The sequence below is a fragment of the Arthrobacter sp. ATA002 genome (assembly GCF_026898095.1).
Classification (GTDB): Bacteria; Actinomycetota; Actinomycetes; order Actinomycetales; family Micrococcaceae; genus Arthrobacter_B.
In genome coordinates, this window is sequence record NZ_CP114015.1 from 2,570,355 (window position 1) to 2,685,697 (window position 115,343).

The 115,343-nt window shown below is 66.7% G+C and carries 82 protein-coding genes and 26 pseudogenes (1 of these 108 only partly in view); 40 read left to right on the forward strand and 68 right to left on the reverse strand.

The features are described from left to right. Positions 1-475: pseudogene (locus tag OL239_RS12830) on the reverse strand (class I SAM-dependent RNA methyltransferase) (it extends 850 nt beyond the left edge of the window). Positions 476-613: 138 nt separating this feature from the next. On the opposite strand from OL239_RS12830, the pseudogene OL239_RS12835 reads away from it, so the two are divergent. Together OL239_RS12835 and OL239_RS12840 are read left to right on the forward strand one after the other, a co-directional pair. Next, positions 614-1,287, forward strand: a pseudogene (locus OL239_RS12835) (potassium channel family protein). After that, complete coding sequence (locus OL239_RS12840) at positions 1,284-1,949, forward strand: potassium channel family protein (protein ID WP_268909278.1); 666 nt, start codon at positions 1,284-1,286, stop codon at positions 1,947-1,949. The pseudogene OL239_RS12835 and the gene OL239_RS12840 overlap by 4 nt, the downstream one beginning before the upstream one ends. A 56-nt stretch (positions 1,950-2,005) precedes the next feature. On the opposite strand, the gene OL239_RS12845 is transcribed toward OL239_RS12840, so the two are convergent. The 4 genes from OL239_RS12845 to dut are packed head-to-tail and all read right to left on the reverse strand — an operon-like array spanning position 2,006 to position 4,373. Next, on the reverse strand, positions 2,006-2,764 hold the full coding sequence (locus OL239_RS12845) for a DUF3159 domain-containing protein (RefSeq protein WP_268909279.1): 759 nt from the start codon (positions 2,762-2,764) through the stop codon (positions 2,006-2,008). Continuing rightward, on the reverse strand, positions 2,761-3,120 hold the full coding sequence (locus tag OL239_RS12850) for a hypothetical protein (protein ID WP_268909280.1): 360 nt from the start codon (positions 3,118-3,120) through the stop codon (positions 2,761-2,763). The genes OL239_RS12845 and OL239_RS12850 overlap by 4 nt, the downstream gene beginning before the upstream one ends. A 3-nt stretch (positions 3,121-3,123) precedes the next feature. Next, positions 3,124-3,864 carry a DUF3710 domain-containing protein gene (locus OL239_RS12855; RefSeq protein WP_268909281.1) on the reverse strand — a complete coding sequence of 247 codons (741 nt, stop codon included), beginning with the start codon at positions 3,862-3,864 and terminating at the stop codon, positions 3,124-3,126. Between the two features lie 59 nt (positions 3,865-3,923). Continuing rightward, on the reverse strand, positions 3,924-4,373 hold the full coding sequence (gene dut / locus OL239_RS12860; protein WP_268911759.1) for a dUTP diphosphatase: 450 nt from the start codon (positions 4,371-4,373) through the stop codon (positions 3,924-3,926). A gap of 217 nt (positions 4,374-4,590) precedes the next feature. Here dut and OL239_RS12865 point away from each other — a divergent pair, with 217 nt between their 5' ends. Further along, the gene (locus OL239_RS12865) at positions 4,591-5,055 is read left to right on the forward strand and encodes a DUF3093 domain-containing protein (RefSeq protein WP_268909282.1); all 465 of its coding nucleotides are present in this window, start codon (positions 4,591-4,593) and stop codon (positions 5,053-5,055) included. Positions 5,056-5,075: 20 nt separating this feature from the next. Here the strand turns inward: OL239_RS12865 and OL239_RS12870 are convergent, their stop codons facing one another. Then, complete coding sequence (locus OL239_RS12870) at positions 5,076-5,378, reverse strand: DUF4193 domain-containing protein (protein ID WP_268909283.1); 303 nt, start codon at positions 5,376-5,378, stop codon at positions 5,076-5,078. A gap of 338 nt (positions 5,379-5,716) precedes the next feature. Between OL239_RS12870 and sepH (OL239_RS19580) the strand changes: the two are divergent. Both sepH (OL239_RS19580) and sepH (OL239_RS12875) read left to right on the forward strand, forming a co-directional pair. Continuing rightward, a pseudogene (sepH, locus tag OL239_RS19580) lies at positions 5,717-5,995 on the forward strand (septation protein SepH); the annotation flags it as partial. A gap of 119 nt (positions 5,996-6,114) precedes the next feature. Then, positions 6,115-7,182, forward strand: coding sequence for a septation protein SepH (gene sepH / locus OL239_RS12875; RefSeq protein WP_329609217.1), 1,068 nt, complete (start codon positions 6,115-6,117; stop codon positions 7,180-7,182). A gap of 195 nt (positions 7,183-7,377) precedes the next feature. Here sepH (OL239_RS12875) and OL239_RS12880 read toward each other — a convergent pair whose 3' ends face one another. The 4 genes from OL239_RS12880 to OL239_RS12895 form a co-directional block, all read right to left on the reverse strand. Further along, positions 7,378-8,133 carry a thymidine kinase gene (locus tag OL239_RS12880; protein ID WP_268909284.1) on the reverse strand — a complete coding sequence of 252 codons (756 nt, stop codon included), beginning with the start codon at positions 8,131-8,133 and terminating at the stop codon, positions 7,378-7,380. A gap of 2 nt (positions 8,134-8,135) precedes the next feature. Further along, on the reverse strand, positions 8,136-9,371 hold the full coding sequence (locus OL239_RS12885; RefSeq protein ID WP_268909285.1) for an alkaline phosphatase family protein: 1,236 nt from the start codon (positions 9,369-9,371) through the stop codon (positions 8,136-8,138). A 6-nt stretch (positions 9,372-9,377) separates the two neighbouring features. Continuing rightward, the gene (locus OL239_RS12890; RefSeq protein WP_268909286.1) at positions 9,378-10,046 is read right to left on the reverse strand and encodes a DUF5998 family protein; all 669 of its coding nucleotides are present in this window, start codon (positions 10,044-10,046) and stop codon (positions 9,378-9,380) included. A gap of 98 nt (positions 10,047-10,144) precedes the next feature. Then, complete coding sequence (locus tag OL239_RS12895) at positions 10,145-12,847, reverse strand: bifunctional acetate--CoA ligase family protein/GNAT family N-acetyltransferase (protein ID WP_268909287.1); 2,703 nt, start codon at positions 12,845-12,847, stop codon at positions 10,145-10,147. 111 nt (positions 12,848-12,958) lie between these two features. Here OL239_RS12895 and OL239_RS12900 point away from each other — a divergent pair, with 111 nt between their 5' ends. Further along, a complete protein-coding gene (locus OL239_RS12900; protein WP_268909288.1) occupies positions 12,959-15,484 on the forward strand; it encodes a DNA gyrase/topoisomerase IV subunit A in 2,526 nt (841 codons plus the stop codon). Positions 15,485-15,690: 206 nt separating this feature from the next. Here OL239_RS12900 and OL239_RS12905 read toward each other — a convergent pair. The 4 genes and pseudogenes from OL239_RS12905 to OL239_RS12920 all read right to left on the reverse strand — a co-directional run bounded on the left by OL239_RS12905 (position 15,691) and on the right by OL239_RS12920 (position 19,444). Further along, positions 15,691-18,143, reverse strand: a pseudogene (locus tag OL239_RS12905) (heavy metal translocating P-type ATPase). A gap of 81 nt (positions 18,144-18,224) precedes the next feature. Continuing rightward, complete coding sequence (locus OL239_RS12910) at positions 18,225-18,446, reverse strand: heavy-metal-associated domain-containing protein (protein ID WP_268909289.1); 222 nt, start codon at positions 18,444-18,446, stop codon at positions 18,225-18,227. 82 nt (positions 18,447-18,528) lie between these two features. Continuing rightward, positions 18,529-18,927, reverse strand: coding sequence for a metal-sensitive transcriptional regulator (locus tag OL239_RS12915; protein WP_329609218.1), 399 nt, complete (start codon positions 18,925-18,927; stop codon positions 18,529-18,531). A 127-nt stretch (positions 18,928-19,054) separates the two neighbouring features. Then, positions 19,055-19,444, reverse strand: a complete 390-nt coding sequence (locus tag OL239_RS12920) for a VOC family protein (RefSeq protein ID WP_268909290.1) — start codon at positions 19,442-19,444, stop codon at positions 19,055-19,057. Between the two features lie 51 nt (positions 19,445-19,495). Between OL239_RS12920 and OL239_RS12925 the strand changes: the two genes are divergently transcribed. The 3 genes from OL239_RS12925 to OL239_RS12935 all read left to right on the forward strand — a co-directional run bounded on the left by OL239_RS12925 (position 19,496) and on the right by OL239_RS12935 (position 21,060). Continuing rightward, on the forward strand, positions 19,496-19,684 hold the full coding sequence (locus OL239_RS12925; RefSeq protein WP_268909291.1) for a hypothetical protein: 189 nt from the start codon (positions 19,496-19,498) through the stop codon (positions 19,682-19,684). A gap of 23 nt (positions 19,685-19,707) precedes the next feature. Then, positions 19,708-20,181 carry an SRPBCC domain-containing protein gene (locus OL239_RS12930; RefSeq protein ID WP_268909292.1) on the forward strand — a complete coding sequence of 158 codons (474 nt, stop codon included), beginning with the start codon at positions 19,708-19,710 and terminating at the stop codon, positions 20,179-20,181. A 159-nt stretch (positions 20,182-20,340) separates the two neighbouring features. Next, a complete protein-coding gene (locus tag OL239_RS12935) occupies positions 20,341-21,060 on the forward strand; it encodes a metal-dependent transcriptional regulator (protein ID WP_268909293.1) in 720 nt (239 codons plus the stop codon). Between the two features lie 39 nt (positions 21,061-21,099). Here the strand turns inward: OL239_RS12935 and OL239_RS12940 are convergent, their stop codons facing one another. The 5 genes and pseudogenes from OL239_RS12940 to OL239_RS12960 form a co-directional block, all read right to left on the reverse strand. Next, entirely contained in the window at positions 21,100-21,693 is a 594-nt protein-coding gene (locus tag OL239_RS12940; protein WP_268909294.1) for a GNAT family N-acetyltransferase, read from the reverse strand. After that, entirely contained in the window at positions 21,612-22,094 is a 483-nt protein-coding gene (locus OL239_RS12945) for a hypothetical protein (RefSeq protein ID WP_268909295.1), read from the reverse strand. The genes OL239_RS12940 and OL239_RS12945 overlap by 82 nt, the downstream gene beginning before the upstream one ends. A 33-nt stretch (positions 22,095-22,127) precedes the next feature. Continuing rightward, on the reverse strand, positions 22,128-25,580 hold the full coding sequence (gene cydD, locus OL239_RS12950; protein WP_268909296.1) for a thiol reductant ABC exporter subunit CydD: 3,453 nt from the start codon (positions 25,578-25,580) through the stop codon (positions 22,128-22,130). Next, positions 25,577-26,596, reverse strand: a complete 1,020-nt coding sequence (cydB, locus tag OL239_RS12955; RefSeq protein WP_268909297.1) for a cytochrome d ubiquinol oxidase subunit II — start codon at positions 26,594-26,596, stop codon at positions 25,577-25,579. The genes cydD and cydB overlap by 4 nt, the downstream gene beginning before the upstream one ends. Before the next feature lie 36 nt (positions 26,597-26,632). Continuing rightward, positions 26,633-28,224, reverse strand: a pseudogene (locus OL239_RS12960) (cytochrome ubiquinol oxidase subunit I). A 285-nt stretch (positions 28,225-28,509) separates the two neighbouring features. On the opposite strand from OL239_RS12960, the gene OL239_RS12965 reads away from it, so the two are divergent. Beyond that, positions 28,510-28,887, forward strand: coding sequence for a BlaI/MecI/CopY family transcriptional regulator (locus OL239_RS12965; protein ID WP_268909298.1), 378 nt, complete (start codon positions 28,510-28,512; stop codon positions 28,885-28,887). Positions 28,888-28,913: 26 nt separating this feature from the next. Beyond that, a complete protein-coding gene (locus OL239_RS12970; protein ID WP_268909299.1) occupies positions 28,914-29,888 on the forward strand; it encodes a M56 family metallopeptidase in 975 nt (324 codons plus the stop codon). On the opposite strand, the pseudogene OL239_RS12975 reads toward OL239_RS12970, so the two are convergent. Further along, positions 29,885-31,995: pseudogene (locus OL239_RS12975) on the reverse strand (DNA gyrase/topoisomerase IV subunit B). The gene OL239_RS12970 and the pseudogene OL239_RS12975 overlap by 4 nt on opposite strands. A 263-nt stretch (positions 31,996-32,258) precedes the next feature. On the opposite strand from OL239_RS12975, the gene OL239_RS12980 reads away from it, so the two are divergent. Then, entirely contained in the window at positions 32,259-32,483 is a 225-nt protein-coding gene (locus OL239_RS12980; RefSeq protein ID WP_268909300.1) for a DUF7455 domain-containing protein, read from the forward strand. 322 nt (positions 32,484-32,805) lie between these two features. Here the strand turns inward: OL239_RS12980 and OL239_RS12985 are convergent. The 5 genes and pseudogenes from OL239_RS12985 to OL239_RS13000 all read right to left on the reverse strand — a co-directional run bounded on the left by OL239_RS12985 (position 32,806) and on the right by OL239_RS13000 (position 38,627). After that, positions 32,806-34,013, reverse strand: a pseudogene (locus tag OL239_RS12985) (RNA polymerase sigma factor). Positions 34,014-34,527: 514 nt separating this feature from the next. Next, entirely contained in the window at positions 34,528-34,716 is a 189-nt protein-coding gene (locus OL239_RS12990) for a DUF4192 family protein (protein WP_268909301.1), read from the reverse strand. A gap of 500 nt (positions 34,717-35,216) precedes the next feature. Further along, positions 35,217-36,035, reverse strand: a pseudogene (locus OL239_RS20235) (DUF4192 domain-containing protein); the annotation flags it as partial. A 150-nt stretch (positions 36,036-36,185) separates the two neighbouring features. After that, on the reverse strand, positions 36,186-37,553 hold the full coding sequence (locus OL239_RS12995; protein ID WP_268909302.1) for an MFS transporter: 1,368 nt from the start codon (positions 37,551-37,553) through the stop codon (positions 36,186-36,188). Positions 37,554-37,571: 18 nt separating this feature from the next. Further along, complete coding sequence (locus OL239_RS13000; RefSeq protein ID WP_268909303.1) at positions 37,572-38,627, reverse strand: proteasome assembly chaperone family protein; 1,056 nt, start codon at positions 38,625-38,627, stop codon at positions 37,572-37,574. A 307-nt stretch (positions 38,628-38,934) separates the two neighbouring features. Here OL239_RS13000 and OL239_RS13005 point away from each other — a divergent pair, with 307 nt between their 5' ends. The 15 genes and pseudogenes from OL239_RS13005 (at position 38,935) to OL239_RS13075 (ending at position 53,348) form a co-directional block, all read left to right on the forward strand. After that, positions 38,935-40,467 (forward strand): leucyl aminopeptidase, encoded by a 1,533-nt coding sequence (locus tag OL239_RS13005; RefSeq protein WP_268909304.1) that lies wholly within the window; start codon positions 38,935-38,937, stop codon positions 40,465-40,467. 204 nt (positions 40,468-40,671) lie between these two features. Then, positions 40,672-42,051 carry a dihydrolipoyl dehydrogenase gene (gene lpdA / locus OL239_RS13010; RefSeq protein ID WP_268909305.1) on the forward strand — a complete coding sequence of 460 codons (1,380 nt, stop codon included), beginning with the start codon at positions 40,672-40,674 and terminating at the stop codon, positions 42,049-42,051. Positions 42,052-42,171: 120 nt separating this feature from the next. Continuing rightward, a complete protein-coding gene (gene sucB / locus OL239_RS13015; RefSeq protein WP_268909306.1) occupies positions 42,172-43,962 on the forward strand; it encodes a 2-oxoglutarate dehydrogenase, E2 component, dihydrolipoamide succinyltransferase in 1,791 nt (596 codons plus the stop codon). A gap of 159 nt (positions 43,963-44,121) precedes the next feature. Continuing rightward, positions 44,122-44,469 (forward strand): hypothetical protein, encoded by a 348-nt coding sequence (locus OL239_RS13020; protein WP_268909307.1) that lies wholly within the window; start codon positions 44,122-44,124, stop codon positions 44,467-44,469. An 81-nt stretch (positions 44,470-44,550) separates the two neighbouring features. After that, positions 44,551-44,979, forward strand: a complete 429-nt coding sequence (locus OL239_RS13025) for an OsmC family protein (protein ID WP_268909308.1) — start codon at positions 44,551-44,553, stop codon at positions 44,977-44,979. Positions 44,980-45,251: 272 nt separating this feature from the next. Next, positions 45,252-45,557: an urease subunit gamma gene (locus tag OL239_RS13030; RefSeq protein ID WP_268909309.1), complete on the forward strand. Its 306-nt coding sequence runs from the start codon at positions 45,252-45,254 to the stop codon at positions 45,555-45,557. Between the two features lie 25 nt (positions 45,558-45,582). Continuing rightward, the gene (locus OL239_RS13035) at positions 45,583-46,479 is read left to right on the forward strand and encodes a hypothetical protein (protein WP_268909310.1); all 897 of its coding nucleotides are present in this window, start codon (positions 45,583-45,585) and stop codon (positions 46,477-46,479) included. Between the two features lie 63 nt (positions 46,480-46,542). Further along, the gene (locus OL239_RS13040; protein ID WP_268909311.1) at positions 46,543-46,989 is read left to right on the forward strand and encodes an urease subunit beta; all 447 of its coding nucleotides are present in this window, start codon (positions 46,543-46,545) and stop codon (positions 46,987-46,989) included. Beyond that, a pseudogene (gene ureC, locus OL239_RS13045) lies at positions 46,989-48,712 on the forward strand (urease subunit alpha). Before OL239_RS13040 ends, ureC begins: the two are co-directional and overlap by 1 nt. A gap of 9 nt (positions 48,713-48,721) precedes the next feature. Continuing rightward, positions 48,722-49,411 (forward strand): urease accessory protein UreF, encoded by a 690-nt coding sequence (locus OL239_RS13050; RefSeq protein WP_268909312.1) that lies wholly within the window; start codon positions 48,722-48,724, stop codon positions 49,409-49,411. A gap of 85 nt (positions 49,412-49,496) precedes the next feature. Beyond that, positions 49,497-49,826, forward strand: a pseudogene (locus OL239_RS20240) (GTP-binding protein); the annotation flags it as partial. 31 nt (positions 49,827-49,857) lie between these two features. Continuing rightward, positions 49,858-50,130 (forward strand): GTP-binding protein, encoded by a 273-nt coding sequence (locus OL239_RS13060; RefSeq protein ID WP_268909313.1) that lies wholly within the window; start codon positions 49,858-49,860, stop codon positions 50,128-50,130. Between the two features lie 75 nt (positions 50,131-50,205). Next, the gene (locus OL239_RS13065) at positions 50,206-51,192 is read left to right on the forward strand and encodes an urease accessory protein UreD (protein WP_268909314.1); all 987 of its coding nucleotides are present in this window, start codon (positions 50,206-50,208) and stop codon (positions 51,190-51,192) included. A gap of 39 nt (positions 51,193-51,231) precedes the next feature. Next, positions 51,232-52,425 carry a HoxN/HupN/NixA family nickel/cobalt transporter gene (locus tag OL239_RS13070; RefSeq protein ID WP_268909315.1) on the forward strand — a complete coding sequence of 398 codons (1,194 nt, stop codon included), beginning with the start codon at positions 51,232-51,234 and terminating at the stop codon, positions 52,423-52,425. Continuing rightward, a complete protein-coding gene (locus OL239_RS13075) occupies positions 52,422-53,348 on the forward strand; it encodes an urea transporter (RefSeq protein WP_268909316.1) in 927 nt (308 codons plus the stop codon). The genes OL239_RS13070 and OL239_RS13075 overlap by 4 nt, the downstream gene beginning before the upstream one ends. Before the next feature lie 243 nt (positions 53,349-53,591). On the opposite strand, the pseudogene OL239_RS19585 reads toward OL239_RS13075, so the two are convergent. The 6 genes and pseudogenes from OL239_RS19585 to OL239_RS13100 all read right to left on the reverse strand — a co-directional run. Beyond that, positions 53,592-53,813, reverse strand: a pseudogene (locus tag OL239_RS19585) (CrcB family protein); the annotation flags it as partial. Then, positions 53,810-54,271 carry a fluoride efflux transporter FluC gene (locus tag OL239_RS13085; protein WP_268909317.1) on the reverse strand — a complete coding sequence of 154 codons (462 nt, stop codon included), beginning with the start codon at positions 54,269-54,271 and terminating at the stop codon, positions 53,810-53,812. The pseudogene OL239_RS19585 and the gene OL239_RS13085, both read right to left, overlap by 4 nt. Then, positions 54,183-56,381, reverse strand: a complete 2,199-nt coding sequence (locus OL239_RS19590; protein WP_442864306.1) for a PDZ domain-containing protein — start codon at positions 56,379-56,381, stop codon at positions 54,183-54,185. The genes OL239_RS13085 and OL239_RS19590 overlap by 89 nt, the downstream gene beginning before the upstream one ends. A 143-nt stretch (positions 56,382-56,524) precedes the next feature. After that, entirely contained in the window at positions 56,525-58,174 is a 1,650-nt protein-coding gene (locus tag OL239_RS19595) for a hypothetical protein (protein WP_329609219.1), read from the reverse strand. A gap of 312 nt (positions 58,175-58,486) precedes the next feature. Then, the gene (locus tag OL239_RS13095; RefSeq protein WP_268909318.1) at positions 58,487-58,762 is read right to left on the reverse strand and encodes a hypothetical protein; all 276 of its coding nucleotides are present in this window, start codon (positions 58,760-58,762) and stop codon (positions 58,487-58,489) included. Positions 58,763-58,806: 44 nt separating this feature from the next. Beyond that, on the reverse strand, positions 58,807-59,916 hold the full coding sequence (locus tag OL239_RS13100; RefSeq protein WP_268909319.1) for a serine/threonine-protein kinase: 1,110 nt from the start codon (positions 59,914-59,916) through the stop codon (positions 58,807-58,809). 134 nt (positions 59,917-60,050) lie between these two features. Between OL239_RS13100 and lipB the strand changes: the two are divergent. From lipB to OL239_RS13115, 3 genes and pseudogenes are all read left to right on the forward strand, one after another. After that, positions 60,051-60,769, forward strand: a pseudogene (gene lipB, locus OL239_RS13105) (lipoyl(octanoyl) transferase LipB). Next, entirely contained in the window at positions 60,766-61,770 is a 1,005-nt protein-coding gene (gene lipA / locus OL239_RS13110; RefSeq protein WP_268909320.1) for a lipoyl synthase, read from the forward strand. The pseudogene lipB and the gene lipA overlap by 4 nt, the downstream one beginning before the upstream one ends. Before the next feature lie 143 nt (positions 61,771-61,913). Beyond that, a pseudogene (locus OL239_RS13115) lies at positions 61,914-62,668 on the forward strand (DUF4191 domain-containing protein). A gap of 248 nt (positions 62,669-62,916) precedes the next feature. On the opposite strand, the gene OL239_RS13120 reads toward OL239_RS13115, so the two are convergent. Then, a complete protein-coding gene (locus OL239_RS13120; protein ID WP_268909321.1) occupies positions 62,917-63,363 on the reverse strand; it encodes an RDD family protein in 447 nt (148 codons plus the stop codon). 249 nt (positions 63,364-63,612) lie between these two features. Here OL239_RS13120 and glnA point away from each other — a divergent pair. Further along, positions 63,613-65,036: pseudogene (gene glnA / locus OL239_RS13125) on the forward strand (type I glutamate--ammonia ligase). Positions 65,037-65,133: 97 nt separating this feature from the next. Here glnA and OL239_RS13130 read toward each other — a convergent pair. From OL239_RS13130 to OL239_RS13160, 8 genes and pseudogenes are all read right to left on the reverse strand, one after another. Beyond that, positions 65,134-65,382: a hypothetical protein gene (locus OL239_RS13130; RefSeq protein ID WP_268909322.1), complete on the reverse strand. Its 249-nt coding sequence runs from the start codon at positions 65,380-65,382 to the stop codon at positions 65,134-65,136. Between the two features lie 539 nt (positions 65,383-65,921). After that, entirely contained in the window at positions 65,922-66,659 is a 738-nt protein-coding gene (locus OL239_RS13135; protein ID WP_268909323.1) for a DUF2510 domain-containing protein, read from the reverse strand. A 135-nt stretch (positions 66,660-66,794) separates the two neighbouring features. After that, complete coding sequence (locus OL239_RS13140) at positions 66,795-66,968, reverse strand: hypothetical protein (protein ID WP_268909324.1); 174 nt, start codon at positions 66,966-66,968, stop codon at positions 66,795-66,797. Positions 66,969-67,318: 350 nt separating this feature from the next. After that, the gene (locus tag OL239_RS13145) at positions 67,319-68,047 is read right to left on the reverse strand and encodes an amino acid ABC transporter ATP-binding protein (RefSeq protein ID WP_268909325.1); all 729 of its coding nucleotides are present in this window, start codon (positions 68,045-68,047) and stop codon (positions 67,319-67,321) included. Next, complete coding sequence (locus OL239_RS19600) at positions 68,044-68,388, reverse strand: amino acid ABC transporter permease (protein ID WP_329609220.1); 345 nt, start codon at positions 68,386-68,388, stop codon at positions 68,044-68,046. Before OL239_RS19600 ends, OL239_RS13145 begins: the two co-directional genes overlap by 4 nt. Positions 68,389-68,414: 26 nt before the next feature. Beyond that, positions 68,415-69,512, reverse strand: a complete 1,098-nt coding sequence (locus tag OL239_RS13150) for an ABC transporter permease subunit (RefSeq protein WP_329609221.1) — start codon at positions 69,510-69,512, stop codon at positions 68,415-68,417. Between the two features lie 121 nt (positions 69,513-69,633). Next, positions 69,634-72,650 (reverse strand): annotated as a pseudogene (locus OL239_RS13155) (bifunctional [glutamine synthetase] adenylyltransferase/[glutamine synthetase]-adenylyl-L-tyrosine phosphorylase). A 69-nt stretch (positions 72,651-72,719) separates the two neighbouring features. Beyond that, the gene (locus OL239_RS13160; RefSeq protein ID WP_268909326.1) at positions 72,720-74,060 is read right to left on the reverse strand and encodes a glutamine synthetase family protein; all 1,341 of its coding nucleotides are present in this window, start codon (positions 74,058-74,060) and stop codon (positions 72,720-72,722) included. Positions 74,061-74,314: 254 nt separating this feature from the next. On the opposite strand from OL239_RS13160, the pseudogene panB reads away from it, so the two are divergent. Continuing rightward, positions 74,315-75,180: pseudogene (gene panB / locus OL239_RS13165) on the forward strand (3-methyl-2-oxobutanoate hydroxymethyltransferase). 12 nt (positions 75,181-75,192) lie between these two features. On the opposite strand, the gene OL239_RS13170 reads toward panB, so the two are convergent. Then, complete coding sequence (locus tag OL239_RS13170; protein WP_152218702.1) at positions 75,193-75,369, reverse strand: SPOR domain-containing protein; 177 nt, start codon at positions 75,367-75,369, stop codon at positions 75,193-75,195. A gap of 88 nt (positions 75,370-75,457) precedes the next feature. Here OL239_RS13170 and map point away from each other — a divergent pair. Then, positions 75,458-76,333 (forward strand): annotated as a pseudogene (map, locus tag OL239_RS13175) (type I methionyl aminopeptidase); the annotation flags it as partial. A gap of 43 nt (positions 76,334-76,376) precedes the next feature. Continuing rightward, positions 76,377-77,182, forward strand: a pseudogene (gene ppgK, locus OL239_RS13180) (polyphosphate--glucose phosphotransferase). Positions 77,183-77,260: 78 nt separating this feature from the next. Here ppgK and nrdR read toward each other — a convergent pair. The 3 genes from nrdR to OL239_RS13195 all read right to left on the reverse strand — a co-directional run bounded on the left by nrdR (position 77,261) and on the right by OL239_RS13195 (position 80,012). Continuing rightward, complete coding sequence (nrdR, locus tag OL239_RS13185; protein ID WP_268909327.1) at positions 77,261-77,758, reverse strand: transcriptional regulator NrdR; 498 nt, start codon at positions 77,756-77,758, stop codon at positions 77,261-77,263. Positions 77,759-77,941: 183 nt separating this feature from the next. Continuing rightward, the gene (gene hisD, locus OL239_RS13190; RefSeq protein WP_268909328.1) at positions 77,942-79,294 is read right to left on the reverse strand and encodes a histidinol dehydrogenase; all 1,353 of its coding nucleotides are present in this window, start codon (positions 79,292-79,294) and stop codon (positions 77,942-77,944) included. Positions 79,295-79,346: 52 nt separating this feature from the next. Next, on the reverse strand, positions 79,347-80,012 hold the full coding sequence (locus OL239_RS13195) for a TetR/AcrR family transcriptional regulator (RefSeq protein WP_268909329.1): 666 nt from the start codon (positions 80,010-80,012) through the stop codon (positions 79,347-79,349). 80 nt (positions 80,013-80,092) lie between these two features. Between OL239_RS13195 and OL239_RS13200 the strand changes: the two genes are divergently transcribed. Further along, positions 80,093-81,712, forward strand: a complete 1,620-nt coding sequence (locus OL239_RS13200; RefSeq protein WP_268909330.1) for a YhgE/Pip domain-containing protein — start codon at positions 80,093-80,095, stop codon at positions 81,710-81,712. Then, the gene (locus tag OL239_RS13205; RefSeq protein WP_268909331.1) at positions 81,657-81,806 is read left to right on the forward strand and encodes a helix-hairpin-helix domain-containing protein; all 150 of its coding nucleotides are present in this window, start codon (positions 81,657-81,659) and stop codon (positions 81,804-81,806) included. The genes OL239_RS13200 and OL239_RS13205 overlap by 56 nt, the downstream gene beginning before the upstream one ends. Before the next feature lie 81 nt (positions 81,807-81,887). Here OL239_RS13205 and dnaE read toward each other — a convergent pair. The 23 genes and pseudogenes from dnaE to dinB form a co-directional block, all read right to left on the reverse strand. Further along, a pseudogene (gene dnaE / locus OL239_RS13210) lies at positions 81,888-85,365 on the reverse strand (DNA polymerase III subunit alpha). 130 nt (positions 85,366-85,495) lie between these two features. Next, positions 85,496-86,431, reverse strand: coding sequence for an RluA family pseudouridine synthase (locus OL239_RS13215; protein ID WP_268909332.1), 936 nt, complete (start codon positions 86,429-86,431; stop codon positions 85,496-85,498). Beyond that, positions 86,428-87,075 (reverse strand): signal peptidase II, encoded by a 648-nt coding sequence (gene lspA / locus OL239_RS13220; RefSeq protein ID WP_442864145.1) that lies wholly within the window; start codon positions 87,073-87,075, stop codon positions 86,428-86,430. Before lspA ends, OL239_RS13215 begins: the two co-directional genes overlap by 4 nt. Before the next feature lie 155 nt (positions 87,076-87,230). After that, positions 87,231-87,938: a DivIVA domain-containing protein gene (locus OL239_RS13225; RefSeq protein WP_268909333.1), complete on the reverse strand. Its 708-nt coding sequence runs from the start codon at positions 87,936-87,938 to the stop codon at positions 87,231-87,233. A 155-nt stretch (positions 87,939-88,093) separates the two neighbouring features. Next, on the reverse strand, positions 88,094-88,384 hold the full coding sequence (locus OL239_RS13230; protein ID WP_268909334.1) for a YggT family protein: 291 nt from the start codon (positions 88,382-88,384) through the stop codon (positions 88,094-88,096). Between the two features lie 66 nt (positions 88,385-88,450). After that, entirely contained in the window at positions 88,451-89,005 is a 555-nt protein-coding gene (locus OL239_RS13235; RefSeq protein WP_268909335.1) for a cell division protein SepF, read from the reverse strand. 73 nt (positions 89,006-89,078) lie between these two features. Beyond that, positions 89,079-89,855, reverse strand: coding sequence for a YggS family pyridoxal phosphate enzyme (locus OL239_RS13240; RefSeq protein WP_268909336.1), 777 nt, complete (start codon positions 89,853-89,855; stop codon positions 89,079-89,081). 54 nt (positions 89,856-89,909) lie between these two features. After that, positions 89,910-90,613: pseudogene (locus tag OL239_RS13245) on the reverse strand (polyphenol oxidase family protein). A 54-nt stretch (positions 90,614-90,667) separates the two neighbouring features. Further along, entirely contained in the window at positions 90,668-91,864 is a 1,197-nt protein-coding gene (ftsZ, locus tag OL239_RS13250) for a cell division protein FtsZ (protein WP_268909337.1), read from the reverse strand. Between the two features lie 229 nt (positions 91,865-92,093). Beyond that, complete coding sequence (locus OL239_RS13255) at positions 92,094-92,822, reverse strand: cell division protein FtsQ/DivIB (protein ID WP_268909338.1); 729 nt, start codon at positions 92,820-92,822, stop codon at positions 92,094-92,096. Positions 92,823-93,041: 219 nt separating this feature from the next. Continuing rightward, positions 93,042-94,471, reverse strand: a pseudogene (gene murC / locus OL239_RS13260) (UDP-N-acetylmuramate--L-alanine ligase). Continuing rightward, positions 94,468-95,576, reverse strand: a pseudogene (gene murG / locus OL239_RS13265) (undecaprenyldiphospho-muramoylpentapeptide beta-N-acetylglucosaminyltransferase). Before murG ends, murC begins: the two co-directional pseudogenes overlap by 4 nt. After that, entirely contained in the window at positions 95,573-96,931 is a 1,359-nt protein-coding gene (gene ftsW, locus OL239_RS13270) for a putative lipid II flippase FtsW (RefSeq protein ID WP_268909339.1), read from the reverse strand. Before ftsW ends, murG begins: the two are co-directional and overlap by 4 nt. Then, complete coding sequence (gene murD, locus OL239_RS13275) at positions 96,932-98,476, reverse strand: UDP-N-acetylmuramoyl-L-alanine--D-glutamate ligase (RefSeq protein WP_442864146.1); 1,545 nt, start codon at positions 98,474-98,476, stop codon at positions 96,932-96,934. Further along, on the reverse strand, positions 98,473-99,576 hold the full coding sequence (mraY, locus tag OL239_RS13280) for a phospho-N-acetylmuramoyl-pentapeptide-transferase (RefSeq protein WP_268909341.1): 1,104 nt from the start codon (positions 99,574-99,576) through the stop codon (positions 98,473-98,475). The genes murD and mraY overlap by 4 nt, the downstream gene beginning before the upstream one ends. Beyond that, positions 99,576-101,095: pseudogene (locus OL239_RS13285) on the reverse strand (UDP-N-acetylmuramoyl-tripeptide--D-alanyl-D-alanine ligase). The gene mraY and the pseudogene OL239_RS13285 overlap by 1 nt, the downstream one beginning before the upstream one ends. 6 nt (positions 101,096-101,101) lie before the next feature. Further along, a pseudogene (locus OL239_RS13290) lies at positions 101,102-102,732 on the reverse strand (UDP-N-acetylmuramoyl-L-alanyl-D-glutamate--2,6-diaminopimelate ligase). Between the two features lie 141 nt (positions 102,733-102,873). Next, on the reverse strand, positions 102,874-104,667 hold the full coding sequence (locus OL239_RS13295) for a peptidoglycan D,D-transpeptidase FtsI family protein (RefSeq protein WP_329609222.1): 1,794 nt from the start codon (positions 104,665-104,667) through the stop codon (positions 102,874-102,876). Between the two features lie 29 nt (positions 104,668-104,696). Then, on the reverse strand, positions 104,697-105,200 hold the full coding sequence (locus OL239_RS13300) for a hypothetical protein (RefSeq protein WP_268909342.1): 504 nt from the start codon (positions 105,198-105,200) through the stop codon (positions 104,697-104,699). 196 nt (positions 105,201-105,396) lie between these two features. Beyond that, positions 105,397-106,394, reverse strand: a pseudogene (gene rsmH / locus OL239_RS13305) (16S rRNA (cytosine(1402)-N(4))-methyltransferase RsmH). Between the two features lie 201 nt (positions 106,395-106,595). Beyond that, entirely contained in the window at positions 106,596-107,027 is a 432-nt protein-coding gene (gene mraZ / locus OL239_RS13310; protein WP_268909343.1) for a division/cell wall cluster transcriptional repressor MraZ, read from the reverse strand. 289 nt (positions 107,028-107,316) lie between these two features. After that, on the reverse strand, positions 107,317-107,700 hold the full coding sequence (locus tag OL239_RS13315; protein WP_268909344.1) for a DUF3040 domain-containing protein: 384 nt from the start codon (positions 107,698-107,700) through the stop codon (positions 107,317-107,319). 232 nt (positions 107,701-107,932) lie between these two features. After that, positions 107,933-109,180 (reverse strand): DNA polymerase IV, encoded by a 1,248-nt coding sequence (gene dinB, locus OL239_RS13320; protein WP_268909345.1) that lies wholly within the window; start codon positions 109,178-109,180, stop codon positions 107,933-107,935. Positions 109,181-109,267: 87 nt separating this feature from the next. Between dinB and OL239_RS13325 the strand changes: the two genes are divergently transcribed. Together OL239_RS13325 and OL239_RS13330 are read left to right on the forward strand one after the other, a co-directional pair. Then, positions 109,268-109,840, forward strand: a complete 573-nt coding sequence (locus OL239_RS13325; protein WP_268909346.1) for a hypothetical protein — start codon at positions 109,268-109,270, stop codon at positions 109,838-109,840. Between the two features lie 6 nt (positions 109,841-109,846). Continuing rightward, positions 109,847-110,967: pseudogene (locus OL239_RS13330) on the forward strand (polyprenyl synthetase family protein). Between the two features lie 126 nt (positions 110,968-111,093). Here the strand turns inward: OL239_RS13330 and OL239_RS13335 are convergent. After that, a complete protein-coding gene (locus tag OL239_RS13335) occupies positions 111,094-111,447 on the reverse strand; it encodes an Rv2175c family DNA-binding protein (protein ID WP_268909347.1) in 354 nt (117 codons plus the stop codon). A gap of 745 nt (positions 111,448-112,192) precedes the next feature. On the opposite strand from OL239_RS13335, the gene OL239_RS19615 reads away from it, so the two are divergent. Both OL239_RS19615 and OL239_RS13345 read left to right on the forward strand, forming a co-directional pair. Then, entirely contained in the window at positions 112,193-113,002 is an 810-nt protein-coding gene (locus OL239_RS19615) for a lytic transglycosylase (protein WP_329609223.1), read from the forward strand. A gap of 88 nt (positions 113,003-113,090) precedes the next feature. Then, positions 113,091-115,310, forward strand: coding sequence for a Stk1 family PASTA domain-containing Ser/Thr kinase (locus tag OL239_RS13345; RefSeq protein ID WP_268909348.1), 2,220 nt, complete (start codon positions 113,091-113,093; stop codon positions 115,308-115,310). Positions 115,311-115,343 lie beyond the last annotated feature (33 nt).

Sequence of the window (115,343 nt, forward strand, 5' to 3'; positions counted from 1 at the left end):
GCATGGCAAGCCGTCCGCCCGGAGCCACCGAAAAGCTGGCGCGGGTTCGCCAGTGCAGGCCGTCGGCGCGCTCGTCGGCTGCGGGTTCGACGGTGACCGGGCGGTCCACTGAGGCCAGCCGGTTCAGCTGCTCGGCAAAGATCTGCGCCTTGAGTTCACGCTGCACTGACAGCTCAATGTGGCCAAACTCGGCGCCGCCCACCGGAAGCCGGCCGCGGGAGGCGGCACGCAGCGCATCGGCCTCAGCCCAGAAATGCTCCACCCGGCCCGGAGCCGGTTCCAGCACCTCGGTGACGTCGGCACGCCAGAACTTGGCGCCGTCGGCGGCGTCGGTGAGCCGCGCGCGGACGCGTTCGCCCGGCAGGGCATGGCGAACGAAGACCACACGCCCTTCGTGGCGGGCCACAAAATGGCCGCCGTGCGCGGGTGCACCGATGGTCAGTTCAATCTCGGATGCGGTGGTGTCGGTCGTCATAGTGCCGGATACTTCCTGATGGAGCCTAAAAGACCATCACATCATGCCCAGGCCCCGGTGCATATTCGCGCGGCCGGCGGGGTCTATGCTGGCGCTTTGGCTTTTTTTCGTTATCAATGAGCAGAACCGAGGTAGCAGGTGGCCCACTACGTCATCATGGGGTGTGGACGCGTTGGCGTGTCCCTGGCCCACACGCTGGACAATGCCGGGCACACGGTGGCCGTCATTGACCAGGACGAGAGGGCCTTCCGGCGCCTGCGCTCCACCTTCAGCGGCCTCCGGGTCACCGGCGTCGGCTTTGACCGGGGCACCCTGTCGGAAGCCGGAATCGAGGATGCGTACGCTTTCGCCGCGGTCTCCTCAGGTGATAATTCCAACATCCTGGCGACCCGTGTAGCCCGCGAGACCTTTCATGTCCCGCACGTCGTGGCGCGGATCTACGATCCCGGGCGGGCCGAAATCTACCAGCGGCTCGGAATTCCCACGGTGGCTGCCGTCCGCTGGAGCGCGGACCAGGTGCTGCGTCGCATCCTCCCGGAGCAGAGCATCAACGGGGATTTCCGCGAGTCCTCCGGCCGGCTCATCCTGGGCGAGCTGTCGCTCCATGAAGGCTGGCTGGGAAGCACACTGAGCTCGATTGAACAGGCGGCCCGGGTTCGCATCGCCTATGTCACCCGCTTCGGCGAGGGGACGCTCCCCGCCCGGACACCAGTTACCAGCAGGGAGATGTCCTGCACGCCATGATGAACGTGGACCGCACCAGCGAGATCAGCCGCATCCTCTCCGCTGCGCCGGTAAGGGAGAACCAGTGAAAGTCGTCATAGCCGGAGCCGGCAGCGTCGGATCATCCATTGCCAAGGAACTGCTCTCGCACCACCATGAGGTGCTGCTCATCGATGAGAAGCCCGAGGTTGAAGGGCGGAGCGAGTTGGTGAATGCGCAGTGGCTGATCGGCGATGCCTGCGAGCTGACCACCTTGAAGGACGCCAATCTGGACGAGGCCGACGTCGTGGTCTCAGCCACCGGTGACGACAAGGTCAACCTGGTGGTCTCGCTGCTGGCCAAGAGCGAGTTCGGCGTGGCCCGCACCGTGGGCCGGGTCAACAACCCGAAGAACGACTGGATGTTCGACGACTCCTGGGGAGTGGACGTCGCCGTCAGCACGCCGCGGCTGATGACGGCCCTCGTGGAGGAAGCGGTGGAAGTGGGTGACCTGGTGCGGCTGCTGACCCTGCAGGGCGGAGTCGCCTCCATGGTGGAGTTCACCGTGCCGCTGGATTCACCGCTCACGGGCAGGACCATCGGCTCCATCGACTGGCCGGCCGACACCACGGTGACCGCCATCCTGCGCGACGACGCTCCGATCACTCCCAGCAGCGACGACGTGATCGAGCCCGGAGACGAGCTGTTCTTCATCTGCACCATTGCGGCCGAGGATGACCTGCGCACCGTGCTGCTGCCCGGGGCACCCTAGCCGGATTTCCCGGCCCGGCATCCCGTCCCGCGCGCGCCCGGGCGGCCTCCGGGCAGTTAGCCGCGCGGTTGGCCCGGGGTGTCCAGGGCGCCCTGCGGCCGCGAAACCATCCAGGCCAGCCACAGCCCCAGCGCATACAGCGGAACCCCCATGGCCAGGCGCATAGTGCCCAGCGCGGCGACATTGTCCGCCAGGTACAGCGGCAGCTGCACGCCCAGGCGCAGGGCAAACACGGCGGCGATAATCCACGTTGCCACCGAGTACGCCCGGATCCGTTTCCGGTCCGCATGCCAGTCCAGGTTTTCGCCCCGGATGAAACCGAACAGGAGCCCGGCGACCGGCCAGCGGACAATGATGGAAACAATGAACGCCAGAATGTAGCCGGCGTTAAGGAAAAAACCGGGCAGGAAAAACTCGGTGCCGCTTCCGCTGCGCAGCGCCACGACCGCACAGATGACGACGCCGAGGACCCCGGTGAGGGACTGCATCAGGGGACGCTTCTGGACCAGGTTGGCCACGGAGAACACGGCGGCCGAGGCCACGGCGGCGCCCAGTGAGACGTACAGTCCGGACGTCAGCGTGAAAATCAGGGTGAACAGCAGCCCCGGCACGATGGCTTCCGCGAGTCCGCGCACTCCGCCAACGGACTTCAGGACGTCGATTTGTCCGTCGTCTCCGCGCTCGACTCCGGCCTTGGCCGCGTAGGCACCGGCAACGTCGCCGAAGGTGGGCTGCTCGCCGGCCGGCGGGTTTCCGGCCGCAGGATCTGCCGCCTGCCGGGATTCGGGCAGCTCGCTGCCGGGTCGCTCAGTCATGTTTCGTTCTCCGGACGTCCGATAATTTCGTAGCGTGGATTGTAGATCGTGGGGTAGCTGTCCACTGTACTGACCATGCCTTCAAAGGCGAGCCGGGTGCCGGCAACCACTCCGGGGACGCGGCGCTGACCCACCCACACGAGCCGGACACGGGCCTGCGGATTCCGTGCCGGCGTATCGCGGTATGCGGCATCAACGTCCTGCACCATGGCGCTGAACCGCGGCGGCTCCGTTGCCGGGACCACGGTGATGGACTGCACGTAGCCGCCGCTGTGCACGCGGCCGCGCGCGGGCAGGGAACTGACGGGGACGGGATTGTCCCGGTTGGCCGGAGTTGCCGGCCGCTGTGGCGGCATGGACTAGCCGATGGTCGTAATCTCGGGTCCGCGCTCCGGCGGAGCAGGCTTGGCCGCCTGGGCGGAAGGCCGGGGCAGCGGCGATGCGTCACGCGGGAGACGCAGCTGCAGCAGGTCGCGCGGCGGCAGCGGCTGCTCGCCCCGGACCACCACAACATTCCGGAAAACCTCTTCCAGCGGACCGGCCGCCGCGGGATCCAGGGCCGCCGGGCCGCCGAACACTCCGCGGAGGAACCAGCGCGGACCGTCCACGCCAACAAAGCGGGCCACGCGGTAACCCTTGGAACCGTCCTGCGCCTGGGCGGGGACCTTCGCCAGCAGTTCGGTTCCGAAGACGCCTTCAAGCTCGTCAACGGTCCCGCCCTGCGAACCCACCGACTTGCCGATCTGGTTTCGGATGTCGTCCCACAGGGTTTCCGACCGCGGCGCGGCGAAGGCCTGCAGCTGCAGGCTCGAACCGTTCAGGTCCAGTGTCACTGCCACTACCCGCTGGGTCTTCTCTTCCACCTCAAGGCGCAGCTGCAGCCCCTCGGCCGCAGCGATGCGCAGGGCACCCAGGTCAACGTAGCCCTCTTCGGACGGCTTGTCCGCCGCGTCCCACGGGCCGGACGAAGGCGCGGTGCTGCCGCCGCCGGCCGGCGTATCCACGCCGGAATCCGCAGCCGGCTGTTCGTCGCCGTCCTGCACCTTCCCGTCCGGCTCGTGCTTGTCCTGCTTGTTCTTCCTCAGTCGCCCAAATGCCATGACCGGGTTCCTCTCTCTCATAGGGAGGGCCGCACGCTGCTGCCCCCCGGACAGCCGCTCTAGGCAGGCAGTGCAGTAAAACCGCCAGTGGACCCGAAACCGCCGGTGCCCCGGGCGGAGCCGGACAGTTCCTCCACGAGTTCAAATGCCGCAGTCTCCACCCGCTGGATCACCATCTGGGCAATCCTGTCACCCCGGACAAGACTGATCGGCCGGGACTTGTCGGTGTTGAGCAGCGTAACGCTGATTTCGCCGCGGTACCCCGCGTCGACGGTGCCCGGGGCGTTAACCACGGTTAGGCCGTGCTTGGTGGCCAGGCCGGAGCGGGGATGAATAAACGCCGCATAACCAAAAGGAAGTGCCAGCGCGACGCCGGTGGGAACGAGCATTCGTTCCCCGGGTTCCAGGACAACATCGATCCGGGTTCGAAGGTCGGCACCTGCGTCACCGGGATGCGCGTACGACGGCGGTTCCAGTTCGTCGTCGAGCATTTTCAGCTGCACGGTCATGGTGGGGCCTGGTTCAAGCACCGGTATCTCCGACTTCCCTCGAGTGTTCCTTTTCGCCTCCCGCTCGGGGCCGCGTGGGCGTTCCCGGAAGCTTCCCGGGAATACCGCACCTCACTTTAGCGCGTTTTCCTGACGCTTCTCCGTGCGCCCTGCGGCCGCATTTGGCCGGCCGCTCCCCCAAGATGAAATACCGGCGCAAAGGTGCCAAGCTAAAGACATGTCATCCCCCTCTGCCCAGACCTCCCCCGAGACCGTACTGTACTCCGAGCGGCTCCTGCCTTCGTTTGGAATCTGGGCGCTTGTCCTCTTCGCCTCATGCTCATCCATTTTCGTTTTCCTGCCGATCAGCCTGCAGGCCGGCATCATCGCTGCCGTCGTCGTGGCCATCATCATCACGGCCCTGCTGCTGCTCAACACTCCGGTCATCCGGGTTACGCCCGACACGCTGCAGGTGGGGCGGGCACAAATTGAACGGCGCTTCGTCGGTTCCGTGGAGGGCTTCCGCGGGGATGACGCGACGTTCCAGCGCGGCCGCGGCCTGAACGGAACCGCTTTCATGTGCTTCCGCGGCTGGATCTCCCCCGTGGTCCGGATCGAAATCACCGATCCCGCCGACCGGACGCCGTACTGGCTCACCTCCACGCGCCGGCCGGAAGAGCTGGTCCGCGCGCTCAGCAGCTAGGCTTCCCCGGCACCGGCACCTCAGCCTTCGCAGTCTGTGCAGAAAATGAGGCCGTCTTTTTCCAGTGCTATCTGGGAGCGGTGCCGGACCAGGAAGCATGATGCACAGGTGAACTCGTCAGCCTGCGGCGGCAGGACCCGCACCAGCAGCTCCTCGCCGGAAAGGTCGGCACCCGGAAGTTCGAAGCTGTCCGCGGTCTCGGTTTCGTCTTCATCCACGACCGCCGACTGGGTGCCGGCAGTGCGCCGGGTCTTCAATTCTTCCAGTGATTCCTCACTGATGTCCTCGTCGGTCTTACGCGGCGCATCATAGTCAGTCGCCATAATTCTTACCCTCACCATCCGGTTGAGTTGGGTTGGTTGCGGCGAGCCCGCCGGTAGTTAGACCGGCTTGCTTCTTTGGCTCGGAGGTATCAACGCAACGGCGTGTCCGTTTGTGCCCGCAATCTCCAGATTTTTGCTGACGGAGGAGCAAATAGCTACAGCCGGGCCGCACAGCCGCCTCCCCTCAGCCCAAGGTTCTTCCTTCGAAGTTCGCCCGGCCAAAAAATCAGGGCTCCGGGACCCCCTGATTCGCGCCACACCCTTGCAAACAGTAGGCATTCGGCCCTGCGGGTGGCATTGTTTCCAGAAGGAATTGCTATCGGGTGGAGGATTGGTTCATGCAGGATCTACGTCTCGTGGGTGTCCATGAGGGTGGCGAGCATTTGCTGCTCAGCGGCAAGGGCGGGGAAACTTTCCGGCTTCACATGGACGAAGCGCTCAGGGTGGCGGTTTCCCGCTCCGTGCACCGGACCACTTCCGCGCCGGAACGGCCCGAGGGCCCGGCCATGACTCCGCGCGATATCCAGGCCCGGATCCGTTCCGGGGCCAGCGCCGAGGAGGTCGCGGAGATTTCCGGCCTCGACCTCGCGCACATTCGCCGCTACGAGGGTCCGGTCCGCGCCGAACGCGACTATGTCGCCCGTCAGGCCCAGGCCGTGGAAGTTGCAGCCCGCTCTCAGCCACCCACGACGGCTACCGCAGCACGTTCGGCGACAGCCCCGTCAACCTCGGCGATATGGTCAACCACCGCCTTAAGGCCTTCGGCGTGGACCCCGACGGCGTCGAATGGGACGCATGGCGGCGGCCGGATTCCACCTGGGATGTGGTGGCACGGTTTGACCTTGGCAGCGATTCCCAGGTTTCGGTGGGCGAGGAGCCTCCGGCCCGCTGGACCTTCAGCCCGCTGCGTAAGAGCGTGGCCAATGCCAACCGCTGGGCCCAGCTGCTCAGCGAGCTGGAACCCCTGGACTCCCCCGTGCCCTCCCGCCGGCTCACCGCGGTGGCCGACCGCGTGTTCGACTTCGAAGCCGTAGCCCCGCCGGAAGCCGACGGCGCCGAGGCCGGCGATGAGGACACCGACAACCTCCTCGAAGTCCTGCGCTCCCGCCGCGGCCAGCGGCTCGGCGCCGATGAGGACGGCGACGACGCCCTGGCAGCCCTGCTGGCCAAGGGCAGCATCCCGGCAGCCCATCCCCGCGACGGACACACCGAGCTCGACGACTCCGCATCGCCCCGCCCCCGCACCGGACGCGTCTCCCTGGCGCCCGCCGCCACAGACAGTGCAGACGCGCCCGACGCACCCGATTCACTCCGCCTGACGGACGGGGTGAGCCCCGGAACACGGGAAATCAGTGTCCTCGCCCGTCCGTTCCGCCGCCGCGGCGACGCGGCAGCAACGCCGGGCAGGGGTACTTCCGAGGAAGACACGGCCGGTGGCGACGCTGCCTCCGCCCCCGCCGCGGAAGAACCCGGCGCGGCAGCATCCGGTCCGCAGGCGCCGGCGGCAAAGGCCGGCGTGGAGTCACCGACTACCACTGAGGCAGCGGTGGTCAATGACCCGCCGGCCGTTCCGGACAGCGCCTCGCCTGCCGCCGGCCGGAGCAAGGCCAAGACCGCCGGGCGGAAGGGCGGACGCACCGATTTCCCCTGGGACCGGATGAGCTCCGGCTCTCCGCGGAACGACGTCACCGGTTCCGACAGCACGCCCAAGGGCGAGGATCCCGCGGACAAGCGGACCATCAAGCCCAAGCGCTCATCGGTTCCCAGCTGGGACGAAATCGTCTTCGGCACCAAGGGCGACTAACCCCGAGGGCATGACCGTGGCCATCAATGCCCTCGACACCCTGCGGTACCTGCAGAAGACCCACCCGGCAGGCGGCCCAACAGCGTTTCGATCCGCAGTACGTTCCAGCCGGGGCGGCAGGCGCGGCATCCGGCGTGGGCACCCTGTTTCCACATCCGGCCGTTGAAAGCGGAACTCCCCGGAACCTGAGCTTGCTCAGGACACGTGCGGATGCACCGCGCAGACGTCCAAGTCCGCCGGTGCCTGCGCTGCCGCGTCGGAAATGGACCGGGCCTTGTGCGCGGTAACCCGGCGCATGTAGTGCCGGCGGCACAGGGTCTCGTAGCCAACCACCGGGACGGTCTCCACGGCATCGGCAGCGAACAGGGGTTCCTCCGTGACGCCGGCAGCCAGGCCGGCTGATCCTGCGGCCGGGGCGTGCTTGCCGACGTCGCCCACGACCACCTGGTCGCCCTCCACCACCATGGTGCCGTCCACGGTGCGTGCGTTATGGGTGGCCCGGCGGCCGCACCAGCACAGGGCCCTGACCTGCAGCACTTCCATCCGGTCCGCCAATTCGATCAGGCGCTGGGAGCCGGGGAACAGCCGCGTCCGGAAGTCCGAGGTAATGCCAAAGGCGAAAACGTCAGCGCACAGCTCATCCACCACCCGGGCCAGCTGTTCCACCTGTCCGGCGGAATAGAACTGGGCTTCATCGCAGATCAGGTAGTCGACCGGGTAGCCCGCACGCCGGCGCTCGGTCACTTCGTCCCAGAAGTCCGTGGCATCAGTGACTTCCACTGCAGCGGTGCGCAGTCCCAGCCGGGAGGAGATCACTGAATCTCCGGCACGGTCGTTGCGGCTAAAGAGGATGCCGCCGCGGCCGCGGGCACTGTGGTTGTAGTCCATCTGCAGGGCCAATGTGGATTTGCCGCAGTCCATGGTGCCGGAAAAGAAAACGAGCTCGGCCAACGTTACTTCTTTCTCCCGCCGGCCTGTGCCCCGGGTTTACGCCGTGCCTCGGGCGCGGCGAGCTGCAGCAGCGGAACTTCCCGCTCGGCGCGGGTCAGGGAGCCGTGCTGGCCCACCACTTCCAGTGAGGAGGACTTCATGCGCCGCAGGTCATACAGTGCGATCGGCTCACGTGCCAGGATCAGCACGTCACCGATGCGCGGCAGCACGGACCCGCTCACGACGGGTCCGAAATAGCCGGCGTCGACGGCTTCCTCACGGGTGGCGATCCAGATTTTGCTGCCGTAGGCGCTGCGCCAGGCGTCCATGAGCTGCTGCCGGTCCGCTTCACCGGTGCCCGGTTCCAGGTACAGATGCACCATGCGCGGTTCCCCGGCGGTGTGGCGCACCCCCGCAACCAGCGCCGGTTCCCCGGAAAAGTCGTACCGGTGCTCCGGAGCGATGTCCACCATGCCGTGGTCGGCGGTGAGCAGCAGCAGGGTGTCGGCCGGAAGGCGTGCGGCCAGCAGCTTTAGGGCACTGTCCAGCTCCTCAAGCTGGAAGCCCCACTGCGGCGACTGGGCGCCGTACTTGTGGCCGGCTTTATCCAGCTCGTTCCAGTACAGGTACATCAGCATCCGCGGCGCGCCGGCCAGGGCCTGGGCCGCTGCGGCCACCCGGGCATGGACGCCGGTGGCGCCGATGAATTCGCCGCCGCGCAGGGCCGCACGGGTCATGGCGGAGTCCTCGAAACGCGGAAGACTGACGGAGGCCACCGGAAGGTGCTCGGCGGCGCGTTCCAGGACGGTGGGGCAGGGCTGCCAGCGCGCCGGGTCCACCCCGGGATCCCAGTTCCCGAGCATGTTGACAACCTTGTCCTGCTCCGGATCCAGTACGTCATAGCCCACCATGCCGTGCTCGCCCGGCGGCAGCCCGGTGCCCAGCGAAGCAAGCGACGCCGCCGTCGTGGTCGGAAAGGCAGCCGTCAGGACGCGGGCCGAAGGCAGGAAGCCGCGCAGGAACGGAGCGTGCCCGCCGCGCTGCTTGAGCAGCGACCAGCCCAGTCCGTCCACCATGACCACGCACACGCGTTTGGCGGCCGGCAGGTTCAGGGTGTTCTCAAAACCGGGAACGCCAAGCACGGCAGCCGAGCTGGTCAGGACGTCGGCAACGCTGCTGCGGCCGTACGCCGGTGCCGGCGGCAGCCGTTCACCGGTGGGAGGGATGGAGGCGGGACCAGTGCCGGAAGGCGAACTCATGGCCCCTTACCGCTGGTGGTGGCTGCGGTTGAACCGGCTGCCGATTCCGGGGACCCGGCGCGCGTCGCCTGACTCGGACGGCCGCACGTTCAGGGTGTCCGTGTTGACCTTGCGCAGGGCCCGGGCAAAGTCCTTCGCGTTCTGCACCGCCTGCGCGCCGTCGGCTTCAGCACTGACCCGGAGCACGATGTCCTCCTGAGCGATCGTGCCGGTGTAGCCGTGGTCGGCGTCGCACTGCGGATCGGCGCAGCCGGCCGGTCCCATGTCCAGCCGCTGGCCGCCGGACCAGGCAATCGCCAGAGTGAGCTCACGGGCCTGGTCGGAGGGCTTGTAGTCCTGCGGCTGGGCGTACATGTAGCCCAGGACCACCGAACGGATTTGCGTGACCGGCACCGATTCGGTGGAAACCTGGGCCATCATCTGCTCGCCGGCGTCGTCGAGCTGCTGGTCGTCGACGTGCGTAATCACCAGCATGTCTTCGGTCAGGACCAGCACGGTGATGTGGCGGTGCACCTCGGTGCGCTCGAAGTGGGTTTCCAGGTGAATGATGTGGGAGAGCGGCTCACGGCCGTCCAGGGCATCGTGGACCACGTCGGCCAGGAGCGTGGGGTAAAAGCCGGCCCGCTCCATGGAAGCGTCCAGGCTGCGGCGTTCAGCGGAAAGTAACGGCGACATGCTTCCAGTTTCCCCCAGAGAGCGCCCCAGCACCTAAATGGCGCGCGGGTGTTTTTCGGGTTCGTTTCCGGACGCCGTCGCCGGCCTGTCGGGTGCCGCTAATTCCGCATCGCCCTCCGGGCGCTGTCCGTCCGCTGCTGCGGATTGCCGATCCGAATGTCCGCGCTGAGCACGGTGACGCCCGTGGTGGAGACCAGCACGGGGTTGATTTCCAGCAGCGCAATTTCCGGATGCTCATCCTTGAGCAGGGCCAGCCGCGAAATCAGGTCCTCCAGGGCTCCAACGTCCGCCCTGGGCAGGCCCTGGTAGCCGAAGAGCTTTCCGGAGGCACGCGGTGCGCGGACCAAATCAGCGACGTCGGTATCCGTCAGCGGCGGAATGCCGTGCGCCCAGTCATCCAGCAGGTTCACCGCGTCTCCGGCCAGCCCGAAGGACAGCACCGGCCCCAGCAGCGGATCCTCGATCGCACGCACCGTGCAGCCCTGCCCCGACGGTGCCATCGACTGCACTTCGAGCTCAAAGTTCCCGTAGGGCTCCAGGGCCTGCTTCATCTGTGCGATATCGCTGCGCAGTTCCTCGGGCGTGGAAATGTTCAGCCGGACACCGCCCAGGTCCAGCCGGTGCCGCAGGTGCTCGTCCATGGTCTTGATGGCCACCGGCCAGCCGAGGGAATCCGCGGCCGCCACCGCCTCGTCCGCGGTTGTGAAGGGCACCGAGGGCAGCAGTTCCACGCCGTAGAAGCGCAGCAGGGCCGCCGTCTCCCCGGAGGTCAGCCGGGTCAGCCCGTCCCCGCTCACCCGGGATACGAGACCGGCGATGAAGGCGTGGGCGCCGTCGGGGTCGGCGCCGGCGGGCTCCGTGAAATGCCCGTGGTCCCGGGCGGACCATTCGGTGTAGCGAATGAGGGAGGCGAGCGCCGCGACGGCGGCACCGGGGCTGGAAAAGCACGGCAGTCCGGGCTGGCGTCCTTCGCTTCCGCCTCCTCCGCTTTCGGGGTTCAGGAGGCCCTCCACATGGGAGCCGGGATCCATGATGCCGGTAAAGGCCGCCACCACCGGCTTGCCGGTTTCCGCCGCGCAGTCCTGCAGGCACTGCGCGATTTTCTCGACCGTCAGCCCGGGCGAGGGCAGGAGGGTTACGACGGCGGCGTGGACGGCGTCGTCGGCGAGGGTTTTGGTGACGGCGGCACGCAGCAGCGGCAGAGCCACGCTCATCCCGGTGTCCAGGACCAGGTCGGTCTGCAGGCTCCCCAGCTCCAGGTCCAGGCCGAGCGCGGCATCCGCGACCACCCGGCCCAGCGCCGCGTTGTTGCTGAACACGGCCAGGGAACGGCCGGCAGGCAGCGGCTGGCTGACGGCAATCTGCGCGACGTCCATCAGCTGCTCATTCGTGCTGACCCGGATGACGCCGGACTGGCGCAGCATGGCGTCCAGGGCCCCGGCCGGCGCCTGCGTGGTGCGCACCGCATGGCCCGGGGGCAGCTTGAGCCCGGTGACTTCGGACTTGGCCACGATCACGGGTTTCGAGGTGGCGAGGCGGCGGGCAATGCGGGAGAACTTACGCGGGTTGCCCACGGATTCCAGGTACATGCCCACGACCCGGGTGTCGGTGTCGTCTTCCCAGTACTGCATGGCGTCGTTGCCGGAGACATCCGCCCGGTTCCCGGCCGAAACGGTGGAGGACAGCCCCAGGCTGCGGCGCTGGGCGGCGGCATAGAGCAGGACGCCGATGCCCGCGGACTGGCTGAACAGGCCCAGCCCGCCGCGCAGCGGCATGGACGGAGCCATGGAGGCGTTGAGGGAAACGCCGGGGCGGGTGTTGATTAGTCCCAGGGATGCGGGACCGACCACGCGCATGCCGTTTGCGCGGGCGTGCCGGACCAGGCGCCGCTGCCGGGCAAGGCCGCGTTCGCCGTCGTTCGCGAAGCCGGCACTGACGACCAGCAGCTCCTTGACCCCGGCGCGCGCGCATTCCTCCGCGACGGTGAGCACCTGGTCATACGGCACGGCAATGATGGCCAGCTGCACCGGCTCCGGCACGTCGGCGATCCGTGCGTGGCAGACCATGCCCGCCAGTTCGAAGGCTTCGGGATTGACCGCATAAACGGAGCCGGTGAAACCGCCCTCGATGATGTGCTCGAGCAGCTGGTAGCCCACCGATCCCCACTCGCGGCTGGCACCGATGACGGCCACCGAGGACGGGGAGAGCAGGTCCGCCACGCTGCGCGCCTCGGCCCGGTGTTCGCGGGCTTCCATCACCGCGCGGGACTTGTCCGTGGGATCGATGTTGAAGTCCAGGGCGATGACGCCGTCGTCGAAATGCCGGCGCACCTCATAGCCGGCGTCAGCGAAGACCCCGATCATTTTGCGGTTCTCCGGCAGCACCTCCGCGGAAAACCGGCGGATGCCGTTTTCCCGCGCGGCGGCGGCCAGGTGCTCCAGCAGGATCGACCCCAGTCCCCTGCCCTGGTGGCCGTCGGCGATGTTGAACGCCACTTCGGCCTCGGTGGGATCGTCCAGACGGTCGTAGCGGCCGATGCCGATGATTTCCGTGCCAATGGTGATGACAAACGCCACCCGGTCCCGGTAGTCCACATTCGTGAACCGGGCCAGTTCCTTGTTGCTCAGTTTCGCCTTGTAGGTGAAGAACCGCAGGTAGATGGAGCTCTGCGACTGCTTCATGTGGAACTCCTGCAGGGCCTGCGCATCCCCCGGAGTCACGGGCCTCAGATGCCCGGTGCCGCCGTCCCGCAACACCACGTCCGCTTCCCAATATTCGGGGTAATGTCCCTGCTCCGCCATAGACTCAGAGTAGTGGGAATTTTTCTCCGCTGTCTGCAGGGCCGTCCGGCCGACACGCCGGAGCCCCCTGCACACCCGTTAACCCCCTAGTTGCAAGGACCCGACACCAGCATGGCCCGGCGCCAAACCGTCTCCAAAACCGCACCCGGCGAGGTCATCGCCGAGAACATCATCGACATTGATGTCACCACCGAGATGGAAGGTTCCTTCCTCGAGTACGCGTACTCGGTGATCTATTCACGCGCCCTCCCGGACGCCCGGGACGGGCTCAAGCCCGTGCAGCGGCGCATCCTGTACATGATGGCGGATATGGGGCTGCGGCCGGACCGCGGCCACGTGAAGTCCGCCCGGGTGGTGGGCGAAGTGATGGGCAAGCTCCACCCCCACGGCGATTCCGCCATTTACGACGCGATGGTGCGCATGGCGCAGAGCTGGGCGCTGCGCCTTCCGCTGATCGACGGGCACGGCAACTTCGGCTCCCTGGACGACGGCCCCGCCGCCGCGCGGTACACCGAGGCGCGCCTGGCCGCCCCGGCGCTGACGCTGACGGACCACCTGGACGAAGACGTCGTGGACTTCGTTCCCAACTATGACAACCAGCTGATGCAGCCCGAAGTGCTGCCCGCGGCGTTTCCCAACCTGCTGGTCAACGGCGCCTCCGGCATTGCGGTGGGCATGGCCACGAATATGGCTCCGCACAACCTCGGCGAGGTGATCGCCGCCACCCGGCACCTGATTGCCAACCCCGGGGCCACCCTCGAGGAACTGATGCGTTTCATCCCCGGCCCCGACCTGCCCAGCGGCGGACGGATTGTGGGACTGGACGGCGTGCGCGACGCCTACGCCACCGGCCGCGGATCCTTCAAGACCCGGGCCAAGGTGGAGGTGGAGCAGCTGACCGCCCGCCGCACCGGCCTGGTGGTCACCGAACTGCCGTACATGGTGGGGCCGGAAAAGGTCATCGAGAAAATCAAGGACGCCGTCACGTCCAAGAAGCTGCAGGGCATTTCCGACATTGTGGACCTGACCGACCGCAGCCACGGCCTGCGCCTGGTGATCGAGCTGAAGAACGGGTTCAATCCGAACGCCGTGCTGGCGCAGCTGTACAAGTACACGCCCATGGAAGACTCCTTCGGGATCAACAACGTCACGCTCGTGGACGGCCAGCCGCGGACCCTGGGCCTGGTGGAACTGCTGCAGGTCTATGTGGCGCACCGCCTCGGCGTCGTCCGCCGGCGCACCGCTTACCGGCTGCGCCGGAAGCAGGAGCGCCTGCACCTGGTCGAGGGCCTGCTCATCGCCATCGTGGACATTGACGAGGTCATCCAGATCATCCGGTCCTCGGACGAGACGGCCCAGGCCCGCGAACGGCTGATGGCGATCTACGACCTCACCGAGATCCAGGCCAACCACATCCTGGAACTGCGGCTGCGCCAGCTCACCAAGTACTCCCGGCTTGAGCTCGAAAAGGAAAAGGACGACCTGCTGCTGGCCATCAAGGAGCTCCAGGCCATCCTGGACTCCGAGCCGCGGCTGCGCGCCGTCGTCTCCGACGAGCTCGGCGAAGTGGCCGCCAAGTACGCCACACCCCGGCGGACCGTGCTGCTCGAATCCGAGGCATCCTCACCGCTGAAGGGTGCTGCCGCCGCTCCGGCCGCCACCGGCAAGGGCGCCAAGGCCGCGCTGCCGCTGGAGATCGCCGACGATCCGTGCTGGGTCATCCTCACCAGTTCCGAGCAGCTGGCCCGCACGGCGAACCAGGAGCCGCTCACCGAGGCCGGCCAGCGGGTGCGGCACGATGTGTTCCGTTCCGTGGTGAAAACGACGGCGCGCGGCGAGATCGGGGCCGTGACGTCATCGGGGCGGATGGTCCGGGTGCAGGTGCTGGACATGCCGGCCCTGCCGCCCACATCGGGCCTGCCGAACATGGCCGGCGGGGTCCCGGTCAAGGACTTCATGACCCTGGCCAGGGGCGAGAAGCTGGTGGGTCTGGTGCCGCTGAACGAAATCGTGGCCCTGGGCACGCGCAACGGCATCGTCAAGCGGGTGAACCCCGACTATCCGCTGAACCGGGACGACTGGGAAGCCATCACGCTCAAGCCCAAGGACGAAGTGGTGGGAGTGGCCGTGGCACAGCAGGACACCGATGAGCTGGTGTTCATTACCGAACAGGCGCAGCTGCTGCGCTTCAGTGCCTCGCTGGTCCGCCCGCAGGGCCGCACCGCAGGCGGCGTGGCCGGCATCAAGCTCGGTGCCGGTGACCGCGTGCTGTTCTTCGGGGTGGTGGCGCAGAACGATCCGGCGGCCGTCGTCGTCACCGTCTCCACCGGCAGCGAGACTATTCCGGGCACGCCCGGCGGATCGGTGAAGGTGACCGAATTCGCCGAGTATCCGGTGAAGGGCCGTGCCACGGGCGGCGTGCGAGCGCACCGCTTCCTGAAGGGCGAGGACGCCCTGGCGGTGGCGTGGGCCGGACACGGTCCGGCGAAGGCCGCGGCCGCCAACGGCGTAGCCCGCGCGCTGCCCACCGAACACGGCCGGCGGGACGGTTCGGGCATCCCGCTGACCAGCTCCGTGGATGAGGTTGGGCCGAGCAATACGCCGGTCGAACCGGGCGAGGCTCCGGCCGCCGGCTAGACGAGGTGCGGGGCTACTGGGGCTCCCCCTCGGATCCCTTGTACAGATAACGGGGCTATGGGGGCTCCCCTCGGATCCCTCGTACAGATAACGGGGCTATTCGGGCGTTGTGGACCCGTTATCTGTACAAGCGATTCCAGCAAGACCCGTTATCTGTACAAACGATTCCGGTCACACCCTGCGGACGCTGCAGAAACCGGCCCTGCCTACGCGTGCTGCTTGCCGAAGTTGCGCAGCCGCAGGGAGTTACCCACGACGAGCACGGAGCTGGCGGCCATGGCGGCGCCGGCGATCATCGGGTTCAGCAGCCCCAGAGCGGCCACCGGAATACCGACCGCGTTGTAGAAGAAGGCCCAGAACAGGTTCGTCTTGATGGTGCCCAGCGTGCGCCGGGACAGCTCGATGGCCGTGGCCACCTGGCCCAGATCATTGCCCATCACGGTCAGGTCAGCCGCTTCAATGGCGACGTCGGTGCCCGACCCCATGGCGATGCCCAGGTCCGCCTGCGCAAGTGCCGGAGCGTCATTCACGCCGTCACCGGCCATCGCCACAGTGGCCCCTTCGGCCTGGAACCGCTTGACGGCTTCCACTTTGCCCTCCGGACGGACATCGGCGAGGACATCTTCCGGGGCGATCCCGACGGCGTCGGCCACCTTGGCGGCCACCACCGCATTGTCTCCGGTAAGCAGCACAGGCCGCAGGCCCAGGGACCGCAGCCGCGCAATGGCAGCTACTGATCCCGGCTTGAGATTGTCCTGCAGGCTGATGATGCCGGCAGCCCGGCCGTCCACGGCCACCAGGACCGCCGTGGATCCGGCATCCTGTTCGGCCCGCAGCAGCGTCCAGGCATCGCCGGGCAGGTGAATCCCGTTATCCTCCAGCCAGCCGGGGCGCCCGGCGACGACGGTGCGGCCGTCCACGGTCCCGCGGACCCCGCCGCCGGGGGCCGAGTCGAACCCGGTCACCGGAGTCAGCGCGCCGCCGGACGCTGCGTCACGGGCAGCAGCGGCGATGGCGACGGCGATCGGGTGCTCCCCGCCGCTTCCACGGATCCTGCCAGCTGCAGCAGTTCTTGTTCCGCCGCGGTTTTGTCGGCCTGCGAAGTCCCGGCGGCTGCCGTTTCGAAGGCCAGGGTCCGGACTACGGACAGCCGGCCGTCGGTGACCGTGCCGGTCTTGTCCAGCACGATGGTGTCCACGGTGCGGGTATCCTCCAGCACCTGCGGGCCCTTGATCAGGATGCCCAGCTGGGCGCCGCGTCCGGTGCCGGTCAGCAAACCCACGGGAGTGGCCAGGCCCAGGGCACAGGGGCATGCGATCACCAGGACGGCGACGGCGGCGGTAAAGGCTGCCTGCAGGTCTCCGGCGAAGACCAGCCACAGCACGAAGGTGAGCACGGCAATGACCAGCACGATGGGGACAAAGACAGCGCTGATCCGGTCCGCCAGCCTTGCGATCGGTGCCTTGCCGGACTGGGCGTCGCTCACCAGCCGGCCCATTTGGGCGAGGGTGGTTTCGCTGCCCACGCGGGTGGCGGTGACCAGCAGCCGGCCGGAGGTGTTGACCGTGGCACCGGTGACGGTGTCCCCCGGACCCACTTCGGCCGGAACGGATTCGCCGGTAACCAGCGATGCGTCCACGGCCGAGTGCCCCTCGGTGACAACGCCGTCGGTGGCAATCTTTTCACCGGGGCGAACCACAATGACGTCGCCCACTGCGAGGTCGCCGGCCGGAACCCGAACCTCGGTGCCATTGCGCAGTACCGTAGCATCCTTGGCGCCCAGGCTGAGCAGGGCCTTCAGCGCATCACCGGCGCGGGCCTTGGCGTTGGCCTCCAGGTACCTGCCCAGCAGCAGGAAGGTCACCACCACGGCGGCAACTTCGAAGTAGAGGTTCGCATGGCCGCTGTCGGTCATGCCGGGCATCTCCGTCATGCCGGCGTGGGCCGTCAGTGACGGATCAGTCAGGAGGGTTCCCAGCGAGAACAGGTAGGACGCGGTCACGCCCAGGGACACGAGGGTGTCCATGGTCGAGGCGAAGTGCCGGGCGTTGACGGCAGCGGCGCGGTGGAAGGGCCACGCGGACCACGTGACCACCGGCAGGGAGAGCAGTGCGGCGAACCAGCCCCAGTTACTGAACTGCAGGGCCGGGATCATGGAGACGAGGAACACCGGAACGGTCAGCACAGCGGCGAGGATCAACCGGGGGCGCAGGGCGGCGGCCGTTCCGCCGTGGGCCATGTGGTCCTCACCGGTGCGTTCGGAGCCGGCGTGTTCAAAGCCGGCGTGTTCGGAGCCGGCGTGTTCGAACGGCTCCGCGGCGGGCTGCCCGTGGCCGGAACTATCGTGTCCGCCGTGCCCGGCGCCGTCGTGCGTTTGAGCAGGCCGCGCGTTGCCGTCGACCCGCGACGATCCTGCGGGGCGCACCAGCCGGGCCTTATAGCCCGCCGAGTCCACGGCCTGCAGGATTTGCTCGTCAGTTACGCTGTCGGGGACACGTACCCGCGCGGATTCCAGCGGAAGGTTGACCGTGGCTTCAACGCCGTCGATCTTTCCCAGTTTTCGCTCCACCCGGCCCACGCACGAAGCGCAGGTCATGCCCTCAACCTTCAGGTCGATGACCCGCTGCTGCGGCTGCTGGAGCAGTTTGTCGGTGCTCATGCGTCTGCTGTCCTTCCAAGGTATTGCGGTGCGGGCGCTGCCCGCGGGGTGCGGGGTTCCACCTCAGCGGAACCTTCCCGCTTAGGCGGAGGGTTCCACCACGAGGTAGCCTGCCTCGGCCACGGCTTCGCCGAGTTCAACGGGCGAAAGGCTCCGGCTGGAGGTGACGACGGCGGTGGAGACGCCGCCGGCGTTCAGGTCGACACTGACGCCGTCGACGCCGTCGAGGGCTTCGAGTTCTTCCGTGACGGACGCGACGCAGTGGCCGCAGGTCATGCCGGAGATGTTCAGAGTGGTTTCCATGGGGTTCTTCCTTCGTTCGCGGGTCGGGTTGACCATTCGGTCCGGGGCCGCGGGGATGGGGCCGCCGGTTCGGTGCGGCGGCTCAGCGCAGGAGGCGGCCGATGGCATCGGTGGCTTCCTGGACCTTTGCCTGCACCAGTTCAGGGTTGCCGGTGGCGTCTGCCTCACGGGCAGCGCCCACCACACAGTGCGAGATATGGTCCTGGACCAGGCCCAGGCTCACGGCATGCAGCGCCTTGTTGATGGCGGCCACCTGGGTCAGGATGTCGATGCAGTACTTGTCATCCTCAACCATGCGGGCAATCCCGCGGACCTGTCCCTCAATGCGCCGGAGCCGCTTAAGATAGGCCTCTTTGTCGGTGGCGTAACCGTGGGCACCGGTGTGGTCATGGTCAGCGAAGGGATTCTGCCCGACGCCCGGCACTTCGGCCGCGACGTCCTTCGCGGGGCCGGCAACGGCCTCTTCCCGGATTGTGTCCATATCCGCTCCTAGCTCTCGATCTCTTCCAAACATATACCCCCTCAGGGTATGTCGTCAAGTACCCCCTGGGGGTATTGCTCGAAGCCAGCCGGCCCGCCTGCCACGTCCCACCTAGGTCCGGCTCTGCCTACGGAAGCCCCCGCTCGGCGTCGCTGCGCAGGATGCAGAACTCGTTGCCTTCCGGGTCCGCCAGCACCACCCACCCTTTACCGTCCGCCGTGCGCCGGTCGTCCACCTCTCGGGCACCCAGCCCCAGCAACCGCTCAAGTTCCCGGTCCCGGGTGCCCGCGGCCGGCTTCAAATCCAGGTGCACCCGGTTCTTGACCCGCTTGGCATCCGGGACCTCAATGAACAGCAGCCGCTGGCTGCCGTCCCCGGAGAAGATCATGCACTCTTCATCGCCGGGACGGTTCGGGTCCTCCGGGTCATCGTGGAAACCGAGCACTTCGCACCAGAAAACCGACTGGGCAAAGGCGTTGAGGCTGTCAAAGGACGTGTGCGAAATTATGGCCGACATGACGGTCAGCGTAACCGGAACCCGGCCGGGAGTGCCTGTGCAAGGATGCCGATGAACGCTGAGACCGAACTGCTCCTCGCCGGTCCGCGGGGACGCCGCATGTGCCTGCAGATCACCGCGGTGCTGGACCCGGCCGTCGAAGGACGACGACGCGTGCCCGCCTGCCGCTGCAAGGCAGCCGGTGTCCGGTTCAAGAACCGGACAGCGCGATTCGGGGCCGGCCCGTGCTGGTGCGTTTGAGATGGGTGCGTTAGGCTCCGGCCATGCCCCTGACCAGCCGTTCGCTCTCCGCTTCCCGGGAGGCCGTGCACCTGATCTGGTTGCTGCCCGTCTCCCCGGCCCGTGTGTGGTGGGGGCTTACGGATCCGGCGGCCCTGCCGCAGTGGATCGGAACCGTCACCTCCGGCGAATTCGCCGCCGGCAGTGCCGTGACGGTGCAGCACGCCGAGAACTATTCCTGCATCAGCACAGTCCTGGACTGCACACCGGAAGCGCTGCTGGCCATGACCTGGGAATTCCCGGACGAGCCGCTCTCGCATCTGCGCATCACGCTCACGCCGGACGGAACCTTCACCCGCCTGGATCTCACGCATGAGGGACTCGGAGCGGAAACGGCCAACTATTTAACCGGGTGGCACACGCATCTGCTGTACCTCGAAGACCTGCTCCGGGGCTGTCCACGGCCCATGGCCGAGTTCTGGCCGACCTATGAGGGAATTGCTTCGCATCTAAGCTGAGCCAGGCACCGGGCGCCGCTTCTGGCCTACCGTATGTACTCCAGTCATGCCCGGCCGCGGCGGACGCGCCGCCCACGCGCCCGGGAGCCGGCGTCCGGGAGAAGTCCGGAGGCCGCCGGATGCCGGGCCCGCCGACCCGCCGTCACGTAGGGTGGAGGGGTGGGTACCAATTCGCTTTCAGCCGCATCCGAGGACTACCTCAAGGTCATCTGGACCGCACAGGAATGGACCGATGCGCCGGTCACGGTTTCTGCCCTGTCCGCACACGTGGGGAATTCGCCGTCGTCGGTCTCCGAAGCCGTCAAGAAATTGACCGCCCAGGGGCTGCTCACCCATGCGCGCTACGGTTCCATCGCACTGACGGAGGAAGGAACCCGGGAAGCGGTGGCCATGGTGCGCCGGCACCGGCTGATCGAGACTTTCCTGGTGGAGTATCTGGACTACGGCTGGGACGAGGTACATGACGAAGCCGAGCATCTGGAGCACGCGGTTTCCGACAAGCTGGTCAATGCCTTGGACCGCCGCCTGGGCTATCCCGTGCGCGACCCGCACGGAGATCCCATCCCCACTCGGGACGGCAGCTTTCCGCCGCTCGCCGCCGTGCGGCTCAACGGCTGCGAGCCGGGCAGCGTCGTGACAATTGCCCGGGTCGCGGACGCCGATCCGGAACTGCTGCGGTATCTGGCCGGATTGGGACTGCACCTGGACGTCCGGGTGCATGTGCTTTCACGCCAAGCCTATGCCGGAACCCTCACGGTGGCGGCAAACGGGAAACAGCTGGAGCTGGGCCTTCCGGCCGCGCAGTCCATTTGGGTCCTTCCGGCGCCTGCCACGGAGGGCCTGCCTGCCCCCGCCGCGGAGGGCAGCCGGCAGGGCTGAGCGCTGGGCAGCCGGCAGGGCTGAGCGCTGCGCAGCCGGTTACGGCAGTACGTGCAGGTCGAACACCACTTCACGGTAGGTGGGCGCGTAGCCCAGGCGTTCATAGAGCCCGAGCGCACCGGACGGATTCTCGGTGTCCACGCCCAGGCCCGCCCGCTCCATCCCCGCGGCCTTGTACCGGCGCATGGCCTCACCGAGCATGGCCGGCGCCAGGCCCAGGCCCCGGTAGTTCCGGCGGACGCCGAGCAGTTCGGTGTACCCCTCCGTGTAGCCGTTGAGTTTCTGGCCCTCCGGATCGTAGGAGGCAATGTTGTAGCCGGCGATTTCCCCTGTGGCGGTGTCCATGACCGCGAAGGTCCAGTCCGCCCGGAAATGCGGGTGCTCCACATTGTGCCGCCAGCGTTCGGCGTCGCGCTCCTCGCTCCCCCAGTGGTCCTGGAAGACCTCGTTGTGGGCCAGGCGCAGCGCCTCGGAAATGTCTTCGTTGAAGGTCACGTATTCCAGGCCGTCCGGCAGCGTGGAGTCGGGCATGTCCGCGTCCAGCGGCCGGCTCATCTCGGTGAAGTAACGCACCACTGACGCGTTGGCGGCGTGGAACAGCGCCACATGGGAGATGTTGTCCTCCTCCGCCATGAACCGCAGGAGGCCCTTCTCATGGCCGGTTTCCAGCAGCCGCTCCCGGGCGCGCTGCTGCTGCCAGCGCAGCAGGGCAGTGCCGATGCCGCGGCGGCGCCACTGCGGGTCCACTCCCCGGCGCCGTGGATCTTGTCCGACCCCTCGGTCCGGACCAGGTATCCGTAGGCGCGCGGCACGCCGTCCCGGTCCAGCCCCAGCAGGGTATCCCGGGCCGGGTCGTCGGAGCTGGCCTCCAGCACATGCTCCAGGTCTTCACGCTGGTTCACGTAGCCGGGCTTGTCGGCCGCGGCTATACGCCGGATCAGGCCCAGCCAACCGTCGACGTCCTCAGCCGTGATGGCCCGCCAGCGCAGGCCCGTGCCGGGTCCGGGAATTTCCGGTGGTGTAGAAATGCTCATTTTTCCACCCTATGACACCGGCGCCGGACACCCCTATGCGTGTGACCCGGCGCATACCGGCTCGCCAAGGACAACCCTGCGGTCGCACCAGGCGGCATCAGCCGGGTTGTGGGTGACCACCACTACGCACTTTCCGCGCAGTCCGGCCGACAAATCGGCCATCAGCTGCTCCCCCGCTTCCGCGTCCAGGTGGGCGGTGGGCTCGTCCAGGAGAACGACGTCGGCTTCGGTCAGGAGAGCGCGCGCGACGGCGAGCCGCTGGCGCTGACCGCCGGAGAGGAAATGTCCGCCGGCTCCCACGCGGGTGTCCAGCCCTTCCGGCAGCCCCGCAAGGAACGGCCCCAGCCCGACGGCATGCAGGGCGGCCGTCATTTCCGCCTCGGTGGGCGCCTGGCTGCGGTCCCGGGCCAGCAGCAGGTTTCCGCGCAGCGACGAATCGAACAGATGCGCCTCCTGCGGGCACCAGGCCATCCGCCGGGCCGCCGGCGGCAGGTCCGCGGCCGCCTGTCCGTTGATCCGCAGTGAACCTTCCTGCGGAGTGAGGAAGCCCAGCAGGACACCGAGCAGTGTTGACTTTCCGCTGCCGGAGGGCCCGGTAACGGCCAGCCAGCTGTCCCGGTACAGGTCCAGATCCAAATCCTCGAACACCGGAGTGCGCTGGCCCGGATAGCTGTAGCTGACCCCGCGCAGCTCGACGGTGTCCACGCCGGAGGCCACCTTGTCCCGGGGACCGGCAGTTTCCTCCGGTTCCACGGTGTCGGTGCCCAGCTCCGGCAGCACCTTGTCACCCAGCGCACGCCAGGCCGAGAACTGCTGGATGGAGCCGTTGACGGCCACGAAGGCTTCGATCAGGGCCAGCTGCATGAGCACGACGACGGCGGCCACCGTCGCCGGCACATTTCCGGCCACGCTGATCATGTACAGGGCGGCCAGCGAGCAGGCCAAAGCCGTGAGCGCATTGGCCAGGCCCTGCGCCCACGCACTGCGGCGCACGGCAGCGGAGGCCCGTGCATCGAGCTCCTGCTGGCGGGCAAACACCGGCGCGGCGCTGCTGTTGGCTTCCAGATCCGGCGCGGCCTCGAGCAGGCGGGCCATGGCCGCCATGGACCGGGACTGCAGCCGCACCGTGGCGGCCCGGGCCGCGGAGTCGGCGCCGAGCGCGATCAGCGGCGCCACCACCAGGCCCACCGCGCAGACCAGGAGCTGCGCGCCGAGGGCTTCGGGCAGCAGCAGGCCGGTGGCGATGCACGCCGCGACGGCGGTCAGGAACCCGGTCAGCGGCGCAAAAACGACGCGCGGAGCAATGTCCCGCAGCTCATCGACGTCGCCCACCAGGCGTTCCAGGGCCCCGCCGCCGCGGGCCAGCCGGCGCCACCCTTCAGGCCGCTGCAGCAGTCCGCTCCACAGGCGGATCCGGATGGCGTTGGTGGCCCGGAAAACGGCGTCGTGCAGGCGCAGGCGCTCCAGGTACCGCAGCACGGCCCGGCCGATGCCGAAGAACCGGACACCGACAATCGCGGTGAGCAGCAGCATGATGGGCGGCTGTTCGTCGGCCCGGACGATAAGCCAGCCGGACAGCGAGGTGAGGGCCACGGCAAAGAGCGTGGCACCGGTCCCCAACAGCAGTGCCAGCAGGAACTGCTTGCTCCAGGGCCGCAGGACCATGAGGTTCTTCCACAGCGGCTGGTGCCCGGGGCGGTCACCGGTTTCGGCGGCGTCCTCCTGCCAGCGGACAGGGGCGGGCAGGCCGTCGGACACACCGCCGCCGGGTGCGGCGCCTGGTGCCGGGGACCCGGCTGCGGCATCCGCCGGCATGCTCCCGGAAACCGCGGCGGCAGCGGACGCAGTGGATGCAGCGTCCTCCGGGCCCTCCGCCAGCCCGGAGTCCACGGGAACCAGGCGGTCGGCGACGGCGGCTGCCGCCTGGTCGTGGGCCACCAGCAGCACGGTTACAGTACCGCGCAGGTTGTCCAGGGCACGGATCACTGCCGCGGCACTTGCTTCATCAAGATGCGCGGTGGGTTCATCAGCCAGCAGCACGTTCACCTGCGGCTGGCATGCAACGCGTGCCAGGGCGCGGGCAACGGCGACGCGGCGCTGTTCGCCCGGGCTCAGGTCTGCCGTGCGGGTGTCCAGCAGGTGCAGCGAGTCGATGGCGGCGAGCGCGCCGGCTGCCGCCCGGCGTCCTTCCTCTCCCTGGCCGAGGCCCGAGTAGAGGGCGATCTCGTCAGCGGTGTGCTCCTCGACCAGAACCGGATGCTGCGGAATCCAGGCGATGCCGGAGCGCCCGACGCCGGTGACAGTGCCTTCCAGCGTGGTGTCGCCGCCGCCGCGGCGCAGCCCGGCGAGGGTTTCCAGGACCGAGGTCTTGCCGCTGCCGCTGTTTCCGGTGAGGGCGGTGATGCTGCCGGCGGGCACGTCAAAACTGAGCCCGGACACGGCAGGTTGGGGCCGGCCCGCATAACGGATGGTCAGCCCCGCCACGGAGAGCGCGGCCGGAGGGACCGGTCCCCGGTCCTCCGCCGGGCGGCCGGCCGGCACCAGGGGAACGCCGGCCGGGGCGTCCAGGACAGCGTTGGTGCGCTTGAGGGCTTCGAGCCCGTCTTCGCTGGCATGGTGGGCCGTGCCCAGGTCGCGCAGCGGCTGGTAGCACTCCGGTGCCAGGATCAGGGCCAGCAGGCCCAGCTCCAGGGACATGGAGCCGTTGACCAGGCGCACGCCGATCACCACCGCCACCAGGGCCACGGAAATAGTGGCGATCAGCTCCAGGGCCAGGGCGGAAAGGAAGGCCACGCGCAGGGTTTCCAGTGTCCGGATGCGGTAGTTTTCCACCACGTCCCGCAGCGCGCGGGTCTGCGCCCGGGCCCGGCCCAGGCCGACCAGTACCGGCAGCCCCTTGGCCAGTTCCAGCATGTTGTCGGAAAGGCGGTTCAGTGCATCGACGGCGGCGGCGGTCTTGTCGCCGGTGTGCAGGCCGATCAGGACCATGAAGACCGGAACCAGCGGAACCGTCAGGACCACGATGAGCGCGCTGAGCCAATCGGCGGAGAGGATGCGCAGCCCCACCAGCAGGGGCACGACGGCGCAGGTCACCAGTGCGGGCAGGTACTTGGCGTAATAGTTGTCCAGTCCGTCCAGGCCGCGGGTGATCAGGACGCTCAGCGCGCCGCTGCCCATGCCGGGCACGGAGCCTCCGTCGTCGAGCACCCGGGAGGTGAGCGAGGAGCGCAGCTCTTCCTTGACGCCAGCCGCGGCCCGCTGCGATACGGATTCTGTGCCCCAGACCGCGAGCGAGCGCAGGACGGCGCCGGCGATGCCGTTGGCGAACACCCAGCGCCAGTCCGGGCCGCCGGAGGCGAGCCCGGCAACTCCGGCGGCCACACCCGTGGCCAGGAGCACGAGCCCCGCGGCCTTGACGGCTGCCAGCAGTCCCAGCAGGTACAGCGCGCGGCGGCTGGCCGCGCTGACCGGAAGCACCGGTTTCACTGGGCGTTCACCGTGTGGGCAGCCGGAATGGACTCAGCCGTGATGCGCTTGCGGAAGACCCAGTACGTCCAGCCCTGGTAAAGGACCACCAGGGGCAGGCCGAAGAGCGAGACCCAGGAAATCACGGTCAGGGTGTAGTCGGACGACGACGCGTTGTCCACGGTCAGGCTCCAGGCGGGATCCAGTGTGGAGGGCAGCACGTTCGGGTAAAGCGAGGCAAAGATCGTGAACACACCGGCCACCAGGAACAGCCCCATCCAGCTGAAGCTCCAGCCTTCGCGGCCGCGGCGCGCCGAGACCCAGGCAAACACGACGGCCAGCACCGCGATGACCAGCGGAATCAGGGTCAGCGCCTTGCCGTTCTGCTGCTGGACCACAATGGCCCAGGCGGCCATGGGCAGCACGGCCAGCGGCAGCCAGCGCACGACGGCGCGGCGGGCCCGCATTTCAATGTCGCCCCGGGACTTCAGCGCCAGGAACGCGCAGGCATGGACCAGGCAGAACGCGACGACGGCCAGGCCGCCCAGGACCGCGTAACCGTTGAACCAGGCGAAGGCTCCTCCCACCCGGTCGCCGTTTTCGTTCAGCGGCAGTCCGGTGGTGGTCAGCGCCAGCGCCGCGCCAACGCCGAAGGCCGAGATGAAGGAGCCCAGGGCCATGGCCCAGTCCCAGCGGCTGCGCCAGCGGTCATCGTTGTGCTTGCCGCGGTATTCGATGGACACCGCCCGGAAGATCAGGCCCAGCAGGACAAAGACCAGCGGAATGTACAGTGCCGAGAACAGTGCGGCGTACCAGAGCGGGAAGGTGGCAAAGGTCATGGCACCGGCCGTAATCAGCCACACCTCGTTGCCGTCCCAGACCGGACCGATGGTGTTGAGCATGACCCGGCGGTCCTTTTCACTGCGGCCCATCAGCTTCATGAGCATGCCGACGCCAAGGTCGAAGCCTTCCAGGAAGAGGTAGCCGGTCCAGAGGAAGGCCAGGACGATGAACCATAGTGTGGATAGCGAAATCACTTCTGAGCTCCAGATCGCTTAGTAGGCAAAGCCGGGTTAGTACGCAAAGCCGAGGACATCGTCGGGCTGCTTGGCCCTGCCGCCGCCGGAGGAGCCGCCGGGTCCGTCGGACCCGTCGCTGCCGGTTCCGTCGTCACCGCCGGCGGAGTCGAGTCCGCCGGAGGAGCCGCCGTCGCCGCCGTGCAGCAGCTCGGGCATCGCAGAGGGCACGCCGCCGCGGGTGAACTTGAACAGCAGCCGCACCTCCACGATCAGCAGGGCCAGGTAGACGACGACGAAGGCAGCGAGCGAGAAGAGCAGCTCCGCCCGTGAGACCCCGGGCGACACGGCAGCGGCGGTGAACATGAACACCTGATCAATGCCGGTGAAGCTGGGGTTGGGGGCCACGACGAAGGGCTGGCGCCCCATCTCGGTGAAGATCCAGCCGGCGCTGTTGGCCGCAAACGGAGCCAGGATGCCGAACACTGCCAGGCGCATGAGCCACTTCGACTGCGGCACGGTGCCCTTGCGGGTTACCCACAGTGCTGCCGCTGCGGCGGCGGCGGCGATACCGCCGAAGCCGATCATGAGCCGGAAGCCCCAGTAGGTCACGGACATGACCGGCAGGTAGTCGATTTCGGTGCCGGCCTGCTCGCCGTACTTGGGATCGTCCGGGATGTGCGTGCCGTAGGCCTCCTGGTACTCGGGGATCAGGGTGTTGACGCCCTTGATCTCGGTGTCGAAGGTGTTGTTGGCCAGGAAGGACAGGAGACCGGGGACTTCAATCACAGCAGTGACATCGTCGCAGTCCCGGGCTCCGACGTCCCCGATGGAAAGGATGGAGAAGGAGGTTCCGTCATGGCAGGCGGCCTCCGCGGCGGCCATCTTCATGGGCTGCTGCTCGAACATGAGCTTGCCCTGCAGGTCACCGGTGATGGCGGTGCCGGCGAAGGAGACCATGGCCACCACCGCCCCGATGCGCAGCGACTTGATCCACACGCTGTGGTCGGCCTTGTCGCGGCCAATCTCCGGGCGCTCACCGACGTTTACGGTGCCGTCCTCATTGACGGTGTCAATGCCGTCGCGGCGCCGTTTCCACAGGTGGTACCAGGCGATGCCGAGCAGGAAGCCTCCGCCACGGCGAGTGCGGCGGTGATCTGGTGCGGGAAAGCCACCAGGAGGGTGTTGTTGGTCAGAACGGCCCAGATGTCATTCAGGACAGGGCGGCCGTCCACCATTTCCACGCCAACGGGATGCTGCATCCAGGAGTTCGCGGCCAGAATGAAGTAGGCGGACAGGACGGAGGCCAGGACGGCAATCCAGATGGAAGCCAGGTGAACCTTCTTGGGCAGCCGGTCCCAGCCGAAAATCCACAGCCCCAGGAAGACGGACTCGGTGAAGAAGGCCAGCAGTGCCTCCAGGGCCAGCGGGGCGCCGAAAACATCCCCCACAAAGCGGCTGTACTCGCTCCAGGCCATGCCGAACTGGAACTCCTGCACCAAGCCGGTGGCGATGCCCATGATGAAGTTGATGAGGAAGAGCTTTCCCCAGAACTTGGTCATCCGCAGGTATTCGTCCTTGCCGGTGCGGACCCACATGGTCTGCAGGGTGGCAACCACAAGCCCCAGGCCGATGGTCAGCGGCACCATGAGGAAGTGGTAAACGGTGGTGATGCCGAATTGCCAGCGGGCAATATCGAGAGCTTCAAGGGAGGATTCCTTCAGTCGAGCCAGAAGTTCTACAGAGCGTAGAAAATCATTCTGTTCATGATCGTAGAACACTTCCGAAAAGTTTTCTACGTGATGTAGAACCAGTGCTGAAAAGCCTGTACATTAGGAACACCACACCTCCTCCGCCCGGCGCCGCGCTGATGCATACGGCCCGCAGCGGACACTGGAGGTTTTGAAGATGCGTGATGAGAAGGACGGGACACGATGGCCACCCTCGGCGAGCTGGAACGGGCAACAATGGAGCTCCTATGGGAGTCCCCGGAGGCGGCCAGCGCGAATGAACTGCGCGAAAAACTGGCCCAGGGCAACCCCGGAGCCGGTGCCGGAGGCGGCAAGGGACTGGCAGTGACCACCATCCTTACCGTGCTCTCCCGCCTGGAGAAGAAGGGCCTGGTGGAGCGTGAGCGGAACATCCGCCCGCACCGCTACCGGGCCGTCACCACCAAAGCCGAACACACGGCCGAACTGATGCATGAGGTTCTCGGTTCCGTCAGCGACCGCGAAGCCGTACTGGCCCGGTTCATCGGATCCGTCTCCGTCACTGAGGCGGAGACGCTCCGGCGGCTGCTCGGCGGCGCCTGACCCGGTAGCCACAGCTACCCGCCGCGGTGTTTTGGGCCTCATACTATTTGGCTGCGCTTGCCATCGTGCTGGCGTGGCCGGTTCCCATTGCCCTGTCCCGGGCCAAGTGGCCCGTCCGGTCCCCCTTCACGGCCATGGTCCTGTGGCAGGCCATAGCACTGGCCGGCGGCCTGTCCATGATCGGGGCGATGCTGACCTGGGGCCTTGAGCCCCTCGGCGACAATCTTGTCTCGGCCCTGCACGGACTGTGGAACATCCTGCTGGACCGCTCTCCGGCCACGACACTGGGCCTGGTGCATGTCTTCGCCCTCAGCACCGCGGTGCTGCTGGGCATCCACCTGGTTTTCACCCTGCTGCTGACGTACTACCGGATCCGCCGCGCCCGCCGCCGGCACCGCGGCATGCTCACCCTGCTGAGCTCCCCCTCGGACACCCGGCCCGCCACAGTGGTGATCAGCCACCCCACGCCGGTGGCATACTGCCTGCCCGGTGGAGCGCGTTCCGTGACGGTCCTCTCGGACGGGCTGCTGGAAATGCTCTCCGACGAGGAGCTCTCAGCCGTCCTCATCCACGAAAAAGCGCATCTATCCCAGCACCATCATCTGCTCCTTTGGGCCTTTGCCGCCTGGCGGGCTGCCCTCCCCTGGCTGCCGACCTCGCAGCTGGCCCAGCAGTCCGTCAACGAACTCATCGAAATGCTGGCCGACGACGAGGCCCTGCGCACGGTGAAGCCCGAAACCCTGATCCGGGCCGTAGCGATCGTGGGCACCGGCGCGCAGCCCGCGGACGGTGGCCTTCAGAGCTCCGCATTGAAAGGACGGGACGCGTCCCTGCTGGCCGGCCCCGAGGAACACGAGCGGCTGGGCACCGTCCGACGGCTGAGCCGGCTGCTGACGCCCCTGCCGCCGCTGCCGGCCTGGCAGCGGACGGCGGTGCTCATCATTGCGGCGCTGCTGCTGACCGTTCCCACAACCCTGCTGATCGCACCGGGAATGCTCTAGGCATCGATCCGGTCCCGGTCCAGCATGGCGGCTCCGGCGACGATGAAGTCCTTGCGGGGAGCTACGTCGCTGCCCATCAGCAGTTCGAAGGCGCGCTCGGCGTCGGCCGCCTGGTCAATGCGCACCCGGCGCAGGGTCCGGTGCCGCGGGTCCATCGTGGTTTCCGCCAGCTGGTCCGCATCCATTTCACCCAGGCCCTTGTAGCGCTGAATGGGCTCCTTGTAGTTTTTCCGTCCTTCCGCAGCTTGGTCAGCAGCTGGTGCAGCTCCTTCTCGCTGTAGGTGTAGATCATCTCGTTGGGCTTGGAGCCGTGGTGGATGACCTCCACCCGGTGCAGCGGCGGAACCGCCGCATAGACCCTCCCGGCCTCCACCAGCGGACGCATGTACCGGAAGAACAGGGTGAGCAGCAGGGTCCGGATGTGCGCGCCGTCGACGTCTGCGTCGGTCATGAAGATGACCTTGCCGTAGCGGGCGGCGTCGAGCTGAAAACTGCGTCCGGATCCGGCGCCGACGACCTGGATCAGGGCGGCACATTCGGCATTGGAGAGCATGTCCGCCACCGAGGCCTTCTGCACGTTGAGGATCTTCCCGCGGATCGGCAGCAGGGCCTGGTAGTCGGAGGAGCGGGCGAGCTTGGCGGTGCCGAGAGCGCTGTCACCCTCCACGATGAACAGCTCGGAGCGTTCACTGTCGTCAATCCGGCAGTCGGCCAGCTTGGCCGGCATGGAGGACGTTTCCAGGGCATTCTTCCGGCGCTGCGTTTCCTTGTGCTGGCGGGCGGAGATGCGGGATTTCATCTCCGAGACGACTTTCTCCAGCAGCAGTGCCGACTGGGCCTTATCCGCGCGGGCACTCGAATTGAGCCGGGCCGTGATTTCCTTGTCCACCACCTTTGCCACGATTGCCCGGACCGCCGAGGTACCCAAAATCTCCTTGGTCTGGCCCTCGAACTGGGGTTCGGCAAGCCGGACCGTCAGGACGGCGGTGAGCCCGGCGAAGACGTCGTCCTTTTCGATCTTGTCGCTGCCGGCCTTAAGCTTGCGGGCGTTGGCCTCAATCACCTTCCGGAACGTCTTCAGCAGCGCCTGTTCAAATCCGGCCTGGTGCGTCCCGCCCTTGGGGGTGGAAATGATGTTCACGAAGCTGCGGATGTTCGTTTCGTAGCCGATGCCCCAGCGCAGGGCGATGTCCACCTCGCACTCACGCTCCACCTCGGCAATCTTGCTGTGTCCGGAGTCATCGAGCACGGGCACTGATTCCTTGAATTTCCCGCTGCCCTGCAGCCGCCAAATATCGGTGACGGGGGCGTCGGCAGCCAGGAAATCGACGAACTCGGTGATGCCGCCGTCGTGCTGGAACACTTCCTCGATCGGTCCGGCCTCACCGGGAGTGCCCGGCAGGCGCCGCTCGTCGCGCAGCGTGATGCGCAGGCCGGGCACCAGGAAGGAGGTCTGGCGGGCGCGGGCCTGCAGTTCGGTGTAGGAGAACCTGGCATCCGGGGTGAAGATTTGGCGGTCCGCCCAGTACCGGATCCGGGTGCCCGTCACACCGCGTTTCGCTTTGCCGACCACCTCCAGATTGGAGCTCTCCACGAACGGAGAGAACTTGGCCTCGGGGCTCGGAGACTTGCCCGTGTCCGCAAAGTGTCCCGGCTCGCCGCGCCGGAAGTTCATCTGGTAGGTCTTGCCCGCGCGGTCCACCTGTACGTCAAGGCGCGAGGACAGAGCGTTGACCACCGAGGCGCCGACGCCGTGGAGGCCACCGGACGCGGCGTAGGAGCCCCCGCCGAACTTGCCGCCGGCATGCAGCTTGGTGAAGACCACTTCCACGCCGGAGAGGCCGGTTTTCGGTTCGATGTCCACCGGGATGCCGCGGCCGTCGTCGTGGATTTCCACCGAACCGTCCGGATGCAGGACGATCTTAATGCTCTGGCCGTATCCGGCCAGGGCCTCATCGACGGAATTGTCTATGATCTCCCAGAGGCAGTGCATGAGTCCGCGGGAGTCCGTGGAGCCGATGTACATGCCCGGACGCTTGCGCACGGCTTCGAGCCCTTCCAGCACGGAAAGGTGGCGGGCGTTGTACTCAGTGTTTCGGGGCGCCACGTGTTTGAAACTCCTCAGGCCTGGGACCGTTAGCTGGCAGATCCGGTCGGCGGTTTCGTCCTCCGGCTGCGGCCCGGACGAAACCGGGCTACTTCCAAGGTTAAGGCCCGCCGGTGACACTGCCCGCCAGCGACTCAGCAGCGGTGAACCACCTCACAGCCGAACTGCCGTTTCCTACGCGCAGAGCGAAAGGCCGCCCGGAGTGCGAAGGGTGGGCGCGCAAAGATGGTTATATGAAGTATCAACACCCTAAGGAGGCCTTCATGACAGCAGCAGTAGCTACTCGTGAACTGAATACGCTGGACCGCTGCGACCGCTGCGGCGCACAGGCGTACGTACGTGCGGTACTTGAATCCTCGGGTGGGGAACTCCTCTTCTGCGGCCACCATGCACGGGCAGTGGAGACAAACCTCCGCCCGCTGACTTCTGAATGGCAGGATGAGACGTCCCGCCTCACGAAGAAGACAGAAGCGGCCCCCGCAGACTAGTGCCGCAAGAACGGTGAAACCGGATAACCGGACACCGGTACAGCTTGAAAGGCTCCTCCCGCCTGGCGGGGGGAGCCTTTTCGTGTCCGGAGCCTTTTTCGGGTCCGGAGCCTTTTCGTGTCCGCATGCGTCACCGAAGGTACTGCAGCCGCAGGTGCTTCCGCCCACCGGCCGGGCCTGCGGAATTAACTCACTGCGCTTAACGTACTGCGCCCCTGTTCCGACGAAGCGGAACAGGGGCGCAGTACCCGGCCGAAGAAACATCCTGCGGTGCCGCGCACCGCTGATGCCTGGCCGGGCTGGTTCCTGGGCGGGGCGGCCCTTAGTCCAGGTAGTCGCGCAGAACCTGCGACCGGGACGGGTGGCGCAGCTTGGACATCGTCTTGGATTCGATCTGTCGGATCCGCTCGCGGGTTACGCCGTAGACCTTTCCAATCTCGTCCAGTGTCTTAGGCTGTCCGTCGGTGAGGCCGAAGCGCATGGCCACCACGCCCGCTTCGCGCTCGGACAGGGTATCCAGCACCGAGTGCAGCTGCTCCTGCAGCAGCGTGAAGCTCACGGCGTCGGCCGGAACCACAGCTTCGGAGTCCTCAATGAGGTCGCCGAACTCGGAGTCCCCGTCCTCACCCAGCGGCGTGTGCAGGGAGATCGGCTCGCGGCCGTACTTCTGCACTTCGACGACCTTTTCAGGGTCATATCCAGTTCCAGGGCCAGTTCTTCAGGCGCGGGCTCGCGGCCCAGGTCCTGCAGCATCTGGCGCTGGACGCGGGCCAGCTTGTTGATGACCTCGACCATGTGCACCGGGATGCGGATGGTGCGGGCCTGGTCTGCCATGGCACGGGTGATGGCCTGACGGATCCACCAGGTGGCGTAGGTGGAGAACTTGAAGCCCTTGGTGTAGTCGAACTTCTCGACGGCACGGATCAGACCCAGGTTTCCTTCCTGGATGAGGTCCAGGAAGAGCATGCCGCGGCCGGTGTAACGCTTCGCCAGCGAAACCACGAGCCGGAGGTTGGCCTCCAGCAGGTGATTCTTGGCGCGCTTGCCGTCGTGGACAATGAACTCCAGCTCGCGCTTGAGCTTGGGGTCCATGTTCGGATCAGCTGCGAGCTTCTCTTCCGCAAAGAGCCCGGCTTCGATTCGCAGGGCAAGATCAACTTCCTGCTCTGCATTCAGCAGGGCAACCTTACCGATCTGCTTCAGATAATCCTTGACCGGATCTGCGGTTGCGCCGGCGGAGACGACCTGCTGGGCAGGGGCGTCGTCGTCGTCGGCATCGGAGTACACAAACCCTGAACCGGTCGGCGCTGCCTCCGGTGCGTCCGGGGCATCGAGGTCCGGCTCGGCGGGCTCGGCCTCGGTCTGCGGCTCATCCTCTTCGGCGGCGGTTGCGGCCTTGGCCGGTTTGGCCGTCTTGGCGGCGGTTTTGCGGCCGGCTGCAGTGGTACCTGACTTCGCTGCTGCGGGCTTCCGCACGGCAGCCTTGCGGACTGTCTTCACCGCGGTCTTTTCGCCGGCAGCGGATTCCATCGGAGCCGAAGCTTCGTCTGCGGCAGTGCGCTTGCTTGCAGTGTCAGTCTCTTCGACTGCAGTTGTCTTTCTCGGCGACACAGAAAACCTTTCATACGGCGGGCTGTGGAATCGCCATTGGGGGCAACACCACTATGACCCTGTCAAGTCCGTGCTTGAATTCAAGCGATCCCTCCACTGCGGTGCTCCTACTGGAACATCCGCGCGGCGGTTTTTGTTCCCTCTGCGCAAACGGCAAAAGGCCCAAAAGCGATACTTGATACACGAACCCGACCGGGTCTCGGTTCCCATTGTCTCATGATTTCCCCCAGCAGCCAGCAATGACAGGACCGGAGCCGGACCGGGGCCGCCCTTTCGCACGTAGGCCTCCACCGCGGTGCCGGGGGGCACTCCGTCTGCCCCGGCTCCGTGGACGCTGTGATCCCACCGCCGGTCAGGACTGTGGCTCGACCGCCGCCGAGGGCGGTACGGGTGGCGGGGCGTTCCGCGAGCGGGGAGGGCCTGTCTGCCCGGCCTAGGTGCGGGCATCGCCCGGGTGCCGTTCCGGTGCTCCCCGCCAGGCCGTTTCGGCGGTTCGGGCCCACAGCGGGAAGATGCCGGTGGCCAGGAGCTCGTCCAGCAGTTCCGCCAGCCGGTACCCCGGGTATGCCTCCAGGCAGCGGGCCAGGTAGAGCTGGGCCCGTGATCCCCTCCCCTGGCCCATTCAATCCAGGCCAGCAGGCTCAGCAGGGCAGCCGCCGCTTCGCCGTCCGGTGCGGCTTTGCGGTCCACTTCGGGCTGACTGTCCGGATCCGCTTGGCTGTCCGGATCCGCTTGGCTGTCCGGTTCAGCTTGGCTGTCCGGTTCAGCAGCCGCGCCTCCTCCTCCTGGCGCGCCGCCTCCCGCCGCGGCTGCAAGCAGCTCGCTGAAAACTCGAAAGGCTGCGTCCATTCCGGCCCAGTTTGGAACACCGGCGTACCGGCCGACGAGAACGTCCCGGAAGTCCCGCCCCGGATCCGCTGAGGCGCTGCGGCCCGGCAAACCGGGCGGACCCGCCTTCGGCGCCGGCCCTGCTCCACCTCCGGCGCCCGGTGTTCCTCCGCCACGCAGCTCCCACTCGTGGAACCGCCCGCCGGGTCCCGCCGGCAACAGCGGCTGTCCGTCCCCGGCCGACAGAAGAGCGCATGCCTCTGCACCGCCCATAGCGGCGGTGCTGCCCAGGGCGGCCATCACCAGGAGAGTGTCGCGCACCGGACGGATACGGAGGCTGGCCAGCAGGAACCCGGCGGCCTCGGGATTTGCGCGGAGCTCCGGGCAGCCGGTTCCTGCCGCGGCCCCGGCGGACCGGGCCCGGTCCGGCGGCAGTGCAGCTGCTCCGGCGAGAAACTCGTCCCAGACCGCGAGGGTGCCGGCGAACTGCGAACGCCGGCACCAGCGTCCCCTGAGCCTGCGGGAGTAGTGCGCCCGGAAGCGCGCCGCTTCCCCGGCACTTGTCCACTCCCGCGACAGGTCCAGATCCACGGCCTCAGTCAGGGACCGGGCATAGGCGCTGCCCCGGTAGATCATTTCTGCGCTGAGGGTGCTGTCGGTGATCTGGCTCAGGGCGTGGCCAGGCCAGGGGCAGCACGTACTGTCAGTGCAAAAGTACTCCCGCCAGGCAGTCTGGGACACGAGCCAGCCGTCACGAATAGGCAGACCTGCCCCGGCGAGGTGGCGGCCAAGCTGCTCGACGAGTTTCCGGTGCGGAGGAAGGCCCGGTTTCTTCCACTTCCGGTGGGTGTACATGGCCATCAGAACTCCGTTGGCGGATTCATCCGAGCGCAGCAGCTCCGTCACCCGGAGCGCAAACGCCGAATAATCAACGGTGCCGACCGGCAAATCCAGCCGCAGAGTGGCACCGAGGCGCGAGGAATCCATGGTCATGAGCACCAGTGACTCGTGCGGGACGAACCCGAGGCTGTGGGGTATGAAGGCCAGGATGTCCACGGGTCCGCTGACCGCAAAAGGTTCCTGCACATATCGGCCGCTGGGAGGGTTCGTCATGGGTCGAGCTTCCCGGCACGCAAGGCACGCTGCCAGCCGCCGCCGAACAGCTGTGGACAGGAGACGGACTGCCCTTTGGCCGCTGGCCCAGTGGAGGAACAGTCGTCGAGCGGCTTCGGATACCCGGCCGGTGATTAGGCGGCTACGACGCTAGCCGCCGCCGGTGTCTCCGTCACCCGCGCGTCCGGCCTGCCGGGACCTGCGGGCCGCCTGCTTCGCCTGCCGTTCCCGGGCGATGGCCTCACGCAGCGGCGGCAGCCGGAGTCCGTTATCGGCCATGCGCGCCCGGACCCGGCCGCGGGTCCGGAGGATACCGGCCACGCCCACGCCCATTACCGCGAACTGGACGGCCAACGCCAGACGGAATGAGTCCAGCGCATAGAGGTCTCCTCCGGAGAAACCGGTGGCGTGCAGGACATCCAGCACGACTCCAATCAGGTACATCGAGACCAGCGAGGCGATGAACCCGCCGATGTTCACAATGCCGGTGGCAGTACCGAGCCGGTGGCCCGGGTTGTAGGTTCGGGCAAAGTCAAAGCCGATCATCGACCCCGGCCCGCCGACAGCCAGCACTGCAACCAGCACCGCGAGCAGCCACAGCGGCGCCGGCCCCGGGTACAGCAGCACGGCAAGCCAGGCTGCCGCGATGGCAGCCGCGATCAGCAGCACCATAGTGGAACGCCGCAGCGGGTGGCGCCCCACCCAGGAGCCCAGCCAGGGACCGCAGACCACGGCGACCGCCACAAACAGGGTCATAAGGGCCGACGCGCCCGAAGATTCCACCCCTTCGGCGCTGACCAGGTACGGGAAGCCCCACATCATGACGAAGACGGTTCCCGGGAACTGGATCGTGAAATGGGTCCACATGCCCAGCCGTGTTCCGGGCTGGCGCCAGGCCTCGGCCAGTGACGTGGCGGTCTGACGAAGGGGAAGCAGCGCAGGCGCCTCCGCACCGCTGGGGCGGTTGCGTACCAGGAGAAGGGTCAGCACAAGGATCAGCACGGAGAGGGACGCCGCGGACACGAACGCCGTGTTCCAGCCGAATTCGTGCAGGACAAACGCAAACGGCACCGCGCTGGCAATTTGGCCCAGCTGGCCGATGATTCCGGTCCATTGGGTGAGGACGGGAATGTGCCGGCCGTTGAACCAGGCCGGGAGCAGCCGCAGGACGCTGATGAAGGTCAGGGCGTCGCCGGCGCCCACCAGCGATCGGCCCAGAATCCCGCCGCCCACGGAGTCGGCGGTGGCCAGCTGCAGCTGTCCGGCCACCATCAGCGCGGCCCCGCCGGCGATGAGGAGCCGCGGACCGAACCGGTCGACGAGCACGCCGACGGGAATCTGCAGTCCGGCGTAAACCAGCAGCTGCACCACGGTAAAAACGGAGAGAATCGAGGCGGTGGCGTCGAAACGCTCGGTGGCTTCCAGCCCTGCGACGCCGAAGGTGGTGCGCTGGGTTACGGCAACAAGGTACGCGAGGACACTGATGCCCCAGACAAACCAGGCGCGGACGCTGTTCATCCCCGCACCTCCGTGCAGTTATTCCCTGGGGTAGTCCCGCGGTGCCGTTCCGGGCTCCCGGCCCGGCTGTCCCGACGTGTCAGTGTTCCCACCAGTTCCTGCGTCCTCCGTTGAATCCTCGTGTGAATCGTCGTGATTTTCGGGCCACAGCGCCTCGGATTCCTCCTCGGCCTGAGGGCTGGCCAAATACGCTTCGACCGCGGCGCCGAGTTCCTCCGCGTCGGCGAGCTCGTCGTTGTCCTTCACGAGCAGGGAGCGCCGGACCGTGCTGTCCGTGTATTCGTCAAAGCGCTTCTCCAACGTGGCCACCACGCCCTTGACCTCGGCGGAGGCCTCCACCTGTTCGGCAATCTGGCGTTCGACGTCGCGTCCGGCCTCGCGCAGGCGGTCGGTGGGCAGCACCAGCGATGCCGCGGCCCCCAGATATTCCAGGCCGGCCACTGCCGCCGGCGGAAACTCTGCCTCCGCCAGGTAGTGCGGCACGTGCATGGCATGGCCGACGACGTCGATCCCGGCCTGCGTCAGGCGCAGCTCCAGGACGTGCCCCACGGCAGCCTGGATTTGTGCGCTGGGACGCCAGGAGCTGATCCCGGCCATAAGGTCGGGCCGGTTGCCGTGAACGGTGACGCCGACCGGGCGGGTGTGCGGTACGGGCATCGGAATCGAGTGGATCCAGCTGACCCGCTCCACCTCGTAGGTCTTCGCCAGGTGCACGACGGCGGCAGCGAACCGCTCCCACTGCACGTCCGGTTCAAAGCCGGTCAGGAAAAGGAAGGGCTCGCCGAGCCCGTCATAGAGCCGGTAGAGATTCAGCAGCGGGGGTTCGTAATCGGCCAGATGGTCCTCCGCGAAGGCTATCTGGGGGCGCCGGGCACGGTAGTCGATGAGCTGGTCCGCGTCGAAGGACGCCACCAGGTCATGGTCGAGTGTTTCCAGCAGCTCCTCACGGATCTGGGAGACGACGTGGCCGGCCTCGGCAAAGCCGGTAAAGCCCATCAGAAGCTGCAACCCGTGCAGGCCGGCGTCGTCAGCCACCTCAGGATTCAAGTTAAACAGGGTCAGCGGATCAAGCATGTCTTCCCCTTCAATGCTTCCATGGTCTTCGGTCCCCCGAGATTTGCGATGGTTCCCCGCTTCGGCTCCGGAGGTCTTCTCCGCTCGCGGCTGGGGCGGCGCAGGGTGCGCTGTTGATTACTCAAGGGTAAACGCCGCCGCCCACGCGTTTCATTCCCGTCCGCCGAGGGCGCACTCCCGGATCGCAGGCGGCTGCGGCGCCGGCAAGAGACTACGATCTGTACTGAGGGGCCGCGCCGGCACTACGCGGGACGCGGGAGAACGCGGCACCAGCAACCAATTCGTGCAAACGTAAGGATGAAACTTCGTGGTTAAAACGAACGAGCCAAATCTGTCGGTGGTCTCCCGGGATGTGCAGAAAGTACCGGCCCAGGCACTGGTGGTCGGGATCGGGCAGACCTCCGGCGGCCCCGTTCTTGTTGAAAGCCCGCTGAGCCCGAAGGCGGCTTCCGCTCTCGCCGCTTCCCTGCCCCTCCTTGGCGTCACCGGTGCCGCGGACGAGGTTCACCGTCTGCCCGGGCTGCCCGAGCTTGAGGCCCAGATGCTGGTCCTGGCCGGCGTCGGGCGGGTCACCGCTGGGGTTCCGCTCAGCGAAGAAGCCCTGCGCCGCGCCGCAGGCTCCGCTGTCCGCCAGCTGGCCGGCACCGAGACGGTGGCCCTGGCCCTCCCCGCTGCCACCGTCGCTGATGCCGCCGCCGTTGCCGAGGGCGCCCTGTTCGGCGCCTACAGCTACAGCGAACACCGCACCGACAAGGGAACCATGCCCAAGGACCCGGTCCGCAGCATCGTCATCGTCACCCCCGCTGCAGACGAAAAGGCACTGGAGCCGGCGCTGGAACGGGCGCGGATCCTGGGCCGGGCCGTCAACGCCACCCGTACGCTGGTGAACCATCCCCCGAGCCACCTCTACCCCGAGACCTTCGCCGCAGCCGCCAAGGACCTGGCCAAGCCGCTGTCGGCAAAGGTCAAGGTCACCGTCATGGATGAGAAGAAGCTGGAGCGTGACGGCTTCGGCGGACTGATTGGTGTCGGCAAGGGTTCCTCCCGCCCGCCGCGCATGGTCAAGGTGGAATATTCGCCGGCGCGCGCCAAAGCCAAACTCGCACTGGTGGGCAAGGGCATCACGTTCGATTCCGGTGGACTGTCACTGAAGCCCGCTGCCGGCATGCAGACCATGAAGTGCGACATGGGCGGCGCCGCCGTCGTGCTGAACGCACTGCTGGCCATCGCGGAACTGGGGCTGCCCGTAAGGGTTACCGCCTGGCTTTGCCTGGCCGAAAATATGCCCTCGGGCACGGCCCAGCGCCCCGGCGACGTCATGACGACCTACGGCGGCCGCACCGTTGAGGTGCTGAACACTGACGCTGAAGGCCGTCTGGTCATGGCCGACGGCCTGGTCGCCGCATCAGAGGAAGCCCCGGACGTGCTGATCGACGTGGCCACCCTGACCGGCGCACAGATGATCGCCCTGGGCAACCGGGTCTCGGCTGTCATGGGTGAGGAGGGCGTACGCGACGCCGTAAAGGCCGCTGCGGACCGTTCCGGCGAACTGTTCTGGCCCATGCCGATTCCCGAGGAGCTCCGCGCGTCCCTGGACTCCCAGGTGGCGGACATCGCCAACCACGGTGAACGGTTCGGCGGCATGATGACGGCTGCCACGTTCCTGCGTGAATTCGTCGGCGAGGTCGACGGCGTGAAGATCCCGTGGGCGCACCTGGACATTGCCGGTCCGGCCTTCAACGAAGGCGCACCGTACGGCTATACCCCCAAGGAGGGCACCGGCGTGGCAGTTCGCACGCTCGTCGCCTACGCGGAAGACGTTGTCTCCCGCTCCGCCTAGATACTGCGTATAGCACCGGCCCCGTTCAGGGACCACCCGGAACCACTGGTGTGGCTGGTGTTTCTCGTTACACTTCCCGCCGGCGGGCCTTCACCGAGTGGATGCAGTCCTGCCGGCGGGATAGTGTGAGAGACAATCACAACCGCCCAAATCACTAAAACGACGCGCCCATGTGCGTCACCGATTACGCGAGGGAGCGTCCAAGTGGCCGAAAAGGCAACTGCGCAAGAATTCGACATCCTGATCCTGGGAGGAAGCGGCGGTTACGCCGCCGCCCTCCGTTCCGTGGAACTGGGTTTCTCCGTAGGACTCATCGAGAAGGGGAAGCTGGGCGGCACCTGCCTGCACAACGGCTGCATTCCCACCAAGGCCCTGCTGCACTCGGCGGAAATCGCCGAGAATGCGAAGTCGGCCTCGAAGTACGGCATCAAGGCCACCTTCGATTCCGTGGACATGACGGCGGTGAACTCCTACAAGGACAACATCATTGCGGGCAAGTTCCGCGGACTGCAGGGCCTGATCAAGTCCAAGGGCATCACTGTTATCGAGGGTGAAGGCAAGCTCACCAGCGAGAAGACCATTGAGGTCAACGGCGAGACGTACACCGGCGCCAACATCATCCTGGCCACCGGCTCCTACTCCCGCTCCCTGCCGGGACTGGAAATCGGCGGCAAGGTCATCACCTCCGACCAGGCCCTGAAGATGGACACCGTTCCCAAGAGCGCGGTCATCCTCGGCGGCGGCGTCATCGGCGTCGAATTCGCTTCGGTCTGGAACTCGTTCGGCGTGGACGTCACCATTGTGGAGGGCCTGCCCTCGCTGGTCCCGAACGAGGATGCCGCCATCATCAAGAACCTGGAGCGCGCCTACAAGAAGCGCGGCATCAAGTTCAGCACCGGCATCTTCTTCGACAACGTCAAGCAGAACGACGACGGCGTCGTCGTCACGCTCGCCGACGGCAAGACCTATGAAGCGGACCTCCTGCTCGTGGCCGTCGGCCGCGGACCGGTCACCGCAAACCTGGGTTACGAAGAAGCGGGCCTGACCATGGACCGCGGCTTCGTCATCACCAACGACCGCCTGCACACCGGTGTCGGCAACGTCTACGCCGTCGGTGACATCGTTCCCGGCCTGCAGCTGGCCCACCGCGGCTTCCAGCAGGGCATCTTCGTGGCCGAGGAAATTGCCGGTCTCAAGCCGGTCATCGTCGAAGACGTCAACATCCCGAAGGTCACCTACTGCGAGCCGGAAATCGCTTCCGTGGGCCTGACCGAAAAGGCCGCCAAGGCCAAGCTCGGCGACGATAACGTCCAGGTCCAGGAGTACAACCTGGCCGGCAACGGCAAGACCTCCATCCTCGGCTCGTCCGGGCTGATCAAGATGGTCCGCGAAAAGGACGGCCCCATCGTGGGCGTCCACATGATCGGCGGCCGCATCGGCGAGCAGATCGGTGAAGCACAGCTGATCGTGAACTGGGAAGCCTACCCGGAAGACCTCGCGAGCCTGCTGCACGCCCACCCCACGCAGAACGAAGCACTCGGCGAGGCTGCCATGGCCCTCGCCGGCAAGCCCCTGCACGGCTAAAGCCAAGAACCAACGCCTGGTGCACCCGGGAACGCAAACCCCGGGTGCACTAGGCTTTCCACCACCAGCACCAGCGGTACGGCTGGTCCAGAAGATCTAATAAGGAGAAACGGGGACAATATGTCTGAAACCGTGAACTTACCCGCCCTTGGTGAAAGCGTCACTGAAGGCACCGTCACCCGCTGGCTCAAGGCCGTGGGCGACAGCGTCGAGGTAGACGAGCCGCTGCTGGAAGTTTCCACTGACAAGGTCGATACCGAAATCCCGTCGCCGGTCGCCGGCGTCATCGAGGAAATCCTCGTGGCCGAAGACGAGACCGCTGAAGTTGGCGAGGCGCTGGTGCGCATCGGCGACGGCGACGGCTCCGGCGCCAAGGACGACGGCGGCAGCGCCGCCAATCAGGAAGCCCCGGCCGAAGAGGCCGAGGAAGCTCCCGCCGAAGAGGCTCCCGCAGCCGACGAAGCTCCCGCCGAGGAGACTCCCGCAGCCGAGGAAGCTCCGGCAGAGTCCGGTGCCGGCGAAGGCACCGACGTCACCCTCCCCGCCCTCGGCGAGTCCGTCACCGAAGGCACCGTTACCCGCTGGCTGAAGGCCGTGGGAGATGACGTTGAGGTTGACGAGCCGCTGCTGGAGGTCTCCACCGATAAGGTCGATACCGAGATCCCCTCCCCCGTTGCCGGCAAGCTGCTGGAAATCCGCGTCAACGAGGACGACACCGCCGAGGTTGGCTCCGTTCTGGCCGTCATCGGTTCCGGTGCCGCCGCTCCGGCCAAGGCCGAGCCGAAGGAAGCAGAGCCCGTAGCGGCAGCATCCAACGACGAGCGCGAAGCCCCGGCTGCAGAGCCGAAGAAGGAAGAAGCACCTGCCCCGAAGCAGGAGGAGAAGAAGCCTGAGCCCAAGGCCGAGGCTCCCAAGCAGGAAGCTCCGAAGCAGGACGCTCCCGCCGCCTCCGAGCCCGAAGGCACCTACGTCACCCCGCTGGTGCGCAAGCTTGCCAACCAGCACGGCGTGGACCTGTCTACGGTCAAGGGTTCCGGCGTCGCCGGCCGCATCCGCAAGCAGGATGTCCTCGAGGCTGCCGAGGCCAAGAAGGCCGCCGATTCCACGCCCGCCGCGGCACCGGCTTCCCAGGCTTTCCCGTCCTCGGACAAGGCAGCCCCTGCACAGATCAGCGACGCCAGCGCCAAGCTGCGCGGCACCACGGTTAAGGCACCGCGGATCCGCCAGACCATCGCCCGCCGCATGATGGAATCGCTGCAGGAATCCGCCCAGCTGACCCAGGTCCAGGAAGTGGACATGACGCGCATCGCCAAGCTGCGCGCCTCCGCGAAGGACTCCTTCGCCGCCCAGAACGGTGCGAAGCTGACCTTCCTGCCGTTCATCGCCAAGGCCGTGACCGAAGCCCTAAAGCAGCACCCGAAGCTGAACGCCTCGTACGATTCAGACGCCCAGCAGATCACGTACCACGACGCCGAGCACCTCGCGATCGCCGTGGATACCGAAAAGGGCCTGCTGGTTCCCGTCATCAACGATGCCGGCGACCTGAACATCGCCGGGCTGGCCAAGCGCATCGGCGACGTCGGTTCGCGGACCAAGAACGGCAAGATCGGCCCCGACGAGCTCTCCGGCGGAACGTTCACGATCACGAATATCGGTTCCGTGGGCGCTCTCTTCGACACGCCGATCATCAACCAGCCGCAGGTGGGCATCCTGGGCACCGGCGCAATCGTGAAGCGCCCCGTCGTCCTGACCGACGCCGAGGGCAATGACACCATTGCCATCCGTTCCATGATGTACCTGTCCCTGTCCTACGACCACCGCCTGGTGGACGGCGCCGATGCAGGACGTTTCCTGCAGACGCTGAAGGCACGGCTCGAAGAAGGCAACTTCTCGGCAGACCTGGGCCTGTAGCTCCGGCCCTGCCAACGTATAACCGAAGCGGGCGCTTTCCTTCCGGGAGGCGCCCGCTTCGTCGTCCGGAGCAACACACTTTTCTACATGTTGTAGAAAAGTTACCTCCCTGCCCCGCCCGCTGCCAGAATGCTGACGGAGTGTCGGTAAGCTGGATATATGGACTTCCTACAGAGCTTCCTTGTCTTCCTGCACATCCTCGGCGCAGCAATCATCGTCGGCCTCTGGTTCGCCAGGATCAAGAATCCCACGGTGATGCCCGGCCAGTTCCACGGGGCACTGCTGCAGCTGGTCACCGGCCTGGCACTGGTCGCCGTGGCGGAAATGGGCGACGGCGATGTCAACCACATGAAGGTGGGCATCAAGCTCCTGATCGCCCTGGTGATTGCCGTGATGGCCTTCATCGGCCAGCGCAAGTACAAGAAGGACGAACCCGTGGGCAAGGGCCTGGCGAACGGTGTGGGTATCCTGACCATCGTCAACATCGCCCTCGCCACCATGTGGTAGCAGACACTGCGTTCGAAATAGGATGGGGTGAAGTGCCGGCGCATGCCGGACTTCACCCCATCCGCTTCTTAAGGAGCTCCCATGGCTACAGTCCGCTCAGCCCACACCGTCTGGAACGGCGATCTCTTCAACGGCCAGGGCGAGGTCACCCTCGACAGTTCAGGCCTGGGCACGTACGACGTCACCTGGAAGGCACGCGCCGAGGAAGCAAACGGCAAGACCAGCCCCGAGGAGCTGATCGCCGCGGCGCACTCAGCATGCTTCTCCATGGCCTTCAGCAACGGGCTGGCCGAGGCCGGCAAGACAGCCGAACGCATTGAAACGTCCGCTGACGTTACCTTTGTTCCCGGCACCGGAATCACCGAGAGCCGGCTCAAGGTCACTGCCGTGGTCCCCGGCCTGACCGCTGAGGAGTTCGGCGACATTGCCGAAGCGGCCAAGAGCGGCTGCCCGGTTTCGCAGGCCCTCGCCGGCATCAAGATCTCCCTGGACGCGACGCTCGAGTCCTAACCGGCCTTCCCTGCCACAACCGGCGGCCCGTGTTCCCTGTCCTCAGGAAGCACGGGCCGCCGGTGTTTTTCCCGGCGCCGGGCAGCCGTTGGCGGGACCGCTCATAAGCGTATTTTCGCCACTGCCGGTGAAGTCGTTCCGGGAGGAACCATTTCCGGGGTGCGGGGTATTCGGGCCCAAGGGGCGCGCGTACGGTAATTGATAAGCGAGCCTGGGCGGTACGCCGGGCGAGCGGTCCCGATACGATCGCAACTGCGTCTGAAGGTGAAGGTATGAACCTCACTCCCAAAGAAATGGACAAACTTTACGTCTACCAAGTGGCCGACTTGGCCCGCAAACGGCGCGACCGGGGCACCAAGCTTAATGTCAGTGAGGCCACCGCCCTGATCTGCGAGGCGATTCTGGAAGGTGCCCGCGACGGACGCACCGTCGCGGAGGTCATGGAGCTCGGCAAGACGATCGTCTCTGAAAGCCAGTGCATGGACGGCGTGCGTGAGCGCCTGCCGCTGCTGCAGGTCGAAGCGACGTTCGTCGACGGCAGCAAGCTCGTGTCCTGCCACGATCCCATCGGGGTTTAGGTTGGCCCAGCCCCCAGAGCCGCGTGTGACGGTGGTGCTGGTCGGAGGGCACGAGAGCAACAACGGCGCGGATCTCTCCTTCGCGGCGGAGGCCCTTCCCGATGCTCTCGTCACACCGGCAGGCAGGCCGCTGCACAATATGCTCACGCAGCTGCTCGGGCAGAGCCGACATGATCCCGGCACCAATCCCGCACCCGTCGTCGTACTTCCCATGACTTTCGGCCGCAACCCGACCCTTGTTGCCGATACGGCGAAGACGCTTCGCTGGCTGGGTGCGCAGACAACTCCCTCTGTGTCCTCCGCTCTGCCTTCCCCCGTGCCGCTGGCCCTGGCCGACCCTTTCGGCACAACCGACCACCTCACGGCATGGCTTCGGGCCGCGGCCACCGAGGTGCGCCGACGCGCACCACAAGCCGCCGTGCTGATCATTGCGGAGGCTGCCAACCCCTTCGACGACGCCGACCTCTACCGCATCGCGCATCTGGTGCGCACCCACGGAGCCGGCAACCCGGTGGAGACAGCCGCTGTCGACGACGTTGGCGCCCTCCTCTCGTCCGTGCAGCGGCTGCGGCTGCTCGGCAGCACCGAGACAGTCGTCGTCCCCGCCGGGTTCCGGCGGATGCCGACGGTGCACGGCGAGCCGGTTCCGTTTGGCGGCGACGGTTTCGCCAACACCGGGTTTTACGGGGCATTGCTCAGCGAACAGGCGGTGCTGCGCGTCATCCGCGAGCGTGTTCGCGATGCCCTGCATGCCCTCGACCACGGCCGCACCGGCATTGAGGCAGGCCTGCAGGCCGACCACGGACACGGCTATGCCCACTCGCACGCCTTTGAGGAGGCAAACGGCCACTCCCACCCGCACGGCAGCGCGGCGGGCGGCGGCCACACGCATCACCACCCTGCACCAATTGGTTTGAGCTGATCGGAAAATGACCCACCGTCACACCGCGTGCAGCGAAGCTGCGCCGCAAGGGAAGGAACAACCATGCTGGGCAGCCCCACTTATGGCCACAAAGAAGAAGACATCGAGATCAACGCCGGCAGGCCGAGCGTCACGCTGCTGGTCAGCAACACCGGAGACCGGGCCGTGCAGATCGGCTCCCATTTCCATTTCTTCGAAACCAACAAGGCGCTTTTGTTTGAACGCGAGCTCGCCTACGGCATGCACCTGGACGTGCCGGCGGGCACCGGTATCCGCATCGAGGCAGGAGACACCCGGGAGGTGACCCTCACGGCGTACGCGGGCAACCGGCGGGTGATCGGCTTCAATAACCTTGTCGACGGCGGGCTTGACTCTGCGGCAACGAAGATCCGGGCCATGGACCGGATGAAGGAACTCAAGTTCCAGAACGGCAAACCGAGCAGCACACCCAGTTCAAACAACGCGGGCCTTGCCGCTGAAACGGGCCGCCCGGAAGAAGGGAAGAAGTGATGGCTAAGATCTCGCGTAAGCAGTACACCGACCTGTTTGGTCCAACCACCGGCGACCGGGTCCGCCTGGCCGATACCAACCTGGTGATCGAGATTGAGAAGGACTACAACGAGGGCCACTACGGTGACGAGGTGGTCTACGGCGGCGGTAAGACCGCCCGCGACGGCATGGCGGCCGACCCCCAGGCGACGTCCGCGGAAGGCGTGCTCGACCTGGTGATCACGAACGCCATCATCCTGGATCCCGTGCTGGGAGTGGTCAAGGGCGATATCGGTGTGCGCGACGGGAAAATCGCAGGTGTTGGCAAGTCCGGCAACCCGCACACCCAGGACGGCGTGGATCCGCGCCTCGTGGTGGGGCCGGGCACCGAGTTGCTGGCCGGCGAGCATTTTATCGCCACCGCCGGCGGTATCGATTCGCACGTGCACTACATCTCGCCGGAACAGGCGCTGGCCACCCTCTCCAACGGCATCACGACCATCTTCGGCGGCGGCACCGGGCCAACCGACGGCACCAACGGTGTGACCACCACCCCCGGCGTCTGGAATCTCGCCCGAATGCTGCAGTCCGCCGAGGGAATGCCGGTAAACATGGGATTCCTCGCCAAGGGCAACGGATCACTGCCGGAAGCCCTGATGGAACAGATTGAGGGCGGTGCAGCCGGGCTCAAGGTACATGAGGATTACGGCACAACCCCGGCAGCCCTCAGCAATGCACTCGCCATGGCCGATCACTACGACGTGCAGGTCTCGGTGCACACCGACAGCCTCAACGAGTCCGGCTATGTCGAGAACACCCTGGACGCCATTGACGGGCGCACCATCCACACCTTCCACACTGAAGGTGCCGGCGGAGGACACGCCCCGGACATCATCAAGGTGGCCGGGCACCCCAACGTGCTCCCGTCGTCGACGAACCCGACGCTCCCCTACACCGTCAACTCGGTCGATGAGCTGCTCGACATGGTGATGGTCTGCCACCACCTCTCCCACGACATTCCTGAGGACGTCGCTTTCGCCGACTCCCGGGTGCGGGCCGAGACAATCTCCGCCGAGACCGTGTTCCACGACGAAGGCATCATCTCGATGGTTTCTTCGGATTCCCAGGCAATGGGGCGCATCGGCGAGTCGTTCATGCGCACCTTCCAGATCGCGCACCACTGCAAGGACCAGCGCGGCAAGCTGCCCGAGGACAGCCCGGACAACGACAACTTCCGCGTGCTGCGCTTTCTCGCCAAGATCACGATCAACCCGGCGATCACCCAGGGCGTGTCCGACTACATCGGCTCCCTGGAAGAGGGCAAGATGGCCGACATCGTGCTCTGGCCGGTCCAATCCTTCGGAGCCAAACCACGGCTCATCGTCAAAGGCGGGCTGATCAACTGGGCGCTCATGGGCGATCCGAACGCCTCGCTGCCGACCCTCAGCCGGTGTACTACCGGCCCATGTTCGGTGCGCAGGGCAGGGCGCTGCAGAGTACACGGGCGACCTTCATGTCCCGGGCGGCCATCGACAAGGGCGTGCCGGAAAAGCTCGGGCTGGAGAGCCAGGTGCTGCCGGTGCACCGCTGCCGCGGCATCGGCAAGCAGCACATGGTGCGCAACAGCGCTACGCCGAACATCGAGGTGGACCCGGAGACCTACAACGTGACGTACAACGGCACGCTGGCCACCATTCCGCCGGCACAGTCGCTGCCCCTGACCCAGCTGTTCTTCCTCGCCTAGGGGCGCCGGATGTCAGATGTACGGCAGTTGCTGGCAAGCCTCCAGTTCGCGGACTCGGCGTTTCCCAGCGGCTTCTACACCATGTCCCACGGACTGGAGGGGTACAGCCAGGACCGGCTGGTATCCCGCGGCGGAGTGCAGCAGCTGCTGGCCGGGCTGCTGCTGCACTCCGTCGGGCCTTCGGACGCAACGGCTCTCGCGGCAGCGCACCGCGCGGCAGGCGACAGCGACATTGAGCTTGTGCAGGAGATCGACCAGCGGTTGTTCGCCTCGAAGCTGAACGCCGAAATGCGCACGGCCTCCGTGCGGAGCGGGCACCAGCTGATCGATCTGGGCGCGGAACTGATTCAGCAGGCGCTGCTCGCCGAGTACGGCGAGCGGGTGCGGCTGCGCCGCACTCCCGGCTGCCAGCCGGTCGCGGCGGCGGTGGTGTACGCGGCTAACGGGGTTTGCACCCGGGACGCCGTGGCCTCGGATCTGTTCGCCTTTTCGGCGAGCTTTGTCGGGGCGGCGCTGCGGCTGCGGCTGACCGACCACCGGCATGCCCAGGCCGTCCTGCTGGAAACGGCCGGCGCCATAGAACAGGCCACCGAGGATGCGCTTGCCCGGAACCTCGCCGACCTTGGCGGCTGCGCACCCATGGCCGACATCATGTCAGCCCGGCACGAAAAGGCCGAGGCACGGCTGTTCGCGAGCTAAAGCCGGCCGGGACGGGACAACAAACGATGCAGCACCAACAGGTGCGCAGACACTGAACCAGCAGAGACCACGGAATGAGGAACTGATGAGCGAGAACGTGTTGAGGATCGGCATCGGCGGGCCCGTTGGCAGCGGTAAGACGGCACTGACGGAAGCGCTGGTACCGCGGCTGATTGCGGCCGGCCGCACCCCCGGCGTGATCACCAACGACATCTATACGCAGGAGGATGCCCATCATGTGCGCAGGGAGCTGGACGGCATCCTCGACCCCGAGCGCGTGGTCGGCGTGGAGACGGGGTCCTGCCCGCATACCGCCGTGCGCGACGACCCCACCATGAACCTGGCCGTCGGCGCGGAGCTGCTGGAGCGGTTTCCGGAGATCGACACGCTCATCTACGAATCGGGCGGCGACAACCTGACGCTCACCTTCTCGCCGGCACTGGCCGATGTCTTCGTGTTCGTGCTCGATACCGCCGAGGAGAGAAGATGCCGCGCAAGAGGGCCCGGGCATCACCGACAGCGACATTCTGGTGATCAACAAGATCGACATCGCGCAGTACGTGCGCACCAACCTCGACGTGATGGAAGCGGATGCGCACCGGGTGCGCGAGGACCGCCCCGTGGTGCTCACGAACTCGCTCACCGGAGTCGGGGTCGACGAACTCCACCGGCAGATTATGACGCAGTGGAACGGCGCCAGGACCGAGCTCATCGGATGACGGTCAAGGCAACGGAACCGCGCATCGCATCTGCCGCCGCCGCGACCCTCCCGGCCGGGGAAGGCGTCCCCTCCGGTGTGGGCCCGCTCCCCGCCCGGCGACGGGGGCCCGCCCGGCGTTCCGGCGCCAAGTGCAGGCGGTTACCGGCTTCAACCGGCGTTCTATGAGCCGGCCCGGGTGCCTGCCGAAGTGCTCCGCCACGCCGGGGTGCCAACCCTGCCGGTGGGCAGTCCCGGCAAGGTGGGAGTTCTGCAGCTCGGGTTTGCCCGCAACCGCGGCCGCACCGAGCTGGTGCAGCACTACCAGAAGTCGCCGCTGCAGATCATGCATCCGCTCTACTACAACCCGCTGCGCCCCGACATGGCCTACACCTACCTCATGTCGGCCGGCGGAGGCATCCTGCACGGGGACCGGCTGCGCACCGATCTTAGCTTCGGCGCCGGCACTTCGGCGTATGTGACCACCCAGACCCAGACGCGGATCTACCGCATGGAGCACGACTACGCCTCGGCGGTCATGAACATCGCGGTCGGGGAGGACGCCTACGCGGAGTACCTGCCTGAGCCCGTTGTGCCTTTCGCCGATTCCCGTTTTTACCAGCAGACGTCGGTGGTGATCGACGAGTCGGCCACCCTGCTGCTCGGTGAAACCCTGTATGCCGGCAGGCTCGCCCGCGGTGAGCGGCACGCCTACGATGTGTTCGCCTCGGACCTCGAGGTCCGGCGGCCCGGCGGCCGGCTGATCGCCCTCGACCGCCTGCGGCTCAGCCCCGGAGCGGGAGAGCCGGACGGCGTCACCGGACTCGGCGTGCTCGCCGGCTACGACGTGCTGGCAATGCTCTATGTCTTCACTCCGCTTGCTCCGCCTGCCCTGCTCGCAGACACCCTGCACCAGGCCGTCAGCGGCAGCGGGGGCGATGTGATTTTCGGAGTGAGCACACTACCCGGTGATGCAGGCGTTTGGATGCGCCTGGTGGGCAACGACACCGTGGCGGTGGCGGCCGCCAACACAGCCGCTGCTGCCGCCGTGCACGAGTTGCTGACGGGGCAGCGGGCACCCTGATTCGGAAGAGCTAGGGGGGGTCCGACGATGCGCAGACAGGTGGACGTGCAAGAGGCCGCAACGGGACCGGGGCGCTCCTACCGGGCGCAGGTGGTGGTCGCCTTTATTCCTGTCGTGCTGCTGCACGTTGTAGGTTTCGGGCTGTTCTTCTTCCTGGTCGAGCCACTGCATCTGCAGCTCGGTTCCTCCGTCTTCGGGGTCGGCATTGCCGTGGTGGCCTATGTCCTCGGTGTGAGGCATGCCTTCGACGCCGACCACATCGCCGCAATTGACAACACCACCCGCAAGCTCGTCGACCTGCGCAAGCCGGCCGCCGGCGTCGGCCTGTTCTTCTCCCTCGGGCACTCCACCATCGTCTTCCTGATGGCGGCACTGTTGGCGATGGGCGTCAGCTGGGCGGTGGGGCTCAGCGATGACGGAAACGACGTGCGCAACGGCCTGGGCGTGTTCGGCACGGTGGTTTCCGGAGTCTTCCTGCTGCTGATTGGACTCATCAACGCCGTTGCGTTCATGGGAATCCTCAAGGTCTGGCGGGCATCGCGCAACGGCGAGCTTGATGAACTGGAGCTGGAGCGGCACCTGCAGGGCCGCGGGTTCATCAGCCGCCTCATCCGGCCGATGCTGAAGTCGATTGACCGGCCGGGAAAGATGTACGCCGTCGGCTTTCTGTTCGGGCTCGGCTTCGACACAGCCAGCGAGATCGCCCTGCTGGTGTTGGCCGGAACCGGGGCGGCGACCGGTCTGCCGTGGTACGCCATCCTGTGCCTGCCCCTGATCTTTGCTGCCGGCATGAGCCTGATCGACACCCTCGATTCCGCCGTCATGGTGAAAGCCTACGGATGGGCGAGCGTCAACGCGGTGCGCAAGCTGTACTACAACCTCACCATCACCGGGCTCTCGGTGATGATTGCCGTGATGATCGGCGGCATTGAGCTGGTCGGGCTGCTGAACGAGAAGCTCGGGCTGAGCGACCCGCTCACCGGGTGGGTTGCCGGCATCGACCTCGAGAATGTGGGCTATCTGGTCGTGGCCACGCTGATACTGGTCTGGCTTACCTCCACCGCCTACTGGCGGTTCGGCCATGTGGAGGAGCGGTGGGCACTGGCGGGCGGCGGAGCCGGTGGCGGGGGCGGCGCGGCCGCAGCGGCAGGCCCGGATTCAGGCCCAATGCCGGCGCCGGAAACCCGAGCGGGAGCTCCGCGGAACGACGCCCCTGGAAAGGACATGACATGAGCAGCGCAGCGGCGGCAGCCCCGAGCCCGTCCATCTCAGGCACGGGGTGGCTGAAGGGTTGGTGTGAGGGGCTCTCGCAAATCTTCTTCCAGAGCAACATTTATACGGCACTGCTGATTCTGGCCGCATTCACCGTCGCTGACTGGCGCATGGCACTGCTCGTGTTGATCGGCTGTGCGGGCAACACCGTGGGCGGGCGCCTGCTCAAGGCCGACTCCACCTCGGTGACAACAGGAATGCAGGGATTCTGCGGGGCCCTCGTCGGTGCCGGGACCTTCTCGGCCATCGGCGGTCAGTGGGCGGCCTATCCGATCGCGTTTGTCGGCGGTTTACTCTGCGCTCCCGTAACCTGGCTGGTGGTTGCCCTGTTTACGAAGACACCGCTGAAAATCTATGCACTGCCGTCGACGACGGCACCGTTCTGCATCGTGGCAACCGGGATCCTGCTCAGCACGGAGGCGCTGCAGGTGAGCGCGGCACCGTCGGCCATCGACTCAGCGCCGCTCGCTTTCGCACGGTCCCTGCTGACGAACGTGTCCGAGGTGGTGCTCATCAACAACGAGTGGTCCGGGGCCCTCATTCTGCTCGGATTATTCGTAGCCAGCTGGAAGGTCGGGCTGGCCGGCCTGCTCGGAAGCGTGGTGGGCAGCCTGTGCGCACTCGCGATGGGAGAGAACCTCACCGAAACCGCCAACGGTCTGGCCGGCTACTCCGGCGTCCTCACCGCCATTGCGCTCTCCGTGGTCTTTCTGCGCAGCAGCCCGGTGTCATGGGTGCTTGCCGTGATCGGAACCGTGGTGACCGCTGTGGTCACGGTGGTGATGCACCGCCTGGACGCTCCCACTTACACCTGGCCGTACATCCTCACCACCTGGGTGTTCCTGGTGATCGCCCACTACATCCATGCGGCCAAGCGGCCGTAACCAACCTTTGCGGTCACGGCCACCGCGTACACCGTGAGATGGGCCTTGCTGCGTCTGCAATTCAGGACATTCAGTGAGGCATGGAGGCCCTAGAGCTCCGCACCCACCCAGAGGCCAATCACGGCGGCGGCAACGGAGAGCACGAGCATGACAATTCCGCTGATGAACGACGCGCCGTAGCGGCCTTTTGATCAGCTGCACCGTCTCGTAGCTTGCCGTGCTGAAGGTCGTATACCCGCCGAGGAACCCGGTACCGATCACGATGCTGACGTCAGTCGTCACAAAGCGCTCAATGGTGAGGCCGGTAAGAAAACCGAGCACGAGGGAACCGGAGACATTGATGACCGTCGTAGCCCACGCAAAGGAGGACTTTTGGTGGGCACGGATGAGTCCGTCCACCATGAACCGCACCGTGGCACCGGCCCCGCCGGCCAGGGCGAGCAGCAGAAATATCCCGGGGGTCATGTTGCGTCCTCCTGCTTATCCTTGCGCGGGTGTCCCGAGGCGCGGTCATTGACGGCGGTAGCAATGGCGATGCCGGCCCAGGTGGCGCAGGCGCCGACGATCACCGTTGCCAGAGCGTAGAAAATGGCGGACCCCGGCAGTCCGTCGCGGAAGAGCACTGCGGTGTCGGTGGCCAGCGAGCTGTAGGTGGTGAAGCCGCCGCAGAAGCCGGTGCCGAACAGAAGCTTCAGGTTGGCGCCGGTCGGGCGCGCACTGTCCAGGCGGGTGACTGCCTCGTAGAGGTAGCCGAGCAGGAAGGCACCAATCACGTTGATGACCGGGATCGCCATCGGCACCGAGCCGAGGTTGGGGATGACGAGCGATAGACCCTCACGGCTGGCCGCACCGGCTCCGCCGCCGACAAAGACGAGCGCTATCGCCGCCCCGCGCAGGTATGACGGGCGCACACTGGAACTCATGGCTGACTCCGTCTCTGCTGTGCGTCGGATGGCGTGGAAACCCGGGCGGCCTGCGGAACCACTTTCGCCGGCGGGCCGTGCGAAACACGGACGATAACCTGGTGCGTCTGGGGAGAATGGAAGTCGATACCCATCTTTTCGACGCTACGCCAGCGTCCCTCTGCCTACAACGCTCCCAGACCCCAGCAGCGCTGAAGGGCCGAAGACGGCATGTCCACGGGCCCAGCCGTGCCTGTTCCCTCCGGATCCGGGGGAACAGGGAGCAGGACGGCCGGGCCCGTGAAACTAGTGCCTGCCCGGAACCGCGGCGGAAACCGAGACAGGTCCGGGAACGGTTCCCCCCTGTACTGCCGCCGGCCCGGACTCCGTCTGCGGGCGCGGGGGAAGCGGAGCCGGCTGGAGTGAGCGGTACCCGGACAGCGCAGGAGGCTCGTCCGTGGGCAGTTCGGTGAGCATTTCGCGCAGGATGCCCACGCCGTGCTCCAGCTGCGGGTCTTCTCCGGCCGCGTATGCGTGCGGCGGGAACGCCACCTCGATGTCCGGCTCGACGCCGCGGTTCTCCACGTCCCAGCCCACACCGCCGGTAAACCAGTACGCGAACCGCGGCTGGTTGAACCACGGTGCCGTCCACCAGGCGAAAGCGTCCGTCAATGCCCACGACGCCGCCCCAGGTGCGTGTTCCGACGACGGGCCCGATGCTGCGCAGCTTGGCCGTCTGGGTGATGATGTCGCCGTCGGACCCCGCGAATTCGTCCGTCAGGATGACCACCGGGCCGCGCGGAGCATGGGCCGGATAGGGTGTGGGCTTGCCTCCGCGCGGGTTCTCCCAGGCCGTTACCTTGCGGCCGATCAGCTCGGCCACCAGCTGTGAGGTGTGCCCGCCGCGGTTCCGGCGGACATCCACCACCAGGGCCTGCAGCGATGCTTCCTGGTCCAGGTCACGGTGCAGCTGTGACCAGCCGTTGGCCACCATGTCGGGAATATGCAGGTAGCCGAACGTGCCGCCGGAGGCTTCGCGCACGATGCGCCGGTTGGCGGAAACCCAGTTCTGGTAACGGAGCCGTTCCTCGCTGCGCAGCGGCACGACGGCGATGCGCCGCTGCACGGGAGCGCCGCCGCCGTCCGTGGAGACAATGGTCAGCTCCACCGCACGCCCGGCCGCTCCCGTGAGCAGCGCGGCCGGTCCCTCGCGGGGCGGAACGGGCTGCCCGTCGACGGCGGCAATGATGTCACCGGCATGAACGTCTGCACCGGGAGCGCTCAGCGGCGACGTGGCCTGCGGATCCGAGGATTCAGCTCCGAGGATCCGCACCACTTCCCAGCCGCCCGGTCCGGGGCGCAGATCGGCGCCCAGGAACCCCTGGCCTCCCGAGCCCGGTTCGGTGACGGGAGCCGGGGTGACGTAGGCATGCGAGGTGCCAAGCTCTCCGTGCATTTCCCACAGCAGGTCCACCAGGTCGTCGTGGCTGCCGAGGTTCTGCACCAGCGGACGGTAGCGGGCGCGGACGCCCTCCCAGTCCAATCCGCCCATATCCGGAGCCCAGAAGAAGTCCCGCTGCAGCCGCCAGGCCTCGTCGAAGGCCTGACCCCAGACCTTGACCGGATCGATCCGCACCCGGATACGGTCCAGGTCCACCCGGACACTCTCGGCGGAATCCTCCTCCACCTTGGCAGCTGCCGGAACCACGCGGACCGAGCCGTCGTGGCGCAGCACCACCTTGGTACCGTCACCGCTGACTTCGAAGCTGTCCAGCGCCGGCACCAGGACGGAGACTTCCTTCTTTCCGAGGTCAAAACGTTCCAGCCGGGAGGCCGGTTCACGGTCGGCCGCGGACGCGCGCCCGTCACCCGTCACCCCGTAAATATCCGTGGCCTGCCAGAGCAGGGCGTCCTGGGCGGCCCGAAGCTTCTCATAACGCCCCTGCGGAACGGGAACGGCAATAATGCGGTCCCCGATGCGCTCAGGGTCCACCCGAACGGCGGGCACCTTGTCCGCCGCGGTTTTGTCCCCTGCGGACAACCCGCTCTTCCCCGCATCCGCGGCATCCGGCACGGCGCTGCGGGAGACTGCCGGCCCAAACGGCGACGGCGTTTCCGCCGCCAGGGCCACCAGGAACGGCTTGGTCGAGGACGGGAAGCTCAGGTCAAACCGGTGCGTGTCGTAAACCGGATCAAAGCTGCGTTCGGAGAGGAAGGCCAGGTAGCGGCCGTCGGCAGTGAACGAGGGGTCATGGTCGGCGAACCGGCCGTCGGTTACGTCAAGAACCGACGCCGACGCATCCAGGACGGAACGAAGCCGGATGCGCGTCCGGCCTTCGGCGCTGGCCGGTTCCGCCCAGGCCAGCCACTGCGAGTCCGGGGAGAATGCCAGCTGATCCACTGCTCCAAACCCCGTGGACGCAACTGGGAACAGCTGGGCCGCCGCGACGTTGAGGACAAAGACTTCGCCGTATTCGGTGGCCACGCCCACACGCTGGCCGTCGGGGCTGGGGACCAGCTGGCTGACGCGGGTGGGACGCTCAAAGCCGACGCGGACGGTGGTTCCGGCGGTCCCGGCCGCACGCTCGGATACCGCTTCGCCGCTCTTCCCGGGCCCGCCGGCAAGCTCGTCCTCCTGTCCCGCTGTCTCTTCCTGTCCCGCTGTCCGGGACTCCGCCGCTTGGGGGCGCCCGGCGGCGCTGCCCGAACCGCGGACCCGGAGGCTGACACGGGGCTGGGCAGGACCAGTCCGTCGTCGTCTGCGGCCCCGCCCGCCGGCTGTGCGGCGGGAACATCATGGACCGGGCGGGAATCCGGCGCTGATCCAACGGCAACGTCGGCAAATACGTCCTTGATATAGATTGCTTCTTCACCGTGGTGGTCGGCCACGAAGACCACCCGCGACGAGCCCAGGGGCCGGCCGAGACGGGCGCGTATGGCCGAGTCCGCCTCGATCACCCGGGACGGGCCGTCGCGGTGCGCCAACCAGTGCAGGGTGCCGTGGGTTTCCACCACGCTGGCGTCCCCTCCGGCGTCGGGAGCTGCATCAGCCAGATGCCGGGCGGCATCCAGCGGGCGCGGGCGGCGGGCGGTCCCGGCGGAGCCGAGAACGATGTCCAGCGGCTGCGCTTCGGCGTCCAGTGACGGCAGGAGCCAGAGGCGTCCCGCTGATTCAAAAACGATGCGGCTGCCGTCCGACGAGGCGTGCCGGACGTAGAAGCCGTCAAAGTCGGTATGCCGGCGGAGGTCGGTTCCCTGGGGGGTCACCGAGTACAGGTTGCCGTAGCCCTCGTGGTCGGAAAGGAAGACCACCCGTCCGTCAATCCACATCGGGTCGGAGAGGTTCCCGTCCAGCCCCGGAACGAGGCGTTCAAACTCGCCGTTGCCGTCGGCATCAATCCAGAGCTTGCCGGCAGTGCCGCCCCGGTAGCGCTTCCACCACGCCTGTTCACGGGTCAGCATGCTTCCGATGACCATGGGGCGCTCGTCCCCCACGGCGGGGCCCTCCGCAATCGTTTCCACCGGCCCGTAAGGGAGCTTGACCGGCGCCGAACCGTCCAGGGGGACGGTGAATGCCCACCGCAGCCGGCTGTCCTCCTGCTCCACGGAACTGGTGGCAATGACCTCTCCGGCAGCGTTGAACCCCTTCATGCGGGTGCTTTGGCTTCCCCAGAAGGTGAGCTGCCGGAAATTTCCACCGCCGACGTCGGCCGTGACGATCTCCGGAGCACCGCCCTGAACTACCTGCCAGGCCAGGCCGGCGCCGTCAGGAGAGAATTTCGGGCTGCGGGCCGGCAATCCCATGGCGGAGACGCGCCAGGCGCGTCCGCCGGCGACGGGGGCCATCCAGACGTCGTCTTCAGCCACGAAGGCCAGAAGGTCGCCGTGCAGATCGGGGTAACGGAGGTAAGCAGTTGGACTCATGCAACGATCCTATCTTCCGGGGCCTTTCGGCTCAGCCGGGACCTGCCGCCTCATCAGGGGCTTTCCGGCTGATCAGGGGCCGGCTGGCTGCGAAGCCGTGGCGGAGACCGCCGGGCCGGCGTCCGCCTGCCCCGGACCTGCGGCCACGGTTCCGGTCCGGGTGCCTGCTGCGAAGCCGGTGCCGTGCAGGCCCGCAGCACCATCACTGCCGTTAGGCGGGTGGTGCCAGGACGTCCTCGATCCGCCATCCTGCGGTGGTCTCCAGCATGACCAGGACAACCTCCTGGCGGGACCCTGATGCCACATTCCGGATCATGCCCCTGCTGCCTCCCTCTCCGTGTAGCCGGAGGTCGAGACTGTTGCCCGCACGCTGATCCTCCCCTCTTCCCGCGGAAGCGCCGGACCCGCGGAGACGATCTCCACAGCGAGGCCGGAAAGCACCGTCCCGGCGGCTTCCAGCTTCGCTATCTCCGTCCGGTCGGCTTCCATGGCCGGCGAGCGCGGCGTGTTAACGTCCTCCAGCAGATCCGCATTGGCTGTGCCGAACGCCCGTGTCCGCAACTCCGCAAGTGCACGTGCAGCCTCCACCGGGTCATCGCCGCGCGCGAGTTGCCGGAGCTCGTCCTCCGGCGTCAGCGCCAGGGAAAACGGTCCGGCGGTTTCCGGCGGCGGGCCGGCCCGGGATGCCGCATCCGGGTCCGGACCCCGCCCGCCGCTGCCGGGTGCTGCGGGCAGGGTTTCCGTTTCCGCGCCCGGATCTGTTGCTGTTCCGCTCCCTCCCCCTGCAGCAGTTCGGGTGCCGCTACCGCAACAGCGCCCAGCCCCATGCTGCCCGCTACCAGGACAGCCGCGGCGGCCAGCAACAGTTTGGCGGACGTCCCCCTGCGCTCCCCGCCCCGCCGCCTTCTGCCGCCCGTCCTGCCCGACCTGCGGCCGGCACGACGGGTTAGTGCCCCGGCCGCTGTGCGGGAGGGCTCAGCGGACGCCAGCTCAAGGGGCTGCGCAACGGCCGCGGCAAAAACCAGCCGGGCAAACTCTGCCGCATCCGGACGGAGCGCGACTTCCTCCTGCAGGCCGGCGTCGATGGCCTCGGCAAGCGCCGGCGGAATCTCCGGCGTCAGTGCCGCCAGCGGAAGCCGGCGCTCGGCCGGTGGCAGTGCGCGTCCGGTAAGCACGAGCCACCCCACCGATGCCAGGGCGAAAACATCTGCTTCCGGTGCCGGCCGGGTTCCGGCGCCGGCCCCGAACAGTTGCGCCGTTCCGAGATCGGCCAGCAGCGGCTTGCCGTTTGCAGTGAAGAGGATGTTGCCCGGCGAAACGTCTCCATGGGAAACGCCCAGGGCGTGCAGATATGCAAGCGCCGATGCGATGCCGACCAGAACCGTGACGGCCTCCCCGGGCTGCAGGGTGCCCCGGACGCGGCAGATCTCTGCCAGAGATCCCCCGGGCGCCCACTCCATCAGCAGCCCCGGGCCCTGATCCGTCTCCAGCACGGTATGCAGCGGAAGCAGGTTTTCATGCCCGAACCGTGACAGGATATTCAGCTCGCGCCGGGTTTCAAACGTCGTGCCCGGCCCGCCGGCGGCCACTGCCGATATTTTCAGCGCAAAGCGGGTGCCGTCACTCTCCCTGACGGCGAGCCACACCAGCGCCGTGCGGCCCGCACCCAGCAACTGCCCGGCACGATAGCCGTTTTCCACGGCCGGCGGGGAAGCTGTTCCGGCCGGTTCGTTGAACTCCATGCCCTCTGTTCTAGTCCTGATCCGGCCTGGATGCAGAAGTTATCCACAGACTGCGCCGGGGCTCCGGCACGGCGTTGCAGGATGTGACCAACGCCATACTCGGAACTTCCGCTGCGGCGGTCTAGGCTGTCACCATGGCTTTGGAGTTCCTGCGCATCGGTCTTGCCCCGGAGTATGTGGATTACCTGGATGGATGGGACCGGCAGCGTTCCTCCACGCGCAGGTGCTGGACGGCTCGGCGCCGGACACTGTCCTGCTCCTGGAGCACTCAGCCGTGTACACGGCGGGGAAACGCACCGAGGACCATGAACGCCCCTTCGACGGCACACCGGTGATTCCCGTGGACCGCGGCGGAAAACTCACGTGGCACGGCCCGGGCCAGCTGGTCGGTTATCCCATCCTCCGGCTGCCGGACCCCACGAAGGTCAGCGAATACGTGGAGACACTTGAGGACGCCCTGATCAGCGTCCTTGGCCATTACGGCATCGACGGTGAACGGGTGGCTGGACGCTCCGGCGTCTGGGTCCGGGGCGGGGGCCCCGACCGCAAGATTGCCGCCATCGGCATCCGCGTCCACCACGGCGTCACCATGCACGGATTTGCACTGAACTGCAGCAATGACCTGGCGCCGTACGGGCAGATCATTGCCTGCGGAATCACGGACGCCGGCACCACCACCATCTCGGCCGAGAGCGGCCGCACGGTCACACCGAACGATCTGGTGGCCCGGGTGGAAGAGGAACTCTTCCGCCGCCGGGAGCACCTTGTCCGCGAACAGCCTGTTCGGGCAACGGACACCCCCATTCCGGATCCGGGTACACCAGCCGGCCGGTCGAAAGGAGCCCTCCTATGACTCTTGCACCCGAAGGCCGCCGCCTGCTGCGCATCGAGCAGCGCAACGTGGCCGTCCCCGTGGAACGCAAGCCGGACTGGATCAAGGCGAAGGTGAACATTGGCCCCGAGTACGTCCACCTCAAGGACCAGGTACAGAAGGAAGGCCTCCACACGGTATGCGAGGAAGCCGGCTGCCCCAATATCTTTGAATGCTGGGAAGACAAGGAAGCCACCTTCCTGATCGGCGGCTCCGAATGCACCCGCCGCTGCGACTTCTGCCAGATCGACACCGGGAAGCCCTCAGCCGTCGACCTGTTTGAGCCGACCAAAGTCGCGCGCTCGGTGCAAAAAATGAACCTGCGCTACGCCACCGTCACCGGCGTGGCCCGGGATGATCTTGAGGACGAAGGGGTCTGGCTCTATGCCGAGACGATCCGCAAGATCCACGAGCTGAACCCGGGCACCGGCGTCGAAATCCTCATCCCGGACTTTTCCGGCAAGCCCGAACACATAGAGGCGATCTGCGATGCCCGCCCGGAAGTCTTTGCGCACAACGTGGAAACCGTGCCCCGCCTGTTCAAGCGCATCCGCCCCGCCTTCCGCTACGAAAGGTCACTGGACGTCATCACGCAGGGACAGAAACTGGGGATGGTCACCAAGTCCAACCTGATCCTCGGGATGGGTGAAACCCGCGATGAAATCTCCGGCGCGCTGCGGGACCTGCACGGCGCCGGCTGTGACCTGATCACGATCACCCAGTACCTGCGCCCCAGCGAACGGCACCTGCCGGTGGACCGCTGGGTCAAGCCGCAGGAATTCGTGGAGCTCAGCGAAGAAGCCACCGAACTGGGGTTCCTGGGCGTAATGAGCGGTCCGCTGGTGCGCTCTTCATACCGGGCCGGCCGGTTGTGGGCGGGCGCCATGCGCAAAAAGGGCCTGGAGCTTCCCCCGCAGCTGGCGCACATCGAAGATTCGGGGACCACGCTGCAGGAAGCATCCTCCGTCCTCGCCCGCCGTTAGCCTGCTCCTGGCCGCCGGACCGTCCCTTCGGGCGGACCGGCGTACGCCCGCCGCGAACCTGGTGCGTCCGATCCCCCGGATGCAGGGTTCGCCCGTGCCGGGGGCGCAGACCGGGTGCTCCCATCACGTAGAATTGAACCACTATGGCCAACAGCACAGATTCCGACGAACCAAAGAGCGCCCGCCGCGGCCTCTTCTCCCGCAAGCCCAAAGCGGAGAAGAAGAAGAAAAAAGGCCCCGGCCGCATGAAGCAGATCGCCGACGTCTTCAAGATGACCCGGCGCAACGACCCCAACCTGGTGTGGGTGATGGCAGGTGCGTTCCTGGGCATCATCGCCGTCGGGCTGATCATCGGCCTGCTGATTGACAACTGGATCACGATGCTCATTATCGCGGTCCCGCTGGCTCTGCTGGCCGCCGTTTTTATCCTCTCCCGCCGTGCCGAACGCGCCGCCTTCACCCAGATCGAAGGCCAGACGGGCGCTTCCGGCGCCGCACTGAGCATCCTGCGCCGCGGCTGGATCCTCGAGGAGCAGCCGGTTGCCATTAATCCGCGCAGCCAGGAGGCCGTCTTCCGTGCCATCGGCCGTCCGGGCATCGTCCTGGTAACCGAAGGTTCCCGGGACGGGCCAAGGCCCTGGCCGACGGCGAACGCCGCCGGATGAGCCGCATCGCCCCCAATGTTCCGGTGCACGTCATCCAGACCGGCCGCGGCGAGAACCTGACACCGCTGTCCCAGGTGGCCAAGAAAGCCAAGAAGCTTCCGAAGGCCCTGACCAAGCAGGAAGTCCAGGCCGTCAACAAACGCCTGGCCGCTCTGGGCACGCGCCTGCCGGTCCCCAAGGGGATCGACCCGTTCAAGGCACGCCCCGACCGCAAAGCTTCCCGCGGACGCTAATCCGCACTGCCGGAACACAGCGCCGGAATACAGTGCCGGCCGCAGCATGACGAAAGGCCCCTTCGAAGCATGTCAGCTTCGAAAGGGGGCCTTTGGGCGCTTGGATACAGGAATAACGCTGGAGGGGAACCCGTAGCGGCCCCTCCGCTCCCGCGCAGGCGGGCCGGTGACGGGGCAGGGTTCGCGGCCCGGCACCGGCCGCCGCGCCGGAGCCCGACATCCAGCGGCCTGAACCGCCGGCGTCGTCCTTAGCGCTTGTGCCGGACCTTGACGAGGACTGTGCCCATGGCGCGGTCGTGCAGGCCGCGCTGGTCGGCGTCGAAGACGACGGCGGGAATTACCACGCAGAGCAGCACGCTGCGCACCAGGGCGGGTAGGAATCCGGCCGCCCGGCCGTCCATGCGCTGCACTTGGAGGCTGAACACGCGGTGGCCGATGCTGTACCCGAGCAGGCCGACCAGCAGGATCTGTTCAATCGCAAAGACCGCCAGGGTGGCGGTGGCTGATCCGCCGAAGAAGCCATAGGAGATCACCGAAGCCACAGTCCAGTCAATGATGATGGCGCCAAGGCGCGGACCCACCCGTCCAATGCTTCCGGGGCCGGACTTTGGCCGGCCAAGGCGCTTCCCGGGCCAGGTGTTTTCGTCGGAGGGAGGGCCTTCCAGCCACGAACCTAAGCTTCTTCTATCTACCACCGTTTAAGACTACCCGCCGTCCGCGACGCCGCGCTCCGCCCCCTAAATGCTCCCCGCGAAGCCGTTCACGTTAGGGTAGAGGTGAGACTTCGGTTGCGTAACTTGCCTGAAACACGGCCGACACGGTCGAGAAATTTGCTCCCCTTACAGTTCTAAGGAGTTGACAGGGAAGCCATTTCCGTCCATAGGCAGGTCTGGCCGGGCAGCCTGGAGTCATCCACCCAATTGTGTAAAAGGAGCAAAGTACCGATGTTCAAAACTGCGGACGAAGTCCTCAAGTTCATCGCTGACGAAGATGTTAAGTTCGTCGACATCCGATTCACCGACCTCCCCGGAGTGCAGCAGCACTTCAACGTACCGGCGAAGTCCGTAGATGCCGATTTCTTCATCAACGGCCAGCTCTTCGACGGCTCTTCCATCCGCGGGTTCCAGGGCATCGCTGAATCCGACATGCAGCTGATTCCGGACGTGACCACCGCGTTCCTGGATCCGTTCCGCATCGAGAAGACCCTGGCGCTGAACTTCTCCATCGTCAATCCCCGCACGGGCGAGCCGTACCACCGCGATCCGCGCGGCGTGGCTGAGCGTGCCGAGGCCTACCTGGCTTCCACCGGTATTGCCGACACCGCGTTCTTTGCCCCCGAGGCGGAGTTCTTCGTGTTCGACAACGTCCAGTACGAGTCCTCCCCGCAGGGCAGCTTCTACAAGGTGGACTCGATTGAGGCACCGTGGAACAGCGGCCGGGAGGAAGCCGGCGGAAACCTCGGCAACAAGACGCCGTTCAAGGGCGGCTACTTCCCCGTGGCTCCCGTGGACAAGCAGGCTGACCTGCGCGACGCCATCTGCGTGGAGCTGGACAACGCCGGCCTTGAGGTTGAGCGCGCCCACCACGAAGTGGGCGGTGCCGGCCAGGCCGAGATCAACTACAAGTTCACCACCATGACGCACGCTGCCGATGACCTGCTGAAGTTTAAGTACATCGTCAAGAACGTCTCCGATGCCTGGGGCAAGTCGGCGACCTTCATGCCGAAGCCGGTATTCGGCGACAACGGCTCGGGCATGCACTGCCACCAGTCGCTGTGGAACGGCTCCACGCCCCTGTTCTATGACGAGAAGGGCTACGCCGGCCTGTCCGACGTTGCACGCTGGTACATCGGCGGTCTGCTCAAGCACGCTTCGGCCGTCATGGCCTTCACCAACCCGACGGTCAACTCCTACCGCCGCCTGGTCAAGGGCTTCGAGGCTCCGGTCAACATGGTCTACTCGCAGGGCAACCGCTCCGCCGGTATCCGCATCCCGATCACCGGCTCCAACCCGAAGGCCAAGCGCATCGAGTTCCGTGCCCCGGATGCGTCCTCGAACCCGTACCTGGCGTTCGCGGCCCAGCTGATGGCAGGCCTTGACGGCATCAAGAACCGCATTGAGCCCGCCGATCCGATCGACAAGGACCTCTACGAGCTTCCCCCGAAGAGGCCCGCGGCATCCAGCTGGCCCCGGGTTCCCTGGAAGAGGCGCTGGACGCCCTGGAGAACGACAACGAGTTCCTCCAGGCCGGCGGCGTCTTCACCCAGGACCTGATCGACACCTGGATTGAGTACAAGCGCGAAAACGAGATCAAGCCGCTGATGCTGCGCCCGAACCCGTACGAGTTCGAGCTCTACTACGGCTGCTAGGCCTTGGCCGAAGCCGGCGGCTCCGCCCGCTGAAAAGGCCCGCGCAGTTCGCCGCATCCCGGCGAACTGCGCGGGCCTTTTGCTTGTCCTGCTGTCCCTAGTGGAAGAGCTGCGTATGTTCCCGAATCAGCCGGGCATGGGCGGGAGCTACCTGCGGACCTACCGGCCCCAGGAGCATGACCAAAGGTTCAAACCAGTTGAGCACGCACAGTGAATTGAGCCGGCCGAACGCGATCAGGTCTTCGGAGGACAGCGGGTCACCGTTGATCAGGCGCACGACTGCTTCTCCGGAGACGGAGCCCTGGATCGTCAGGGCCAAATCCCTTGAGCTGTTGCGGAGTCCCATTCCCGCAGGGGTTCACCGGGCCGGTGGTTCGATGTTGCCCCAAAAGCTTCGCCCGGGCATCCCAATTGACGGTGGCAAGCAGCTCATCCAGCCGGCTGAATCGCCGTCCATGCCCGTGTCCGCGCCGGTGTCCGGATCGGCCGCGGCGGCATCACGGTCCGCGGGAGAGGTGAAGACGGAAAGCCTGTCGAGCCGGCTGCGTTCCCCTTCAAGGCCGGTGAAACGGAAAACCTCAAGGCGAGGGGGCCGGTGCGCGCCACGAAATCACGGATTCGCAGGTCGCTCCCCCGGGGGCCGATCCATTGCCTGAGCAGGTTGGGGTCGACGTGGGCGCGGAAGACCCGTTCGGCAGGGCGTCAAACGCCCGGCCGACGGCGAGGGTTAGGTCTCCGCCGGTGGTTTGGTCTCCGCCGGTCGTCTGATCTCCCGGGGCTGCGGGCACTGTGTGATGGTTGTTCACGGTGCCGTCTGTCCTGTCCATGGATCCTACTTTCCGGTCCGGCGGGCCGCTGCAGCGCAGGGGCCGCGCCGGCGGTGCACTAGTAGTAGGAGGGCGTCAGAACCGCGACGGCGATGAGAACCGACAGGAGCAGGAAAATAATGCCGAGGATCAGCCCGATGATGCCCAGCACTTTATAGACGGGTGCACGCTTTCCCTGCCTGGCCAGCCCGACGGCGGAAAAGATACCGGCGCCCAGCGCAACGGCCGTCCCGACGAGCGGGATCCAAAACAGGAAGAGGGACACCAGCCCAAGAATGAAGCCGGTCAGGGCCATGGCGTTGGTGCCGGCGGGGCCCTGGAGGTACCCCGGATAGGCTTGGTGGCCGGGGTAGCCCGGGTAACCGGGGTAGCCCCCATAAGCCGGAGCCGGGCCTCCGTACCCCTGCTGGTAGCCGGGATAACCCGCATGCCCGTCCGGACCGGCGGTGCCCGGAGACTGCGGCACGGGGTTGTCGGACGAAGCGGGGCGGGCCTGTTCCCGGCCGCCGGGGGCTTGCTGAGCGGGGGTTTGGTAAGCGGCGGTTTGCTGAACGGGGCTCTGGTGAACGGGTGTGAATGGACTGTCCAGGTTCTGGCCGACCGACGCAGCCCGGTCATGGGGTGCTCCGTCCGCCGATACCTCCCCCGCTGAGTTGGCGGCTTCGGATCCGCCGGAGGCGGGAGATTCGGCCCCTGCCAGCGGAAGGGTATAGGTGCTCCAGTACTGCCCGTCCCACCATTTCTGCTGGTCCGGGTTCTCTGGATCCTGATACCAGCCTGGCCGTGGCGATGTCATATGTTCTTCTCCTGAGGCGGGTGGCGGACCGGGGGGTGAACGGTTCGTCTTCCATACGGTAGCCGATTCACCGGTCAACGCGGCGCAGGCCGGGACCGCTGCTCAGATCACGGCCGCAGCGCGGCCGGCACTGCGCTAGGGCACGGTCTGGGTGCTCACCGACGAGTCGGCGCGCGAATTGTTCAACATGCTGATCTCGGCGGCCGATACGCCGCCGGCGACAAGGGCGCAGCCCGCAATGATCGCGGTCATCTGTGCGGTGGTCGAACGCCGGGTCCGTTGTCGGGTCTTTGCGGCATGCTTCAGCATAAATACCTCCAATGGTTGCTGTGGGATTTCCGGTGCGGCGGACCGCCGTCGGGTACCGGAGGGAGCGAAAACCGGGGCAGCCCATGGCCGCGTGTGCTCCGGGCGGGCACGGCCTGCAGCTCTATTTCGCTGCTGCGCCAACAAATCACCGCCACCATCAAGTCTAGGAGCCGCACTGTCACGCTTCAACGTGGGTCTGGTCACCGGAAGCACCGCCGAACCGCAGCGCCCGCAGACCGACCGCCCGGCACGGGTCAACTGCTGCGGACGACGACGGCGGCCGTACCCCTGAGGGTACGGCCGCCGTCGTCCGTGCAATGCACCGGTGCCGGTGCGGGATGGGTGGGGCGCTAGAGCACCTTTGCCAGGAAGTCCTGCAGGCGGGGCTGCTGTGGCCGGGTGAACAGCGCCTCCGGCGCGCCCTCCTCCACGATGTTCCCGTCTGCCATGAAGATCACGCGGTCGGCCACTTCGCGGGCAAAACCCATTTCGTGCGTGACCACCACCATGGTCATGCCGGCCTTGGCCAGGTCGCGGATGACCTGGAGAACCTCACCGACCATTTCAGGGTCAAGGGCCGAGGTGGCCTCGTCAAAGAGCATAATGTCCGGTGCCATGGCCAGTGCCCGCGCGATGGCCACACGCTGCTTCTGGCCGCCCGAAAGCTGAGCCGGGCGTGCATCCGCTTTGTCCGCCAGTCCCACCTGGTCCAGGAGGCGCAGGGCGTTGGCCCGCACCTCTGCCTTGGAACCCTTCTTGAGTTCCAGCGGCGCCAGCATCACGTTCTGCAGCACGCTCATGTGCGGGAACAGGTTGAAGTGCTGGAACACCATGCCGATGTTCTGGCGCACCTTGTTCAGGTCCACCTTGGAGTCGGTGAGGCTGAAGCCGTTGACCTCCACCTCACCGACGGTGATGTCTTCGAGCTTGTTCAGGCAGCGCAGGAAGGTGGACTTGCCCGAACCTGACGGACCAATAACGCAGACCACCTCGCCCTCGCCGATGGACACGTCCAGGCCCTTCAGGACCTCGTTGGAGCCGTAGGACTTGCGCAGTCCGCGGGTTTCGATCTTGTTCACTTGTTGAACCTCTTATCCAGCACATCGGCCAGTTTGGTCAGCAGGGTGATGACGATGAAGTACAGGGCGCCCACGATCAGCAGCACCTCGGCGGTGCGGAAGTTCACGGCGTAGATCTGCTGGGCCTGGTAGGTGAGTTCGGCGAAGCCGATCACCGCCAGCAGCGACGTGTCCTTCAGCGTGATAACGAACTGGTTAATGAAGGAAGGCGTCATGATCTTCACGGCCTGCGGAATGATGACCTTCTGCATCGTTTTGCCGTAGCCCAGGCCCAGGCTGCGGGCAGCCTCCATTTGCCCCGGATCCACGGACTGGATGCCTCCGCGCACGATCTCCGTCATGTAGGCACCGGCGTTCAGTGACAGGGTCAGGACGCCGGCCGTAGAACATCAACGTCCGTGCCGATCAGCTGCGGCAGGCCGAAGTAGAAGAAGAACGCCTGCACCAGCACCGGAGTCCCGCGGAAAATACTCACGTACGTGGTGGCGATGCCGCGCAGCACCACGTTGGAGCTGACCTTGAAGAACCCGAACAGCACGCCGAGCACCAGGGCGAAGACCAGGGACAGGGCGGTGGCGAGAAGCGTCAGCCCCAGCCCCTTGGCAAAGGCCGGCGCGTTCTCCGTAACCAAGGCCCAGAAGCTGGAGTCGGCAGCGCCGGCGTCAACGTAGCGGTCCAGGATCTCGTCATACTCGCCGCTGTCCTTCAGCTCGGCCAGGCCGGAGTTGAAGGCAGCCAGCAGTTCGGGGTTGGTTCCCTTGTTGACAGCGAAGCCGTAGGAGGAGCCGGGTTCCTTTTCCGTGACGGTCTTGAGCCCGTTTCCGGACTTGATGCCGTAGGACAGCACCGGATAGTCATCGAAGACTGCCACGGAGCCGCCGGATTTGACGTCGTCGTACATCTGCGCGGACTGCGCAAATGCCACCACGTTGAAGCCGTACTGGTCCTTGATGGACTCGGCGAAGGCCTGGCCCTCGGTGCCGGTCTTGACCGCTACACGTTTTCCGGCCAGGTCTTCATAGCTGCTGACCTCATCGTTGTTCTCCGCGACGGCCATTTGAATGCCGGATTCAAAGTACGGGTCGGAGAAGTCGAAGGTCTTCTGGCGTTCTTCCGTGATGGACATGCCGGCGATGACGCCGTCCACCTGGTTGGACTGCAGCGCCTGCAGCGCCGCGTCGAAGCCGAGGGAGCGGATGTCAACGGTGAAACCCTCCTCCTCGGCGATGGAATTGAGCAGGTCCATGTCGATGCCCACCAGTTCGCCGTCCTGGCGGAATTCGAAGGGGGCAAAGGTGGTGTCGGTGCCAACGGAGTAGCTTTCGCCCTCTGCGGTCTTGGGGGTTTCTGCCGCGAATGCCCCGGTTGCGGGGACGCCAAGGAGCAGTGCGATGGCCGCGGTCGCCGCTGTAAGCGTGGCGGCGAGCTTAGCCGGGCCTCGACGGGCCCGTTTGCCGGTATGCAAGGTGAAAATGTCTCCTAGATGTTCCGAAACGGCACAAAAATGCCGATAATGCCTCATAGAGCCTACCCAGCGCGGGGCTCAGGAACTAACCGGGAGACTGCACGGACCGTCCGCGGCGTCCTCAGGCGGAGTTGTAGCCGTAGAACCAGCCTTCAAAAACAGCCCGCGACCGGCGGGTGATTCGCAGGTAGTCCTCTTCCAAAACGCCGCCCTGGCCGGGTCCGTAGCCGCACCAGCGTGCCACCGCCTCCAGCTCCCGGCGTGATGAAGGCAACACGTCGGGGTTCCGGCCGCCGCGGATGACGTTGGCGCTGCGGATCCGGCTGGCCAGAACCCACGCCTCGCGCAAAACGGCGGTGTCGGCGGGCGGAAGCAGCCCGGCTTCAGTGAGTGCGTCAAGCGCCGGCAGGGTGGCCGTTGTCCGCAGCCCGGGGTGGGTTGCAGCATGCTCGAGCTGCAGCAGCTGCACCAGCCATTCGACGTCGCTGAGGCCGCCGCGGCCGAGCTTGAGCTGCCGGGAGGATCCGCCCCTCGGGGCAGGCGTTCATTTTCCACCCGCGCCTTGATGCGGCGAATCTCGCGGATGTCGTGTTCGCTGACGCCGGCGGAATAGCGGATCGGATCAATCAGGGCCATGAAGTCTTCGGCCAGCTCGTCGCTTCCGGCCATCGGCCGGGCCCGCAGCAGGGCCTGCGCCTCCCAGATCAGCGACCACCGGCTGTAGTACTCGCGGTAGGAGCCCAGGCTGCGCACCAGCGGCCCGTTGCGTCCTTCCGGGCGGAGTCCGGCGTCCAGGACCAGCACCTTTTCGGCGAGGATGGCCGGCGTGCAGGGCTGCTGCAGCAGCGCCGACAGCTGGCCGACAATGCGCTCAGCCTGTGCCTGGGCGGCACCGGGGTCCGCACCGGGCACGGCACGGTGGACGTAGAGAACGTCCGCGTCGGACCCGTAGCCGATTTCCCGCCCGCCCTGGCGGCCCATCGCCACGACGAGCATGTCGGTGAGTTTGTCTTCGCCGCTGAATACTTCCCCCTCGGCGACGTGCAGCGCCCCCAGCACGGCCGCACGGTCCACGTCGGCGAGCGCCCGGCCCACGTCCTCCTGCGACAGCAGCCCGGCACTGTCCGCGAGCGCGATCCGCAGCATTTCGCGGCGCCGGATCAGGCGGATCAGGCGCATGGCCTCCCGTGCATCGGGGTGGCGGGACATCTTGGAGCGGATTTCCTGCCACTGGGCTTCGAAGGTCATCGGCACGAGGTTTTTGTCGGTGTCGAGCCAGGCAGTGGCCTCGGGCGAGACTTCGAGCAGGTCGGTGATGAACCGGCTGGAGGACAGGATCGAGCACAGCCGCTCCCCCGCCGCCGAGGAGTCCCGCAGCATGCCCAGATACCAGTGGGTCTCCCCCAGGGACTCGCTCAGCCGGCGGAAGCCCAGCAGTCCGGCGTCGGGGTCCACTCCGTCGGCCAGCCAGCCCAGCAGCACCGGCAGCAGCTGCCGCTGCAGGGCGGCGCGGCGGCTGATGCCGGCGGTGAGCGCTTCGATGTGCCGCATCGCACCCTTGGGATCCGCGTATCCGAGGGCAGCAAGGCGGGCCTGCGCTGCATCCGGGGAGAGTTTCACCTCGTCGACGCTGAGGCTGGACGCGGTGTTCAGCAGCGGGCGGTAGAAGATGCTCTCGTGCAGCCGGCGAACCAGCCGCTTGGTGCGCTGCCAGGTGTCGGTCAGCCGCTCAGCGGTGGGGCGTCCGACGGAGAGCGAACCGGTGGAAGCCTTGGCCAGGGCACGCAGCGCCGGTGCCGTGTCCGGCATCAGGTGGGTGCGGCGCATGTGCACCAGCTGGATGCGGTGCTCCAGGACCCGCAGGTACCGGTAGGCGGCGTCGAGGTCGACGGCGTCGGTGCGCCCGATGTAGCCGCCCTCGCTGAGGGCTGCGATGGCCGACGTCGTGGAGCGCACCCGCAGTGTTTCATCGGTCCGCCCGTGCACCAGCTGGAGCAGCTGGACGGTAAATTCGACGTCGCGCAGGCCGCCGCTGCCCAGTTTCAGCTGCCGGGCCTCCTCGTGCGCCGGAATGTTGTCGGTGACCCGGCGGCGCATGGCCTGCACTGATTCGACGAACCCCTCCCGCTCGGTGCTGGACCAGATCAGGGGGGCCACGGCTTCTTCGTAGCGCCGGCCCAGGTCCGGATCGCCGGCGGCGGCGCGGGATTTGAGCAGGGCCTGGAACTCCCAGGTGTGGGCCCACCGGGTGTAATAGCTCAGGTGGGAGTCAAGGGTACGCACCAGCGGACCGTCTTTGCCCTCGGGACGCAGGTTCGTGTCCACTTCCCACAGGCCCGGCTCGGGCGCCGAGGCATTGATCGCCCGCGAAATACCGGCCGCCAGCGCCGTGCCGATTTTTGCCGCGCGGTCCCCGTCCAGCCCGGTGGAATCCATCACGTAGATCACATCGACGTCGGAGATGTAGTTCAGCTCCCGCGCTCCGCATTTGCCCATGGCAATCACGGCCAGGCGCACCCGGGAGATGTCCCCCGCCGGATAGCTGGCGGCAAGTTCGGCCCGCGAGACCGCCAGGGCGGCTTCCAGTGCGGCACCGGCCAGGTCCGCGAGTTCGCGGCCGACGGCGGGCAGCACATCGGTGGGCGACGCCGCTCCCAGGTCACGGACGGCCAGGTCCAGCAGATGGCGGCGGTACCGCGCACGCAGGGCGACATAGGCTTCAATGCCGGTCAGCCCGGCCACGGGGGCGTCCCCGGTGCCGGCTTTGACCGCTTCCAGCAGCGACGCGCGCAGGATGTCGGCGGGAACCTCCGAGGGCTCGGCGCGCAGCGGTGCCCGGACGCTCCCGGCGGCTTCGGGATGGCGCATCAGGAACTCGGCCAGCGCTTCCGAAGCGCCGAGCAGCCGGAACAGGGCCTCGCTGTCCTCCTCGCCGCCCTGGACCAGTTCGCGCAGTTCCGGCACCCGGTCCAGCAGGCGCACCAGCGACTGCAGGGCAAGATCCGGATCCGCGGCCTGCAGGAATCCGGTGAAGAGCGCCGCCTCGTCCAGCCCCTCAAGTTCGGGGGCCCGAAGGAAACGGCTGCTCTTTTCCAGGTCGGTGAAGCCTGCGGCAATCAGCCGGCGGGTGAGACTCATCGAAGGTCCTCCATATCGCTTATTCCGCCACAGCGCCCGTGCCCGCCGGCGTGCCGGGGAAAGCCCGTGCTAGAGAATGCCCAGGTTCTTCTTCAATTCAAACGCAGTGACATGCTGGCGGTATTCGTTCCATTCGGAACGCTTGTTCCGCAGGAAGTTCTCGAACACCTGCTCTCCGAGGATGTCCGCCACCAGTTCCGATTCCTCCATGGTCCGCACGGCGTCGTGCAGGGACGCGGGAAGCGGGTTCAGCCCCATGGCGCGGCGCTCGGCGGCCGACAGGCTCTCGACGTCGTCCTCCGCCCCGGCGGGAAGCTCGTAGCCCTCTTCGATGCCCTTGAGTCCGGCACCGAGCAGGACCGCGTAGGAAAGGTAGGGGTTGGCCGCCGAATCGATGCCGCGGTACTCGATCCGCGCTGACTGGCCCTTGCCGGGCTTGTACAGCGGTACGCGGACCAGCGCCGAACGGTTGTTGTGGCCCCAGGACACGTAGCTGGGGGCTTCACCGCCGCCCCACAGGCGCTTGTAGGAATTCACGAACTGGTTGGTCACGGCGGTGAACTCGGGTGCGTGGCGGAGCACGCCGGCAATGAACTGGCGGGCGGTCTTGGAGAGCTGGAACTCGGCGCCGGCCTCGAAGAAAGCGTTGGTGTCGCCTTCGAACAGGGACAGGTGCGTGTGCATGCCGGAACCCGGGTGCTCCGAGAACGGCTTGGGCATGAACGTTGCGTAGCAGTCGGTGGTCAGCGCCACTTCCTTGACCACCGTCCGGAAGGTCATGATGTTGTCCGCGGTCTGCAGCGCATCGGCGTACCGCAGGTCAATTTCGTTCTGGCCCGGGCCCGCTTCGTGGTGGCTGAACTCCACCGAGATGCCCACGGCTTCCAGCATGGACACCGCCGTGCGGCGGAAGTCCTGGGCCACGCCCCCGGGGACATGGTCGAAGTACCCGGCACGGTCCACCGGCACCGGCTCGCCGTCGGCGCCCAGCTCATCCGATTTCAGCAGGTAGAACTCGATTTCGGGGTGGGTGTAGCAGGTAAAGCCCATGTCGGCGGCCTTGGCCAGCTGGCGCTTCAGCACATTGCGCGGGTCGGCGGCGGAGGGCTGGCCGTCCGGCGTGAGGATGTCGCAGAACATGCGCGAGGTCTGCTCGGAATCCCCCCGCCACGGAAGAATCTGGAAAGTGGAGGGATCCGGCTGGGCGAGCATGTCGGATTCAAAGACCCGGGCCAGGCCCTCGATCGAGGAACCGTCAAAGCCCAGGCCCTCTTCGAAGGCACCTTCGACCTCGGCCGGGGCCAGTGCCACGGACTTCAGGGTGCCGACCACGTCGGTAAACCACAACCGCACAAACCGGACGTCTCGCTCTTCGATGGTGCGCAAAACGAATTCCTGCTGGCGGTTCATCCCTGCCCTCTTTCTTCAGACGGTGGGACCGCCCGGATTCCCGCGGCAGTCCCAGTGTTTCTAGCCTTCCTTCACTCTACCCATCCCGGCGCGGATTACCGCCGCCGGTGCCCTGCGGTCCCAGCGTTACGGCGGGGGTTACGGCCGGGCTACGCCGGGGTTTGCGGGAACGGTCCCAGGGGCTTGGGGCGGGAGCGCGGCCCGGCTTGCGGTGACACTGCCGCGGGGCTTCCCGTTTTTAGTAGGCTCAGCACATGACCGACGCCGACCAGCCCGCTCCCTACGCCGCCGGATCCGCCCGCCCCGGAGCCGCCGGGCAGCCCGAGCCGCGGCGCATCCGCATTCCGCACCTGCAGCAGCTCAAGGACTCCGGGCAGCATTTCGCGATGCTCACCGCCTATGACCAGTACACCGCCGCCATCTTTGACGAGGCAGGCATCGAGGTGCTGCTGGTGGGCGATTCAGCAGCCAACAACGTCATGGGCCACCCCACCACACTGCCGATCACTCTTGATGAAATGATTGTCTTTGCCCGGTCCGTGACGGCCGGCGCTCACCGCGCCCTGGTGGTGTGCGATCTGCCCTTCGGCTCCTACGAAGTCTCCCCGCGCAGGCCGTTGAGTCTTCCATCAGGCTGCTCAAGGAAGGGCTGGTGCACGCGGTCAAGATGGAAGGTGGAGCACACTATGCGCCGCATATCCGTGCCCTGGCCGCTGCCGGCATCCCTGTCATGGCCCACGTGGGCTTCACGCCGCAGAGCGAACACGCTCTGGGCGGCTACCGGGTTCAGGGACGCGGCGATGCGCGCCGGGCGGTGCTCGACGACGCCGCGGCCCTGGCTGAAGCGGGTGCGTTCTGTGTCCTGATGGAGATGGTTCCGGCCGACGTGGCCGCCGAGGTGGACGCCGCGGTCGCCGTTCCCACCATTGGCATCGGAGCCGGCAATGCGACCACTGGCCAGGTGCTGGTCTGGCAGGACATGGCAGGGATGCGCAGCGGGACCATGCCGAGGTTCGTCAAGCAGTTCGCCGACGTCCGTTCAGTGTTGTCCGAGGCGGCCAAAACGTACGCTGACGAGGTTCGCTCAGGCACCTTCCCCGGGCCGGAGCACAGTTTCTGAACAGCCGCGCGGCTACCAGTTGCGGTTTTCTTCGTCTTCCTTGTCCCAGGCCTCGTTGCGCTGCTGGACCTTCTGCAGGGCAAGCTCAGCTTCCTCAGGGGTCGGATACGGGCCCAGCAGCTTGGTCCAGTCAGACTGCGGGCCCTTTTCGACCTCGTGGGTGACAACGTTGAACCAGTACTCAGCCATGATGCGCGCTCCTCCAAATTGCTTCCGTGCCCCCCGGCTGGGCGCCCCGGTGCCGCGGCACAAGCCGTCCGGCGATAAGATCGATGGTATGCCCCACACTCTTGCCTCTGCACCCCTTGGTCACCTTTCTCCGGGAGCCGTGAGTCCACGGCGGCCGGTTCCCGCGTCCATCGCGCGGCCGGAATACGTGGGCAAGGAAGCTCCCGCGCCCTTCACCGGTTCCGAGGTCAAGTCAGCCGAGACCATCGAGAAGATCCGTCACGCCAGCAAAATCGCGGCACGGGCAATCGTCGAAGTGGGCAGGCACATTGTCCCCGGCGTCACCACCGATGAGCTGGACCGGGTGGGACACGAGTTCCTCCTGGACCACAAGGCCTACCCGTCGACCCTGGGGTACCGGGGTTTCCCCAAGTCCCTGTGTTCCTCGGTCAACGAAGTCATCTGCCACGGCATTCCGGACACCACGGTGCTTGAAGACGGCGACATCATCAACATCGACATCACCGCGTTCATCAACGGGGTTCACGGTGACACCAACTGGACGTTCCTGGTGGGTGACGTGGATGAAGAGTCCCGCCTGCTGGTGGAGCGCACGTCCGAATCCCTGCGCCGGGCCATCAAAGCGGTGATGCCGGGCCGGGAAATCAACGTCATTGGACGCGCCATCGAGTCCTACGCCAAGCGCTTCGGCTACGGTGTCGTCCGCGACTTCACCGGCCACGGGGTCGGCGAGGCCTTCCACACCGGACTGATCATCCCCCATTACGACGCCGCGCCGGCCTACAGCCGGCTTATTGAACCGGGAATGGTGTTTACCATTGAGCCTATGCTCACACTCGGCACCATCGAGTGGGACATGTGGGACGACAATTGGACCGTCCTGACGAAGGACCGCAAACGCACCGCCCAGTTTGAGCACACCCTGCTCGTCACGGACACCGGCGCTGAAGTTTTGACCCTCCCTAGCAGCACTCACGCCGCCGGGACAGACCTACATCTGGAGAACCATGGCCAAGAAACACAAGAGTAAGCACGGCGACGCCAACGCGGTCATCGGCATTGATATTGGCGGCACAGGCATCAAGGGCGGGATTGTTGATCTGGCCAAGGGCAAGCTGATTGGCGAACGGTTCCGCATTCCGACGCCGCAGCCTGCAACCCCCGAAGCCGTCGCCGGCGTGGTGGGGCAAATCGTGGCGGAGCTGTCTTCCCGGCCGGACGGCCCCGGCCCCGACGTCCCCGTGGGCGTCACCTTCCCGGCCATCATCCAGCACGGCATTGCCCGGTCCGCGGCCAATGTCGATAAGAGCTGGATTGACACGGACGTCGACACGCTGCTGACCAAGGCCCTCGGCCGCGACGTCCAGGTCATGAACGACGCCGATGCGGCCGGCCTGGCGGAGGCCCGCTACGGCGCCGGCCGCGAGGTGGACGGCACGGTCCTGGTGATCACTCTGGGCACGGGCATTGGCTCGGCCCTGATCTACAAGGGCATGCTGGTCCCCAACGCCGAACTGGGACACTGGAAATTGACGGCCACGACGCCGAAACCAAGGCGTCAGCCTCGGCCCGGGAACGCGACGGAATCGGCTGGGAGGAATACGCCCAGCGGCTTCAGCGCTACTTCTCCCACGTCGAGTTCCTCTTCTCCCCCGACCTGTTCGTAATCGGCGGCGGGATTTCCAAGCGCAGCGAGGACTTCCTGCCGATGCTGAGCCTGCGGACTCCGATGGTTACCGCCAATTTGAAGAACAACGCCGGGATTGTCGGGGCGGCTCTTCAGTCCGCCCTGCACTTCAAGTACATCAAGTAGGGCGGCTGCCCGGGCGCACCGGGAGGGCAACGAGGGGCGGCGGCAGGATAACCGGCTGCCGCCCTTCGGCGACCGGCATCAGCGGGCAGCGGCCGGCCGCCGGGCATCCGATGACTCAGCGCCGGCGTGCCGGGGCGCCCCGCGCAGTTCAGCGATGGCTGCTTCAAAGTCTTCCAGCGATTCGAAGGCCTGGTACACGCTCGCAAAGCGCAGATAGGCAACCTGGTCCAGCTTCTGCAGGGGTTCCAGGATAGCCAGGCCCACCTCGTGGGCGTCGATCTCAGCCACGCCGCTGGCACGGATGGTCTCCTCGACTTCCTGCGCAAGCATCGCCAGGTCATCCTCGCTGACCGGCCGGCCCTGGCATGCCTTGCGGACCCCGTTGATGACCTTCCCGCGGCTAAACGGCTCGCCCACGCCGGAACGCTTGATGACGCTGAGGCTCGTGGTCTCCACGGTGCTGAACCGGCGGCCGCATTCCGGGCACTGGCGGCGGCGGCGGATAGCGGATCCGTCGTCGGCCAGACGGCTGTCAACGACGCGTGAATCAGCGTTGCGGCAGAACGGACAGTACATCCGGTGTCCTTTCGCTGGAGGTCATGTGCCGGAAGGCATCCAAAGCCTGCTGCGGATGCACCAGGGCCGGCACAGCGAAAGCTGCGCCGCGCACTCATTCTAGAGCCGCGGGACCAACATCACCAACTGTTCGTCACCACATGTAGTACTTGGTGCTACTACATGTGGTGGTTCCCGGGCGGTCTACGAAGAAAACCGAATGGACACGGCGTCGCCGTGCGCAGGCAGGTCCTCGGCGTGCGACAGTGCTACGACGTGCGCGCTGACCTCCTGCAGGGCGGCCCGGTCGTAGTTGATCACTTGGACGGCATGCATGAACGTCGTCACGTTCAACCCGGAGGAGAAGGCTGCGGTTCCCGCGGTGGGCAGCACGTGGTTGGAGCCGGAGCAGTAGTCGCCCAGGCTGACCGGGCTGTAGCTGCCGACAAAGATGGCGCCGGCGCTCGTGATCCGGGCCGCGTCCTCCGCGGCGGCTGCTGTGTGGATCTCCAGGTGTTCGGCCCCGTAGGCGTTGCATACGGCAATCCCCTGCTCCAGGCCGTCCACCAGAATGGTTCCGGACTGAGGTCCGGAGAGTGCGGTTTCCACGCGGGCGCTGTGCCGGGTGGCCGGTACCTGCCGGCCAAGTTCGCTCCGGACCCGTTGGGCCAGTTCCGGGGAATCCGTTACGAGGACGGACGCGGCATTGGGATCGTGCTCGGCCTGGCTGATCAGGTCTGCCGCGACCAGGCGCGGATCCGCTGCACTGTCGGCCAGGATGGCAATTTCGGTGGGCCCGGCTTCGGCGTCAATCCCCACCACGCCCTTGACCAGGCGCTTGGCGGTGGCCACGTAGACATTGCCGGGGCCGGTCACGACGTCCACCGGGGCCAGCTCGGGGTTCGTGTCGTCCGCGGCGATGCCGTAGGCAAAGGCGGCAATAGCCTGGGCCCCGCCCATCGCGTACACCTCTTCGATCCCCAGCAGCTCTGCTGCCGCCAGGATGGTCGGGTGCGGCAGACCGCCGAACTCACGCTGCGGCGGCGAGGCCAGCGCGAGCGAGCGGACCCCGGCGGCCTGTGCGGGTACCACGTTCATGACGACCGACGACGGGTACACCGCCAGTCCGCCCGGGACGTACAGGCCAACGCGGCCCACCGGAAGCCATTTCTGCGAGACAGCGGCGCCGGGGCCGATCCGCAGGTCGGTATCCTGCGGGCGCTGGGCCTCGGCGAAGAGCCGGGCACGGCGGATGGACTCTTCCAGCGCTTCCCGGACGGCCGGATCGAGCTGCGCCAGCGACTCACGCAGCGCCCGGCGCGGCACCAGCGGCTGACGCCGCTCCACGCCGTCGAACCGTGCGGCCAGCTCGCTGAGGGCGCGGTAACCGCGGGTGCGCACATCGGAAATAATGGCCGCGACGGCGTCGGAGGCCACATCCGTGGTGGTTTCGGCCCGCGGCATGGCGTGCTTCAGTCCAGCCGGGGTCAGGTGCCGGCCGCGCAGGTCGATGGTGCGGAAGGAATTAAAGACGGGATCTGAGCTGGAGGAAGTCACGCTTCCAGTCTACCCAAGCACCGGTGGCGGCGCTGGCACCGGAACAGACGCGTTACGGCCCCGGACGCGGCCGGGGTGCCGTGAGGTTCTGCCAGATGACGGCCACAAGGTTCAGCTGCGGAGTACTGCCGCCACTGCCGGCGATCTGCTCATTCAACCGTCCGTCGTAGACCGCCAGCAGCAGCCGTGCCAGCTCCGCGGCATCCACCGTGAAGCTGGCACCGTGGGCATCGGCAACCCGCACCAGCGCAGCCGTAACGGCCCCGGCCAGCACCCTGCGCTGCTCGGCAACAACGTCGCGGACCCGCCCGGACCTCCTGGCAGCCAGCAACAGTTCCAGCCGAACCGAGTGCCACACCGTATCGGAGGTGAAATCGGCCATCCCCTCCAGGACACGTTCGACAACAACCGCCGGTTCCAGCCCGCCGCGGCGGAGCCACTGGTCGAGCTGGCCGTTCAACCGGTCGGCGAGCTGACGGACATGGTCCTCGTACATGGCCAGGGCAAGGTCGGTTTTCGTGGCGAAATTACTGTAGAACGCTCCGCGCGTGAAGCCGGCCGCAGCGCACAGCTCCTCGACGCTGGCTCCGTCGATCCCCTTGTCGGCGAAAACCGCCGCCGAGGTGGACAGCAGGCGGCTTCGGGTAGCTGTCCGCGACCTCTTGGCAGGTTCTTCCCCGGCGGCCACCATGGCGATGCCGTCTTCTGCGCTGTTCATCCTTCTTACGATACATGGGTGTATCGTCGGTGAAGTCAATACACCAACGTATCCAACGCACTGCAAAAGGATCTGCCCGCATGTCCACGTCCACCACGGCCCGCTCCCGCCACGCTGCCCTCCCGGCACCCAGGCGCCCCGGCTCCCCCTACCGGGCGCCGAAGTTCTGGCTCCTTCCCATAATCGTGGTCATCCTGCTGGCGGCTGTCGGCACCGGCCTCTACATGGGCGGGCTGGCGAACCCGACGGGGCACCTGAAGGACTTTCCGGTGGCGGTGGTTAACGAGGACTCCGGAACGGACGGAACGGCTGACGGCGCAGCGCCGCAAAATCTGGGGCGGGACGTCGTGAACGGTCTTGCGGACCGCGCCGCCGAAGGAGACGAACTCGATCTGCGGGTCCTTTCCTGGGCGCAGGCCCGGGAGCAGCTCGAGAACGGAGGGGTGTATGCCGCCGTCATCATTCCCGAGTCCTTCTCCTCCGATGCGGCCGGGCTGGTTGCCGGCTCACTGTCCGGGGAGGCAGCCGCCCAGCCCACCGTCACGGTGTACACCGATCCGAAGGCGGGTGCCCTGGCCGCACGGCTGGCCTCCGGGATCGTGGAACCCGGCTTGGCAGAGGCCAGCACGTCCCTGGGCGCGCAGCTCGGCAGTGCAGCAGCCGAGGCCGAAGCGCAGGCGCGTGCCGCCGTCGAACAGGAGTTGACGGTATCGCAGGACGAACAGGCCCGCCGGATGCAGGAAGCCGCGGCGCAGGCAGGCCCGGCCACCGAAGCCTTTGCCCGGGAGATCGCCCGGCAGCAGGCCGGTACTCCCGCGCAGCTGTCCGGACAGCTGGCGCCCACGGTCAGTGCGGCCTCGGCGGTTCTGCTGCAGGATCCCGTCCGGATTGTTTCCGCCACCTACCACGACGTCGAAGACGGCACGGCACTGGGCATGGGCTCCTTCTACTTCGCCATCCTGCTCCTGGTCCTGGGGCTCACCGGCTCCATCGGCGTGAATGTACTGGTGGACGGACGGCTGGGCATCACGCCGCTGGAGATGGGGCCGGCCTTCCTGGAGTCGCCGCGGGCCAGCCTCTCCCGCACGAAGACGCTGCTGCTCAAGTGGGGAATCTTCGTTACCGCCGCCGCGCCCGCCTCGGGAGTGGTGCTGTGGGTGGCGTCCGCCGCGGGGGTTCCCCTGCCCAACGGCGGAATCCTGTTCCTCATCAGCTGGCTGGCCATGTCCGCGGTGTCCGCCGCCGTCTTTATGCTGCTCACCGTCTTCGGCAATGCCGGACTGCTGGTCTCGATGGTCTATTTGGTCCTCATGGGACTGCCGTCCTCCGGGGCCGTGGTGCCGCTCGAAGCCCTGCCCGGATTCTTCCGGGCCATCGCTCCCTGGGAGCCGCTGCACCACATCGCCGACGCCGTCCGCAGCGTCCTGTACTTCGGATCGGGAACGAACACCGGGCTGGGCGCCGATGTGCTGGCGCTGGCCCTGATCCTGGCAATCTCCCTGATTCTTGGCTTCCTGTCCGGTGCCGGCTACGACCGGGCGTTTGGCCGCCGCGGGGCGGGTCTTCCCCGGGACGGCGCCGGCCGTAGGGTCGGAGGATGGCGGCCTCATCCCTGGACACCCTCCCCGAATCGGAGCACCAGCAGTGCGCGGTCTGCGCGCTGCCGGGTATGCGTCGCTGCGGGAACTCGCGGACGCTGACCGAGCTGAAGTGTCCCGGCTGCACGGCGTCGGCCCCAAGGCGCTGCGCATCATCGAAGAAGCCCTGAAGGAACACGGGCTGGCGCTGCGGTAAGCCGCTGGATCCGCCCTCCGGAGGGCGTCGGGCGGACCGGTGGCCGTTGGACGGACCGGTGACAGGGCCCGCCGGGATCCGCTAGGCGTCGAGGCAGGCCGGGCCCAGCAGCACCTTCAGGTCCCCGAACAATGACGGAGTGGGATTGACCCGCATGTCCACGCCCAGCTTCATGACCTCCACGCTGCGTGATCCGTTGAGCCGGATCTGCACTTCGGAGGTGCCGGGATGGGTGCGCAGCACGTCGCCGAGCTGCGTCACCACCGTTTCCGTGGCCTTGTAGGTGGCCATCGAAATCACCACGGGGCCGGAGTGGCCCTCGCTGAGGTCCGGCACCGTCAATTCCTGGGCGTTCAGGGTTACGGCGCCGTCGTCGCGGCGCTGCAGCCGGCCGCGGACCACCACGATCAGGTCCTCCGCCAGCACGGCCGCAATCGGACCGTACACCTGCCCGAAGAACATGACCTCCATCGAGCCGGCCAGGTCCTCGATCTCGCAGCGAGCGTAGGCGTTGCCGCTGTTCTTGGCGATTCGACGCTGGAGCGAGGTGATCATCCCTGCAATGGTGACGATGGCGCCGTCGGCGGGGCCTTCCTCGCCCACGATGCTGGTGATGGAAGAGTCCGCGTGCTGGCTCAGGATACCCTCGAGGCCCTGGAGCGGATGGTCGGAGACGTAGAGGCCCAGCATGTCGCGCTCGAAGGAGAGCTTGTCTTTCTTCTCCCACTCCGGCAGGTCGGGGATGTCGATGCTGATCGAATCCTCCGGTTCCTGGTCGGTGATGGCGGCGAAGAGGTCAAACTGGCCCACCGCTTCGTTGCGCTTGAGCACGACGACGGAATCGATCGCCTCTTCGTGGATCATGGCCAGCGGCCGGCGGGCATGACCCATGGAGTCGAATGCACCGGCCTTGATGAGAGATTCGATGGTGCGCTTGTTGCAGACAACTGCAGGGACCTTCATCAGGAAGTCCTTGAAGTTGGTGAAGGCGCCCTTCTCCTCACGGGCAGCCACCATGGACTGCACCACGTTGGCGCCGACGTTGCGGATGGCGCCCATGCCGAAGCGGATGTCGTTGCCCACCGGTGTGAAGTTCACGCTGGATTCATTCACGTCCGGCGGCAGCACCGTGATGCCCATCTTGCGGCACTCGTTCAGGTACATGGCCAGCTTGTCCTTGTCATCACCCACCGAGGTGAGCAGGGCCGCCATGTATTCGGCCGGGTACACCGCCTTCAGATAGGCGGTCCAGTAGGACACCACGCCGTAGGCGGCCGAGTGGGCCTTGTTGAAGGCGTAGTCGGAGAAGGGCAGCAGGATGTCCCAGAGCGCCTTGATGGCCGCTTCGGAGTAGCCGCGGTCCACCATGCCCTGGTGGAAGCCGGCATACTGTTTGTCCAGCTCCGACTTCTTTTTCTTACCCATGGCGCGGCGCAGGATGTCAGCCTGGCCGAGGCTGAACCCCGCCACCTTCTGGGCAATGGCCATCACCTGCTCCTGATAGACGATCAGGCCGTAGGTGGTGCCCAGGATCTCCGCCAGCGGCTCCTCAAGCTCCGGGTGGATAGGAGTGATTTCCTGCTGGCCGGTTTTGCGCAGCGCATAGTTGGTGTGCGAGTTGGCGCCCATGGGCCCCGGGCGGTACAGGGCGATGACGGCGGAGATGTCTTCGAAGTTGTCCGGGCGCATGCTCTTGAGCAGCGACCGCATGGGCCCGCCGTCGAGCTGGAACACACCCAGGGTGTCGCCGCTGGCCAGCAGGTCGTAGGCGGGCTTCAGGTCCAGCGGCAGGTCCTCAAGGATCAGGTCCTCGCCGCGGTTGTTCTTGATGTTCTCCACGGCGTCGGACACGATCGTCAGGTTCCGCAGCCCGAGGAAGTCCATCTTGATCAGCCCCAGGCCTTCGCAGGTGGGGTAGTCGAACTGTGTGATGACCTGCCCGTCCTGGTCGCGGCGCATGATCGGGATGATGTCGATCAGCGGATCGGAGGACATGATCACGCCGGCGGCGTGCACGCCCCACTGCCGCTTCAGGCCCTCCAGCCCAAGCGCGGTGTCGAACACGCGCTGGGAATCGGGGTCGGTGCGCAGCAGTTCGCGCAGTTCCTCGGCCTCGCCGTAGCGCTTGGCTTCCTTGTTGTGCACGTCCGCCAGGGACAGCCCTTTGCCCATGACGTCCGGCGGCATGGCCTTGGTCAGGCGCTCCCCCACGGAGAACGGATAGCCCATCACGCGGGAGGAGTCCTTCAGGGCCTGCTTGGCCTTGATGGTGCCGTAAGTGACGATCATGGCCACGCGTTCGTCGCCGTACTTCTCGGTGACGTAGTGGATCACCTCGGAACGGCGCCGGTCATCGAAGTCGACGTCGAAGTCGAGGCATGGACACACGGTCGGGGTTCAGGAACCGCTCGAAGATCAGGCCGTGCTGCAGCGGGTCCAGATCGGTGATGCCCATGGCATAAGCGGCCATGGAACCGGCACCGGAACCGCGGCCCGGGCCCACCCGGATGCCATTCTTCTTGGCCCAGTTGATAAAGTCGGCCACCACGAGGAAGTAGCCCGGGAAGCCCATCTGCGCAATGATGCCCACTTCGTAGTCGGCGCGCTGGCGCACGTCGGCGGTAATGCCGCCGGGATAGCGGCGGTGCAGTCCGGCTTCCACTTCCTTGACGAACCACGACTCCTCGTTTTCCCCCTCGGGGGTGGGAAAGCGCGGCATGTAGTTGGCGTTGGTGTTGAACTCGACGTCGCAGCGCTCGGCAATGAGCAGCGTGTTGTCGCATGCTTCGGGGTAGTCACGGAAGATGGCGCGCATTTCCGCCGGGGACTTCAGGTAGAACTCGTCAGCGTCGAACTTGAAGCGCTTGGGGTCGGCCAGCGAGGAGCCCGACTGCACGCACAGCAGGGCTGCGTGCGCCGAGGCGTCCTCGGCATGGGTGTAGTGCAGGTCGTTGGTGGCCACCAGCGGCAGGTTCAGCTCCCGGGCGAGCTTGAACAGGTCTGCCTGCACGTTGCGCTCGATGTCCAGGCCGTGGTCCATGACTTCGCAGAAGAAGTTCTCGGCACCGAAGATGTCCCGGAAATCGGAGGCAGCCTGCACGGCTTCGCGGTACTGGCCCAGGCGCAGCTTGGTCTGCACCTCGCCCGACGGGCAGCCCGTGGTTGCGATGAGCCCCTTGCCGTAGGTTTGCAGCAGGTCCCGGTCCATGCGCGGCTTGTAGAGGAAACCCTCCAGCGAGGCCAGGGAGGACATCCGGAAAAGGTTGTGCATCCCCTCGGTGGTTTCGGCCCACATCGTCATGTGGGTGTAGGCACCGGCGCCGGAAACGTCATTCCGCCCGCCGTCGCCCCACTTCACGCGGGTCTTGTCCGCCCGGGCAGTGCCGGGGGTCAGATAGGCCTCGACGCCGATGATCGGCTTGATCCCGGCGTTGCGTGCCTTGTTCCAGAAGTCGAACGCCCCAAACACGAATCCGTGGTCGGTGGTTGCCACGGCGTTCATGCCGAGTTCTTCAGCGTGGCTGAAGAGGTCCGTCAGGCGTGCCGCGCCGTCCAGCATGGAGTACTCGGTGTGGTTGTGGAGATGGACAAACGATTTCGAAGAACTAGTTGCTGAAGCCACCGAACCATTCTAGGCCCGGCGGCGGCCGGCTCCGGACGGCGCGCCGGTCCCGGACCCGGACGGGCGGTTAGACGTCGCCGCGCTGCAGGGCGTCCAGGGCGTATTGCAGATCCTGCGGATAGCCGCTGACCACTTCCACGTGTTCGCCTGTGGCCGGGTGCGCAAAGCCAAGTTTGCGGGCGTGCAGCCACTGCCGGGTCAGGCCCAGTTCGGCCGCAAGCTTGGCGTCGGCTCCATAGGTGAGATCTCCGGCACAGGGGTGCTTGAGGGCCGAAAAGTGGACGCGGATCTGGTGGGTGCGGCCCGTCTCCAGATGGACTTCCACGAGGGACGCCTTGCCGAAGGCTTCCAGCACCTCGTAATGGGTCACGGAGGGCCGCCCGCCCTCCAGGACGGCGAAGCGCCAGTCATAGGAGGGGTGGCGGCCGATCGGCGCGTCAATGGTGCCCCGCAGCGGATCCGGCAGGCCCTGGACCACGGCATGGTACATCTTGTCCACCGTGCGGTCCTTGAAGGCCTGCTTCAGCACGTTGTACGCGTGCTCCGTTTTCGCCACGACCATGGCCCCGGACGTGCCTACATCGAGGCGGTGCACAATGCCCTGCCGCTCCGGCGCACCGGAGGTGGAGATGCGGTAGCCGGCGGCGGCCAGGCCGCCAACGACGGTGGGACCCACCCAGCCCGGAGACGGGTGGGCCGCGACGCCCACCGGCTTGTCGATCACGACAAAGTGTTCGTCGTCGGCCAGGATCGCCAGGCCCTCCACCGGCTCGACGACGACGGCCAGCGGATCCCGCTGTTCCGGAATGTCCACCGTGACGTTGTCACCGGCGGCGAGGCGGTCAGACTTGCTGAGCGGACGCCCGGCGATGCTGAAGTATCCGTCGCTGAACCACGCCGCGGCAGTTGAACGCGACACGTCCAGGAGCTTGGCGAGGACGGCGTCTGCGCGGCCGCCGTCGGCCTCGTCCGGGACCTGCAGGACGGTGTGGAGCTCGTTCATTGTTTGTCTTCGCCGTTCCTCGTATCCGGGGCGCCCGCGTTCGGGGCATCCTTGTCCTCTTGCCCGTCCGGCAACGCGCCGGCGTCCCGGGGTGTATCGCGCTTTCCATCAAGGCCGGTGCCGCGCAGGGTGAGCAGGCAGACCAGGATCACGCCGCTGACCACGCAGGAATCGGCAATGTTGAAAATGGCGAAGTTGGGCAGGGCGATGAAGTCCACCACGTGGCCCTGTCCGAAGGACGGGGCCCGGAACAGCCGGTCTGTCAGGTTGCCCAGGGCTCCGCCCAGCACCAGCCCGAGCGCAATGGCCCAGGATACTGAACGCACCTTAAGCATGAGGTACACCAGGAAGGCGCTCACGGCCACCATGATGATCGTGAAGACCCAAGTGTAGTCCGTGCCGATCGAGAATGCCGCGCCGGGATTGAGGATGTAGTGCCAGCGCAGCACCGGCGGCAGCACATCAGTCACCTGGCCGAGTGTCATGGTGTTCTCGACCCACCATTTGGTGGCCTGGTCGAACGCCAGTGCCGCCACGGCAAAGGCGAGCATGATCAGCGCGTACCCCGACCAGGCCGGCCGGATGTGTGCGCCCGTGCGGCCTTCGGGGCTTGCCGCCGCGGGTTCCTCGGATGATTTCGTCATGGAACTTTCTTCGTCAGGGTGCTTTCGCCGGCGTACCGTGTCCCGGAACGCCCCGGCATCAAACACATCGGGCCGGCGTGCCGGGACGTCCCGGCCAGCCGGCCCGTGCTTCTATCTCAGTTTAGTCCGCCTGCGCTGCCGCGGCGGCGTCGGGATTACGCGTCAGCGGTCTCCGAGGCAACGGAACCACGGGCGTCGAGGTCGCGCAGCTGGCCTTCGATGTAGGCCTTCAGGCGTGCACGGTAGTCGCGCTCGAAGCCTCGCAGCTGCTCGACCTTGCGCTCCAGGACAGCCTTCTGCTGTTCCAGGTTGCTGAGGATCTTGCGGCTCTTGTCCTGGGCTTCGCTGACGAGGCCGCTGGCCTCGATCTGGGCTTCGGCGATGATCTTGTCGCGCTGCTCAACACCGGCACCAACGTAGTCGTCGTGCATCTTCTGGGCCATGGCCAGGATGCCGGCAGCGGTTTCGGTGTTGCTTACTGCTGCAGCCGGAGCGGGCGCAGCAGGGGCAGCCGCGGCCGGGGCCTTGGGCTCTTCAGCCTTGGGCTCTTCAGCCTTGGCGGCCGGGGCCTTGGGCTCTTCGGCCTTGACGGCTTCGGGCTTCTTCTCGTCCTTCACCGGCTGCGTGACCTGGTCGGTCTTGGCAGCGGCGGCGGAGACGGGCGCGGGGACGGAGCTTTCGCTGCTCGTTCCGGCGACACAGTCCGCGAGCTGGCGGCGCAGGTCGTCGTTCTCTGCGGTCAGGCGGCGAAGCTCAACGACGATCTCATCGAGAAAATCATCAACCTCGTCCTGATCGTAGCCCTCACGGAACTTGGTCGGCTGGAACCGCTTATTGACAACATCTTCTGGCGTCAGAGCCATCTGGTCACCTCACACTGGTTATAAGATTCGCCTGCGAGTCAAGCAGACGGTTCTACGTACAGAATAACGAACATACAAATCTAAGGAGTCTTATTCTTTTTCACAGTATATCTTTCGGGTGCGGAAGACTAACCGGACCCGGTACAGCCGCAGCCCTAGAGGATGAGGCTGCCAACGATAGACCTGGCAATGGCGACCACGATGAACAGCACAATGAAGGCAAGGTCCAGGGAGATGCCGCCGAGCCGCAGCGGAGGTATGAACCGCCGAAGCAGCCGGATGGGCGGATCCGTTGCGCCGTAGATCACAGATGCCAGCACCAGCGCCGGCCCCTTGGAGCGCCACTGGCGGGCAAAGGCCTGAACTGCGTCATAAACAATCCGAAGCAGCAGGGCAAAATAAAAGAGCACCAGCAACAGGTACAGCAGGGAAAAAATAATACTCACGCGTGTGGTTTCGTTTCCGGGGAAGCCTTAGCAGCCCGCACTGGCCCCGCCGCGGCGGGGATGCGGTCAGCTCTGGTTGAAGAATGCCGACTGGGACTCGCTGACCTTTTTGTCATCCCCGAGCACCTCCACGTAGGAAGGCGACAGCAGGAATACCTTGTTGGTCACGCGCTCAATGCTACCGCGGAGTCCGAAGACCAGGCCAGCGGAGAAATCGACGAGGCGCTTTGCGTCAGCTTCGCCCATGTCGGTGACGTTCATGATGACGGGGATGCCGTCGCGGAAACTCTCGCCAATGATCTTGGCGTCGTTGTATGAACGGGGGTGAACTGTGGTGATCTGGCGCAAGCCATCCACTTCCTCTCGGGATGACGGAGCTCGTTTGATCGGTGTGACCGGTGCCCGGTACTCCTCGACCTCGGTGCGGGCAGGCACCACCGGGGCGGAGGCCGGCTCGATGTCCCGCTCGGGGCGTTCGGTGCGCTCGGGACGCTCGAATTCGGGGGTGTATTCCTCGCTGCGTGCCGGGGCATCCCGCTGGCTCTTCGGCTCAGGCTCGTAGTGCTCGTCACCGTCGGCGAGCCCAAGGTAAATCATTGTCCTGCGCATTGCGCCAGCCATGGTTGCTCCTTCTAGAACTTCAGCGCCGTAGCACCCGTCCCTCGCCATATGAGGAACTTTCCTCCATTAGACGCTACCGCACCGGGGGCCGCGGCCCGAGAATATCGGAACCGATCCGCAGGTGTGTCGCCCCGCAGGCCAGCGCCGCCTCCAGGTCTCCGCTCATGCCCGCTGAGATTCCGGCGGCTGCCGGATAGCTTTCCCGCAACCGTTCGGACAGGAGGCGAAGCCTGCCAAAGGCCTCCAGCGGATCACCGCCGAGCGGCGCCACCGCCATCAGCCCGGCCAGCCGCAGCCCCGGAGCGGCGGCTGCAGCCTCGGCCAGGGCAGCAAGGCCGGCGGGCGGAACTCCCCCGCGGGCCGGCCCGGACGGGGCTGCGATTTCGGACTCCCCGGAGAGGGCGGCGGGACTCCGCAGGTCCACCTGCAGGAAGCACTCCAGGTCCTGCCGCGGCGGCAGCCCCGCGGCGGCAAGACGCTGCTGCTCACCGGCCATTGCCTTTGCCAGGGCACCTACGAGTGAGGCCCGGTCCACGGAGTGCACGGCGCGGGCATAGCGGACCACAGACTTGGCCTTGTTGCTTTGGAGCTGGCCGACGAAGTGCCAGGACAGTCCGAGCCGCGCGCACTCGGCGGCTTTCGCGGCAGCCTCCTGGTCCTTGTTTTCGCCGACGTCGGTGACCCCCAGGCCTGCGAGCAGTTCGACGTCGCCCGCCGGAAAGTACTTCGTGACCACTATGAGTGTGGGCGCGGAACCTGCGGGCGCGGCAGCCCGGATACGGTTGCGGACACGCTCCAGGCGTCCGGCAAGCTCGGCGGCCCGGGCTGGCCCGGTGTTAGGTGAGGTCATGGGTGGTTCCTTGGGTCGGACGCGGGCATCCCCGCGGAGAAGATTGCCGGCCGGCTAGCTCAGCCACACGAGCCCGGCGAAACGTCCGGCGCTGCTGGTGCGCCGGTGTGAATACAGGTCCGCGGACTCGAGCGTGCATCCGTCCACCCGGACGGCAGCCACCCCCAGGCCGGCCAGCTGCGCCTCGGCGCCGGCCGGCAGGTCCAGGGCGGGGTGCCCCGCCGGGTCTGCGACCGCAGCTCCGGCATCGCGGCGGCAGCGTCGTCCAGCATCGGTTCGGGAACCTCGTAGCAGAGCCCGCACACAGCCGGACCGATCCATGCCCTGATATCGCCGGCACCGGCCCGGCGCATCCGGTCCACGGTGTTGTTTAGGATCCCGGCGAGGAGCCCTTTGCGGCCGGCGTGGGCTGCCGCCGTAACAACCCCGCCTCCGGGCTTTCGGCCCGCCAGGACCACCGGGACGCAGTCCGCCACCATGACCGCCAGCGGCGCGCTTCCATCGGAGCTGACGAGGGCGTCAGCGGTGGGGGCGGCCGGCGAGGCGGTGCCGGGTTCCGTCATGGCGACGTCGACGGAATGCACCTGGTTCATGAACCGCAGCGCTCCCCCGCGGACCCCCATGGCCTGTTCCAGGGCTGCCCGCCGCTGAAGGACCCGTGCCGGGTCGTCCCCGACATGCAAAGCGAGGTTGCCCGCCGCCGTGTTGGTGAACGCGACCGTCAGGCCGTCACCGGCCTGCGTCTGCCACCAAAACATTGTCGAACAACCTCGCTGCTGCCGGGCGTTCCGGACTGTTGTCCGGACCGGGTGCTACTTCAGGAAATCAGGAACGTCCAGGTCATCATTGCGGCCCGTGGACAGGTCCGACTCGACGACGGCCGGGAGGTCGACGTCGAAGCCGGCATCGGCAGGAACATCGCTGTGCTGGTTTGAACGCTGCGACCAGGCGGACAGGCCGGCCGACGCCGGGGCGGCAGCCGCGTAGCCGCCCACGGCCGGCGCGGTGGCCGGCGGTGCGGCAGGTTCTGCCGGCTTGTGCGAGACCGGCTGGGAGGTAACGTCCACCTGGTCGAAACCGGCGGCGATGACCGTGACGCGTGCTTCGTCGCCCAGGGCGTCGTCAATGACGGCACCGAAGATGATGTTCGCTTCCGGGTGCGCCACTTCCTGCACCAGGCGTGCGGCTTCGTTGATTTCGAACAGGCCGAGGTCGGACCCGCCCTGGATCGACAGCAGGACGCCGTGTGCGCCGTCGATGGAGGCTTCGAGCAGCGGGGACGCTATGGCAAGCTCGGCGGCCTTGACTGCCCGGTCCTCGCCGCGGGCCGAACCGATGCCCATGAGCGCCGAGCCCGCACCCTGCATCACGGACTTGACGTCGGCGAAGTCAAGGTTGATCAGGCCCGGGGTGGTGATGAGGTCGGTGATGCCCTGCACGCCGGAGAGGAGCACCTGGTCGGCGGACCGGAAGGCATCCAGCATGGACACATTGCGGTCGCTGATGGACAGCAGGCGGTCATTGGGGATCACGATCAGCGTGTCGACTTCATCGCGCAGCGTATCGATGCCCGATTCCGCCTGGTTGGAGCGGCGGCGGCCTTCGAAGGTGAAGGGGCGCGTGACCACGCCGATGGTCAGCGCTCCCAGCGAACGGGCAATACGGGCCACGACCGGCGCACCACCGGTACCGGTGCCGCCGCCCTCGCCTGCGGTCACGAAAACCATGTCGGCCCCGCGCAGGACTTCCTCGATCTCCTCGGCGTGGTCTTCGGCTGCCTTGCGGCCCACCTCGGGATCCGCACCGGCGCCCAGGCCGCGGGTCAGCTCCCGGCCGACGTCGAGCTTCACGTCGGCGTCGCTCATCAGCAGCGCCTGCGCATCGGTGTTGATGGCGATGAACTCCACGCCTCGGAGTCCTACGTCAATCATCCGGTTTACGGCGTTCACGCCACCGCCGCCGATGCCGACGACCTTGATGACGGCCAAGTAATTCTGCGGTGCTGCCACGTCCTGTGTCCCTTGTTCGAATCTGTGCAACTGATCATTGGGTGGCCGGGGTGTCCCGGCCGAAAAACCTTGAAGCTTACATCCAACCTTCAGCCCAGAACCCTAAGCTTCTAGTTGAACGTTATAGTTATGTCAAGTAATCCTCTACCTGTGACGCTATGGGGCGGAAAGTCGTTCTGCAATTACCTCTGCCGCGTGTCGGATTTTTCTTTCCCCCGGGAGGGAAAAATCACCGCGTCACGGGGGCCGTAGGGGTGCTCACGTCAAACACCTGGACCGGCGGATCCCGGGGCGGCATTTGCAGCAGAGCTTCCAGGGCCCGCGCCTTTGCCACGTTGGATTCGGCGCTCCCCCAGAATACCTGCTGCCCGTTGAGCAGCTGCAGCTGGACTGAATCCACCGATGAGGCGGAGGCATGGTCCAGCTGGGTCAGCACCCCCTCGGGGAGCACCGACAGAACCGAAGTAACGGTGCTGAAAACCGCGCTGTTCACCGCTTCGGTTCCCCCCTCGATCAGCGGCAGCCTGGCCTCGGCACGGTTCGCCGCGGTGCCGATTTCCCGGCCCTCATCGTCAATCAGCAGGAAAGCATCCCCGCTCTGCAGGACTGCCACCGGAACCCGTTCCGCAAGGGTCACCACGATTTCCGACGGCGGCAGCGCCACGACGTCCACTCCGGCCACTTCCGGCCGGTCCGCAAGGAGGGCCTCTACGTCGCCGTCTGCGATCGTGGTCAGCGGCTTGCCCATGAGCGGCTGCAGGGCACGGTGCACTTCTTCGGTCGCCAGCAGCGAGTTTCCCTGCACGGTTACCGTCTTCAGCGCCAGGGCGGGCGACAGGAACAGGAACGCCAGGAATCCGGCCAGCAGGAGCACGCCCGAGACCACGGAAATGAGCAGCCCCCGGCGGCGCCTGCGGGCGGGCGGCTCCGGAAAGGGCAGCACCGTGGCTGTCACCACATCGGCTCCGGCCCTGCCGGAACCGGTTCCCGCGCGGGGCCCGGGCCGCCGCTGCCTCCCGAACCGCCGTGGAAGGCGGTCCGGTCGGCCCCGCGATGCGGTCCGGCTGTGCGGTATGCCGGTTCGCCGCCGTGCTCCGCGGTGCGGCGGACGCTGTCCGTGCCGCGGGGCGGCTTTCGCGGGCGTCCCGGCTCGACCGCGGGCCGGCGCGGTTTCCTGCTAACCACGGCCGTCCCCCGGGACGGGCGCCGGAGCGGTCTCTGCGGTCCGGGCGAGTTCCTGGACCAGCACCGGCCCGAACCGGGTCACATCGCCGGCGCCCACCGTCAGGATGATGTCTCCGGCCTCCGCCCGCCGGCAAATGTCCTGCACGGCGCGCGCTGCGTCGGGGACATATCCGCCCGGCCGGTTCACCCGGGATGTAATCACCTCACTGGTAACCCCGTCCACGGGGTCCTCCCGGGCCGCGTAGATGTCCAGCACCGTGGCGCTGTCAGCCAGTTCCAGGGCGGCGGCGAACTCACCGGCAAAGGCCAGTGTCCGGCTGAACAGGTGCGGCTGGAACAGGACATGCACGCGGTGTTGCCCGGCAACGGTTCGCGCTGCCTCCAGCGCAGCCACGAGTTCAGTGGGGTGGTGGGCGTAGTCGTCAAAGACCCGGACACCGCGTACGGCACCTTTTGCTTCAAAACGCCGGGCGGCGCCGGAGAAGACAGCCAGTCCGGCCGCAGCCCGGGCCGGGTCCACGCCCAGCCCCAGCCCCACGGTGAAGGCCGCCGCAGCGTTGCGGATGTTGTGCGCCCCGGGGACCAGGAGCCGCAGTTCCTGTTCGCATTCCAGGCCGTCGAGGCTGAAGCGGAGCAGGGAAACGGAACCGCTGGCCAGCGGGCGCGTATCCGTGATCCGGATGTCTGCGGTTTCGGTGTAGCCGTAGGTGCGGACCCGTGCCGCACCGGAGCGGCGCACGACGTCGGCAGCTCCGGGGTCGTCGGCGCACGCCACCAGCAGTCCGTCTGCGGGCAGCAGCCGGACAAAGCTGTCGAAGGAGGCAAAAACCGCCTCCTCGGTGCCGTAGTGGTCCAGGTGGTCTGCCTCCACATTGGTGATGACCGTGATCCTGGGCAGGTAGTTGAGGAAGGATCCGTCAGATTCATCGGCCTCAGCGACGAACACGTTCCCGCTGCCGTGCGCTGCGTTGACTCCCAGCGCGGCAACATCGCCGCCGATGGCGAAGGACGGATCCAGGCCCGCCTCGCGCAGCAGCACCGTCACCATTGCCGTCGTGGTCGTTTTACCGTGCGTTCCGGCAACGGCCACCACTTCCTGCGTGCCCATCGCCGCGGCCAGGGCGACCGAGCGGTGGATAACCCGCAGGCCCCGGGAATGCGCCGCAGCGAGCTCCGGATTGTCCGGGCGGATGGCCGTGGAAATCACCACGGTGTCAACGTTTTGCACGTTCGCGGCGCCCTGGCCGACGAAGACGGCGGCTCCCAGGGCTTCAAGGGCACGGAGGCCGGGCGAGTCCCGCGAATCCGAGCCGGAGACGCTCACGCCCTGCCCGATCATGACCCGCGCAACGGCCGACATGCCTGCTCCCCAAGCCCGATGAAGTGCACCCGTCCCAGGTCCTGCAGTTTCGGGGTACTCATGCGCGGGGCCTTCCGTTCGCGGCGAGAATGAAACCGGCCATTTGCCGGTCCGCGTCCCGGATGCCCCGGGCGGCTGACGCTGCTGACATCGTCTCCAGCGCCGCCGGATCGGCCAGCAAAGGTATCAGCTTGTCCGAAATCCACTGCGCTGTGAAGAGTGAGTCCGAAACGAGGAGTGCTCCCCCGCTGCGGCGAGTCCGGCGCCGTTCAGCGCCTGCTCGCCGTTGCCGTGGGGCAGCGGGACCAGCACGGCGGGAAGGCCGACGGCGCTGATCTCACACACTGTGCCGGCTCCGGAGCGGGCCAGCAGCAGGTCAGCGGCCGCATAGGCCTGTTCCATGCCGTCGACGTACTCCACCTGGTGGTAGCGGGGGGCGGTGAGCAGTGCGCCGCCGCCGGTGCGCAGCTGCTTGCCGCGGCCGGTGATGTGCAGGGTCTGGATTCCGGCTGCCGCTAAGGCGGGCAGCGCATCTTCCACTGCGCGGTTGATGCTGGCGGCGCCTGAGGATCCGCCGGTCACAACCAGGGTGGGCAGGTCGGCGGCCAGCCCCAGGGCCGCCCGAGCGGCGGCCCGTTCCCGGTTCCGGTCCAGCTCCGAGATTTCCCGCCGCATGGGCATTCCGACCTGCCGGGCGCCGGGCAGTTTGGTTTCGGCGAAGGCTGTGGCAACAACGTCGGCAAAGCGCGCGCCCACACGGTTGGCCAGCCCGGGGCGGGCGTTTGCTTCGTGCACGATGATCGGCAGTTTCCGGCGGCGGGCCGCCAGATAGACCGGAGTGGAGACGTAGCCGCCAACGCCCACGACGACGTCGGCGGCTGCCTCATCGAGGATGTTCCCGGCCTGGGTCACTGCGCGCAGCAGCCGGGCGGGAAGCCGGAACAGATCGGGGCCGGGTTTGCAGGGCATGGGCACGCGGTCAATAACAGCCAGTTCGAAGCCGGCCTCGGGAACCAGCCGTGTTTCCATTCCTGCGGAGGTGCCCACAACCTTGATGCGGGCCCCGGGCGCGGATGCCCGGACGGCGCGTGCCACCGCGAGGAGCGGGCTGATGTGCCCGGCGGTGCCGCCACCGGCAAGGACGAGGGACAGGGGACGTTGCGTCATGGAGCTGATGGTTCACTTTCGGGAAGTTTTGGTTCTGGGATTTTGCGGGCGAAGGACAGCAGGACGCCCACGGCGGCCAGGGTGAAGGTCAGGGACGACCCGCCGTAGGAGATGAAGGGCAGCGGAACGCCGATTACGGGCAGGAGGCCGGTTACCATGGCGATGTTCACGAAGGCCTGCCCGATGATCCAGACCAGGATGGACCCGCAGACAATGCGGATAAACGGATCGGTGTGGCGCATGGTCATCCGGATCGTGGCCACAGCCAGGACACCGAAGAGCAGCACGATCAGCAGCGTGCCCAGCAGCCCGAACTCCTCGCCGATGATCGCGAAAATAAAGTCGTTGTGCGCCTCGGGGATCCAGCTCCACTTTTGCCGGCTCTGACCAATCCCCACGCCGAACCAGCCCCCGGAGGCCAGGGCGTACATGCCCGCATTGGCCTGGTCGCAAAGGCCGGCGCCGCAGTCCTCCCCCAGCCAGGCGCTGATGCGGCTGGTGCGGTTGCTGCTGACAAGCGACATCAGGACGCCGCCCGCGCCGCCTGCGGCCACCATGACCGCCAGGAACCGCAGCGGCGCACCGGCGAAGAACAGGGCGGCGATCATGATCATGACCATGATGATCACGGTGCCGAGGTCCCTGCCGATCAGGACCAGGCCGATCAGGACAGCACCGCCCGGAAAGACCACCGGCACGAGGGCGTGCTTCCACTGGGTCAGGAGTTTTTGCTTCATGGACAGCACGGAGGCGAACCAAATGGCCATGGCCAGTTTGGCCGCTTCCGAGGGCTGGCCTGTAATGGGACCTATTTCAATCCAGTTGCGGTTGCCGCCAACCTCTTTGCCAATGCCGGGGATAAAGACCAGGATCAGCAGGAAGAAAGCTGCCACCAAGGCCGGCCAGGCAAGCTTCCGGTACGCCTGGGGGCCGAGGCGGGAAAGGCCCAGCATCGCCGCAACCCCCAGGCCGGCGAACAGTGCCTGCTTCACGAAGAAACTGAAGGTGCTCCCGGCGGATTCCCCCGCCGAAGCGGCAATCGATTCCACCGAGGAAGCGGAAAGCACCATCATCAGCCCTATTGCCGTCAGCGCCAGCGAGGCGCCGAGGATGGTGTAGTACGCCGAACCGGTGGCTTTGCGGCGGCTGCCTTCAAGAAGGACGATGCCGCGCTCGAACAGCGACGGTTTTTTGTCCGGGTTCACCGGCCTGCGGGGAACGCGTGAGGAGCCGCGGGCGCCCGGCGGCGACGGCGCCGGCCGGGGTGCCGCAGGGCCGGTGCCGGCGGCGGATGCTGCCGGCCGTTTGGGCCGGATGACAGGCTTGCGGGGATTCCCTGAGGACGTAGTGACCATCTAGGGCTCCTTAGAAGTCTGCGCCTGTCCTTCCACGTACCCGCGGACGGCCTCGATGAAAGCGTCTCCGCGGTGCGCGTAAGACGCGAACTGATCCATGGACGCCGCTGCCGGCGCCATGAGCACGGTGTCCCCCGGCCGGGCTTCAGCGGCTGCGGCGGTGACGGCCAGGGCCATCACGTCCTCCCCGGTGACGATGGGCCTGGATACGTGCCTTCCACCAGTGTGGGGCGGGACGGCGTCAATCACCGGCACCTGCGGCGCGTGTCGTGCCAGCGCATCACGCAGGGCGGAGGAATCGGCACCAATGAGGATCACGGCCCGCAGCCGGGCAGCGTGGTCCCGGGCCAGGCTGTCGTATTCGACGCCCTTGGGCAGCCCGCCGGCAATCCATACCACCGGGTCAAAGGCCGAGAGCGAGGCAGCAGCGGCGTGCGGGTTGGTGGCCTTGGAATCGTTGACCCACAGGACACCGCCCAGGCGGGCCACCGGCTGGATGCGGTGCTCCCCGGGAGTGTAGGCCCGGAGTCCGTCGCGGACAGCCACGGGTTCGACGCCGTACGCCCGGACCAGCGCTGCTGCCGCGAGGGCGTTGGCGACCAGGTGACGGGGCGCGTATTCGCCCAAATCGGCCAGCGAGGCGAGCTCCGCTGCGGAATCCTTGCGCTCTTCGATAAACGCCCGGTCCACCAGGAGGTTCTCCACCATGCCCACCATGGAAACCGCCGGCATCCCGGTGGTGAACCCCACGGCCCGGCAGCCTTCAATGACGTCGGCTTCTTCGACCATGTGCTCGGTCTCGGCCTGCTCGGCGTTGTAGATGCAGGCGATCCGGGTGTTCTCGTAGATTTTCGCCTTGTCGGCAAGGTACGCCTCGTAGGATCCGTGCCAGTCGACGTGGTCTTCCGCCACGTTCAGGCACACGCTCGCCAGGGGCGAAACCGAGGCGGACCAGTGAAGCTGGAAGCTGGAGAGCTCCACCGCGATGACGTCGTAACCCTGCGGGTCCCTGATGGCATCGAGGATCGGAGTGCCCACGTTCCCGGCGGCGATGGCTCGCAGGCCTGCGGCCCGGAGCATGCTTTCGGTCATCGACACGGTGGTGGTTTTACCGTTGGTGCCCGTGATGGTCAGCCATTCGGCGGTCCTGCGGCCTTCCCGAATGCGCACCCGCCACGCCAGTTCCACGTCCCCCCACACCGGGATTCCGGCGTCGGAGGCGGCAACCATCAGCGGATGGAACGGGCTGAAACCGGGCGAGGTGACCACGAGCTCCGCCGGTTCGCCGTCGACAAGCGGCAGCGCCTCGGCATGGGCAGCACCCAGCAGCACGTCGGCGGCGCCGACGATGCGCAGGGTGTCCGCCTTGGCCTGGTTCTCTTCATTGTCCCGGGCGTCCACGACCACTACCCGGGCACCAAGTTCGATCAGGGTGTCGGCGGCTGAGAAGCCGGACAGGCCGATGCCGGTGACGGCCACGCGCAGTCCGCGCCACGGCGCGTCCCAGGTGGTGAGTTCATCCAGCCGGGAATTGGAACTGCTCAATTTCCTACCACCCATTCAGCGTAGAAGAGACCCAGGGCAACGGCTACGCACAGTCCGGCGACGATCCAGAACCGGACCACCACTGTAACTTCGGCCCAGCCTTTGAGCTCGAAGTGATGCTGCAGGGGTGCCATCTTGAAGACGCGCTTACCCCCGCTGAGTTTGAAATATCCCACCTGGATGATCACGGAGAGCGTGATGATGACAAAGAGCCCGGCGAGGATCACGAGCAGCAGCTCGGTGCGCGAGAGAATGGCGAATGCCGCAATGGCACCTCCGATGGCCAGAGACCCGGTGTCGCCCATGAAGATCTTGGCCGGGGAGGTGTTCCACCAGAGGAAGCCCACGAGCGCCCCGGCCATGGCCCCTGCCAGCAGGGCCAGGTCCATGGGGTCCCGGACTTCGTAACAGACGCTTCCGGAACCCGGGGCCCCGCAGCTTTGGTTGGACTGCCAGATCCCGATCAGGAAGTAGGCTCCGAAAACGAGGATGGAGGCGCCGGCGGCAAGGCCGTCCAGGCCGTCCGCCAGGTTCACCCCGTTGGAGGTACCGGTAATGATCAGGTTCGCCCACACGATGAAAAGGATGGCGCCGATCAGGGTCCCGGCAAAGGCCAGGTCGAAATTGGTGTCGCGGATGAAGGAGATCTTTGTTGACGCCGGGGTCCGGCCCTGGTCATTCGGGAAGTTCAGGGCCAGGATGGCGAACGCAACGCCAACCAGGGTCTGCAGGATGATCTTTGCCTTGGCGTTCAATCCCAGGCTGCGCTGGCGGGAGATTTTGGTGTAGTCGTCGATGAACCCCACCATCCCCATGCCCACCATCAGGAACAACACCAGCAGTCCGGAGGCCGAGGGTCCGAAGCTGCCCGGGTTAATGGCGTAGCTGATCAGGTGCGTAATGGAGTAGGACGCCACCACGGACGCGACAATGACGGCGCCGCCCATGGTGGGGGTGCCGCGCTTGGTGTGGTGCGACGTCGGTCCGTCGTCGCGGACAAACTGCCCGTAGCTTTTCCGGACGAGGAAACGGATGAACAGCGGCGTGCCGATGAAGGCAAAGATCAGGGCCAGCGAGGAGCCAATAAGCAGGGAAACCACTACAGCATGCCTCCGGCTTCCCCGGAGCGGTCCGGGCTCGTGTGCTGCGGCCGGGAGTCCGGCGTGGCGGAGGTTGCAGATGGGGCGTTCAAAGCTATCCGATCACCGAGGTAGCGCAGGGCAGCGCCGTTGGAGGATTCGAAGAGAACCAGGTCGCCGGGTTCCAGCGACTCGGCCAGGATGCGCTCGGCATCCGCGGCTGTTTCCACGAAGACGGATTCGTCTCCCCAGGACCCTTCCATGACGGCTCCGGTGTGCATGGCGCGTGCACCGGTGCCGACCACAATGAGCTTGGAAATGTTGAGGCGGACCACGTACCGGCCCACGGCGTCGTGTTCGGTGACCGAGGCGTCGCCGAGCTCCAGCATTTCGCCCAGCACGGCCCAGGTGCGCCGGCCGCGGCCAAGTTCGGCCAGGGTGCGCAGGGCGGCGCGCATGGATTCGGGGTTGGCGTTGTAGGCATCGTTGATGACGGTGACGCCGTCAGCACGGTCGGTGCGTTCCATGCGCCAGCGGCTGGCGGCCTTCTGGCCGGACAGGCCGGCGGCAATCCGTTCGGCCGGAACACCGGCGGCGTACGCGGCGGCGCCGGCGGCCAGGAGGTTTGCCGTGTGGTGGGCGCCAATCAGTCCGGATTCCACGGGATATTCGCTCCCGTCCGGGAACCGGAGGGTGAAGACGGGCCGGCCGAGGGCATCGGTGCGGGCGTCCACGGCGCGCAGGGCGGATTTCGCTCCGTGCGCTTCTTCCGGTGACGACGTGAAGTACAGGACGTTGACGTCCGATCCCGCCCGCGCCGCCATGGCTGCCACACGGATGTCGTCCGCGTTCAGGACGGCGGTGCCGCCCGGGGCCAGGGCCTCGACAAGCTCTCCCTTGGCTTTGGCGATGTTCTCCACGCCGCCAAACTCGCCGGCATGCGCGGTGCCCACGCAGAGGACGACTCCGATGTCGGGACGGACCATGGAGGCCAGGTACTCAATGTGCCCGACGCCGGTGGCCCCCATTTCCACCACGAGGTAGCGGGTGCCGTAGCCTGCCTCGAAAATGGTCAGCGGCACGCCGACTTCCCCGTTGTAGGACCCCACCGGGGACGTGGTGTCCCCTTCGGCGCGCAGGATCCCGGCGAGCAGGTCCTTGGTGGTGGTCTTGCCCGCGGATCCGGTGATGCCGATGACGGTCAGGGTGCGTTCGCACGCAGCCGCCGGACGATCTCGGCGGCCAGCGCACCCATCGCCAGGACGGCGTCGGGCACCTGGACGGCCGGGTACACGTCTCCGTTTGAATCCGTCACCGGTCGCTCCACCAGGGCCAGGACGGCACCGCGGGCAAAGGCCGCTTCGACGAAAAGATGGCCGTCGGAGGCCTCACCCGGTTTGGCGATGAAGAGGGACCCCGGCAACGATTCCCGGGAGTCGGTTGTGGCCGAGTTCACGATCGTATCCGGCGCCGGTGCGGCTCCGCCGATCAGGTCGCCGCCCGTGATTACCGCTATGTCTGCTGCGCTAAGTTCAATCATGACGAATTAGGACTCTACCCCGTCGCCGGACAGCACAGGGAATCCGTACCTTGTCAAAGCCTGCCTCAGTTCAACGCGGTCGTCGAGGGCCACATTCACTCCTTTAACTTCCTGGAATACTTCGTGTCCCCGCCCGGCCACCAGCACCGTATCCTGCGGGCGGGCCATGGCGACGGCGCGGTCTATGGCCGCGGCGCGGGGTGCCACTTCAACGATTTCACAGCGCAGTGATTCCCCGTCGCGGGCAGCCCGGGCTCCGGCCAGTACATCGGCGCGGATGGCCGCTTCGTCCTCGTCGTGGGGGTCGTCGTCGGTGACAATCACCACGTCGGCGAGCCGGGCGGCGATGGCGCCCATCAGCGGCCGCTTAGTCTGATCCCGTTCCCCGGTGGCGCCAAAGACCACGATGACGCGCGGCTGCGGCCGGGCGGAGGAGCGGCCGCCACCGCCTGAAGCGGGAGCTTCCCGGCGAACCGACTGCAGCGTCCGTGCCAGCGCATCGGGGTTGTGGGCAAAATCGACAATTGCCGCGGGCGCCCGCCCACCAGCTGCATCCTGCCGGGAACTTCGACGGTGAACGGATCCCTGCGGTCCAGGGCCTCCTGCAGCTGTTCCTGGTCGACTCCGGAGGCCAGCACCATCAGCACTGCCAGCGCCGCATTGGAGACGTTGAAGGTGCCGGGCAGCCCGGTTCCGGCCCGCAGGAACGCGCCGCCGGGTCCGCGCAGGACGAAACGGTGTCCCAGGCCCGCGCGCTCGACGCCGGTCACCCTCCAGTCCGCCTCACCCGCGTCCTCCCGGGTGGCCAGTGTCCACACCGGGACCGGCGCTTCCGCGGCCATCCGGGCTCCCCATTCGTCGTCAACCGTTATAACCGCGCGGCTGGAGCGTTCGGGCGTGAAGAGGGCGGCCTTGGCCGTGAAGTACTCGTCCATGGACCCGTGCAGGTCCAGGTGGTCCTGCGTGAGGTTCGTGAATCCGGCAACGTCAAAGAGGACGCCGTCCACCCGGCGGTAGGAAATGGCGTGCGACGAGACCTCCATGGCCGCAGCATCCAGGCCCTTCTCCCGCATCAGGGCCAGCAGTCCGTGCACCTGGGGTGACTCGGGCGTGGTCAGGGTACTCGCGATGGGTTCGCCGCCGGCCAGGATTTCAATCGTGCCGATAAGGCCGGTGGTCTTCCCGAGGGCGGCGAGCAGCGCATTGATGAAGTACGTTGTGGTCGTCTTACCGTTGGTGCCCGTGACACCGAACAGTGTGGGCGCTGTTCCGTCCTGAGGCCGGCTGCGGAAGACTGCCGCGGCGAGCGGACCCACGAGGCGTCGCGGATCATCCGTCACGTACACCGGGACCGGCAGCTGCCCCAGCCCGGCAGCGCCGTCGGGATCCGTGAGCACGGCTGCGGCACCCGCGGCAGCGGCGTCCGGGGCGAAGCGTGCGCCGTGGTGGCGTGCGCCGGGCAGGGCAACGTACAGGTCGCCCGGCTGCACGTCGCGGGAGTCGATCGTGAGGCCGGTCAACAGGACATCGTGTTCCCCGCCGGAGTTCCGGGCCGGCGTGGCCGCCGGCAGCCCGCCGGCCGCCAGGACGCCGGCCGCCTCCCTGAGGGATACGGGTTCCTGCGCGGAGGGCCGCATTCCGCTTCCCGGACGGGGCGGATTGCTCTGATCACTTGTAGGCACTGCATTGCTCCAGAAAATTGACGTGGTGCTCGTAAAAGGATGGACCCGTACCGCCGGCGGGGCCGCTGCTGCCCGGACCGCCCGGGACGCGGAGACTCAGTACTCCACGGGATACAGCTCCGGTGCCGATTCGGACGGAGGTACGTTCCGCGTGGTCAATACCTGTTCCATGACCTTCTTAAAGGTCTTTCCCGGGTCCAGGACCTGCAGCGACCCCTCGGGCCGCTGCAGCGTTACGACCGCCACGTACTGGGGATCGTCCATTGGTGCAATACCAGCATAGGAGAGTGTGTAGCCGTCGTAGCCCCCGTTGGCACCCGGCGCCTCCGCCGTGCCGGTCTTGGAACCCACCCGGTACTGGTCAAGCCTGCCCCCGGCCCCCGATCCCTCCGCTGTCACGGTTTCCAGCATGTGCTGGACTTCACGGGCCGTTTCCTCGGACACCACGCGGGCTGGCCCGGCCTTCTCCGCCGGAGTCTCGGTACCGTCGGCTGCCACGTAACCGTCAATGATGCTCGGCGCCAGCCGCACGCCGTCGTTCGCGATGGTCTGGTAAACCATCGCGGTGTGCAACGCGGTCTGGGCCAGCCCCTGGCCAAAAAGCACCGTGTACTGCTGCCGGGTATCCCACTGGTCGGGGGTGGCCAGGATGCCTGACGTCTCGCCGTTGAGCCCCACGTCCAGGGGCTGGCCGATCCCGAACTTTCGCAGCCAGTCGTACCGTTCCTGCGGCGTCAGCTGCTGCCCGATCATGACCGTGCCGGTGTTCATCGACTTGGTCAGGATGCCGGCCGCCGTCATGTGCACCGTGCCGTGGTCGAAGGCGTCCTTGAACGTCTGCCCGTCAACGGTGTAAGTGGACGGGATCTCGAATTGGGAAAGCGGATCGATGATCCCCTGCTCGAGGGCAGCGGCCATGGTGATGACCTTGGTGGTGGAACCCGGTTCGAAAGGCACCGTTACGGACAGCGGCTGCCGGGACTCCGCCGGTGTCAGCCCGGGGTTGTTGGGATCGACGGTGGTGGATTCAGCCATGACAATGACGCGGCCCGTATCGACCTCGACCACCACCACGTTGCCCCATTCCGCGTTGTATTCCTGGACCTGGCTCGCGATGGTCTGCTGGGCGAACCACTGCAGGTCCTGGTCGATGCTCAGCTTGACGGAATCGCCGTCCACCACCGGGGAATCCTCGTTGGTGGCATAGGGGATGCGGATGCCGTCCCCGCCGATTTCGTAGGTCTTGCTGCCCGGTTTCCCTGCCAGGACGTCATCCTGCGTGAGTTCGAGCCCTTCCTGCGGCCCGTCCGTGCCCAGGAAGCCCACGATGGAGCCCGCCACGGCTCCGGAGGGATAGGTGCGCAGGGTGGTGCGGTCCGCGTAAATGCCGGGGAACTTGACCGCCAGGACCTTGTCCTTGATTTCGGGGGTCACCGTCTTGGCAACGAAATTGAATGTGTTGTCGCCCAGCACGGAACCGCGGAGGGTCTCAGGGTCCTGGCCCAGGATGGCGGACAGTTCATCAAACGCCTGGTCGAAGCTGATGTCTTCCAGGACCCCCTCTGCATTGCGGCGGGGGTATTCCTGTTCGCCGGTGTAATCGTGGGACAGGGTCTGGTCCACCACTATGTCAAAACGTTCGACGCTGCGGGCCAGGTAGTTGCCGTCGGAGTCCAGGATGCTGCCGCGCAGGGGCGGGATGGTCTGGGTGGTCAGCCGCTTTGCAACGGCGGCCTCCGCCATGCCCTCGGGGTCGACCGCCTGCACCTGGAACAGGCGCACGCCCAGTACGGTCAACATGACCAGGGCAAGGATCAACCCGGTCCGGAGCCTGCCGGTAACGATGGCTACCCTGTGGTTGTCCCGTCCGGGACCCCGCTCTCTTGCCACAACGTATCCTCGTCACTGCTCGGTGGAGATTAGTATCCGCTTCTCTGGACCGGAGCCGGGATGGTTCCGCCGTTCAGATCTGCTTCCTGTTCGGCCGGGGCCGTTTCCGCTCCGGCCGGTGCGCCGGCCGCTGCCGCTGCCGCTTCGGCGGCCTCGGCTTCCCGGGCCTCGGCCGCCCGGGCTGACTCCCCGGCCGGCTCAGGGGCCGCACCGGCCGGCGCTACCGGCTGAGTCAGCACTTTGGGTGCTTCGATCAGCACAGTGGGAGGGGTGCCTTCCTCCGCCGGCACGGGGTTCCCCGTGACCGCGAGAGTTTCCAGATCAATGCTGCCGAAGGTCGAGGACGTCACCATGCCCAGATCAGTGGCCGCCGTGGCCAGAACCTGGGGCGCCTGGTGGTTTTCCAGCTGCTGCGTCAGGGCTTCATTGCGCTGTGCCAGCTCGGTCCGCTCGTTCTGCAGCTGGACCAGCTGGTACTGCCCGCTCGAAACGGAGATGTTGAGCAGCAGCACAGCACCGAGTCCAAGGATCATGGCGAGAAAGCAAAAGATGAACAGAGGTGCCCGGCGGCGGCTTTTGACGCCGGCACCACCGACAGGGGCGTCCGGCGGCGGGGAGCGGAAGGGGCCGGGGCCGTCCGCGGGCTCCACTCGAGAGCGCGCGCGGTGTTCCCGTGGGTTGCCCGGCGGACAGCTCCTGTGGCTGCGTGCGGCCGCGTCTGTACCTGCGTCATGATCCCGACCTGTCGCTCGCGGTTCGGATCCGCTCCACGGCCCGCAGCTTCGCGGAGGCGGCACGGGGATTCTCGGCAATTTCAGCATCGGTGGGAACCTCGGTTCCCTTGGTCAGGCGCTGCAGCTGCGCCTTGTGCTCGTCAAGTTCCACCGGAAAGCCCTTGGGCGCGGACGAACGCGCGCCGGCGGCAAAGACGCCCTTGACGATCTTGTCTTCCAGCGAGTGATAGGACATCACCACTACCCTGCCGCCAAGTTTCAGGACGGAAAGCGAGGCGGGGACGGCACGCTCCAAGACGTCCAGTTCCTCGTTGACTTCGATCCGCAGTGCCTGAAAGGTCCGCTTGGCCGGGTGTCCCCCGGTGCGGGCGGCACCGGCGGGCACCACGGTGCGTATAGCGTCCACCAGCTCACCCGTGGTGCTGAACGGCTTCACGGCGCGGGTTGAGACAATGGCGGAAGCTATCCGGCCGGCAAATTTTTCTTCTCCCCATTTGCGGATGACGGCTACGAGGTCTGACTCGCTGTACGTGTTGACGATGTCTGCCGCCGTGCGCCCGCGGCTGGTGTCCATCCGCATGTCCAGCGGTGCATCATAGGAGTAGGCGAAGCCGCGGTCGCGCTCGTCGAGCTGCAGGGACGATACCCCCAGGTCAAAGAGCGCTCCGTCGATGCCGTCAAAGCCCAGGTCGGTGACGACGTCGGCAATCTCGTCATACACGGCATGCACCAGGTCGATGCGGTCCTTGAAGGGGGAAAGGCGTTCGCCCGCCAGGGCCAGTGCCTGCCGGTCCCGGTCGATGCCGATCACATGCAGCTGCGGGAAGCGCGCCAGCATGGCTTCCGTGTGGCCGCCCATGCCGAGCGTGGCATCCACGACGACGGCGGAACCATGGTCGGCCACGGCTCTTCGATTGCCGGAGCCAGCAGATTAATGCAGCGGTCACGCAGCACCGGAACATGCCGTTCTTCGGTTGGGCGTTCTTCGCTCATCTGCTGTCCTTCCGCGTCCTGGGACGGCGGCGTAGTTCTTATATCAGACCCCCATCCGCGCCTCGCACTGCCTGCGCCTGGCTCCGGGGAAGTGAGTCAGGTGCCGGCCTTGCGGGGCGGCTGGAGATCTCATGCAAGAAACCGCTGCGGTCCGGTCTCTGTTTGCTGGTTGTTCAGTGGTGCTGGTGCGGTGCTGCCGGACTAGAAGAGACCGGGCATGGTGTCCCCGTCGGTTTCCGAGAACGCCGTTTCCTGCTCCTCGAGGTAGATTTGCCACGCGTTTGCGTCCCAGATTTCCGCCCTTGTTCCCGCCCCGATCACGGCCAGTTCACGGCCGAGTCCGGCGTAGGCCCGCAGCGCCGGCGGAATGGTGATCCGACCCTGCTTGTCCGGGACTTCATCGGAGGCTCCCGACAGAAAGACCCGAATGTAATCCCGTGCCTGACGCGAGGAAAGCGGAGCTTCCCGCATCTGCTCATGGACCCGTTCGAACTCCTTCTGGCTAAACACGTAGATGCAGCGTTCCTGGCCCCTTGTCAGCACCAGTCCCCCGGCCAGTTCCTCGCGGAACTTTGCCGGCAGGATGATCCGCCCCTTCTCGTCCAGGCGAGGTGAATGTGTTCCGAGGAACATCAGTCACCACCCGTCTGATTGGAAGAAGTTCCTCCTGCGCTGCCCCTACACTCTTATGGCCTCCACTTTACTCCACTTCCCTCCACAGTCAACGATATCGGGGACCTTCGCGCGGCGCGCCGCACCTTTTCTTCCCCGTAACGGCGCAGGACGTGCCTAGTGGAGGACAAACGCCGGAAGACGCCGTGCAGGGTGCCCCTGCCACCCGTCCTTAAGCACAAAAAGACCCGCCGCAGCGGGTCTTTTCCGTGTTTATCGAGCCGGTGGAGGAAGGTGGAGCATCGGCGGGCTATTGATCGCGCTTGCGCTCATCCCACTTGCTTTCCAGGTTGCTCATGAAGTTCTTCGAGGAACTCGCCTCGCGTTCCTTCTTCCGCGCCGGAGAACTGACCTGCGCTCCGCGTTTGCCCCGCGTCGTCGCGTAGTACACGCCCGAGCCCATGACCAGGAATCCAAGAACCCCCAGGAGCAGGCTCCACGGCATTTCAAGGGACACCCCGCGGAGGAGCAGCGCAATGCCTGCCACTGCGACCAGGGCTCCGATCACTATCCGCCGGGTCGAAATCCCGGCGCCGGCCGGCGTCGCCATCGAATTCGCAAACTTGGGGTCCTCGGCGTGTAATTGCTGCTCCAACTGGTCCAGCAAGCGCTGCTCGTGTTCCGAGAGTGCCATTACTGCCTCCTTGCGGTCCGAAATACTCTGTAACTCAACCAACGTTCCCGGTAGCGGGGCGGTTCCCGCCCCGGATTCCGGGCGACTGCGGAGGCACCCCGGGATAAATTCCGGGTTCCGCCGGGACCCATGACCCGGAGAGAACGCGTGTTGTGTCTACGTCTTAGGATAGGTGGCATTCTGATCCGGGGAAAGCGGCGGCGGCGCGGGGGTAAAACTTTCCGCGCAGGGCTTAGGCCGGACGCTGGTCCTGCGGTGGAGCCTGCCCCGGTCCGCGGTCGGGACGGCCCCTGCGCGAGCCGCCGAGGAGGCGGGCAGGCATGACGCCGAGCTCGCCGAAGCGGGCATTGATCTTGTCCAGAGTGTCTTCCGCCGACTTCCAGTTATCATCCCGGCCGTCAAGGGTCAGCTGGACCGCCGCGCCCTCCGCCTGCTCCAGCCGTTCGGCCCGAAGACCAATCAGGCGGACGCTCATTCGCCGTGGCCCCAGGGCCGTGAGCAGAGCTCGCGTCTCCTCATAAATCAGCTGGGCACTGTCCACGGGTTCCCGCAGAGTGCGGGTGCGCGTGAGGGTCGAGAAATCGGCGTAACGCAGCTTGAGGGAGACCGCGCGGCTCTGCAGTCCGGCGGCCCTGAGGCGTGCCGCCGTCTTGTGCGCCAGCCGCAGCAGCTCCGTGTGCAGGGTTTCGTCGTCGGAGACGTCCCGGGGAAAGGTTTCTTCCGCCCCGATGCTCTTTTCCCGCCGCACCGGAGTAACTCTCCGCTGGTCCCTTCCCCATGCCAGCTCGTACACATGCTCACCCGTGGCGCCGAGCAGCCGCCGGAGGACGGTCACCGGCGTCCGCGCGACATCTTCAACCGTCGAAATACCCACGCGGGCCAGGGTTTCCCGGGTCTTGGCCCCTACGCCCCATAAAGCCGAAACATCCAGGGTGTGCAGATAGGCCACGGTCTCGTCGCTCGGAATCAGCAGGAGCCCGTCGGGTTTGGACCGGGTGGAGGCGATCTTGGCCACGAACTTGGTGGCGGCGATTCCCACGCTCGCCGTAATGCCGAGCTCCGCGGCCACCCGCCGCCGGATCAGCTCGCCGATGGCCCGCGGAGGTCCCAGCAGGCGCATGGCTCCGGCAATATCCAGGAAGGCCTCATCCACGCTGAGCGGTTCCACCAGCGGTGTGATGGATTCGAAGATGGCCATCAGCCGCCCCGACACTTCACGGTAATCCTCCTGATGCGGTTCCAGGATGACCGCCTGCGGACACTGCCGGTAGGCCACCGACATGGGCATGGCGGAATGGACTCCGTACCGCCGCGCCTCGTAGGAAGCCGACAGGACGACGCTCCTGCCCCCGAGCCCGCCCACGATGATCGGGCGGCCCGCGAGCTCAGGGCGCTTCAGCAGCTCCACCGAGACATAGAAGGCATCCATGTCCACATGCATGATGGTGCAGTCGCGGTTTTCGCTGGGGCCGTTGCTCACTACTTCATGGTAGACAACGGGTCCGGCGTTTTCGTTTCGCCTAGACTGGGGACCAGATCCTGACCCCCACTTAAGATGCGGACACCCATGAAGAAGCCCCTGATCGCACTGACTGCTGCCGCCCTCCTGCTGGCCGCGTCCGGCTGCACCCCGGATTCCGGTGGTTCCACGGACGCCGGCACGGCGGAACCCACTGCCGCCGCAGCGTCGCCCACGGCCGGCGCGTCCACCTCGCCGTCCCCCTCCCCAACGGCTGCGGATTCCGCTTCCCCCGGCGCCCCGGCTTCCCCCGACAGCTCGGCAGGCCCGTCGGGACCGGCCACCAGCGCCGCCATTGCTGATGGATTCCCCATCGACATTGTTTCGCTCATGCCCGGCTCAACGGCGCTGTCCACCAGCTTCGAAGAGACTCCCGAACTGTTCACAGCCTCGCTGACGGCTTCCACAAGCTCGTCCGCCGAGGAGATCCTCGCGCACTACGAGGCTGAGTTCGAGTCGCAGGGCTTCACCTCGGGTGAGGCCGGGAAGCAGGGGACCACCACCGTGCAGACGTTTGTCCGCTCCGGCGGCACCGACACGGCCAACGTCGCCGTCGTTCCCCGTGACGGCAGCTTCACCTATACGGCCAGCATTAACACGCTTCCCGAGTCAGCCCAGTAGCCCGGCATGGGAAATCTTCCCGCCGCCGACGCGGCCGCAGCCGGTGAGCTGGCAGCCCGTGAGCAGGCAGAGTACCGAAAGCTATTGGCCAGCGAACTGGACGCCTTCCTTGCAGAGCAGCAGGCCGTGCTTCAGGAGGTGTCGATGGAGTCGCTGCCGCTTCTGGACGCCGTGTCCTCGCTGGCCCAGGGCGGCAAACGGCTGCGGGCACTGCTCAATTACTGGGGCTGGCGCGGCGCCGGCGGACCCGAACTGGGCGGAGCACCCGTGCGGGCCGGCGTCGCCCTGGAACTGTTCCAAAGCGCAGCCCTGATCCATGACGACATCATTGACCGCTCCGACACCCGCCGCGGCGGCCCCAGTGTCCATCGGCGGTTCAGCACCGCGCACAGCGAAGCAGCCTGGCATCTGGACGGAACCCACTTCGGGTCCTCCGCAGCCATCCTCGCCGGGGACCTCTGCCTGTCACTGAGCGAGGAGATGTTCTCAGCGGTCGGCGCCCAAGCTGCCCACGGCACACCGGCCAGGCGGATCTTCAACCGGATGCGCACCGAAGTCATGGCCGGCCAGTACCTGGACATCCTCGAAGAAGTGGTCGGGCCAACGCATCAGCCCGAGCGCGCCGTCGTCCGCGCCCGCAACATTCTCCGCTTCAAGTCGGCGAAATACACCACGGAACATCCGCTGACCCTGGGCGGAGCACTCGCCGGCGCCTCCGGGGACCTGCTGGACTGGTACTCGCGTTTCGCCCTTCCCCTGGGGAGGCGTTCCAGCTGCGCGACGACGTGCTGGGCGTGTTTGGCGACCCGGATCAAACCGGCAAGCCCGCCGGTGACGACCTGCGCGAGGGCAAGCGAACGGTGCTGATTGCCTACGCGCTGTCGCTCGGCGGTCCTTCGGCACGGGAAGTCATTGGTTCCGCGCTGGGCCGGGCCGACCTGAACGACGACGGCGTGACCAGGCTCCGCGGGATCATCGAGGAATCCGGAGCCCTGGCCGCCACTGAAGCCCTCATCGACGGGCATACCAGGGCAGCGTTCGACGCCCTGCAGCAGATGCCCGTCGACGACGTTGCCCGGGCCGCCCTGACGGCCCTCGCCCACGCGGCGGTCACCCGCTCGGCCTGACCGTTCCCGCCCCCGCATACGGCGTACGCCGGGATGCGGGCAGGGCCCAGAACGCAGCAGCGGCTCCCGTTCCACGGGAGCCGCTGCTGCGTTAACTCTGTCTTAGTTCGCTGTGCTAAGACGCCGCTACCAGCCCAGGGCCTGGGCGCGGCGGCGGATCTCCGTTTTTCGGCCCTCGCGGAGGGCGTCCACCGGACGCCCCGGCAACGAGTCATCCGCAGTAAACAGCCAGCGGATCATTTCTTCGTCGTTGTAGCCGGCATCAATGAGTACCGAAATGGTGCCCTTCAAGCTGTCCAGCACAGCGCCGTCGGCCACGAAGGCAGCCGGGATGCTGCGGATTTTCCGCTCCCCGAGCCGCACGGCCACCAGCGCGCGCTCTTCGAGCAGGCTGTGCACCTTGGTAATGGAAACATTCAGTTGTTCAGCCACGTCGGGCAGGGTCAGCCAGTCGGAAACAAGTTCCTCGAGTTCAGTCACTGTCCTAGGTTCCCACGAGAACCCGGTTGGGGGCCACTTCCGACCCGTTGCGCAACCGGAATACGCGTTCTCAAGGTACTCGGGTAGGCCAGGAACCACCGGTAGTGTAAATTCGCATACGTCACAGAAATCACTTCTGTCACGCTCGCACCACTACTTGTATATGGTCGAGTTGCGGTAAAGGCCGCGCCGTCTACAGATGAGGAAACAGCCCTTTATGACTGCTCAGTCGATTCAGGGAAGCAATTCCCCCGTTCCAGCTCCAGGGGAATGCCCCGCAAACTGAGTGTTGCGGTGACCACCGCGGCCATCCCCGCCGTGATGATGTCGGCGCTCGCGCTTGCCGAACCGGCCCAGGCAGCGCCCGTAACCCCGGATGCCACGCTCTTCCCGCAGCTTCCGCTGCAGGCCATCAAGAACCTGACCGCGGGAACGGCGAACGTCGTCGCCCCCTCACAGCTGGCTGCGCAGATTCCCGTGACCATTGCTGCAGAATCCAGCACGCCGTCGGTCCACCGCATCGCACCGGGTGACACGGTCAGCTCCATTGCCGCGCGTTACGGCCTGGCTCTGGACGAAGTCCTCCGCGTGAACAACCTGCAGAGCGACTCGCTCATCTTTGCCGGCGAGGAACTGCGCCTGCCGGCAGCAGGTTCCCCGGCACCGGACGCCGCTCCCCGCGCCGCGGGGCACCTACACCGTAAAAGCCGGCGATACCCTCAGCGCAATCGCGGCGTCGCACGGTGTGAGCCTCGACAGTGTCCTGGCGGCCAACAGCCTGACCCTTACCTCGATTATCCGTCCCGGCCAAGAGATCGCCCTCTCCGGCGGCGCCGTGGCCGGAGCGTCCGCAGCTCCCGCCGCGCCAGCTCCAGGGACAAGCCACACGGTAGCACCCGGTGACACCCTGACCGGGATCGCCGCCCGCCACAATGTCAGCCTTTCCGCCCTCATGTCGGCCAACGGCATGGACGGCAGCACCGTCCTGTTCCCGGGAGACGCCGTCGTCCTTCCCGGTGCCGGAGTAACAACGCTCGCCACAGCTCCGGCCGAAGCCCCTCCGGCGGACTTGGTTCCCAATACGTTCCTGCACTACACGTATCCGGACCACGTCGTCGCGGACGCCAATACGAACAAGCACGCGCTGAATGCCACTGCAGTTCCGAGCCGTGCCGATATGCAGCAGATCGTCGCACAGACCGCAGTCCAGATGGGCGTTGACCCCGCCCTGGCAATGGCCTTTTCCTTCCAGGAGTCAGGCTTCGACCAGCGTGCCGTATCCCCCGCCAATGCCATTGGTGCCATGCAGGTCATTCCGAGTTCCGGCGACTGGGCCTCCGACCTCGTCGGACGCCAGCTGAACCTGCTGGACCCCCATGACAATGCGACGGCCGGTGTCGCGATCATCCGCTCACTGATCCGCACAAGCGACAGCCTGGAAACCGCAGTGGCTTCCTATTACCAGGGCCAGTACTCGGTAACGACCCAGGGGATGTTTGAGGACACGCGCGGCTACGTGGCGTCGGTGCTGGCACACCGCCAGTCCTTCTCCTAGCAGCGACGCCCCTTACCGGGCACGGCGGGCAGGGTCCGGATCGGGTGTCGATCCGGACCCTGCCTGTCTGCGCACGTAGGATCGTAGAGTGCATGAATCCGTGAATGACTCCCTCGTCGGCACCGTAGTGGATGACCGCTACCGGGTGCTCTCCCGTATTGCCCGCGGAGGAATGTCCACCGTTTACCTGGCCACCGACCTGCGGCTGGACCGGGACGTCGCCCTCAAGGTCCTGTATCCGCACCTTGCCGCCGACCCCGGCTTTCTTGACCGCTTCGAGCGGGAGGCCAAGTCCGCCGCCCGGCTTTCCCACCCGCACGTCGTCGGCGTACTGGACCAGGGATTTTCCGACAATCTCGCCTATCTGGTCATGGAGTACGTTCCCGGCAAGACGCTGCGGGAACTGCTGGAGGCCCGGACCCGCCTGACCCCGCGGCTGGCCCTGGCCCTGCTGGACGCGGTCGTGGACGGCCTGGCCGAAGCCCATGACGCGGGAATGATCCACCGCGACGTCAAGCCCGAAAACGTGCTGCTTGCCGACAACGGCAGCATCAAGATTGCCGACTTCGGCCTGGCCCGCGCCGTTTCCACCAGCACCAGCACCGGCACCCTGGTGGGAACAGTCGCCTATCTGGCGCCGGAACTGGTCACCGGCACCGGCGCCGATGAGCGCAGCGACGTTTACTCCGCCGGAATCATGCTTTACGAAATGCTCACCGGCCGCCAGCCCTTCACCGGCACGGCACCCATCCAGGTCGCTTTCCAGCATGTGCATTCCACCGTTCCTGCTCCGTCCGGCGCATGCCCCGGACTGGCCTCGGATTTGGACGAGCTGGTCCGCTGGTGCACCGACCCCAACCCGGATAACCGCCCCGTCGACGGTAAGGCGCTTCTGGGCGAACTCCGCCATATTCGGACCTCGCTCACCGATGAGCAGCTCGATTTCCACTGCGGCGGCCCTTCGGAGGACTTATCTCCGTCCCCTTCCGGAGCCACTGAGGTCCTCAGCGCGGCAGCTGCCACCACGGCGGCGCTTGCCCGGCCGCCCGCCGGGGCCACCGAGGTAATCTCCACCGCCGGCGCTGCCGGGGCCGGTGCGGCGGGTGCGGCGGGTGCGGCGGGTGCGGCGGGTGCCGGAGCGTATCCCACGGAAGTTATTCGCCGGTCCGAGAACGCCACCAGCGTCTTTCCCGCGGGTGGCAGCGGAACAGGCCGCAACCGGTTTGGCCCGGCGGACCCGGACGGTTACTCCGGGGGCGGCGACGGCGGCACCAGTGACCGTGACGACTCCGGAGGCGGCCGGCCGGAACCCGGATCCCGGAGTGAACGGCGGCAGGCCCGCCGGGAAGCCAAGGCCCGCGAACGGCAGTCCAGCCGCGAGGCCCACCGCCCCGAGATGTCCCTGCGCCGCGGGCGTCCCCGCCGGCGCGGAGCCCTCCTGCTGGTGCTGGCCGTGCTGCTCATTGCCGCCGCGGTCTTCACCGGCTGGTTCTTTGGCCGCGGGCCGGGTGCCGTGGTGGCCGTACCCGACGTCGCCAATGTCTCACGGGAAGCAGCCGGGGCCCTGCTGCGCGGGGAGGGACTCCAGTACTCGACGAACGAAATCCATGACGAAATCGTCGCCGCCGGACTCGCCGTGGGCACTGATCCCGATGCACCGGCCGAGATCCGGCGCTTCCAGCCGGTGACCCTGCTCATCAGCAAGGGACCGGAGCTGTTCGATGTCCCCAATGTCGTGCAGCGGACAGTGGAGGCGGCGTCGGAGAACATTACCGATGCCGGGCTTTCCGTCGGGGCCGTCACTGAGGAATACAGTGAGACCGTGGATGCCGGCAAGGTCATCAGCCAGTTCCCGGCACCCGACACACAGCTGCGGCGCGATACTTCCGTGAACATTGTTGTGTCCCTCGGCCCTGCACCTGTGGAAGTTCCCTCCCTCCTGGGCAAGTCTGAAGACGAAGCAATACAGCTCCTCGAAGAGGCCGGCCTTACTGCCGAGATCCTGCCCGGGCAGGTGAACAGCCGTGATGTTCCCGCCGGATCAGTGGCCGGCCAAACCCCGGAGTCCGGTCTGGTGGAACGCGGGACGGCCGTCACCCTCACCATCTCCAAGGGACCGGTCATGGTAGAGGTGCCCGGGGTCGTCCGCCAGTCACCCGACGAGGCACGGGCACAGCTGGAAGGCCTCGGTTTCCAGGTCCAGATCAATGAACTGCTGGGCGGGCTGCTGGGCATTGTCCAGTCGCAGGACCCAGCCGGCGGCTCCATGGCTCCCGAGGGCTCCGTGATTACCCTGCGCGTGGTCTGACCCCGGCGCAGTGTCCCTTGCGCGGTCCGGCCC

Coding starts and splice junctions, on each gene's coding strand:
- OL239_RS13300 (WP_268909342.1), bottom strand. CDS start 105,200: ATGATCCTTGGACTCGGTGCTGTGCTGCTGCTCAACATCTCCGTTTCG.
- nrdR (WP_268909327.1), bottom strand. CDS start 77,758: ATGTACTGTCCGTTCTGCCGCAACGCTGATTCACGCGTCGTTGACAGC.
- mraZ (WP_268909343.1), bottom strand. CDS start 107,027: ATGTTCCTCGGAACACATTCACCTCGCCTGGACGAGAAGGGGCGGATC.
- ftsW (WP_268909339.1), bottom strand. CDS start 96,931: ATGGTCACTACGTCCTCAGGGAATCCCCGCAAGCCTGTCATCCGGCCC.
- OL239_RS12885 (WP_268909285.1), bottom strand. CDS start 9,371: ATGAGTTCGCCTTCCGGCACTGGTCCCGCCTCCATCCCTCCCACCGGT.
- OL239_RS12865 (WP_268909282.1), top strand. CDS start 4,591: ATGTCATCCCCCTCTGCCCAGACCTCCCCCGAGACCGTACTGTACTCC.
- OL239_RS13315 (WP_268909344.1), bottom strand. CDS start 107,700: ATGGCACTCTCGGAACACGAGCAGCGCTTGCTGGACCAGTTGGAGCAG.
- OL239_RS19595 (WP_329609219.1), bottom strand. CDS start 58,174: ATGAGTCCAACTGCTTACCTCCGTTACCCCGATCTGCACGGCGACCTT.
- OL239_RS12845 (WP_268909279.1), bottom strand. CDS start 2,764: ATGACTGAGCGACCCGGCAGCGAGCTGCCCGAATCCCGGCAGGCGGCA.
- OL239_RS12930 (WP_268909292.1), top strand. CDS start 19,708: ATGCCCCTGACCAGCCGTTCGCTCTCCGCTTCCCGGGAGGCCGTGCAC.
- lipA (WP_268909320.1), top strand. CDS start 60,766: ATGACTCTTGCACCCGAAGGCCGCCGCCTGCTGCGCATCGAGCAGCGC.
- OL239_RS13030 (WP_268909309.1), top strand. CDS start 45,252: ATGAACCTCACTCCCAAAGAAATGGACAAACTTTACGTCTACCAAGTG.
- OL239_RS12995 (WP_268909302.1), bottom strand. CDS start 37,553: ATGAACAGCGTCCGCGCCTGGTTTGTCTGGGGCATCAGTGTCCTCGCG.
- OL239_RS12910 (WP_268909289.1), bottom strand. CDS start 18,446: ATGGAAACCACTCTGAACATCTCCGGCATGACCTGCGGCCACTGCGTC.
- OL239_RS13215 (WP_268909332.1), bottom strand. CDS start 86,431: ATGAACGAGCTCCACACCGTCCTGCAGGTCCCGGACGAGGCCGACGGC.
- OL239_RS13025 (WP_268909308.1), top strand. CDS start 44,551: ATGGCTACAGTCCGCTCAGCCCACACCGTCTGGAACGGCGATCTCTTC.
- OL239_RS13040 (WP_268909311.1), top strand. CDS start 46,543: ATGCTGGGCAGCCCCACTTATGGCCACAAAGAAGAAGACATCGAGATC.
- OL239_RS13050 (WP_268909312.1), top strand. CDS start 48,722: ATGTCAGATGTACGGCAGTTGCTGGCAAGCCTCCAGTTCGCGGACTCG.
- OL239_RS13075 (WP_268909316.1), top strand. CDS start 52,422: ATGAGCAGCGCAGCGGCGGCAGCCCCGAGCCCGTCCATCTCAGGCACG.
- OL239_RS12920 (WP_268909290.1), bottom strand. CDS start 19,444: ATGTCGGCCATAATTTCGCACACGTCCTTTGACAGCCTCAACGCCTTT.
- OL239_RS13170 (WP_152218702.1), bottom strand. CDS start 75,369: ATGGCTGAGTACTGGTTCAACGTTGTCACCCACGAGGTCGAAAAGGGC.
- OL239_RS19600 (WP_329609220.1), bottom strand. CDS start 68,388: ATGACGGAGATCGTGCGCGGAGGCATCCAGTCCGTGGATCCGGGGCAA.
- sucB (WP_268909306.1), top strand. CDS start 42,172: ATGTCTGAAACCGTGAACTTACCCGCCCTTGGTGAAAGCGTCACTGAA.
- OL239_RS13325 (WP_268909346.1), top strand. CDS start 109,268: ATGAAGAAGCCCCTGATCGCACTGACTGCTGCCGCCCTCCTGCTGGCC.
- OL239_RS12990 (WP_268909301.1), bottom strand. CDS start 34,716: ATGGGCCAGGGGAGGGGATCACGGGCCCAGCTCTACCTGGCCCGCTGC.
- OL239_RS13160 (WP_268909326.1), bottom strand. CDS start 74,060: ATGAACCGCCAGCAGGAATTCGTTTTGCGCACCATCGAAGAGCGAGAC.
- sepH (WP_329609217.1), top strand. CDS start 6,115: ATGGTCAACCACCGCCTTAAGGCCTTCGGCGTGGACCCCGACGGCGTC.
- OL239_RS12965 (WP_268909298.1), top strand. CDS start 28,510: ATGGCCACCCTCGGCGAGCTGGAACGGGCAACAATGGAGCTCCTATGG.
- OL239_RS12870 (WP_268909283.1), bottom strand. CDS start 5,378: ATGGCGACTGACTATGATGCGCCGCGTAAGACCGACGAGGACATCAGT.
- OL239_RS13060 (WP_268909313.1), top strand. CDS start 49,858: ATGTCTTCGTGTTCGTGCTCGATACCGCCGAGGAGAGAAGATGCCGCG.
- OL239_RS13020 (WP_268909307.1), top strand. CDS start 44,122: ATGGACTTCCTACAGAGCTTCCTTGTCTTCCTGCACATCCTCGGCGCA.
- OL239_RS12895 (WP_268909287.1), bottom strand. CDS start 12,847: ATGGCGGAGCAGGGACATTACCCCGAATATTGGGAAGCGGACGTGGTG.
- OL239_RS12900 (WP_268909288.1), top strand. CDS start 12,959: ATGGCCCGGCGCCAAACCGTCTCCAAAACCGCACCCGGCGAGGTCATC.
- OL239_RS12925 (WP_268909291.1), top strand. CDS start 19,496: ATGAACGCTGAGACCGAACTGCTCCTCGCCGGTCCGCGGGGACGCCGC.
- OL239_RS12940 (WP_268909294.1), bottom strand. CDS start 21,693: ATGGCGGAGGAGGACAACATCTCCCATGTGGCGCTGTTCCACGCCGCC.
- OL239_RS12980 (WP_268909300.1), top strand. CDS start 32,259: ATGACAGCAGCAGTAGCTACTCGTGAACTGAATACGCTGGACCGCTGC.
- OL239_RS13195 (WP_268909329.1), bottom strand. CDS start 80,012: ATGAACAGCGCAGAAGACGGCATCGCCATGGTGGCCGCCGGGGAAGAA.
- OL239_RS12890 (WP_268909286.1), bottom strand. CDS start 10,046: ATGTCGCCGTTACTTTCCGCTGAACGCCGCAGCCTGGACGCTTCCATG.
- OL239_RS13200 (WP_268909330.1), top strand. CDS start 80,093: ATGTCCACGTCCACCACGGCCCGCTCCCGCCACGCTGCCCTCCCGGCA.
- OL239_RS13130 (WP_268909322.1), bottom strand. CDS start 65,382: ATGGGACTCCGCAACAGCTCAAGGGATTTGGCCCTGACGATCCAGGGC.
- OL239_RS12855 (WP_268909281.1), bottom strand. CDS start 3,864: ATGGCATTTGGGCGACTGAGGAAGAACAAGCAGGACAAGCACGAGCCG.
- OL239_RS13225 (WP_268909333.1), bottom strand. CDS start 87,938: ATGGCTCTGACGCCAGAAGATGTTGTCAATAAGCGGTTCCAGCCGACC.
- OL239_RS12915 (WP_329609218.1), bottom strand. CDS start 18,927: ATGGACACAATCCGGGAAGAGGCCGTTGCCGGCCCCGCGAAGGACGTC.
- OL239_RS13140 (WP_268909324.1), bottom strand. CDS start 66,968: ATGCTGAAGCATGCCGCAAAGACCCGACAACGGACCCGGCGTTCGACC.
- OL239_RS12850 (WP_268909280.1), bottom strand. CDS start 3,120: ATGCCGCCACAGCGGCCGGCAACTCCGGCCAACCGGGACAATCCCGTC.
- OL239_RS13240 (WP_268909336.1), bottom strand. CDS start 89,855: ATGACCTCACCTAACACCGGGCCAGCCCGGGCCGCCGAGCTTGCCGGA.
- dut (WP_268911759.1), bottom strand. CDS start 4,373: ATGACCGTGCAGCTGAAAATGCTCGACGACGAACTGGAACCGCCGTCG.
- OL239_RS13235 (WP_268909335.1), bottom strand. CDS start 89,005: ATGGCTGGCGCAATGCGCAGGACAATGATTTACCTTGGGCTCGCCGAC.
- OL239_RS12945 (WP_268909295.1), bottom strand. CDS start 22,094: ATGAGCATTTCTACACCACCGGAAATTCCCGGACCCGGCACGGGCCTG.
- OL239_RS13085 (WP_268909317.1), bottom strand. CDS start 54,271: ATGAGTTCCAGTGTGCGCCCGTCATACCTGCGCGGGGCGGCGATAGCG.
- OL239_RS13000 (WP_268909303.1), bottom strand. CDS start 38,627: ATGCTTGATCCGCTGACCCTGTTTAACTTGAATCCTGAGGTGGCTGAC.
- lspA (WP_442864145.1), bottom strand. CDS start 87,075: ATGACGAAATCATCCGAGGAACCCGCGGCGGCAAGCCCCGAAGGCCGC.
- OL239_RS13100 (WP_268909319.1), bottom strand. CDS start 59,916: ATGGAGTTCAACGAACCGGCCGGAACAGCTTCCCCGCCGGCCGTGGAA.
- OL239_RS13135 (WP_268909323.1), bottom strand. CDS start 66,659: ATGACATCGCCACGGCCAGGCTGGTATCAGGATCCAGAGAACCCGGAC.